The organism is Arthrobacter sp. NicSoilB8 (genome assembly GCF_019977355.1).
Lineage (GTDB): Bacteria > Actinomycetota > Actinomycetes > Actinomycetales > Micrococcaceae > Arthrobacter.
The window spans coordinates 682482-796525 of the sequence record NZ_AP024655.1 but is presented as its reverse complement, the minus strand read 5'-3'; the positions used below and the strand labels follow the sequence as shown (position 1 = coordinate 796525).

Sequence of the window (114044 nt, the reverse complement as noted above, 5' to 3'; positions counted from 1 at the left end):
GGTCGAACGCGATGGCGGAGCGGATGTGGCCCACGTGCGGCATGCCCTGAACGGTGGCACCGCAGTAGTACAGGCTCACGTGGCCGGGTACCAGGGGGACGAAGTCGCGGACTTCGGCGGATGCTGTGTCGTAAAAGCGCAGGGTCACCGCTCCAGATTAGCCGATGGCGCTCCGCGGGCTTACCGGCACCTTTGCCTGCACCTCTACCTTCACCTTTACCTGCGGCCTGACCGGCAGCCGGGAACCCCGGGGCCGTCGGTCCGGCGGCCTATTTGCAGTATTGCCCGATCTTGTTGATCTGCTCCGTGAGCTGGGCTGTCTGCGCGTCCGTCTTGGTCCCGGTGGGACTCGCCGCGACCTGCTTCATGATGTCGGCCATCTGCTGGATCGGGGCGCCCACCTCCGGCGCCACCTTGTCCGCGACTTCCTGATAGTGCTGGCCAATCTGCCCGGCTTGCTCCTTCGCGCTCCCGGACGGCACGAAAGTATCGGTGTTGAGGAACTTGCAGCTTTCCTCAACACTCAACTTCGGCGTGGCGCTGGGCGTCTGCGGCGTGGAGCCGGCACAGCCGGTCAACATGGTTCCGGCCACAAGTACGACGGCGGTCAGCAGCTTCTTCACGGCAGGTCTCCTGGCTGTTCGGAACGGGATGTCACGGTGGGATCTTCCCCTCAAGCGTAGGTGACGGAGTCGGAGGTGCTTAACCTGCACTGGCTAACCTGCTGTGCCTAACCTGCCGGATAGACGAGCGCCGTGGCCACGGCCGAGATCCCCTCGCCGCGGCCGGTGAACCCGAGTCCGTCGCTCGTGGTGGCTGTGACACTGACCGGTGCGCCGGCGGCCTCGCTGAGGACCCGCTGGGATTCCTCCCGCCGCGGGCCGAATTTGGGCCGGTTGGCCACGAATTGAACGGCGATGTTTCCGATTTCGAAGCCGTGGGATCGCACAATCCGGGCGGCCTCGGCCAGCAGGGTCACGCCGGATGCCCCGGCGTATTCGGGCCGGTCTGTGCCGAAATGCGTGCCGAGGTCCCCCACCCCGCAGGCGGAGAAGAGCGCGTCGGCGGCGGCGTGTGCCACGGGGTCGCCGTCGGAATGGCCTGACAGCCCCCGCTCCCCCTCCCAGAAGAGGCCGCCGAGCCACAACGGCTGCGGTTCGTGTTCGGCGGCAAAGGCATGGACGTCAATCCCGATCCCGGTCCTGGGGATGATCGGCGGGTTGTTGGACATGCTCATCCCTCCACCCACCGTGCGCCGAGGGGCCCTTCGAGGAGTCCCTCGGCCAGGATCAGATCCAGGGGCGTGGTGATTTTGAGGGACTGGCTGGCGCCTCGCACGGCGTGGACGGGGATGCCGAGGAGTTCCACGAGCATCGCGTCGTCCGTGACGAGGGCGGCCCGGCCGGCGTCGAACCCGGCGGCAGCCTCGTGGGCGCGTTTAAGCGTGTCGAGGGCGAATCCCTGCGGCGTCTGCACGGCGCGGAGGAACTCGCGGGGCGCCGTTCCCGTGACCAGTTCGGGGGCCACGGCAACGCCGTCGCCGGTGGTCGCTTCCACGGTCTTGACGGTGTCAACCACCGGAATGACCGGGATGACGGCGGCGGCGCCGGCGCCAAGCGCCGCGACCACTCGATGAAAGACGGACTCGGGTGCCAGTGCCCGGGCGGCGTCGTGGACCAGCACCGAGTCAACCGCGGGCAGGAGCGCGGCCATCGCGGCGCGGACTGAATCGGCGCGGCTCGCACCGCCGTCGACGACCGTCACCACCGGAGCCTGGACGCCGTGGCTGGAGGCCGCAGTGCGGCGGTGCAGGGCCGCCAGTTCATGGGTGAACTCGTCGCAGAGCGCGTGCAGTTCGGAGTCTCCCGGGGGGATGGCAACGCAGATCTGCTGCGCGACCCCGGCGGCTGCCACGCCGCGCAGGGCGTGGGTGAGGATGCTGTCCCCGCCCAACGGCACTTTGGCTTTCGGCATGCCGTAGCCCAGGCGCTGGCCGGAGCCGGCGGCCACAACGATGACCGCCGTGACGGGACCGGCCGGTGACGGGTTTGTCGGTGCAGTATCCATGCGCACAAGACTACGTCCCCGCGCCCCGGAGCAGCCCAACTAGCTCGCAGCAGGGGCCGTTTTGAGGGCTGAAAACGGCCCCTGCTGCGAGTTAGTTGGGCAGGGCTTGGGCAAAAAGAAGCCCCGGCGGCCTGACGCCACCGGGGTTCGATTCTTATCTGCGCCGGCCCTGCTGGGCCGGCCCTGTGTTAGGAAGCCAAGACCTCGTCGAGAACGCTTGCGGCCTTCTCTTCATCAGTCTTTTCAGCCAGCGCCAGTTCCGAAATCAGGATCTGGCGGGCCTTGGCCAGCATGCGCTTCTCTCCCGCGGAGAGACCCCGGTCGTGATCGCGGCGCCAGAGATCGCGGACGACCTCTGCTACCTTGATGACGTCGCCGGAAGCAAGCTTTTCCAGGTTTGCCTTGTAACGACGCGACCAGTTGGTGGGCTCTTCAGTGAACTCGGCCCGCAGCACGTCGAATACGTGCTCCAAGCCTTCCTTGCCCACTACGTCCCGAACCCCAACCAGGTCAACGTTTTCTGCTGGAACTTCAATGGTCAGATCACCCTGAGCCACCTTGAGCTTGAGATACATCTTCTCTTCGCCCTTGACGGTGCGCATCTTGATTTCTTCAATTTTGGCTGCACCGTGGTGAGGGTAAACTACTGTCTCGCCGACCTCAAAAACCATGTGGACATTCCCCTTTCCCGCAGACCAGTTTATCACGATTAAGGCATACAACTGGCATCTAAACGTGCCGGGAACCGCATGAATCCGCGGAAAATGGGCCCAATCCACCCCCTCAAACCCCTTGACGGATGCAGATAATAGTGCCTGTGCCCCTAACTGCCAAGAGGTTTCGGGCCCCGGCCGCGCAAACCCTCCCCGCCGGATCAGACGCGTCCCAGCGCCTATGTGTAGCCGCCGAATCCTTGTTTGAGGCCGATTGCGGCTAGGCTATGGCTGAATAATGTTTCAAGACTCTCAAGGAGTGCGTGACGTGCGTTTCACTGCGATGAACCGGGGCCAGCGCGGCAAGCTGGCAATGGCTACGGCTGCACTTGGCATCGGCCTGCTGTCCCTGACCGGCTGCGGCTACATCAATCCCCAGCAGACGTCGGAGCAGTACTCGGCATCGGACGGCACCCGCACTGACCTCGGCGCGCTGCAGCTGCGCAACTTCATCATCGTCTCCGACGGCGAGAACAAGCCGGGCCGCGTGATCGGCGCCGTATACAACACCTCGTCCAAGGACGTGGTGCTGACCATCAAGGGTGCGGAAGGATCGCAGACCCAGGTTCCGGTCAAGCAGAAGTCCTACACGATGCTCAACGACTCCACAGAACCGGCGACCCTGAGCATCACCGGGGCCAAGCCGGGCGCCATGGCCGAGGTCACCATCTCGGAGGACGGCGCCAACAAGAACGCCAAGTTCATGGTTCCGGTCCTGGACGGCACGATCGTCGACTACAAGACCTACCTGCCGACGCCGGAGCCCACCGCCAGCAGCACGGCGACCTCCACCGAGACGGCCACGCCGGCCGCCACCGGAACGCCGACGCCGAGCAGCACCGCCGGGCACTGACCCCCGCGGCTGGATGTACGGCAAGCGGACGCATTGCACAAAGGAGGGGCACCCGCGGGTGCCCCTCCTTTTGCGTGCGCGTGGATGCCGGGTGTTTAGGGCCCCGCCGGTGGGGATCCGCCCTTAGGGCCCCGCCCTTAGGGCTCGAACTTGTATCCCAGCCCGCGCACGGTGATCAGGTACCGCGGAGCGGAGGCATCCGGCTCGATCTTGCTGCGCAGCCGCTTGACGTGGACGTCGAGGGTCTTGGTGTCCCCGACGTAGTCCGAACCCCAGACCCTGTCGATCAGCTGGCCTCGGGTCAGGACTCGGCCGGAGTTCCGCAGCAGCATCTCCAGCAGCTCGAACTCTTTGAGCGGCAAGGCGATCTGCTCCCCGCCGACGCTCACCACGTGGCGTTCGATGTCCATCCGGACGGGACCGGCCTGCACCGTGCTGGAGACAAGCTCCTCCGGCTCGCTCTGGCGCCGCAGGACGGCCCGGACCCGGGCCACGAGTTCCCGAGAGGAGTAGGGCTTGGTGACGTAGTCGTCGGCGCCCAGCTCGAGCCCCACCACCTTGTCGATTTCCGAGTCCTTGGCCGTCAGCATGATCACGGGCACGCTGGAGCGCTGCCGGAGCTGGCGGCACACCTCCGTGCCCGACTGGCCCGGCAGCTGCAGGTCCAGCAGCACTAGGTCGGCGCCGTTGCGGTCGAATTCCGTGATGGCGTCCAGTCCGTTGTCCACCACCTCCACTTCAAACCCTTCTTTACCCAACAGGTACGACAGGGGGTCGCTGAAGGACTCCTCGTCCTCGACAATAAGAATCCTGCTCAAGCGCTAGCTCCTTGCTCATGGACGCCGGCGGCGTCACGTCGTTGCGGTCTGGTGTCCTGGCTGGATGGGCGGGCGGCGGCTTTGCCCGCCTCGGCGGCGTCGCCGTCGTCCTGGCCTTCCATCTCGGGAAGTCGAATGGTGAACGTGGAGCCCTGGCCCGGCTGGGACCAGAGGGTCACCTCGCCGCCGTGGTTGGAAATGACGTGCTTGACGATGCTCAGGCCCAGACCGGTGCCTCCGGTCTGCCGCGAGCGGGCGGCGTCCACCCGGTAGAAGCGTTCGAAGACACGCTCCTGGTCCTCGGGACTGAGCCCTTCGCCCTGGTCAGTCACCGAGACCGCCACGAGGCCGTCCTTGGCCCGGATGCCGATGCCCACCTTGGTGTTCTCCGGCGAGTAGCGGATGGCGTTGTCGATCAGGTTGCGCAGGGCAGTGACGAGGAGGTCCTGGTCGCCGTAGACCTTGGCGTCCGCGTGCCCGCCGACCACCAGCTTGATGTTCTTGGTCTCGGCCGGCAGCTGGGAGCGGTCCACTGCCTCACTCACCACCGTATTGATGTCCACCGGGCGGCCCTGCTGCGCTACGTTGGCGCCCTGAAGCCGGGAGAGCTCAATGATGTCCTGGACAAGGGCCGCGAGCCGCGTCGATTCCTTATGCATGCGCTTGGCAAACCGTTTGACGGCTTCGGGGTCGTCGGCGGACGATTCGAGAGCCTCCGCCAGGAGCGAGATCGCGCCAACCGGGGTCTTCAGTTCGTGGGAGACGTTCGCGACAAAGTCGTTGCGGACTTCCTCGGTGCGGGTGAATTCCGTCCGGTCGTCGGCCAGCAGGAGGATGTATTCCTCGGTAAGCACTGCGGCCCGGACCTGCACAACGATCGTTCCCTGGCCGAGCGGGCCGCGCGGCAGCTCCAGCTGCTTTTCGAGGATGACCCCGTCCCGCCGCACTTTGGCGGTCATTTCCAGGAGCTGCTGGTGCACCAGGGTGTGCCCGCGGACCAGGCCGTAGGCGTACGCGGCAGGGCTGGCGCGGACCACGCCGTCGATCGCGTCGACCACCACGAACGCGCGGCCGAGAACGGCGAGCACCTCAGCGGCGCCTTCAGGCAGGGTGGGGTCCTCGACGTCGACGTCGACAATGTGCCGCTGCTGCTCACTCACCCGGAACGCGAGTACGCCGAACATGCCAAACGAGAGGCCGATCAGGCCGGCGATCACGCCGATGAGCATTGGATCCACGGCTCCAGCTTATGCTCTGCCGCGAGGCCGAAACGGAAATCTCCTGCGAAACGGGCGCCGGTTCAGCTAACGTTCACCTATTGGGGCGTAACAGTTCACCGGGCACTGAAAGAGTTGAGCGTTGGAGCGCCGGTAGGTGAACCGAAATAGGCCCGCCACTTCGATTGCAGGCAATATTTCCGAGGAAAGGACGCACACGTGCGTAAGGTTTTTCAGGAGGAGCTCGCCCAGGTACGGGAACAGCTCGTCGAGATCTCAACGCTGGTCACAGAGGCCATCGACAAGGCCACGACAGCATTCCAGGGCGCCGATATCGACCTCGCCGAGGACGTGATAGCCGCCGATGCCCGCATCGACTTCCTGCAAAACAGTCTTGACGAGCGCGCCATCGACATCCTGGCCCTGCAGGGTCCCGTGGCGAGCGATCTGCGCATGCTCGTTGGCTCGCTCCGGATGAGCGCCTCGCTGGAACGCATGGGCGACCTCGCCCGCCACCTGGCCCAGCTGGCGCGTCTGCGGTACCCCGCCACCGTGGTCCCGGATCAGCTGAAGGAAACCTTCAAGAGCTTCGCGGAACAGGACCTGCTGATCGCGCAGAAGCTCACTGAGCTGCTGGCCACCCGCGACCTTGGCGTTGCCCGGGACATCATGAAGGCCAACAGCACCGTCAACGATCTGCACCTGAGCGTTTTCAAGGCAATCGCGCGCAGCGACTGGCACGAGTCGGCCGCCACCACTGTGGACGTTGCACTGGCCAGCCGCTACTTTGAGCGCTTCGCCGACCACGGCGTCTCCGTGGCCCAGAAGGTCACGTACCTGGTCACCGGCGCGTGGCAGCCGAACACCATCGAACACATCTGACGCGGGCCAACCGCTGACACAACGACGGCGTCCGGTCACCTTGGGGGTGGCCGGACGCCGTCGTTTGTTCTGCACTGTGTTCTGCGCTTCGCGCGGTGCGGGTACCGACTACTTCTTGCCCTGGTTGGCGACTGCCTTGATGGACTCGGCGGCGGCCTCGGGGTCGAGGTACGTGCCGCCCGGGTTCAGCGGCTTGAAGTTCTCGTCCAGTTCATAGACCAGCGGGATGCCGGTGGGGATGTTCAGGCCGGCGATGTCTTCGTCGCTGATGCCGTCCAGGTGCTTGACCAGGGCCCGGAGCGAGTTGCCGTGGGCGGTCACCAGGACGGTCTTGCCGGCCTTGAGGTCGGCCTTGATGTCCGATTCCCAGTACGGCAGCAGCCGGATCAGGACGTCCTTCAGGCACTCGGTGCGCGGGACGGCGTCGCCGAGGTCCTTATAGCGCGGGTCCCCCACCTGGGAGAACTCGGAATCATCGGCCAGGGGCGGCGGCGGGGTGTCGTAGGAACGGCGCCAGGTCATGAACTGCTCCTCGCCGTACTCAGCGAGGGTCTGGGCCTTGTCCTTGCCCTGCAGCGCACCGTAGTGGCGCTCGTTCAGGCGCCAGTCGCGCTTGACGTCGATCCAGCCGCGGTCGGCCTTGTCGAGGGCCAGGTTGGCCGTGTTGATGGCCCGCTTCAGCCGCGAAGTGTAGAGGATGTCGGGGAGGATGTTGTTCTCCACGAGGAGCTCGCCGCCGCGAACCGCCTCAGCGCGGCCCTGGTCGTTCAGGTCAACGTCCACCCAGCCGGTGAACAGGTTCTTGGCGTTCCATTCGCTGTGGCCGTGGCGCAGCAGAATCAGCTTGTAGGTCATGGTTTTCATCCTAGCCGAGCCCCCGCGGGCGGCGCAGAGCGTTACACCGCGCGCTCTTCACTGCAACGCGGGGTCACCTCGCGCCCGTCCCGGGGCCCGGCATGGGCCGGATCTGACCCCGCGTTGCAGTGAAGGGTGGGGGCGGGGCGTGGAGGATATGGTGGGTTTGTGGTGCAAAAGGCTGAACGGGTGCTGGCCCCCCGGAACCAGGGCGGGGCGGGAAGCGGCATGCGGGGCGGCCGGCCCGTGGGAAACGTGACCAGGGGAACCACGAACCCCAACCGGATGCGCCGCGTGGACCGCTGGCTGACCGGGCCGCAGGCCTGGCGGCTGCGCGCCGCGGCCGATCCTCTCGCCGTCGACCTCGGCTACGGCGCCTCGCCGGCCACCGCCGTCGAACTCTTCGAACGCCTCTCGGCCGTCCGCGCGGACATGAAGGTGGTGGGGATCGAGATCGAACCGGAGCGTGTCCGGCAGGCCAAGGCGCTCGAACAGCCGGGCCTGACGTTCCAACTGGGCGGCTTTGAGCTGCCCGTGGCCGGAAGCCCCGTGCTGGTCCGCGCCTTCAACGTGCTGCGTCAGTACGAGGAAGCCGACGTGCCCGGCATCTGGCGGCTGGTGCAGGGCCGTCTTGCCGCGGGCGGACTGTTCATCGACGGCACGTGCGATGAAATCGGGCGTCGCGCCGCCTGGGTGGCGCTCGACGCCGAGCGGCCGCTGAGCCTGAGCGTGTCCATGCGGTTCGGCGCCTTTACGCTGCCCTCCGACGTCGCCGAACGGCTGCCGAAGGCCCTGATCCACCGCAATGTGCCCGGACAGAAGATCCACGCCTACCTGCAGGCGATGGACAAGGCCTGGCTGGAGGCGGCTCCGCTGGCGTCGTTCGGCAACCGGCAGCGCTTCTCGGCCATGTGCCGGGCGCTGCTGGATGCCGGCTGGCCCGTCCAGGACGGCCCGTCGCGCTGGCGGCTCGGCGAAGTGACGGTCGGCTGGGAGGCCGTGGCGCCGTGGAGTTAGCCGGCAGTGGTCACCAGGGCCCGTAGGGGCCCATGTTGCGGCCCCGGCCATGGCCGGCGTCCTTGACCGCGGGGCGGACGTCGGCGAGGTACACGGACGCTGCCGTCACGGCTGCCAGTCCGAAAATTCCGAGCGAACTCGCGCCGCCGCTGCTGCCCAGCTGCGAGAGCAGGGAGAACAGGCCAACCGCGAACGCGCCGCCGGTCAGGGCCAGCCAGAAGGTCTTGGTCCGCTTCGACACTGCCTCGAACGCGTTGGCCTTGTGCCGAAGGCAGTCGAAAAACGCCCATGCCTCCAGGGCAAAGGCCACGACAGCCAGGACCAGGTAAACCCCGGATTCGACAAAGGAAATAAGTATGCGTCCGTCCACTCCCCCAGCCTAACCGTCCAGAGTCCCCAACGCCTGTTCCAAATCGGCCCAGAGGTCTTCCACGTTCTCAATTCCCACGCTCAACCGGACCAGATTGTCCGGCACGCTCTCCGGCTCGGCCGTGTGCCGGCGCCGGCGTTCGATCAGGGATTCCACCCCGCCCAGGGACGTCGCGGGAAGCCAGAGGTGCAGGGCCCTGATCATGCGGTCCGCCGCCTCCGCGCCGCTGCGGCCTGCTGCCGGCGCCACCTCGATGCACAGGATGGAACCGAACCCCTTCATCTGTGCCTTGGCACGTTCGTGGCCGGGGTCCGAGGCCAGGCCGGGGAAGCGGATCCCGGCGATCCGCGGGTGCCCGTTCAGCCGTTCGGCCAGGACCTGCGCCGACGCCTGCGAGCGTTCAATCCGCAGCGCCAGGGTGCGGAGCCCGCGCAGCGCCAGCCACGCCTCGAACGGTCCGGCGATCCCGCCGTGGATGGTGCGGTGGTGCAGCAGGGCGGCGCGGAGACCGGCGTCGGACGTCACGAGCGCACCGAGCACGACGTCGGAGTGGCCGGAGAGGTACTTCGTCACCGAATGCAGCACGACGTCGGAGCCCAGGCTCAGGGGCTGCTGCACCAGCGGCGTGGAAAAGGTGTTGTCCGTGACGACGATCGCGCCCGCCTCATGCGCCGCGGCGGTCAGGGTCCGCATGTCCGCGATGCCGAGCATGGGGTTGGTGGGGCTCTCGAGCCACAGCATGCTGGCGGCGCGGCCGCCGGCCGGCGCAAGCGCGGCCATGACGGCACCGGTGTCCGCGATGTCCACCGTCCGCAATTCGAGGAAGCCCTTGGCCGCCAGTTCGGTGGCCATGGTGACCGATCCCGCGTAGCTGTGCGACGGCATCACGAGCACGCCCTGGGCCGGCACCAGGGACAACGCTGAACTGACGGCGGCGAGTCCCGAGGCGTAGAGCAGGCCCGGCAGGTCCGCGCCTTCCAACTGGCCCAGGGCCTCTTCGAACGGGTCCCACGTGGGGTTGGAATACCGGCCGTAGCCGCGGTCGCCGTCGCCCAGCGGCCCCGTCCCGAAGTAGGTCGAGGACAGCACCAGCGGCGGGTTGACCGGTTCGTCGCGGGTGCGCGGCGGGCGCCCTGCCGCCACAACCAGGGATTCCGGCGAAAGCGTTGCGGCCAGTTCATCAGAGAGACTCATGGAGACAGGGTACGCGGGCGCCGCGCATGGCACCCAAGCCGTTACGCCGCAGGCCCCAAGCAGACTGCAGTGTCAGTGATTGTCGGTAGTCTAGAACCGTGACTACCCAGAGCCCCGGAGCGTCCCCTCAACAGTTGTCCGGCCTGTTGCCTCGACTGTGGCCCGGACTGTTCATCGCCTTCGAGGGCGGAGACGGCGCCGGCAAGTCCACCCAGGCGGCGGAACTCGCCAAGGCCCTGGAAACGAGCGGCTTCACGGTGCTGCGGACCCGGGAACCGGGCGGCACGCCGATCGGCGAGAAGCTGCGCTCCCTGGTCCTGGACCACGGCCACGGCCACATCGACGCCCACACCGAGGCCCTGATATTCGCGGCGTCCCGGGCCGCGCACGCGAGCCAGGTCATCCGGCCCGCCCTGGAACGCGGCGAAATCGTCCTGACGGACCGGTACATTGACTCCTCGGTCGCATACCAGGGTGCAGGCCGCGGCCTCGGGACGGAAGCGGTCCGGGACATCAACGCCTGGGCGACGTCGGGCCTGCAACCGGACCTGACGGTACTTCTCGACGTCGAGCCCGCCGTCGGCCGGCAGCGGCGCACCGCCGGCGACGCCGCCGAAGACCGCCTCGAGTCCGAGGCCGACGAATTCCACGCCAAAATCCGGACAGCCTTCCTGGACCTGGCCGCGGCCCGGCCGGAGGCTTATCTGGTACTGCCCGCCCGCCTTCCCGTCGCCGAGCTCGCCGCACGGATCTTCGAGCGCGTCGAGTCCCTGCTGGCCGTCACCCAAAGCAGCTCGGCATGAGCGTCTGGGACGACCTCCAGGGCCAGGACGCCGTCGTGGCCCAGCTGCGGCAAGCGGCCCAGGGCGACGGGCTGACGCATGCGTGGCTTTTCACCGGACCGCCCGGTTCCGGCCGCTCCAATGCCGCGAAGGCCTTCGCCGCGGCCCTGAATTGTGACCAGGAGGACGTCAGTCTCCGCGGCTGCGGCGAATGCCCGGCATGCCTGACCATCCTCGGCGAAACCCATTCCGACGTCGCATTCGTGCGCACGGAGAAGGTCACCATCACCATCGACGAGGCGCGCGAGCTCGTGTCCACCGCCGGGAACCGGCCGTCGTCGGGCCGGTGGCGGATCATCGTGGTGGAGGATGCGGACCGGATGGCCGAGCGGACCACCAACGTCCTGCTCAAGGCCATCGAGGAACCCACGCCCCGCACCGTCTGGATGCTCTGCGCCCCCTCCCCCGCCGATGTCCTCGTGACGATCCGCTCCCGCTGCCGTCCGGTGGCGCTGCGGCTACCGCCCGCCGCCGACGTCGCGGCCCTGCTGGTCAAGCGCGACGGCGTGGACCCGGCGGTTGCCGAGCGCGCCGCCCGCGCGGCACAAAGCCATGTCGGGATCGCCCGCCGCCTGGCCCGGGACCCGGAGGCACGGGAGCGCCGCCTCGAGACCGTGCGCTTTCCGCTGTCACTCCGCGGCGTCACGGCAGCTGTGATGATGGCCGAAAAGCTGGTCAAGATCGCCACTGAGGAAGCCACCAGCTCGAATGACGAGCGCGACGCCGCCGAGAAAACCGCCCTGCTGGCCACCCTCGGGGCACCCGAAAGCGGAACGCTGCCGCCGGCCATGCGCAGCCAGGTCAAGCAACTCGAGGACGACCAGAAACGCCGCGCCAAACGCTCCGTCACCGATTCCCTTGACCGCACACTGACGGACCTGTTGTCCTTTTACCGGGATGTCCTGATCATCCAGATGGGGAACGCCGTGGAACTCGTCAACCTTGAACTCAGAAGCGAGCTCGTTGAGTTCGCCTCCCGTTCCACCGCCGAAGTGACCCTTGCCCGCATGGACGCCATCAACAAGGCCCGCAAACGGATCACCACTACCAACGTGGCGCCGCTGCTGGCCATCGAGTCCATGGCTTCCAGCCTTATTTGACGGCCCAGGCCACTCCAACGATCATCTTCGCTTTCGTTCCTATTCCTCCAAGGAGAACCGCATGAAGCCTGCTCGACCCCAGTCCGCAAGATCCCGATCACTGGCGATCGGCATGCGGGCAGTCGGCGCCGTGGCCCTGGCCCTCACCCTGGCCTCGTGCACCCTCTTCGGCGGCGGAAGCGGCGGCGGGTCGAGCGCCGCGCAGCCGGGGGCAGCTTCGGGGCAGGCGGATCCCTCGATCGCCGCCGCGGCACCGGCGGAACTGCGCAGTTTCTACTCCCAGCAGATCGACTGGAAACCCTGCGAGGGGGGCGCCTTCCAGTGCGCCAAGGTCAAGGTTCCGCTGGACTACAGCAAGCCTGACGGCGACCACATTGAACTTGCTGCCATCAAGCTCGCCACGAAGGGCGACAAGAAGGGCACCCTCCTGGTCAACCCGGGCGGCCCGGGCGGCTCCGGTTACGACTTCGTCAGGGACGCGGCCAACACCAACATCTCGGACAAGGTCCGGTCCGCCTACGACATCATGGGCTTCGACCCGCGCGGCGTGAAGCGCTCTGCTCCCGTCACGTGCCTCACGGACCCGGAACGCGACGCGTCCCGGGCCAAGACCTACGCCCTGGACACCGACGCCGGGCTGGAAGCGGCCCTTGCCGACAACAAGGCCATTGCAGCCAAGTGCGTGGCGAAGACGGGTCCGGTCCTGGCCCACATCGACACCGTCAGCGCCGCCAAGGACCTCGACATCCTCCGCGGAGTGGTCAACGACGCGAAGCTGAACTATCTGGGCTACTCCTACGGAACGCTCCTGGGCGCCACGTACGCCTCGCTGTTCCCGGACAACGTCGGCCGCCTGGTCCTCGACGGCGCCCTTGACCCGTCCCTGAGCTACGAGGACCTCACCAGCGGCCAGGCCGTGGCCTTCGACAAGGCCCTCCACTCCTATGTCGCCAATTGCCAGCAGAGCAGCGGATGCCCGCTCACGGGAAGCACCGAGGAAGGCGTCCAGCAGATCCGCAATGCCATCACTGCCGCCGAGGCCAATCCGTTGCCGGCGAAGGATGGCCGTAAGGTCTCGGGGTCAACATTCGTCAGCGGCCTCATCATCCCGCTGTACAACAACGACAACTGGCCGATCCTCACCCGGGCGCTCGCGACGGCCCTGGCCGGCGACGGGACTGGCATGCTGCAGCTCGCCGACTTCGGCGCCGACCGGGACCCCAGCGGCACCTACACCTCGAACAGCTCCTTCGCGTTCAACGCCATCAACTGCCTGGACTACCCGATGGCGTCCGACACCGCGTCCATGCGGGCCGAGGACCAGAAGCTGCGCATGCTCTCGCCCACCCTGGGCTACTACTTCGCCTATGGCGGAAGCAACTGCAAGGACTGGCCGTACAAGAACGTCCGGACCCCCGCCCCGGTTGAGTACAAGGGCTCGTCCCCGATTGTTGTTGTGGGAACCACAGGCGATCCGGCCACCCCCGTGGAATGGGCCAGTGCCCTGCGCAAGCAACTCGGGAATGCCTCGCTGCTGACCTGGAAGGGCGAGGGCCACACGGCCTACGGCCGCTCCAACAGCTGCATCGGCAACGCGGTCGATGAGTATCTGGTGGACGGTAAAGCCCCGGCGGACAACACCGTCTGCTAGGGCCCTTCGGCCAGCCCCGCGGGCAGCCGCGGACGCTCATTTTGACCCGGACGCCGGGACTCTATTACAGTTATCTCTTGCATGATCCGCCCGGTTCGCCGGGCTTTCATGTGGTTGCTTCCTTAGCTCAGTTGGTAGAGCGTCTCACTCGTAATGAGAAGGTCGCCAGTTCGATTCTGGCAGGAAGCTCGGACAAGACCCCCGTATCCCCGCTGATTCAGCGGGAATACGGGGTCTTTTGTTTGTGACGGTGGGATGCCCTCGGCTCATCGAAGTGCCATCCAGCCTGATGGCCGACCGGCAGACCATCCAGTCTGGTTCGTCGACCGGCTAGCGTCATGGAGAAGCGTCCGAACTGGAATGGGCAGCAATAAGGGACAAAATGCCCGCGCGCGAACCTACGCGTAGCTCAGGCTGAGGAGCACCGACTTAAGCTGGGCGTACCGTCCGGTTTCCATCCAGGCATTCGCGGCGGCCGGCGAAGCAAAGGCCAGTGTGGACGGCGAACCGGACAGGACGACCCAGGCGCTCAGGACCCCGTTGGGCAGCAGGATCTGGTTGGAACCTGAAGAATCGGTCGTCGCCAGGAACTCCCTGGCATTCCGGACGTCCATGAAGTAGTAGTAGCTGCCGTCCAGGTACTCGTCATAGGCGAAGCCGAATTCCGTGGCTTCCCCTGCCATGTTGGTGATGCCGGGCACGGGTGCGTGATCAAGAATGGTCCGCCTGGCCGGACCGGCGGCGCCGTCGCCGTACATGCCGCTGTAAATGCGGGCCACCTCGGCGCCGGACTCGTCCTTGATGGTGGCGTCGTAGGAGGTCTTCTGGGCTTCCGCGTTGAGGGCCGGACCGGGTTTGACCGTGACGGTCCAGTCGGCCGGGTACGTGAAGGAAATGTGGCCGTCCGGGAAGGTGAACGTCGCCATCGGTGCAGATTGGCGGGTCTCGGAAGCCGGCGCCGCCGTCTCACTGGCTGCCGGTGCACCGGTAGCCGTGGCTGCCACGCTGGGCGAGAGCTCCACGGTGGCGGCCGGCGGACTCAGGGGCGTAGCGTTCGGCTCCGTGCTCGCCCGCGGGACGGCGCAGGCCGCGGCAGTGAGCAGGACGCCCGTCAGGGTCGCGGCGGCCCGCAGGCAAGTGATGCGTCTTTTCAAGTTGTCCCCCAATTTGAGTGCGGGCTGCGAGCCCGGGCTGAGGAGCGTCGATCATTGACCCGCTCCAGCATTAATAGTGCTCCGGTTTTACCCATCTGTCGCTTGCTTCGAAGGTGAGTTTCGCGCTCAGCCAGTCAAGCTGACGTCCGATCCCGAGACCTTTCATGCCCAAAAGGAAGGACGACTAGATTCATCACTTTGGGCGGCCCGGGGAGTCCAGCTTCGGCGCTGAACGGGCTGATCTGATCTTTCGCGAAAGCGTCGTAGAACTCCTTCGTCTCCCATAGGTCAGTGATGAGGATCCTGCCGTCGGTAGCGGCCGCCCCGTGTCCGAAGGCGCCGGCCGGCGCTGGCCCTTCCGCGAATGAACCACTTTGCCCAGTATTTCCTCCTGTGCCATGCCGGTGCCACGGGGTCCTGACCTGCGTATTGTCTTTTTCCGGGCAGTCCGCCAGCCTTAGGGAATGGAACGGCCCGGCCACAGGCTGATTGGCCGCCGGCAGGCAGCCCCGCCGGTGGGGTCCGGCGGCCATCCCCGCCCGCGGCGTCGCCCGCTATGGGGTCCGGTGGTCGGATTCGGCCTCGTCAGCCTCGCGACGGACATGGTCTCCGACGGCGCCCGCCCGCTGGGAGGTCCACTGCTTGCCCAGCTCGGCGCGTCCGCACTGTTCGTGGGCCTCGTGACGGGCGCCGCGGAGGCAGCATCCCAAGGGCTGCGGCTGGTGTTCGGTCCCTGGGCGGACCGCACCGGGAAGTACTGGACCTTCACGATGGCGGGGTATGCGCTCACGGTTGTGTGCGTCCCGCTTCTGGCGGTAACACCCCTGGCGGGTTCCGCCGGACTGGCCCTGGCGGCTGTGCTCATTATCGGGGACAGGGTTGGCAAAGCCGTGCGGAGCCCGGCGAAGACCGTCCTGCTTGCTGCCGTTGCCAAGCCGGTTGGCCGGGGCCGAGGCTTCGCCGTCCACAAATCCCTGGATCTGGCCGGGGCGCTCCTGGGCCCGTTGCTCGTCTCGGCGGTCCTGGTTGCCACCGGCTCACTACCGGCGGCGTTCGCGGTGCTCGTCATTCCGGCGGTGACGGCGCTGGGGATTCTCGTGTGGTTGCGACGCCGGATCCGGGATCCGGGTGCGGACACCGAAACGCTGGACGCCGCCCCCGCCGGCCTTCCCGCCCCGGGCACCGCCGAGCCGGGCCTCCCCGCGTCGGCTGCATCGCCGGTTGCCGCACCGGATCCGGCGCACGATTCGGCGCACGGCGCGGTTCCGGGGTCGGCGCCGGTCCGTGGGCCGGCCGCCGGCCTGCCGCCGTCGGCGTTCTCCGGGGTCTTCATATTGTTTGCCGCGGCCGCATTCTTTTGGAGCGCCGGCCTGGTGGCCTTCGGCGTCATCTCGTATCACTTGACGGCCGCCGTCGCGGTCCCCGTCTCGCTGGTTCCGCTGCTATACGCCGGTGCCATGGGGGCTGCAGCCGTCGGGGCCCTCACCAGCGGGGTCCTCTACGATCGTGCCGGCGCGGCCGTTCTCCTGGCGCTGCCCGTGCTGATTGCGGGGGTGCCGGTTCTCGCCCTGGCGCCGAGCGCCGGGCTCGTGGTGGCCGGCGTCCTGATCTGGGGCGCCGCCACGGGCATCCAGGACTCCACGGTCAAGGCGTTGGTCGCCGATCTTGTGCCCCAGCCCCGGCAGGGCACGGCCTACGGGGTGTTCGCGGCGTTCGAGGGCGCCGGAGCGTTGGCCGGCGGCGCGTTGTACGGGGCGCTCTACGGCGCGCGGCCGGCGCTCATCATGGCGGTGGCGGCGCTCCAGGCGGCGGCTTTGGTTCTGCTGCTGGTGACGCTGCGCCGGACCCGGCTGTCAGCGGGCCACGGGCCGCCTGGTGGGCGGACCGAGAGGGGGCACACCGAGCGGGGGCGGACTTAGCGCGCCCAGACTGACGCCGCGCCGGAATGGCCCGTAATGATGCTCTGGTAAATGAAGAAGCCGCCCGCCACGGCACCGGCGACAAGGAGCACACCCCTGACAAGACGGCTTCCGCGAAGACTGCCGAGGAACGCCAGACGCCGGCTAAAGGGCTCGTACGTGACCACCAGCATCGCCGCGACGAGGACAAAGAAGATCACGGAAACCACTTTGAGCACATCGCCCTGCTGGGCGTGCTCGTGAACCAGGGCCGACGCCGGACGGGCCTTCTCCAGCTGCTCGCCTGCCTGCGCGGTCAAGAGTGACACCGGAACCAGCCCCAGCGACAACACGCCCAGGGGCCACGCCAAGTAGCCCCACCAGCGCGGTGTTACGGCATAGATGATGGCAGCCAGGCCCGCGATCGGCGCGAGCACCACCACGGCGTGGACGAGCAGGACGTGGGCCGGGAGCCCGCCAATTTCGATCAAGTGAACACTCCTCAAGGACGTGGTGCCGCCGGGTCTCAGGACGGGCGCGCGAGCTGGAACTCGCTGCGGGGCCGGGGCTCCTATGATTCTTGCATGGGAACCCGGGAACTCGCGGGCATTGCCGGACCGCTGTACGCGTTGCCGTATGGCGAGTTCGTGGCGGCAAGGACGGCCGCGGCCAAGGACATCAGTTCCCTTGGCATCACCGCCGCAGAACAACGCGCCCTGGCGGCCGAAGTGCGCGCCCTGCCCAAACCCTCCGTGGCGGCCTGGGCGGTGAACATGCTTGCGGCGCACCATCCGGAAATCCTGCGGGAGCTGGCGGAGCTGGGGACCTCGATGCAGGCCGCGCAGTCCGCCCTGGATGCAGCGGACCTCCGCCGCCTCGCGCAGCAGCGGCGTCGGCTGCTGGCCGGAGCGGTAACGACGGCAGGTGTCCTGGCGGCGGAACAGGGCCGGGCGGTCAGTGCGACAGTGGCGTCAGAAGTGGAGCAGACCCTGCGGGCCGCCACGGCCGACCCGGCGGCCGCAGCCGCAGTGCAGAGCGGCTGTCTGCTCCGGGCGCTCTCAGCGGACGGGGTCGACGTCGTCGATCTCGCCGGCGCGGTGGCTGTCCCCGGCATCCCGGGCAGCCCGGGCAGCGCGGGCAGCGCGGGCAGCGCGGGCAGCGCGGGCAGCGCGGGCAGCGCGGGCAGCGCGGGCAGCGCGGGCAGCGCGGGCAGCGCGGGCAGCGCGGGCAGCGCGGGCAGCGCGGGCAGCGCGGGCAGCGCGGGGGCCACGGGAACGGGAGCTGACGGCGGCGCACGGGAAATCGCCGACGGCGGGGCACCGGGCGGCCGGAAGGCGGAACCGCCGGCCCGGGCTGCTCACCGCAGCGATACTGCCGGCGGACAACGGCCAGCGCAGAAACCCCTGCTCCAGGCCGTTGGCAAAGTGCAGAGGGTGCCATCGCCGTCGGCGCTGGAACGTGCGCGGGCCGGCCTCCTGGCGGCGTCAGAGTCCGCCACCGCCGCGAACGAGGAAGCCCACAGGGTGGCGGCGGAGCTGGCTGACACGGCGGCGGAAACCGCCCGGCTAGCCGATGAGGTGCGCGACCTCAGGGGGCGTTTGGAGCTGGCAGAAGCCGCGCTCAAGCAAGCACGGAAGCGTCACGAGCTGGCAGCGGCGATGGCGCAGCAAACGGCACGGGCCGCCGACCGGGAACGCCGCAAGGAAGTCCTGGCCCGGGAACGCGTGCTTCGGCTCGGCAACACGCCGCAGGGCTGAAGCCTTACTGTCAGAGGTCGGTTGCACACTGGAATCATGGAGAACAGCCAAGATTTCAACCCAGATTTCGACCACGATTTCAACCGGGGTTTCCAGCACAGTTTCCAGCAGGATCCAGGCGACGCAGGGGCTGGCGGACTGTATTTCACAGTGACCTACCTCGACACGGACTGCGGACGCATCCGCTCCGAGAGCTTCGATGACGCTGCCGCCGCGGACCGCTTCGCCAGCCGGTGCGTTGTGGGCGAAGACGGCTGGGCCGTCGTCGATGCAGTCCAGGTGAAAGAGCGCCGCGCCGCCGCCTGACTCCGGCCGGCACTTAAAACGGCCGGGCGCGGGTCAGGACAGCAGGAAGGGCCTCCACCTGTGCGGGTGAAGGCCCTCAGCGAACGCCGCCCGGCCCCACCGGCTGTGGCCGGTGGAGCGCGGTTCCGGCGTCTGGGGACTGTCGCTTAGGCGAAGTCGGAGACGGCCGGGTCCGGGCCGATCCGTCCGGCGCCTTCGGCGGAACGGTCCAGTCCGTCGATGGCCTGGATGTCGGTCTCATCGAGGGTGACGTTCAGGGCCGCGTAGTTTTCGCGGATCCGGGACTCAGTCACCGACTTCGGGATGACCACGTTGCCGATCGCCAGGTGCCAGGCGATGACAACCTGGGCCGGCGTGGCACCGTGCTTGGCGGCAATCTGGGAAATGACCGGGCTCTCGAGCAGCTCGCCGCCCTGGCCCAGCGGCGACCAGGCCTGAGTGAGGATTCCCTTGGAAGCGTTGAATTCGCGCAGTTCAGCCTGGTTGAAGAACGGGTGCAGTTCGACCTGGTTGATGGCCGGAACCACGCCGGTCTCATCAATCAGGCGCTGCAGGCCCTCCTTGGTGAAGTTGGAGACGCCGATCGTCTTGACGCGGCCCTGCTTCTGGAGCTCTATGAGGGCCTTCCAGGTGTCAACGTACTTGTCCTGCTTGGGCTGCATCCAGTGGATCAGGTACAGGTCCAGGGTTTCGAGGCCCAGCCGCTCCATGGACTCCTCGAATGCCTTCAAGGTTGACTCGTAGCCCTGGTCCGCGTTCCACAGCTTGGTGGTGATGAAGATTTCCTCGGGCTTGAGGCCGGAGCGCTCAATGGCGCGGCCCACCCCTGCCTCGTTGCCGTAGATCTTGGCGGTGTCGATGTGGCGGAAGCCGGCCTCGAACGCCTGGACAACCACCTTTTCGGCCACGTCATCTTCAACCTGCCACACTCCGTAGCCAAGCTGGGGGATGGTGTTGCCGTCATTGAAAGTCAGTTCCGGTGAAAAAGTCATACGACTATCCTGCCGGTATCGGCGCTGCCCGGCTAGCGCCAGGGCGAAGCTAAGCTAGGCGCGTAACCGGGAATACCTGGAATACCTGGAATACCGCAGAGTACCGCTGGATACCGGGGCATGCAGGCCATACCGGGAATACAGGCACACGGGCACACGGCGGAACGCCATGACGGGCCGGACTAGCGGCGGGGCCCCTTCCGAACGTTCCGGAACTGCGTTCAGGCCGGCGCGGAACCGCCGCCAGCCTCCGCAAGCCGCCGTTCGGCGTCGTGGACGTGTTCCAGTACGGATTCGGCGCGCCGCCGCACGGACGCCGCGCCCGCCGGGACGGGGCCCACGGCGAGGCGGAGCATCGCGGCCGCCTCCGCCGTCATGGCGAGCGAATTGCCTGCCGTGGAGAGGGCGCGGTGAACCCCGGCCAGTGGTCCGGGGATATCAAGTCCATTGCTGGGAAACCGCCGCTGGGCCTCCACACAGATCTCCCGGACCCGGGGCGCGAGGGCGGAGAGCTCGTTGGCGATGTCGACCAGCTCGCCGTACAGCGTCTCGTCCTCGACGCCCTCGAGGACCTGATGGTAGCGGTCCAGCCCGCGGTTGAAGCGGTCATGGGCGCGCCGCCAGAGGCCCTTGCCGAGTTCGGCGTCGTCCCTGCGTCCTTGCCGTGCTGTGCTGAAGAAGCCCAAGGTCGCGCTAGAGGTACTGGCCGGGACCGTGGTCCGGGTCCGCGGGTTCGGGGGGCTGGGAGGGGTCGGCACCGCGACGGGGTGCGGCGGCGCGGACCGGTTCGCCGTTCTCCCCGATGATGACGCCCGGCGCGATCACGGTTCCCGGCGGCAGCTGGCGCAGCTGCATTTGGGCGTAGGCGTGCTCCCGGGCGGCGTGCTGGGCCGCGATGGCGGTCTGGATGCCGTGGAAGAGCCCCTCCAGCCAGCCGACCAGCTGGGCCTGGGCAATCCGAAGTTCCGCGTCGGAGGGGGTGGCGTCCTCCGGGAAGGGAAGGTTGATCCGTTCGAGCTCCTCCACGAGCTCCGGGGCGAGGCCGTCCTCGAGCTCCTTGATGGAGCGCTCGTGGATTTCGGCCAGCCGCACCCTGGCTGCATCATCCAGCGGCGCGGACCTCACCTCGTCCAGCAACTGCTTAATCATCGTGCCGATCCGCATGACCTTCGCCGGTTGGTCCACCAGGTCCTGAAGTTCGCTTCCCCGGGGCGGCCTGGGCCCGGGTCCGCTGCGACCGCCGGGCGGCACCGCATCCGGTGACGCAAGGGGCGTGCCGGCCAGCGGCAGGGTGTCCTCCACAGGGGTGCCTTCGACGAGTGCGTCGTCCACAGGGGTGCCCTCGACGAGTGCGTCGTCCACAGGGGTGCCCTCGACGGGTGCGTCGTCCACAGGGGTGCCCTCGACAGGCACATTGTCGGCAGTTTGGGCTCCGGACTGAGTGTCGTGCTGAGTGTCGTGCTGATCGCTCATGGCTTCATACTCTCATGCGCCCGGCGACGCGAACCCGGCGTCCGCCGGAAGCGGAGAGGCGCCGTCGGACACGCATGTGCCCGACGGCGCCTCTCCCCCGGTACTGCCGGTGTCTCGTTTCAGCCGCCCAGCTGGTCCGGGCTGCCCTTCCATCGCCGCCTCAACAGCACAGGCTCAGCAACACCGGTTCAACAGCACCGGCTCAGCAACGCCGGTTCAACAGCACCGGCTCAGCAACGCCGGTTCAACAGCACCGTTCAACAGCACTGCTCAACAGCACCGCCCCTGGGGGCTGATGTCCTGCCGGTCGGTTCGGTCCCGCCAGAACTCCCGCTCGGTCAGGGGCGGTCCGGTGTGGCCCGAGGCCTCGTGATGCGCCAGGTACTTCTTGTACGCGTCGGCGCCCAGGACTCCGCCGAGGTACTCGGCAACTCCGCGGAACCCGGCCAGGACCGCGTTCATGTCCGGCTCCGCATCAGTGGTGTCCGGACTTTTCGAGCCGCTGCCCGGCCGCGAGTTTGTTCCACTCGGCCACGAGCTCGCGCTCCGCGGCGGTGGGAATGAACCCGGCGGGGGCGAAAACGCGGGAGGCCTGGGCCGGGTCTTCGTGTCCGGCGCTGGGGAGCCCCGCGGCCGTGTTCCGCAGCGCCTTGATGGTTGCAATCACGGCAGTGATGATGACGATGATGCTCAGCACCACGAAGATGATCGACAGCCACCCCTGGATCATGGTGTTGCGGACCACGGCCTCCATGGCCGCCTGGGTCTTGGCGGTGCCGAAGGACGTCTTGCCGTCCGCAAGGGCCTTGGCGAAGGCTGCGTTATTGGCGAAGTAGCCCACGGCCGGAACCGGCGAGAAGATCTTATAGAAGCTCGCCGTGATGGTCACGACGGCGGCGAACGCCAGGGGCACCGCCGCGATCCACAGGTACTTCAACGCGGTGCGCTTCGCGGCGATGGCCAGACAGACCGAAAGGGCGATGGCCGCCAGGAGCTGGTTGGCGATCCCGAACAGCGGGAACAGGGTGTTGATGCCGCCCAGCGGGTCGGTGACGCCCATGATCAGGACGGCGCCCCAGGCCGCTACCATGATGGCGGTGCAGAGCCACGCGCCCGGGCGCCAGGAGTGCTCCTTGAACTTCGGGACGAAGTTGCCGATCGAGTCCTGGAGCATGAAGCGGGCGACGCGGGTTCCGGCGTCGACGGCCGTGAGGATGAACAGGGCCTCGAACATGATGGCGAAGTGGTACCAGAACGCCATCATCGCGGTGCCGCCGATGAACTGCTGCATGATGTGCGCAAGGCCGACGGCGAGGGTGGGCGCGCCGCCGGAGCGGGACACGATGCTTTGCTCCCCCACGTCCTTGGCCGTCTGCGCGAGGTCGCCGGGCGTGATGCTGACGCCGGACAGGCCCAGGCTGTTGACCCACGCGGCCGCTGTCTCGACGGTTCCGCCGGTCAGCGCCACGGGGGCGTTCATGGCGAAGTAGATGCCGCGGTCAATGGAGATGGCGGCCACGAGGGCCATGATGGCGACGAAGGATTCCATTAGCATGCCGCCGTAGCCGATCAGGCGCGTCTGGCGCTCCTTTTCGATCAGTTTGGGTGTGGTGCCGGAGGCGATCAGGGCGTGGAAGCCCGACAGCGCGCCGCAAGCGATCGTGACGAACAGGAACGGGAACAGGGCGCCGGAGAAGACCGGGCCATTGTCCCGGCTGGCGTACTCACTGAACGCCGGCACCGTGATCTCGGGGCGGACCACGATGATGGCCAGGGCCAGCATCACGATCACGCCGATTTTCATGAAGGTGGAGAGGTAGTCGCGGGGGGCCAGGAGGAGCCAGACGGGGAGGATGGCCGCGATGAAGCCGTAGACGATCAGGCCCCAGGCGATGGTGACCTTGTCCAGGTGGAAGAACGCGGCACCCCACTCGGTGCCTGCCACTGCGCCGCCGCCGATGATGGCGGCCATGAGCAGCACGAAGCCGATCAGGGAGACCTCCATGACCTTGCCCGGCCGGATGTAGCGCAGGTACACGCCCATGAAGAGGGCGATCGGGATGGTCATGCCCACCGAGAAGACGCCCCACGGGCTTTCGCCCAGGGCGTTGACGACCACCAGGGCGAGGATGGCGACGATGATCACCATGATGAGCAGCGTCGCGATGAGGGCGGCGGTGCCGCCGATCACGCCGAGTTCCTCGCGGGCCATCTGGCCCAGGGAGCGGCCGCCGCGGCGCATGGAGAAGAACAGGACGAGATAGTCCTGAACGGCGCCCGCGAGGACGACGCCGATGATGATCCAGATGGTGCCGGGCAGGTATCCCATCTGTGCCGCGATGACCGGGCCCACCAGGGGACCGGCGCCGGCGATGGCGGCGAAGTGGTGGCCGAACAGGACGTTGCGGTCCGTGCGGACGTAGTCCTTGCCGTCGGCCTTGTATTCGGCTGGAGTAGCGCGGCGGTCGTCGGGCTTGAGCAGGTAACGCTCAATGACCTTGGAATAGAAGCGGTAGCCGATCAGGTACGTGCAGACCGACGCGAACACAAACCAGATGGCGTTGACGGTCTCGCCGCGGATGATTGCGAGCATGAACCAGGCGATTCCGCCCAGCAGAGCAATGGCCGCCCACAGGGCGATTTTGCCGGGGGTCCAGGTGCGGTCCGCCGAGTCGCGGACGGACTCATCCACCGACGTTGGCGGTAGGGACGGGTCCGGAACGATCCCGTCGTCGAGTTGTGCGGTGCCGCGCATTCCGCCTGGTGCGATGCCTTGCGTGCTGTCGCCTTGTGTGCCGTCTGGCATTGTGCCCATGTCTCCTCCTTGAGAAACCCAACCGGGCAGTCCGGGGGTACAGAACTGCCCCCCGCACCCTACCAATGGGTCCGCGCCCCGGGGCCGCCCCCGCCCCCGGCGATGCCGACGGTGCGGCGAGCGGTCGGCATCGCGCGGTGAACGGTCACGCTTCACGGGCTGCCGGGCGAGGCGGCGCAACCCTGTTGGCCACCGGGCATTCGCGCGGCCCCGAAATCACCACGGGGCAGGGACACGGGCTGGGCTACGGGCCGGGCTACGGGCCGGGCTACGCCTGGAGGTTGCTGAGCTGCATCAGCCGGGCTTCGCAGAGGTCCAGCCAGCGCACTTCGGCCTCGGTCTGGAAGACCAGGGAGTCCAGCACCAGGAGCCTGGCGGTATCGGCGGGGCGCTGAAGCGCGGCAGTGTCGCGGCGGGACTTGGTGTATTCCTGCAGGGCGCGGATGGAGACAGCCCGCTGGGCCTGGATGATGGCCCCGACGTCGGTCCCGGGGATGGTGAGACCAAGGGCGAGCTTGATGGCGAGTTCGTTCCGGGGCGGATTGGTCCGGGAGACCGGGGCCGTAAACCAGTCGTGGACTTCGGCCCGGCCAGCCGGAGTGATGCTGTAGATGACGTGCCCGTCGCCGTCGCCGCCGTCATTGCGGACCAGCCCGTCGCGTTCCAGCCGGTCAAGGGTGGTGTAGACCTGCCCGATGTTCAGCGGCCAGGACGAACCGGTGCGGTCCTCGAATTCGATCCTGAGCTGGTAGCCGTAGCGCGGCCGGTCCTGCAAGAGTGCGAGCAGACTGTGACGGATAGACATGGCGCTCCCGGAGGTCACGAAACCACACAGCATACACGCGCCCCAAGACGCGTGTATACCGCGTATGGACTTACGTTATCGCCATTACCGCCCGAACCGCAAAACAGCGCATACTGCGGACGGAATAAATCGTCTCCGACCTGCGGTTTAAGGCAGCAGCCATGCCATCGCGGCCGCTACATGACCAGCAGGACTTTGCCCACGTGGTCGCCGGAATCGAAGTAGGCGTGCGCGGCTGCGACCTGGTCCAGCGGGAAAGTCTTTGCCACGAGGGGCCTGATCCTGCCGTCGGTCAGCATCGGCCAGACGGCGTCGCGCACGGCGTTCATGATCACGGTCTTTTCCTCGACCGGGCGGGGACGCAGCGCCGTGGCGATGATGGCGGCCCGCTTTCGCAGCAGCTGCCCAAGGTCCAGCTCCGCCTTGGCCCCGCCCTGGAGCCCGATCACCACCAGGCGTCCGTAGTCAGCGAGGGCATCGATGTTCTGCGCGAGGTACTTGGCCCCGACGACGTCGAGGATCACGTCCGCGCCTTTGCCGCCGTTCTGCGCGCGCAGGCTCGCGGGGAAGTCCTCCTCCGCGTAATTGATGGCGATATCCGCACCGAGGAAGGCCTTGGCGGTGCCGACTTTTTCCGCATTGCCGGCCGTCGTGGCTACCCGGGCGCCGATGGCTTTCGCCAGCTGGATGGCCATGGTGCCGATCCCGCCCGTGGCTCCGTGGATCAGGACCGTCTCGCCCGGCTGGAGCTGCGCCGTCATGATCAGGTTGGAATAGACCGTCGCGGCGACCTCCGGCAGGGATGCGGCCGTGACCAGATCCACGCCGTCGGGAATCCTCAAAACCTGCCCGGCCGGCACGGCCACCTTCTGGGCGTAGCCGCCGCCGGCGAGCAGCGCCACCACCTTGTCCCCTAGGGAGAACGCCTTGGTGACGCCCGGGCCGAAGCCTGCAATCCTGCCGGAGACCTCCAGCCCGGGGACCTCGGAGGCACCCGGGGGCGGCGGGTAGAACCCCCTGCGCTGCTGGACGTCGGCACGGTTCAGGCCCGCGGCGACGACGTCGATCAGCACCTCGCCGGGGCCGGCCACGGGGTCGTCGACCTCACGGACTTCCAGGACCTCGGGTCCGCCGGGCTCTGAGATATAGACAGCCTTCATGGAGCACTCCCGATTCCTAACTGGCTCCGCGCACTCGCGCCGCGATCACCAGGTCCGTTCAACATCTCTCCCCAGAATAGGGCGGGGAGCTGCAAGCGTCCGTAAGCGCTGCGTGTTTTTGTGGCAGCCGACTGCCTATGAAAGACTACTCGTTAGGGAAGGTTGTCCGAGCGGCCGATGGAGCTGGTCTTGAAAACCAGTGTGCGGTGACCCCGTACCAAGAGTTCGAATCTCTTACCTTCCGCGAGAGCGCAGAGTTTGCGCGGACTTTCTGCGTAGTTCATTTGCGCAGTTCTCAGGCCGGCTGAGGCAATCGAGAGATTGCTCCAGCCGGCCTGACTCGTCCGCCAGCCGTGTTTGTCCCGGATTACGCCGGCCTCCTAGCTGTGATTCCGCAGGATCTGCGCAATCTTCCCGCTCACCTGGCATCCTGCCGCATGGAAGGCAAAACGGTCCGGTACGATCGGCCTCGTGACGAAGACCACCACCAGCATCACCAGTATCTTTGGCCTCAGCCTTGCGCTCGCCCTTGGTGCCACAGCGGTGACTCCGGCGGCCAACGCTGCCACCCCAACGGCTGCAATCCGCCCGGCAGGCGTCACGGCCGCTGCGCTCAGCGCCCCCATGGCCAAAGCCGCGTACAACACCGCCCTCATCACCCTCGTCGCCGGGTACCAAACAGCGGCCCAACGTTTCGTCGACGACCAGGCCAGTGAATATGCCTACGAGCAGAACCTCCGGCCCGCCCTGGACAAAGCCCTCGACGCCAAGCGAGCCGGGCTCGACGCCAAGGACGCGGCTTACGAAAAGGCGGTCGCCGAGCTCACTAAATCGAACCGCGCAAAACGGCCCGCGCTCGACAAAGCCCTCGCTGCGGAAAAGGCAGCCTACGCCCAGAAGACGGCAGCGAACGCGCAGGCCCTGAAAGACCTCGCCGCCGCCCAAGACAGGAAACGCCCCGCCCTGGACCGGGCAATCGCAGCCGAACGAGCCGCCTTCGACCAGGAGACCAAGGCCTACGCCAAAGCCGTTGCCGGCCTGGCCGAGGCGAACAGCCGCAGGAGGCCCGCGCTCGATCAGGCCATCGCCAACGAAAACGCCAACTACGCCGCCAAGAGGGCTGCCTACGACGCCGCGGTGGCGAAGGCCAAGGCGGCCCGCACTGCGAAGCAGGTCGTCTACGCCAGGGACTACGCCGCGGCAACGACCACAGCAGAACGAGACCAGTTGAGGGCGGCCTACACGAAAGCCGTTGCCGGCTATGAGGCTGAACTGGCCGCCCTAAAGACGGCGTACGCCAAAGAAGCCCCCGCCAGGGACGCGCGCATCAAGGCACTCCGGGACGGCTACACCCAGTCCCAGGCCGACTACACCACGGCGCGGGCCCAGCTCAAGGCAAAATACGACAGCGCATCCCTGGCCAAGTCTGACCGCGTTCAAGCCCTCAACGACGGCTACACCCGGTCCAAGACCGACTACGAGAAGGCCCGGACCCGGCTCAAAGCCGCCTACGCGAAGGAAGCCCCCGCCCGGGACGCGCGAATCGCCGCCCTCCGCGACGGGTACACCAAATCCCAGGCCGAGTACACCATTAAGCGCGCCGAACTCGCGGACACTCACGCCAAAGCTGTCGCCGGCTACAAGAGAAGCACAGCCGCACTCCGCACCAAATACGCCCGGGAAGTAGCAGGCAACGAGATCCGGCTCGCAGCCACCCGCACCGCGTTCGCCGCGGCAGGCGCCAAGTACGCCACAGCACTGGCGGCGCTGCGCGCAAGATACCCCACCTACAACAGCTGACACCTGATGCGAACGGGCCCCCTGACCTCCGGGGCCAAGGCAGAAACGCCCCACGACCAGTCGAAGGAACCCATGGAACGCCGAGAATTCCTCACACTCCCGCTGGCAGCCCTGGCCGTCCCCGGACTCATCGCAGCCGGCGCCGGATCGGCCCGCGCCGCGACCGCCCCGGTCCGGGCCCTCAAGGGCGCATCCAACGGCGGCAGTGACGCGCTGTCCTTCCGGCAGATCAGAGGCCTCAACCCCGACTGGTACTACACCTGGCAGTCCACGCGGACCTACACCGGCACGCCCTTCGTTCCGATGATCAAAGACGGCAGGCGGCTGCTCGAAAGAGATGCGCTCGGCTTTGTGGCCAGGGAACTGAGCCAGACGAAAACCAAGAACCTCCTCGGCTTCAACGAACCCGACCACCCCCTCCAGGCCAACATGTCTGTCGATGAGGCCGTCCGGCTCTGGCCGCTGCTTCAGACGACCGGGCTGCGGTTGGGATCTCCGGCCACCGTCGGCCCAACGAGCCCTTGGCTGGAACAGTTCATGCTCAGGGCCAAGCGGGAGAACCTGCGCGTCGACTTCATGACCATGCACTGCTACGCCTGGCCAAACTCGGACAGCTTCCTTAGAAAAGTCACCGCGCTGCATGAGAAGTATCAACGGCCGATCTGGGTCACGGAATACGCGGTCGCGGACTGGAACGCCACCAAGACCCGCCGCAGCATCTACACCCGCCCGATGGTCGAGAAGTTCATGAGAGAGACTGTGACGGGCATGCGCAAGATGCCGTATGTGGAACGGTTCGCATGGAAGAACCGCCCCATCAACGACCCCATAATGGGCACGTCCTCGCTGTTCCACCTGGACGGGACGATGACATCAACGGGCAAGCTCTACGCCTCCCTCTAAGTGCGCCTGCGGGTCTGCTGGGTGACGGCAGCGGCCCCATTGAAAGTGTCGGTGCCCCGTCATAGTCTCTCTGTGTCCCCACCAGCCAGTCACCACCACCAGCGTTTTCCATCTGGGTCCACCAAACACAGTTCCCACCACCTAATACACAGTCCGGCGGCCGCACGACGACGTCCTGGCCGTCACCGAGAGCAGGAGCCCCCATGCCTACACCCGACCACTCCAATGGCGCACCGTGCTGGATCGACCTCATGACCTCCGATGCCGAGAAGGCCAAGTCGTTCTACGGCGCGCTGTTCGGCTGGACTTACCAGACCGGCGACGAAGAAAAGTACGGCGGCTACATCACTGCCTCAAAGGACGGGAAGTCCGTGGCCGGCATGATGCAACAGCAGCCGGACCAGGCAGGCTGGCCGGACATGTGGTCCACGTACCTGCGCAGTGAAGACGCCGCGGCCACCGTCAAGGCTGCTGCCGAGCACGGCGCACAGGTCTACATGCAGCCCATGGAGGTCCCCGAGCAGGGCAGCATGGCCATGATCGGCGACCCCACCGGCGCATCCGTCGGCGTGTGGCAGCCGGCGGAAATGGCGGGCTTTGAACTGGCAGCCGAACCGGGCGCGCCGGCCTGGCACGAGCTCCACACCAAGGACTACGCCACTGCCGTCAAGTTCTACCAGGACGTGTTCGGCTGGGACACCGAGGTCATGAGCGACACTCCGGAATTCCGCTACACCACGCTGGGTGCGGGGCCGGCGGCCAAGGCCGGCATCATGGACGCTTCGGCCTACCTGCCGGCCGAGGTTCCCTCCAACTGGCAGGTCTACTTCGCCGTTGAGGACGCCGACGCCACGATCGCCCAGGCCGTCTCCCTCGGCGCCACCGTGATCGACGGGCCGGACGACACCCCGTTCGGCCGGCTCGCCACGCTGGCCGACCCCACCGGCGCGATGTTCAAGATCGTGGCAGACACCGGACAGGGAGCCCAGGCCGCCGCGGAGGCCTAGCCCCGGACCCCCGGCCCCCGGACGCCCGGACGGAATAGGCCCCGGAAGGCGTCTCCGACCCAATTACAAAAATTGTTGTAAGAAATACCGGCCAGCCCCTTCCCCAAGGGCTACTGGCCGGTATTCTGCTGTGGAGCGTCCGGTGTAGGCACCCGGGCTCCGCTCAACCGCAGCACCCGTCACCGTTGCCCGGGGCTTTCGAGCCGCTCCGGGAAGATTGCGGCGCGTCTCGCTGGGGGACGTCCCGCCGAATGCACGTCTAATCCATACGTTGTTCATTCACCCCTGTTTGGATGGGCCCGGCACGACTTGACCAGGAGTTCAGGCCGGCCACTGTCCGCTGCACCCGGCGGACGCACTGCACCCTGCCCTTTTAACTGCACTGCCCCTTACCCGGGGCACCCTAATGAGAGTTAGAGCGGATGAAACAAACACCCTGGAAAACAGTGCTGGGCACAGCCCTGTCGGCGGCGCTCGTTGCGGCCCCGCTGGCGGTCGCGCCGGCCAACGCCGTGGAGGTCTCCCCGGCAGCACCCGGAACCTCGCCGGTGGTCATCAACGAGGCATACCTCAGTGGCGGCAGCTCCGGCGCCGCATTCAAGAACAAGTTCGTCGAGCTCTACAACAGCTCCGACGCGCCGGTCTCGCTGGAGGGCTGGTCCGTCCAGTACCGCGCGGCCACGGCCGCGGGGGCGCCGAGCTCGGTGGCTGCCCTGGCCGGGAGCATCCCCGCCAAGGGCTACTACCTGCTCAAGGGCGGCAGCAACGGCACGGCCGGCGCGGACCTGCCGGCCCCGGACGCCACCGCCACCGGGTTCAACCCGGCCGGGGCGGGCGGCACGATCGTGCTGGCCCGGCAGTCCGCCGCACTGAACCCGCTGGCAACGGGCTCGGTCATTGAACCGGGCAACGTTGCCGACGTGCTCGGTTACGGCACGTCCAACACCTTTGAGACCCAGGCGGCCGCTGCGCCGTCGGGCAACACCGACGTCAAAAGTCTGAACCGCAGCAACGGCGCGGACACGAACAACAACTCCGCTGACATCACGCTCAACGCAGCCATCACGCCGAAGGCCGCCAATGGCACGGCTCCGGGCCCGGTCGACCCGCCCGTGGTTCCGGGCCCGGGCACGCCACCGGCCGTCAAGACCATCGCCGAAATCCAGGGCAACGGTGCAGCCAGCCCGCTGGCCGGAGCATCGGTCACCACGCGCGGCAGGGTCACCGCGACCTTCCCCACCGGCGGTTTCGCCGGCTACTACGTCCAGACCCCCGGCACCGGCGGCGATCTCACGCCGGCCAACCACGCGGCGTCGGACGCCGTGTTCGTCTACTCGCCGTCTACAGTGGATTCCGTCAGGATCGGCGACTACGTCGAACTCACCGGCGCCGTCAGCGAATTCTTCGGCATGACGCAACTGACCGTTGCCGCGGCGGCCGATCTGACAAAACTCACCGAGGCCGCACCCGAGGTCAAGGCCACCGCATTCTCCCTCCCCGCCGACGAGGCCTTCCGTGAATCCCTCGAAGGCATGCTGCTCACCCCGCAGGGCCCGGTCACCGTGGCGGACAACTTCTCGCTGAACCAGTACGGAGAAATCGGCCTGGCCGGCGGCACCACGACGCTGGAGCAGCCCACCGCCGTCGCGCCGTTCGGCTCCCCGGAGTATAACGCCACGGTCGCGGCGAACGCCGCCCGCGGCATCAAGCTCGACGACGGCGCCACCACAAACTTCCTCAGGGACGCCGCCACCAAGGCCCAGGCGCTCCCCTACCTGACCACGGCGGATCACGTCCGGGTCGGCGCGCCCGTGACGTTCAAGACCAACGTGGTGCTGAGCTACGCGAACAACGCCTGGAAGCTCCAGCCCCTGACGCAGCTGACGCCAGCCAACGCGGACACCGTCCAGCCGGCAAGCTTCGGCGCCACCCGCGCGGACACCCCGGCGGCCGTCGGCGGCAACCTCAAGCTCGCTTCATTCAATGTGCTGAACTACTTCCCCACCACGGGCGACCAGGTGGCGGGCTGCACGTTCTATACCGACCGGGCCGGCAACCCGATCACGGTCAAGGGCGGCTGCGACGTCCGCGGCGCGGCAAACGCGGAGAACTTCAAGCGGCAGCAGGACAAAATAGTCGCCGCCATTTCCAAGTCCGGGGCCGACGTCGTCACGCTGATGGAGGTCGAGAACTCGGCCCAGTTCGGCAAGAACCGGGACGACGCCCTCGCCAGGCTAGTGGAGGCCCTGAACATCGCCACCCCGGGGATCTGGGACTACGTCCGCACACCCGCCAACGCACCCCCGCTGGCTGACGAGGACATGATCCGTACCGCGTTCATTTACAAGAAGGCTGTGGCCGAACCAATCGGCGAGTCCATCATCCACAACGACACGGTCGCGTTCGCCAGTGCCCGCAAGCCGATGGCCCAGGTCTTCAAGCCCGTGGGCGCCTCCGATGATAAGAAGTTCATCGCGATCGCCAACCACTTCAAGTCCAAGGGCTCCGCTGCCACGCCGGAAGACACCGACAAGGGCCAGGGCGCCTCAAACCTCGCCCGCACCGCCCAGGCACAGTCCCTGCTGGCGTTCTCCGACGAACTGCAGAAATCCAAGGGCACGGACAAGGTTTTCCTGATCGGTGACTTCAACTCCTACGCCAAGGAGGACCCGATCAACGTCCTCACCGGCGCCGGGTACGTCAACCAGGACGAGAAGGCGAAGAACGCCGACGGGTCGGCCAAGCATTCCTACCTCTTCGGCGGCCTCGTGGGCTCCCTGGACCACATCCTCGCCTCACCGGCGGCCAACACCGCGGTCACCGGCGCCGACATCTGGAACATCAACTCCGTGGAATCCGTGGCGCTGGAGTACAGCCGCTACAACAACAACGTCACCGACTACTACGCTCCGGACCAGTTCCGGGCGAGCGACCACGATCCCGTGGTGGTGGGCCTGGATCTGCCCGTCACCCCGGCCAGCGTTGAGCTGAACTTCCTGGGCATCAACGATTTCCACGGCCGTATCGACTCCAACACCGTGTTCTTCGCGGGGACCATCGAGAAGCTTCGCGCAGCTGCCGCCCCGGGTGCCACGGCGTTCATTTCGGCCGGCGACAACATCGGCGCCTCGCTGTTCGCCTCGGCGGTGGCCAAGGACCAGCCGACCATCGACGTGCTGAACGCCCTGGACCTGCGCACCTCCGCGGTGGGCAACCACGAGTTCGACGGCGGCTGGGCGGACCTGCGCGACCGCGTCACCGCCGGCGGGACCAACGCCAAATTCCCGTACCTGGGCGCCAACGTCTACACCAAGGGCACCACCACCCCGGTCCTGCCGGAGTACACGGTCCTGGACATGAACGGCGTCAAGGTCGCCGTGATCGGCACCGTCACGCAGGAGGTGCCCTCCCTGGTCACGCCGTCGGGCATCGCGGACCTTGAGTTCGGCGACCCTGTGGATGCCATCAACCGGGTCGCGGCGAAGATCAAGGCGGACAAACTCGCCGACGTCATCATCGTGGAGAACCACGACGGCGCCGGGTCCGGCGCGCCCGACGGCGCCACTTTGGACCAGGAAGTCGCCGCCGGCGGCCCCTTCGCCAAGATGGTCCAGAAGGTCACCCCGGATGTTGCGGCGATCTTCAACGGCCACACCCACAAGCAGTACGCCTGGGACGCCCCCGTCCTGGATCCGGCAGGCCAGCCCACCGGCAAGACCCGCCCGATCGTCCAGACCGGGAACTACGGCGAGTTCATCGGCCAGATCCAGCTGACCATCGACACCAAGACGATGTCGGTGACCAGCTACAAGGCCGGCAACGTCCAGCGCACCACGAGTGCCGCGCAGCCCGCGGCCGATCTGGTGGCCGCCTACCCTCGGGTCGCCGCGGTCAAGACCATCGTGGACAAGGCCCTGGCCGACGCCGCCGTGGTGGGCAGCCAACCGGTCGGCAAGGTCACCGCGGACATCACGACGGCGTTCGCCGGTTCTCCGGCCGTGCGCGATGACCGGGCCAGCGAGTCCACGCTCGGCAACCTCGTGGCGGACTCCCTGGTGGATGCGCTGAAGGCGCCGGACCTCGGCGCCGCCGAAATCGGCGTCGTCAATCCGGGCGGTCTGCGCAACGAGCTGTACTACGCTCCGGACGGCACCATCACGTACGCCGAGGCCAACGCGGTGCTGCCGTTCGTGAACAACCTGTGGACCACGTCCCTGACCGGGGCGCAGTTCAAGACCCTGCTGGAGCAGCAGTGGCAGACCAACCCGGACGGCACGGTCCCCAGCCGCGCCTACCAGCAGCTGGGCCTGTCCAAAAACGTGAACTACACCTACGACGCCGCCCGTCCCGCCGGTGACCGGATCACCTCGATCCGGGTCAACGGCACACTCATTAACCCGGCCAAGCCCTACCGGATCGGCACGTTCAACTTCCTGGCCACCGGCGGCGACAACTTCCGAATCTTCAAGGAAGGCGCCGGCACCAAGGACTCCGGACTCGTGGACCGCGATGCGTGGATCAAGTACCTGCAGGCCCACGACCCCGTCTCGCCCGACTTCGCTCGCCGCTCCGTGGCCATGGTGAACACGACGGCGGCCGAGGTCAAGGGCGGGGACTCCATCACTTTGGCGGTTTCGAAGCTGGACCTCACCTCGCTGGGCAGCCCGGTGAACGCCGCGCTGCGGGCCGAGTTCACGGATGCAGCGGGTACCCTGACGTCCCTCGGCACGGTACCGGTGACGGCCGGCGCCGCCACGGTGGACGTGAAGGTTCCCGCGGGCGCCGCTGCCGGCACGGGCACCCTGGTGCTCACCGCCGCCGAATCCGGCACCGTGGTGAAAGCGGCCGTGCTGGTCACCGCCAGCGTCCCCGTCCCGCCGAAGTGCACGCCTCCGGTCAAGCCGGCGCGGCCCTCGGACCTCGTGGGCCAGATGAACTACGGGACGGCCATGGCGGCCTACCGGAAGTGCCTTAAGGGCTGATGCCTTAGCCCGGCTTCCGGGCCCGCATCAGTGAGCATGCCCTCCCCCGGCCCGCAGCAATGGACATATAGGACATATGTCCGGCGCTCGGCCCGGACGGAGGGCATGCCCATTTTTCACGGGTCATCGCGGCGCCTTCACAGGGTCATCGCGGGCCTTCGCGGGCCTTCGCGGGGTCATCCCGGGGACTCACGGGCCTTCACGGGGTCATCGCGACCGGGCCCAGCACGGGACATGCCCTCCCCTGCGCCGCAGCAACGGACATGTACCCCATATGCCCATTGCTCAGCCCCGACGGAGGGCATGTCCATTCTTCGGAGCCGGGTGGAGAGGGTCGGGTGCGGGCTAGAGGGCCAGGATGTCGCGGGCGATCTCGTCGGCGTCGCGCAGGGTGCGCTGGCCGCTGCGGTAGACCGGTCCCGACGCCGGCCGGGCTTCGGCGGCGATGGCCGTGCCCCATTGCGTCGCGGAGAGCTGGAGTCCGAGCACGTAAAGTCCCTCCGTCACGGACCCGTTGGCCCCCAGCGGCCGGTAGGGGTGCGGCACCACGTCCAGCCCCGAGGTCTGCACCGGAACGCCCTCCACGGTCATCATGAGCCGCGGTCGCACCAGCCCCTCGGCGAGCAGCTGTTTCAGAAGGGGCGAGGCGTTGACGGCCACCCGGTTGGCCGGCGCCAGCGCCTCGATCATCGCCGTCGCGGTCACGGCACCCGCCACGGCGGTCCCCAGGCCGGCGGTCCCCAGGCCGGCGGTCCCCAGGCCGGTGCTCCCCATGCCAGAGCTCCCCACGGCACCGTTGCCCGCGGCGGCCGGTCCAGCGACAGGACGGCCCGGACCGGCACCAGTCCCGGCGCCGTCCCTTCCAGCACCCGCCGAGTCCTCGACGCTGTCATCGACGCCGCCGCTGCTATCAATGCCGACGCCGTCGACGCTTTGCTCGGTGCCGCCCACCCAGGGCGACGCCGCGGTGAACATCCGGGCCCGGCGGTCCACACCGAATTTGGGGTCCGGGCCCACGAAGCGGACTACCCCGGCCCGGGCCAGCGCCGCGAGCTGCGCAGCTCGCAGTGCCGGCGGACCGCTCGCAAGGCCTTCTACGAACGACTCGAACCAGCCGCGGAGCCCCGCGACCCAGGATTCGTCCGTGATGCCGCTGTCGGCCACGGCAGTCTTGAGCACGGCCCGGCCGTGGTGCAGGGCGCCGATCGCCATCTTCACGGGGTCGTCCTCGCCGAGTGCAGAGCGCCGGGCGTCGTCGAGCAGGTACTCGATGACAGCGGCATCCAGTTCGGCACGGGAGCCAAACGACCGCCCGGCCAGGGGCGCGGCGAGACCAAGCAGGTCCAGGCGGTGCGCTTCCCGGACATGGACGGCAATGACCGATTCGGTGGCGTTTTCCCACTTCCCGGTCGAGTGCGCGTGCGGCCGCAGGGATTCGTCCAGGGCGCGCAGGAACTCGGCCGGGTCGGTCAGGACGGCATCGGGCTGCGAGCGCGCGAGCGTCGAGTAGTAGGCCCAGATCGCGTCCCGGTGCAGGAGCGGCCAGAGGTCAAAGTCGAAGGACGGCCGGATGCCGGAGTCGGCGAACTTCGCGATCGCGTGCTCGGTGCAGTACCGCAGCTGGACCGCGCCCGGATAGTAGCCCGTGAGCGTCGCCTTCGCCCGGTAGGGGGTTCCGCGGCGTGAGGCGGCGATGATGAGCGGCTCGTCGCCGGAGGGCTGATACGTCAGCTCGCCGTTCGCCTCCGCGGCCAGGAACCGGCCGCCGCGCCCTTCCGTCAGCTGTCCCATCACGTCAAAGAAGTTCAAGCCCATGCCGCGCACCAGGACCGGCCGGCCGGCCGGGACCATGGACCAGTCGACGTCGGCGGGGGCCGCCGGCGGCACGTACAAGAGTCCGAGTTCCTGCGCCGAGGCGTGCAGTTCCCGCTGCTCGGCGTTCAGCTGCGCGTCCAGGTGGCCCAGGGCCAGCACCACGGAGTCGACGGTCAGCACCGTGCCGTCGTCGAGGTCGACGTCGAACCGCACCGACGATTCCTTCTGTCCGGCAAATTCCACCGGTGCCGCCGCAGGGTCCCCGGTCCCAGCGGCCGCGTGGCGGACGGACGTCGCCGTGGCCGGGTGGAAGTCCACGGTGACTCCGTCCGGCAGCCGGGTGAGCAGTTGTTCCAGGGTGGAGCGCAGGTAGCGGCCGTACAGGGCACGGCTGGGGAAGTCCGTCTCGGCGAGCCGTGACACTTCGGCGCGCTCGTCGTCGGTCAGCGACGGGTCGGGGCGGCGCTGCTGCAGCTCGCGCCACTGGTCGAAGGTGTGCCCGGCCAGGGGTGCGGCGAGCTCCCGGTCTTCGGGGATGACCGTGGGATAGAAGGACTGCGTGTTCATCAGGTACAGCCGGGACTGTCCGGGCTGCCAGACGTGTCCGGGGCCGGCCGGGTAGGGGTCGATCACGTCGACGTGCAGGGTTCCTGCCGGTCCGGCGGAAGCCCAGTTGGCGAGGAGCCGTTCCAGCACGCTCGTGCCCCGGGGACCGGCGCCTATCACTGCCGTCCGGATGCTTCGCGATATGCCCACGGCATCCAGCGTATCGGCAACCCGGGCGCTGGCTTGACCCGGGGTGTGACTTGCTACTGCCGCATCGATGTTCTTGGATGGAAAGATGACCACCACAGAAGCTGATCACCCGTCCGCATCCGGCCAAGCCAGCGGCGCCGTCCCGGCTGCGGGGGTCTCCCCCGAACCTGTCGACGAGAACATCTGGCTGGAGGACATCTACGGCCAGGAGCAGCTGGCGTGGGTCCGTGAACAGAATGCCCGCACCGAAGAGCTCCTCGAGAATGCCGACTACGCCGAGCTGGAGGGCAGGATCCTGGAGGTCCTGGATTCCACTGACCGGATCCCCATGGTGGGCAAGCACGGTGAGTGGTACTACAACTTCTGGAAGGACCGGGACAACCCCAGGGGCCTGTGGCGGCGGACCAGCTGGGACAGCTACCGGGCCGGGGCGCCGGTGTGGGACGTCCTCCTCGATGTCGACGCCCTCGCCGCCGCCGAGGGCCAGGACTGGGTCTTCCACGGCGCCAACTTCCTCCGCCCGGCCCCGGGCGAACCGCACCGGCGGGCCCTGCTGGCCTTCTCTCCCGACGGCGGGGACGCGAACCGCTACCGGGAGTTCGACGTCGAGGCCCGCGGCTTCGTGGACCCGGCCGACGGCGGCTTTGACCTCCCGACCGGCAAGGGCAACGCCTCCTGGCTGGACGGGGACACCTTGCTTGTCGCCACCACCGCCGAGAACCTGCCGCGGACCACCTCGTCCTATGCCCGGACCGGCGTGAAGCTGCGCCGGGGCGAATCCCTGACGCAGGCCGAGAAGCTTTTCGACATCCCCGAAGACCACATGATGGCGATCGTGGCCCACGACTCCACCCCGGGCTTCGAACGCACATTCGCCGTCGACTGGATCAGTTTCTTCGAGAAGAACACCTCCGTGCTGCGGGACGGCGAGTGGGTGCGGATCGATGTGCCCGCCGATGTGAACCTGAGCTCGCACCGCGAATGGCTGCTGTTCCGCCCGCAGCGCGACTGGACCGTCAACGGAACCACGCACCCGGCCGGATCCCTGCTCGCGGCCGGATTCGAGGACTTCCTCGCCGGCGGCCGGGACCTCGCGGTGCTCTTCACGCCCGATCCGCACACCTCGCTGCAGTCCTGGAGCTGGACACGGGACTTCCTGCTGCTGAATCTGCTCCGCGACGTGTCCTCGGAAATCCACGTCCTGGATCCGCGGCGCCCCGGGACGGACTCCGCCTGGGCGGCCACCGTGCTGGACGCCTGCCCGCCCCTGCACGACGTCAATGCCTTCGCGGTGGACGACGAAGACGATGCCGAAGACTCCGACGACGACGGCACCGGCGGCGCCGCCGCGATTTCCGAGGGCGAGGCGCCCGGCGCCGGGAACGACTTCTGGCTCGTCGCCACCGGCTTCACGACGCCCACCACCCTGACCCGGGGAACCCTGACCCGCAGCACTGACTCCGGGGCTGACGCCCGCGTCAGCAGCACGCACGAGGTGATCCGGACGTCGCCGTCGTTCTTCAACGAGGCGGACTACGAAGTTCAGCAGCACTTCGCCGTGTCCAAGGACGGCACGAAGGTCCCCTACTTCCAGGTGGGCGCCCGGGACCTGGTCCTGGACGGCCAGAACCCCACCCAGCTGTCCGGCTACGGGGGCTTCGAGATCTCCCGGACCCCTGCCTACAGCGGCGCGATCGGCCGGGCGTGGCTGGAGCGGCGCACCGCGGAATCCAACGCCGCCGAGGGCGGCGCCCCGCACCGCCGCGGCGGTGTGTACGTGGTGGCGAACATCCGCGGCGGCGGCGAATACGGGCCGTCCTGGCACCGTGCCGCGCTACAGGAGAACCGCCACCGCGCCTACGAGGACTTCGCCGCCGTGGCCAGGGACCTGATCTCCCGCGGCGTCACCTCCCGCGAGCGGCTCGGCTGCGTGGGCGGCTCCAACGGCGGGCTGCTCGTGGGCAACATGCTCACCCAGTACCCGGAACTGTTCGGTGCCGTGTCCTGCGGCGTGCCGCTCCTGGACATGCGCCGGTACTCCAAACTCTCCGCGGGCTATTCGTGGATCGGCGAATACGGTGACCCTGACGTGCCGGAGCAGTGGGAGTTCCTGAAGACGTTCTCCCCGTACCATCTGCTCAGGGACGGGGTGGACTACCCGGAGACGTTCATCTGGACCGCCACCTCGGACGACCGGGTGGGCCCGGTCCAGGCCCGGAAAATGGCGGCCCGCATGCAGGCCATGGGAATCCCGAATGTCTGGTTCCACGAGGCCCTCGAGGGCGGCCACGCGGGGGCATCGGACAACCGGCAGGCGGCGGCCCTGCAGAGCCGCAGCCAGCATTTCCTGTGGCGCGCCCTGGCCGGCCGGGAGGCCTGACCCCGCACCCCTGCCGCCGACAGCAACGCGGGGTCACGTCCGGCCCATCAGGACCGCCGGGATGGGCCGGACGTGACCCCGCGTTGTTCTGGGGCGGCCGTTTTGCACTGCGTGGCACCTTCTGCGTATCCTTGGTTGGCTAGTTAATAGCAATTGGAGACGTGCCAGAGCGGCCGAATGGGCTTCACTGCTAATGAAGTGTGGGGCACAACTCCACCGGGGGTTCAAATCCCCCCGTCTCCGCGTTTGGCCCCGGTCCTTGGACCGGGGCCTTTTGCGTTCCCGGAGCAGCCCGCGGCGGCAGCCCGTCCGGTGGCCGGACGCCTCGCGCCCGCCGCCGGGCGCGGATGGTTGGATGGACCCATGTCGAGCAACACGGAATTTGACGCGATCATCGTCGGCGGCGGCCACAACGGCCTGGCCGCGGCCGCGTACCTGGCCAAGGCCGGGCGGGACGTATTGGTCCTGGAGAAGCTGGAGCACCCCGGCGGCGCCGCGGTGTCAGCGCACGCGTTCGACGGCGTCGACGCCCGCCTCTCGCGCTACTCGTACCTGGTCAGCCTCCTGCCCCGGCAGATTATCGAGGACCTCGGCCTGAGCATCGAACTGGCGCGGCGGCGCTATTCCTCCTATACCCCCGACCCCCAGGACAGCAGCCGTGCCCTGCTGGTGGACAACGAGGACGGAGCGGCCACCGCGGCGTCCTTCGCCGCCGTCGGCGCCCCCGACGGCGAGTTCCGCGCCTTCACCGCGTTCTACGCCGCCTGCCGACGGCTCACCGAGGCCCTCTGGCCCACCATGACCGCGCCGCTGCTCTCACGCTCCGAAGCACGGTCCCTGGCGGCCAGGGCCGGGGCCGCCGAGGCGTGGGAGGCCATGATCGAACGCCCGATCGGGCACGCCATCAGCAAGGACCTGCACAGCGACCTGGTCCGCGGCGTGGTGCTGACCGATGCGCTGATCGGGACGTTCGCCCGGGCCGGCGACGAAGACCTGCAGCAGAACATCTGCTTCCTCTACCACCTGATCGGCGGCGGGACGGGCGACTGGGACGTGCCGGTGGGCGGCATGGGTGCCGTCTCCGGCGAGCTGGAGCGGGCCGCCCGCGGCGCCGGCGCGACCATCCTGACCTCGGCGGAAGTCACGGCCGTCCGGGCCGGCGGCGTCGTGCGCTACCGCCACGGCGGGCAGGACCACTCGTCTTCCGCCCGGTGGGTCCTCTCCAATGTGGCGCCGGTAGTCCTGGACCGGCTGCGGGACGGCGAAACCGGCACCGGCAACCCGAACCACCGCCGCGAGGGCGCGCAGGTCAAGGTCAATCTCCTGCTTCGGAGGCTTCCCCGGCTCCTCGACGCGTCCGTCAGCCCGGAGGCGGCCTTCGGCGGGACGTTCCACATCAACGAGGCATGGTCCCAGCTCGACTCCGCCTACCTCAGCGCCGCCGCCGGATCCGTGCCCTCGCCGCTGCCGTGCGAAATCTACTGCCATTCCCTCAGCGACCCCAGCATCCTGTCCCCGGAGCTGCAGGCCGCGGGCGCCCAGACACTCACGGTCTTTGGTCTGCACGTCCCGGACCGGCTGGTCACCCCGGAGAACAACGAGGACCGCCGCGCCGAACTGCAGGCCGCGGTCCTGGCGTCCCTGAACTCCGTCGTGGCTGAGCCCATCGAAGAACTGCTCCTGACGGACGCCGAAGGGCGGCCCTGCATCGAAACCAAGACCACCCTGGACATCGAACGCGCCGTCGGCATGCCCCGGGGCAACATCTTCCACGGCGGCCTCGACTGGCCGTTCGTGGAGGACGGCGAACCCCTGGACACCCCGGCGCGCCGCTGGGGTGTGGCGACGGAGGACCCACAGATTCTGCTGTGCGGTTCCGGCGCCCGCCGCGGCGGCGCCGTCAGCGCCATCGGCGGCCACAACGCCGCCATGGCCGTGCTGGAATCGGGGCCTTGGCTCCGCGACGCGTGAACCGGAACGTGACCACATGCGCATGAAAGCCTCCTCCCGCAGCGCCGTCCCGGCCGAGGGCAGCTGGAGCCCGCGGCTGGCCCTTCTCGTCGCCGCGACGTTCTTCATGGAGTTCCTCGACGGAACCGTCCTGACCACGGCCATACCCAGTATCGCCGCCGATTTCTCGGTGCCGGCCGCGGACGTCAACATCACCATGACGGCCTACCTGATGACCGTGGCGATGGGCATTCCGCTCAGCAGCTGGCTCGCGGAACGGATCGGGGCACGCCGGGTGTTCTGCCTGGCCATCGCGGTTTTCACGGCGGCCTCGCTGCTGTGCGCCCTCAGCCAGGACCTCACCATGCTGACCCTGAGCCGTGTCCTGCAGGGGGCCGGCGGCGCCATGATGGTCCCGGTGGGCACCCTGGTGGTGCTCCGCGGAACCCCGAAGAAGGATCTGCTCCGGGCCACCGCGTTCCTGGTGTGGCCCGGGCTGCTGGCACCGGTCCTGGCCCCGCTGGTGGGCGGGGCGCTGACGACCTACCTGTCCTGGCATTGGATCTTCCTGGTCAACCTCCCCCTGGGGCTTGCGGCATTCCTGGCCGCGCTGCGGCTGGTCCCGGCAGTCGGCGGCGACAGCACCCGGCGCCTCGACTGGCTGGGGCTGACCCTGACCACGCTCGGGGTGGGTTCCCTGCTGCTCGGCCTGGAACTGACGGGAGGCCGGGACGCCGCGCTTCTGGCGGCCGCAGGGATCGCGGCAGGGCTGCTGTTCCTGACCGCCGCCGTGGCCTGGATGCGGCGGACCAGCACGCCGCTGTTCAATCTGACGGTCTTCGGCGCGAGGACGTTCCGTGCGACGGCGACGGGTGGCTTTGTGTACCGGCTGACCATCAGCGCCGTGCCGTTCCTGCTGCCGCTGATGTTCCAGGCCGGCTTCGGCTGGGACCCGCTGCGCGCCGGGGCGATGGTGTCAGCCGTGTTTGTCGGGAACATCGGGATCAAGCCGGCGACCACTCCCCTGATCCGGCGGTTCGGGTTCAAGCCCGTCCTGGTGTTCGCATCCCTGGCCTCCGCGGCCACTTTTGCGCTGTGCGCCATGCTCGACGCCGGCACCCCGGAGCCGTTGATCTTCGCCCTGCTGGTGGCCAGCGGGGCCTTCCGCTCGATCGGGTTCTCGGCCTATGCCTCCGTCCAGTACGCCGACGTCGTCCCGGCCCAGTTGCCCTCCGCCAATGCCGTCTCCGCCACGCTCGTCCAGCTCGCCACCGCAGCCGGGATCGCGGTGGGGGCGCTGCTGCTGCGGATCTTCGATGCGGCCGGCCGCGTCCCCGGGGCCGCCGATCCCGCCGCCGGCGATCCGGCGGCCCCGTACCGGGCAGCGTTCGTGGCCATCGCCGTCCTGATGCTCCTGAGCACGCTGGACAGCCTGGCCCTCCCCCGCCATGCGGGCGCCGAGGTCAGCCGGCCTGGCCCAGCACCAGCGGCAGAACGGCGCCGGCGCCGGCGAGCCTGAGGGCCCGCCCGGAGACGGTCAGGGTCCAGCGGCTGTCCACGAGGTCGTCTATGAGCATCACGCTCTGGCCGCGGATTCCGGCCAGGGCCTCCTCAAGTTCGGGCCCCACCACCAGGCGGTCCCAGACCCCGGCGAGGCGGTAGGCGCTGTTGCCGCCGCGCCCGCCGGTGGGGCCGCCGTGCTGGAGCTGCAGCTGGCCGAGGTACGGGATGCGGCCGATCTCGGAGATCCCGCGGGCCAGGGAGTCCACCAGGGCGGGCTTCCCGCGGGAGGGCAGGCTGATGATCGCGGCCGGCCGGCCGGCCCCGCTCCAGCCGGGGGTGCGGGCGTCTCCCGTGCCCCATTCGCGGAGCACCTGGAAGCAGGCCTGCAGCATGCCGGGGTCCACGGGCCGGTCCGGCGCACCGGCGCCGAAGGCCTCGCGCAGGGGCCCGCCCCAGCCCAGGTCCGTCAGGCGCGCCAGCGCCCGGCCGTCCGCGAGGGCTTCATCCGGCTTGATCTTGCCCTTGACCGGCACCCCGAGGCGGTCCATGCCGCTGGGCCACTGCAGCCGCGGTTCCAGGACGACCCCGGCCCGGCGGAGGGTCTGCCCGGCGGCCTCCGTGGCGGCGTCGGCGATGTCGGCCGGGAACCAGCGGCCGGCGCAGTTGTCGCAGCGGCCGCAGGCGCGGGCCGTTTCGTCGTCCAGCACGGATGTGATGTACTCCATCCGGCAGCCGGCGGTGTCCTGGTAAATGACCATCGAGTCCTGCTCATCCACCCGGGCCTCCGCGATCCGGCCGTACCGTTCAGCGTCGTAGCTCCAGGGCTGCCCCGTGGAGCGCCAGCCGCCACCGACGCGCTCGACCGCGCCGTCCACGGCCAGGACCTTCAACAGCAGTTCCAGCGGGGTCCGGCGCAGGTCCACCCGGGCCTCGAGGGCCACCGTGGACACCGCTGTGCCGGCCTCGGCCAGGGCTGTCAGGACGGCGGCAGCCTTCTCTCCGGACGGCATGGACGCGGTGGCAAAGTACTGCCAGATGTCCCGGTCCTCGGATCCGGGCAGCAGCAGAACGTCGGCGTTCGCCGCGCCACGCCCGGCGCGGCCCACCTGCTGGTAGTACGCCACCGGAGAGGACGGAGCGCCCAGGTGCACCACAAAGCCGAGGTCCGGCTTGTCGAAGCCCATGCCCAGGGCGGACGTGGCAACGAGCGCCTTGACCTGGTTGTCCTTCAGGAGCTGCTCGGCGCGTTCACGGTCCGCGGGGTCGGTGCGGCCGGTATAGGCCAGGACCTCGTGCCCCGCTTCGGCCAGGAGGCGGGCGGTGTCCTCGGCCGCGGACACCGTGAGGGTGTAGATGATGCCGCTGCCCTGCAGGTCCTGCAGGTGGGTCAGCAGCCAGCCCAGCCGTTGCCGGGAATCCGGCAGGGTGAGGACACCCAGCCGGAGCGACTCCCTGCCCAGGGCGCCACGGATGGTGAGCACGTCCTTGCCGAGCTGCTCCTCGATGTCATGAACCACCCGGGAATTCGCCGTCGCAGTGGTGGCGAGCACCGGGACGGTGTCCGGCAGTTGCGTAATAAGGTCCGCGATGCGCCGGTAGTCGGGGCGGAAGTCGTGCCCCCAGTCCGAGATGCAGTGGGCCTCGTCAATCACGAGCAGCCCGGTCCGGCGGACGAGCTCGGGGAGCTGGTTTTCCCGGAAGGACGGGTTGGTGAGGCGCTCCGGCGAAACCAGCAGGACGTCCACCTCGTCGGCGGCGAGCTGCTCGCGGACGGTGTCCCACTCCAGCTGGTTCGCGGAGTTGATGGCGACCGCCCGCACCCCGGCCCGCGCCGCGGCCGCCACCTGGTCGCGCATGAGCGCCAGTAGCGGGGACACGATCAGCGTGGGGCCGGCGCCGCGGCGGCGCAGCAGCAGGGAGGCGACGAAGTACACAGCCGATTTCCCCCAGCCGGTCCGCTGCACCACCAGGGCACGCCGGCCGCCGTCGACCAGTGCCTCAATGGCCTCGAACTGACCGTCGTGGAACTGCGCCTCCGGGTGCCCCACGAGCTCCCGCAGCACGTCCTGGGCCTGCTCCCGGGTCGAGGAGGCGGTACCGGCAGGAGCAGCGTCGGCACGTTCGGTGCCGGACAAGGCGGTGCCGGACAAGGCGGTGCCGGAAAGGGAAGCGTCGGAAAGGGCGTTCTGGTTACTGGCCATTGCTTCAGTATCCCAGCCCCCTCCGACACCGGCCCAGCCAGCACCCCGCCATGTGGACAATCCCACAGGGGATACTCGATGGCGCCAGGCCAGGCCCCGCGTCACACGCCGCGTCGGGCGCGGCGTCAGGTCACGGCGTCAGAGCCGCAACGTAAGATAAGACGCGTGACTACGGACAAGACAAAGACTTTTAACCTCTCGGATTCGTTCAAGGCCTATGACGTGCGCGGAATCGTGGGGCAATCCATCACCGCCGAGACCGTCGAAGCCACGGGGGCTGCCTTCGTTGACGTCCTGGACCTCGCCGGGCAGACCGTGCTGGTGGGCGGCGATATGCGCCCCTCCTCCCCCGAATTCGCCAAGGCCTTTGCCAACGGTGCCGCCACCCGCGGCGCCAACGTCCAACTGCTGGACCTGATCTCCACCGACGAGCTGTACTACGCCTGCGGCGCCCTCAACGCCGCCGGCGCCACGTTCACCGCCAGCCACAACCCGGCCGAATACAACGGCATCAAAATGGCCAAGGCCGGCGCCGTGCCGATCTCCTCCGAAACCGGGCTCAAGGAAATCCAGGCCCGCGCTGAGGAATACCTCAACACCGGCACCATCCCCGCAGCCGGCACGCGCGGCCTGGTGGGTGTGCACGACGTCCTCAAGGGCTATGCGGAGTACCTGCGCGGCCTGGTGGACCTGCGCGGTTCACGGCCGCTGAAGGTCGTGGTGGATGCAGGCAACGGCATGGCCGGCCTCACCACCCCGGCCGTGCTCGGCGACGCGCTGCTGCCGAAGCTTCCGCTGGAGATCGTGCCGCTGTACTTCGAGCTGGACGGCTCATTCCCCAACCACCCGGCCAACCCGCTGGAGCCGGAAAACCTGCGCGACCTGCAGGCCGCCGTCGTGGAGCACGGCGCGGACATCGGCCTGGCCTTCGACGGCGACGCCGACCGCTGCTTCGTCATTGACGAGAAGGGCGAGCCCGTCTCGCCGTCGGCCATCACCGGCATGGTGGCCCGGCGCGAAATCGCCCGCGCCCAGGTCCTCGGCGAAGACGCGCCCACCGTCATCCACAACCTCCTGACCTCCCGTGCCGTCCCGGAACTCGTGGAACGCCACGGCGGCCGGGCCGTCCGCACCCGCGTGGGACACTCCTTCATCAAGGCCGTCATGGCCGCCGAAGGCGCCATCTTCGGCGGGGAACACTCCGCCCACTTCTACTTCCGCGACTTCTGGAATGCGGACACCGGCATGCTGGCCGCCATGCACGTCCTCGCCGCCCTGGGCGAACAGGACGGCCCGCTGTCCGAGCTCGGCCGCGAATACGAGCCGTACCGGTCCTCGGGCGAGATCAACTCGGAAATCGAGGACAAGGCCGGCGCCGTCGAGCGGGTCCGCGAGGACTTCCGTGACGAGGACGTCGAGGTCGATTACCTCGACGGCAGCACCTTCATCGCCACCGACGGCAGCTACTGGTTCAACCTGCGCCCGTCAAACACCGAGCCGTTCCTGCGCCTCAACGTCGAAGCCACGGACACCGCCATCATGGAACGCGTCCGCGACCGCGTCCTGGCGCTGGTCCGGGGCTAATTATGGCCGCGCATCCGGAAGAATCCGCAAACACCGGATCCTGGCGCGAGTCCGTGCCGGAGGCCAGCGCCACTGATCTGGAGAACCTGCTCGGCACGGGGGTCGGGGCAGCGCAGGAGCAGCTGGAGCGCAACGGCGGCTTCCTGCCGTTCGCCCTGGTGGTGCAGAACGACGGCGAAGTCCGGCTGGTTGCCGTGACGCCCGCCGACGCGAGCGACGGATCGGACGCCCACTTTGACGCCGACGCGATGATCCGGGACCTCCACGAGCTGCTCCGGCAGCACCGGGACGAGTTCCGGGCCGCCGCCGTTGTCTGTGACATCACGCTGCTCGAGGAAGACTCGGACGCGATCCACGTCGCGGCGGAGCACCAGGACGGCTCCCTGTTTGCCGCTGTCCTGCCGTACGCCCCGAACGCCGCGACCCATGAACTCGAATTCGGCCAGCTCGCCGCCGATAGCAACGAACCCGCCGTGTGGGTGGACTAGACCGCCCGCAAGCTGGGGATAGACCGCCCGTAAGCTGGGAATATGAAGATCAATGCGTTCGCCGACGTGAGCCTGCGCGCCATGATGGTGCTCGCGGCCGCTCCCGACGGCGGGCTCCTGACCACCCAGAGCATCGCCGACGCCGTCGGCACGCCGTACAACCACGTCAGCAAGGCGATGGCGAACCTGCGCGAGCTGGGCATGATCGACGTCGAACGCGGCCGCAACGGCGGGTCCCGGATCAGCGGCGCCGGCCGCAGCGCCACAGTCGGCCAGCTGCTGCGGCAGCTCGACACGCGCCAGGACCCGGCCGACTGCGTCGCTGCGGGCGGGAACTGCCCGCTCATCGCCGAATGCCATCTCCGGTCCGCGCTTGCCCGGGCCCGTGAAGCCTTCTACCGCGAACTCGACGACATCGTCATCGCCTCGCTGCCGACGTCCCGGCAGATGACGCCCGTGTTCCAGGCGATCGGGCTTCGCCCCGGGCTCTAGGGCCGGACTCCGGGGCGGACTCCGAGGACTGATTCCAAGGCCGGACTCCGAGCCCTGACTCCAGGCCGGACCCGCCGCCGGCACCCACTGGCGCGCCTCGCGAGCCCCGATTTGCATCGCTTTTCTACAACATGTAGAACTGAGGTGTAAATACTCGCATTTCAAATGACAGTATTTCATCGCGGTCCGGTTGAAGACCCCCGGGCCACTATCTCAGGAGACAACATGCTCTCGGACAAGTCCTTCCCCGTCATCGAGGCCACCCTGCCGCTGGTCGGATCCCGGATCGGGGAGATCACCCCCAAGTTCTATGCGCGCCTCTTCGCCGCCCACCCCGAACTGCTGGACGGGCTCTTCAGCCGCTCGAACCAGCGCAACGGTAACCAGCAGCAGGCCCTGGCCGGAAGCATCGCCGCTTTCGCGAGCCATCTGGTCAGCAACCCGGGCACCCTGCCGGAAACCGTGCTGTCCCGCATCGCCCACCGCCACGCCTCCCTGGGCATCACCGAACCGCAGTACCAGGTGGTCTACGAGCACCTGTTCGCCGCCATCGCCGAGGACCTGGCCGAGGTCATCACGCCGGAAATCGCCGAGGCCTGGACCGAGGTCTACTGGCTCATGGCCGACGCCCTGATCAAGCTCGAAAAGGGCCTCTACGCCGCCCAGGCCAACGGCAAGATGTGGACCCCCTGGAAGGTTGCCGCCAAGACCCCCGCCGGCACCGGGTCCATGACCTTCACCCTGGAACCGGCCGACGACACGCCCATCACCGCCGCCCTGCCCGGCCAGTACGTCAGCGTCAAGGTCACGCTGCCGGACGGGCTCCGCCAGGTCCGCCAGTACTCCCTCTCCGGCGACGCCGGCACCAGCCGCAGCTTCACGACCAAGCTCGACGACGGCGGCGAGGTCTCCCCAGTGCTGCACAACAACGTGGCCGTTGGCGACGTCATCGAAATCTCCAACCCCTACGGCGAGATCACGCTCAAGGAGGGCGACGGCCCAGTGGTCCTGGCCTCCGCCGGCATTGGCTGCACGCCCACCGCGTCCATCCTGCGCTCCCTCGCCGAGTCCGGCTCGGACCGCCAGGTCCTGGTGCTGCACGCGGAAAGCACCCTGGACAGCTGGGCGCTGCGCTCCCAGATGACGGACGACGTCGAACGCCTCGACGGCGCCGACCTCCAGCTCTGGCTCGAGCAGCCGGTAGCCGGGGCCAAGACCGGCTTCATGTCCCTGCGCGAAGTGGATCTGCCCGCGAACGCGTCCCTGTACTTGTGCGGTCCGCTGCCGTTCATGAAGAACATCCGCAACGAGGCCATCAACGCCGGCATCCCGGCCACGAAGATCCACTACGAGGTCTTCGGCCCGGACATCTGGCTCGCCAGCTAGGAAGGCCCCTGTTACGGGACCACGGCTGTTAGAGGACGACGGCGGGCCCGCATCTTGCGAAAGATGCGGGCCCGCCGTCGTCCTCCGCTGCAGTTCCCGGGGCCGGAACGGCGCCCGGCGCCACCGGACGTCACCGCGTGTCAGGAAGCGGCGGGCGCCCCGTTGATCGCGTGGCCGAAGCGCAGCAGGTTGCCCGGGTCGTAGGTGGACTTCGCAGCCACCATCCGCTCGTACACCGCCGGCGACCAGGCCCGGGCCCGGTCAGCCTCATCGCCGGGCTCGCCGTGGAAGTTCACCAGCGTGTAGCCGGTGGAATATGGGGCCATCGCGCCGAGGATGGCGCGGATGGAGGATGTGACAGCTTCCGCGGCCTCCGGCACCTTGAGCCCGACAAGGAACAGCAGGAACGCCGCGTCGCGTCCGGACACGGCGTCCGGCAGGATCCCGCCGCGGGCCAGCGCCCCGCCGAGGGGCCTGATCTCGATCAAGAGCAGCGGGCAGTCGGTACCGTCCCCCGCCAGCCTGAGCAGTTCCGCGGCAGCGTCCGCGCCAAAATCCTTGAGCAGCGCGCCGCCGTCGGTGAAGGGGAGCGGATCCGCCGGGTCCATGTGGATCTGGTCGACGTCCAGGTAGCTCATGGGTCCGGCGGTGTCCATCAGAGGGGTTGAGACCGCGCGCATCGGAGCAAGCAATGCGTCGCCGGCCTCGCGGTTCCCGAGGTAGGCAAAGCGCAGGTGGACCACAAACTGACCGCGGAGGGGCGGCGGAACAAACTCCATATCCGGAAGACGCAGCAGGGAGATCGACGGCGAGGCGTCGTCCGGCAGTGTGGGCAGCCACTCGCGGAACGCTGTCAGAACCGGCGCCGCGTCCGCCCCGGGGTAGATGATCCCTCCGCCGTAGAAGTCCCCGAGCGGAAAGAGGTTGAATTCGACCGCGGTGACGATGGCGAAGTTGCCCTTGCCCCCGCACATCAGCGCGAACAGCTCGGCTTCGGCGTCGGCGTCGATCCGGCGCAGCGCGCCGTCGGCGGTGACCACTTCCATGCTCCGGACGTGGTCAGCCGCGAAGCCGAGGGCGCGGCCCAGCACGGGCAGCCCGCCGCCCACCGTGTACCCGACGACGCCGACGTCGGTGCTGGAGCCGTGCAGTCCGATCAGGCCGTGGGGGACGCTCGCTTCCAGGACGCTCCGCCACTTGACTCCGGCGCCGACCCGGGCCGTCCGTTCGACCGGATCGATCTGCACGTCCTGCAGACGCCGCGTGCTGATCAGCAGTCCGCCGTCGACCGCGGATTCCGCGCCGTGCCCGGTGGACTGGACGGAAACCGGCACCCGCCGTTCCGCCGCCCACTTCACTCCGGCGGCGACGTCCTGCGCGTCCGCGGCCCCAAGGACGACGTCGGGCCGGTGGACTGTGGCGACGTTGAACGCAAACGTCTCTTCGGCGAATTCTGGACTGTCCGGGACGGCCACGATGCCGCTGACGGCCGTGGATAAGGCATGGATGTCGTCGTTGACTAGCATGCGGAACTCCTGAAATCTCGCCGGATGGAATGCGGACAAGAATAGGGGCCGCTCCGGATCCGGCCTAGGGGCCTAAGTCCCGCGGACCCGGCCGGGACGGCAAACGGCGGCCCCGCACCTTTTCCAAGGTGCGGGGCCGCCGTCGTTATGGCTGAGTGCTGGCTGCTACTGCTGGCCGGTTTCCTACTGCTGAACTGCCATGCGGGCCTTCAGGCCGTCCAGCTCGGTGCGCAGGGCCTCGGGCAAGGAGTCGCCAAACTTGGCGTACCACTCCTCAATCGACGCGAGCTCGGCGGCCCACTCCTCGGGGTCGACGCGGACGGCGTCTTCGACGTGGGCGTGGGTCAGGTCCAGGCCGGTGAGGTCCAGCGCGTGGCCGGCAGGCACAAACCCGATGGGGGTCTCAACGGCGTCGGCCTTGCCCTCGATGCGCTCGATCGCCCACTTGAGCACACGGGCGTTGTCACCAAAGCCGGGCCAGGCAAAGTCTCCGTCGGCAGTGCGGCGGAACCAGTTGACCAGGAAGATCTTGGGCAGCCGTGCCGGGTTGGCCTTGGACGAAACGCTGATCCAGTGCTTCAGGTAATCGCCGGCGTCGTAGCCGATGAAGGGCAGCATGGCCATGGGATCGCGGCGGAGCACACCCACCTGGCCGGCGGCCGCGGCCGTGGTCTCGGAGGACAGCGTGGAGCCCATGAAGATGCCGTTGGTCCAGCTGCGGGCCTCGGTCACCAGGGGCACCGTGGTCTTGCGGCGGCCGCCGAAGAGAATCGCGGAGAGCTCCACACCGTCGGGGCTGTAGTACTCCTCGGCCAGCATGTCGATCTGGGCGATCGGCGTGCAGAAGCGGGAGTTCGGGTGGGCCGCGGGCTTGTCCGAATCGGGCGTCCAGGAGTTGCCCTGCCAGTCAGTCAGGTGCGCGGGAACTTCCTCGGTCATGCCCTCCCACCAGACACCGCCGTCGTCCGTGAGGGCGACGTTGGTGAAGATGCTGTGGCCCTTGGCGATGGCACGCATGGCGTTCGGGTTGGTGCCCCAGCCGGTGCCGGGGGCGACGCCGAACAGGCCTGCCTCCGGGTTGGTGGCGCGAAGTTCGCCTTCCTTGCCGATCCGCATCCAGGTGATGTCATCGCCGAGGGTTTCGACTTCCCAGCCCTCGATCGTCGGATCCAGCAGGGCGAGGTTGGTCTTGCCGCAGGCGGAGGGGAAGGCGGCGGAGACGTAGTAGTTCTTCTTCTCCGGCGAGGTCAGCTTGAGGATGAGCATGTGCTCGGCCAGCCAGCCTTCGTCGCGGGCCATCACCGAGGCGATGCGCAGGGCGTAGCACTTCTTGCCGAGCAGGGCGTTGCCGCCGTAGCCGGAGCCGAAGGACCAGATGGAGCGCTCCTCGGGGAAGTGCACGATCCACTTGTCCGGGTTGCAGGGCCAAGCGACGTCGGCCTGGCCGGGGGCCAGCGGTGCGCCCAGGGAGTGCAGGGCGGGGACGAAGAACGCGTTGGTGGCGGTGATCTTGTCCAGGACCTTGGTGCCGATGGTGGCCATAATGCGCATGGAGGCGACAACGTAGGCGCTGTCGGTGATCTCGACACCGAACTTGGGATCCTCGGCGTCCAGGTGGCCCATGACGAAGGGGATGACGTACATAGTGCGGCCGCGCATGGAGCCGGCGAACAGGCCGCGCAGCTTGTCTTTCATCTGCGCCGGCGCCATCCAGTTGTTCGTGAAACCTGCATCGCGCTCGTTCTCGGAGCAGATGAAGGTCTGCTCTTCGACGCGGGCCACGTCGGCGGGGTCCGAGAACGCCGCGAAGGACTTCGGGAACAGGTTCTCGTTCAGCCGGGTCAGGGTGCCTGCGGCGACGAGCTCGTCCGTGAGCCGGGTGTTTTCCTCTTCGGATCCGTCCACCCAGTAGATCCGGTCCGGCTGGGTCAGTTCAGCCACCTCTTCAACCCATGCCAGCAGACCGGCATGTGTGGTGGGTGCCTTCTCAAGCAACGGCAGTCGCGCCAGATCTCCCATTACGGTTCCCTTCCTCGGGTTCAGTGGTGTGTCCTAAATGCTAGGGCTCGCGGCGGGGCCCATTTCGGGCCCGGACGTGGGATGACTGGGGAGCGACAAATCAAAAACCGCGGAAATCCAAGGAAATTGCCCCTCCGCGGTGGTCCATTTTGTGACTAAGGTCACATAGACCGGTCTAGTCGCCCAAATTACACCCGCTTCGATTTGTAACTGGGCCCGGGCTCGCGTAAAGTAATTCGAGGTTCGGGGAGCGAGAAGTTCTCCAAGAGCCGAGAATGCGCCCATAGCTCAGCTGGATAGAGCGTCTGTCTACGGAACAGAAGGTCAGGGGTTCGAATCCCTTTGGGCGCACAGAAGAAGAAGATCCGCCCCGGTTCGCCGGGGCGGATCTTCTGTTTTAAGCACCAGCCGCCGGCGCCGGCAGCCCTCAGCGCCGGCATCCTTATGGCCGGATCAGGCCGTGGCCTTGACGATCACGTTGCGGATTCCATCGAAATGGCTGCTGAGACGCTCGGCGGCAAGGGCTTTGTCCGCCGAGGCGACAGCCTCATAGATCCTTCTGTGCAGCGTGGCCGTCTCCTGGAGGTCGACGGCGAACGGGCCGCCCAGTTCAAGGTGGATCCGGCGGTAGACCTTCCAGAAGACGTCCATCAGGCTGATCAGGAGCTCATTGTTCAGCGGCTCGAACAGCCTGCGGTGGAACTCCGCGTCGGCTTCGATGAAGGGCTCCCCGGCAGCGGCCAACGCCTCCATCCGGTGCACGGATTCCTCCATGCCGGCCAGCTGTTCCGCCGTGATCCGCTCCATGGCGGCGCCCACCAGGCCGGATTCCAGCGCCTGCCGGACCTCCACGAGTTGCATGGCTTCCTCCCCGTGGTGGCGAAGCGACAACCGGGCCCGGAAGGTGAGCCCGTCGGTCAGGGCCTCGAAGTTGCTCGGGGCCACGAACATGCCAAACCCGTGCCGGATCTCAATGACCCCCACGGCCTGGAGCGCCTTCAGTGATTCCCGTAGCGTATTGCGCCCGACGCCGAGTGCGGCAGTAAGTTCGCTCTCTGTGGGCAGCGGGTCCCCCGGCACCAGATCCCGCTCCAGGATCAGCTCCAGGATGTCCGTCTGAAGCGCCCGAAGCCGCGCCTGCGCGCTGAACCTCGCCAGCGGTGTGGTGTTGCCTGTAGTGATATTGCCTGCGGCCATGGCCGTTCCTCCCCCAAGTATGGTCCCAACAGTAGCGATGCTCCCTGTTCCTGCAAAGGGCCGGGTCCGGCACATTACGCGGAGCTTCAACGCCGCCGGCGCCCGGAGCGCCCGCCCGGATCGGGTCATGGCCGCGGCGTAGGCTGGTGCCATGACGCCACAGCTTGAGCGGGAATTCGATGTCATTGTGATTGGTGCAGGCGCCGTGGGGGAAAACGTGGCGGACCGCGTGGTCCGCGGCGGCCTGACGGCGGTGCTGATCGAGGCCGAACTGGTGGGCGGTGAATGTTCGTACTGGGCCTGCATGCCGTCGAAGGCCCTCCTGCGGCCAGGCACAGCACTGCACGGCGCGCAGACCGTCCCCGGAGCCCGGGAAGCTGTCACCCGCACCCTGGATGCGGCCGCCGTCCTGAAGCGCCGGGACTACTTCACCTCCCATTGGCAGGATGACGGCCAGGTCAAATGGGTGGAGGACACCGGGATCGAACTGATCCGCGGGCACGGCTGGATCACCGCCCCGCGGCAGGTGGAGGTCGCAGGGCTGGACGGCAACAGCTACGCGCTCACGGCCAGGCACGCCGTGGTGGTCGCTACCGGATCCACGCCCAACCAGCCACCGGTCGAGGGCCTGCACGACATCGAATACTGGACCACCCGGGAGGCGACCTCCGCCCGCGCGGTCCCTGCGCGGCTCGCGGTGCTCGGCGGCGGGGTGGCCGGCGTCGAACTCGCCCAGGCCTACGCCCGCCTCGGCTCGTCCGTGACACTCGTGGCCCGCGGCGGCCTCCTCGGCGCCTTCCCGGGGCAGGCCGCCGACCTTGTCGCGGCCGGCCTGCGCGCCGACGGCGTCGACCTCCGCCTGCACACCGGTACGCGAAGCGTCAGCGAGAACGACGACGGCTCCCTCACCCTTGTGCTCGACGGCGGACCCGGCGGCCCCAAGGGCAGCCCGGGCACCGGCCCGGCCGGCGCGAGCGTCACGGCAGACAAACTTCTTGTCACCACCGGCCGGCACCCCGCCCTCGAGGGGATCGGCCTGGACAGCGTCGGGCTTTCCGCCCCCGAGGGCGGGACCCTGCGGCTCGCCACCGATTCCACCGGCCTAGTCCACCACGCGGCAGACAACGAAGTGCCCGGCAGGCCGTGGCTCTACGCGGCGGGCGACGCCGCCGGACGGGCCATGCTGACCCACCAGGGCAAGTACGGGGCCCGGGCCACCGGAGACGCCATCGCCGCACGGGCCAGGGGCGAACTCACCGGCGAGCCGGCACTGTGGTCCCGCTTCGCCCAGACGGCCTATGACCATGCCGTGCCGAATGTGGTGTTCACCGACCCGGAACTGGCCAACGTCGGCCGGACCGCGGCGCAGGCGGAGAAGGACGGTTTCCGGGCCACCACCGTGGAGCTCCCCATCCAGGTGGCCGGTTCTTCCCTGCACGCCGAACACTACGAGGGGTGGGCGCAGCTGGTCATCGACGAGGACCGCAAGGTGCTGCTCGGTGCCACGTTCGCCGGCCCGGATGTGGCCGAACTCCTGCACGCCGCCACCATTGCGGTGGTAGGGGAAGTGCCGCTGGACCGGCTGTGGCACGCGGTGCCTTCATATCCGACGATCAGCGAGGTCTGGCTCCGCCTGCTGGAAGAATACGGCCTCTGAACCGGGGCGGACCCCCGCGCGGCGGCCGTCCCCGACGTGCGCACGTCCGGGACGGCCACGGCTCCCGGCGCGTCTCGTTCATCACAATCCCGGCATCTTATTTGAACTGACTGGTCAGTTTAGTTAGCCTTGGAGCAGACACTGTTTCTGCGAAAGGCCCGCTTTGCTCTGCGTACAACAACTCTCCGTGACCGGCCGGCGGGATGATCTCCTGCCGCCGACCTCGCTGGAGGCCGCACGCGGTGAACTCCTGCTCATCCAGGGCCCCCGCCAGGACCAACGCACGGCCCTGGCCCTGGCCCTGAGCGGGCGGATGAGGCCCTCCTCGGGAAGTGTCAGCTGGGATGGCAGCGCCCGGATCAAGACGCTCCGGCAGGCCAGCAGCGTGGTGGACTCCCCCGGCGTCAACGAGCCCGAACAGCATTTGAGCGTCCGCGACCTCGTCACGGAGGATCTGGCCCTGGTCCCGCGCCGCCACCGCGGCGCCCCGCGCAGCACCCCCTGGCTGCAACTCAACAATTTCGAGGACCTTGCCGGGCTCTGGACCGAGCAGCTGCCGCCCGGCCGGCGGATCGAGCTCCTCACGGCCCTCGCCCTCGCCAATCCGGACACCGACCTCCTCGTGGTGGACTCACCTGACCGGCACAGCGGCGACGCCGCCGACTGGCTGCCTCGGCTGGCGATGCTGGCGCACGACGCCGGGCGGCCGCTCGCCGTCGTCGCCACCGTCACCCGCATTCCGGAGGGCTGGACCGGCCCCTACGCCGTGATCGGCAACGCCGTCCGGCAGGCCGACGAACCGCACGCTGATAACGCCGCCACCGGCGAACACCGGGCTGAACCATATGAAACCCTGCTACCCGAAACCGAGGACGCAAAGTGACTGTGCTGCGGCTGGCCCGCTCCGAGCTCAAACGCATGACCGGCGGGCTCCTGCCCAAGCTGACCATCCTGGCCCTGGCACTCGTCCCGCTGCTCTACGGAGCCGTGTACCTCTACGCCAACTGGGATCCGTACGGCAAACTGAACCAGATCGATGCCGCCCTGGTGGTCCAGGACTCCGGCGCCGCTTCGGAGGACGGCACGCGGCTGGAGGCCGGCAAGAAAGTGGCCGAGAGCCTCGTGGACGGCCACGTCTTCAACTGGAAAACGGTCGCCAGCACCGAGGAAGCAGACCGGGGCGTCAGCAACGGCACGTACGCGTTCGCGCTGAAGATCCCGGAAGACTTTTCGGCGAACCTCGTCTCCCCCGGCAGCTTCGACGCCGCCAACCAGGCCATGCTCAATGTCACCACCAACGATGCCAACAACTACCTGCTGAGCACGATCGTGGACAAGCTCACCACCGCCGTGCACACAACGGTGGCCAAGGAGGTGGGCGAGGAGACCGCCAACCAGCTCCTCACCGGGTTCGGCACCATTCATACGCAGATGCTCAAAGCCTCCGATGGCGCGGCCCGGCTGGCGGACGGCGTCGCCCGGCTCCACGACGGCACCGTGACCCTGCACCAGGGCACCGGCGAGCTCAAGACCGGCGCCGCCGAGCTGTACAACGGCGAGGTCGAGCTCCGGGACGGTGCCGCGTCACTCAGCGCCGGTGCCGGCGAGCTCAGCGGCGGGCTCACCCAGCTCAAGGACAAGACGGCGGCCCTGCCCGCCAGTGCACAGCAACTGGCTGACGGCGCCGCCCAGGTGGCGGCCGGCAACGCCGCGCTCAACACCCAGATGCAGGCCATCCCCGGGCAGCTGGCCGCCGCGCAGCAGGCCGCGCAACAAGCCGCCGCGGAGGGCCAGCGGAGCCGGGTGGTGGCGTCCACGTCCCGTCTGGTCGCCTCCGGGGTCCTCACCCAGGAGCAGGCCGACAAGGTAGTGGCCGACGTCGATGCCACCCCCGCGCCGCCGGCCGCGTCTCCCGCGTCCGCGTCCGCCGCCAAACTCCAGGCCGCCGCCGCCCAGGTCCAGAAGCTTTCCGACGGATCCGCCGCCGTCAGCGCCGGCGCCGCGCAACTGGCCCGCACCGCTCCGGCCCTTAGCGACGCCGTCGCCAAGGCATCCGCCGGGGCGGACCAGCTCGCCGGCGGTTCCGCCGCCCTCGCCGCCGGCCAGCAGAACGCCGTCGACGGCGCCGGCAAGCTCGCGCAGGGAACCCAGAAACTCGACGACGGCGCGGCGCAGCTGGAGAGCGGCGCGGCCACGGCCTCCGACGGCGCGGGAACGCTGGCCGGGGAACTCGCCCAGGGCGCCGGCAAGGTCCCCAACCCCGATGACGCCCAAAAGGACAGCCTCTCCAAGGTCATGGCGGACCCCGTCGCCGTCAGCAATGTCTCGCAGGCGAAAGCCGGGTCCTACGGCGCCGGGCTGGCACCGTTCTTCCTGACGCTGTCCTTGTGGATCGGCATCTTCATGCTCGTGCAGGCGATGCGGCCGGTGACCCAGCGCGCGCTGGCCTCGAATGCACCCGCCTGGAAGATTGCCGCGGGCGGCTGGCTTCCGTTCCTGGCGGTGTCCGCCGTCCAGGCAAGCCTGCTGACCCTCGTGGTGGATCTGGGACTCGGACTGGACCCCGCCCATCCGGTGCTGATGTGGTTCCTCATGCTGGCGGCCGCGATGGCGTTCAGCGCCATCATCCAGGGCGTGGTGGCGCTGCTGGGCTCGCCCGGCAAGCTGGTGGTGCTGATCCTGCTGGTACTGCAGCTGGTGTCCTCCGGCGGCACCTTCCCGTGGCAGACCACGCCCGAGCCGCTGCACGTGGTGCACCAGATCCTGCCGATGGGCTACGTGGTCAGCGGCATGCGGCACCTGATCTACGGTGCGGACCTCGCGATCATCCTGCCCACCATGCTGGGGCTGGTTGGCTACACTTTGCTGGGACTGGCACTGTCAACCGCAGCCGTCCGCAAGAACAAATACTGGACCCTCAAGACCCTGAAACCGGAGATCGCCGTATGACCACCAGCCCCAGCGGCGGCAGCACGGCAGGCTCCGCGGACCCGGAGAAAAAGCTCCGCCCCGGCCGCACGAACGCCACGAAACAGAAACTGTTCGAGGCCTCCATGGAACTGATCGGCGAGCGCGGCGCGGCGGGCGTGACCGTCGATGAGATCGCCACGGCCGCAGGGGTGTCCAAGGGCACGGTGTACTACAACTTCGGCAGCAAGTCGGACCTGATTGCCCAGCTGCTGCGCCACGGGGTGGACATCCTCATGGCACGGCTCCTGAGCGTCCGCGACGACTCCGCCGACCCCCTCGCCGCCATGGAGGAGATGATCGGCCAGGCCATGGACTTCATGGCCGAGTACCCGTCCTTCGCCCGGCTGTGGGTCAGCGAAAACTGGCGGACCCCCAGCGAATGGCAGGACACCTTTGCCGAGCTCCGCGGGCGCCTGCTGGCCGTGATCGGCTCGGCCATCGACGGCGTCGCCGCCGCCTATCCCGTGGACCCCGGAGTATCCCGGGGCAGCCTCGAAACGGCAATTTTCGGGGCCTGTTTCGTGGTGGGCCTGGACCGCCAGACGTACAACCCCGAGCGGACCAGGGAACAGAGCGTGGCGGCAATAATGGCCTCCATGCGCGGCTACGTCGTGAAGCAGCCGCCCGCTCAGGCATGATTGTTCACATGCGTCACATGGGTATCAGCGGAAAGATCGCCATCGGTGCGTTCCTCGCCGCCTTGGCGCTCCTGGTTCTGACCGGGATCACCCTCCACGAGACGGTGCTCCTGTGGTTCGTCGGGGCTTCGGCCACCGCCTATGTGGCCTGTGTGGCCGAGGTCGTGGTCCGGCGGCGGCACAAGACCTTGGCCGCGAGCGGTTTGGGCAGCATCCTCTTTATCGCATTCGGGATCGCGTTCCTGCGCCAGTGGGGACTGGCCTTCAATCCCGATCCCGACGCCCTGTCCACGCGGGTCGACTCCGCGCACCCGGACTTGTACTTCTATCTGGCCGCGGCGGCCGGAGCCGTCACGCTGCTGCTGTTGTTCGCGGGCACGGTCCTGCCCGGCAGGAACCGCGGCCGGCGTTCCCCGGGCACTGCTTCGGGACGCCGTCCGGCGGCCGTCTCACGAGCCGGGGCGCGATCCGCGGGGCCGCTGCCATCAGCGGCGCGTCCGACGGCGCGGGGAACCGCCGCGCGCCCGGCGGCACCGCGGGCGGTGGCCCGGCCGGCCGCCAAGTCACCGGCCCAGCCGTCAGCCAAGTCGCCCGCTAGGGTGCCGTCCACCAAGTCGACGGCGGCCAGGTCGCCGGTCCGCTCCCCGGCACCGAAATCATCGGTCAAGCCGCCCGCTGCCAAGTCGCCTACCCGGACCTCCGCCCGCCGCTAAGGTCGGCGGTGAGTCCGGTTGCGGTGCCGGTAGCAGCACCCCGGGCCATCAGAGGTTCCGCGGATTCCCCTCCCGGGGGTTGGTGTCCGGATCCTGGGCGGTGTCGGTGCGGGGCACATCCTCGCGGCTTCGCTGCTCGCCGGGAATGGGATCGGTGTGAACGGGGTCGGTGTGAGCGGGAGCACCGGAAACGGGGCCGCCGGTAGCCGGGTCGGTCCGCGGGTTCCCGCGGACCGCAGCGTCCTCGGCGGTTGCACGGTCACGTTCAGAGGTGACCACGTCCGGGTCCAGTTCATCGGCCTTGCGAAGTTGTTCCTGCGCGCCGGAGCGGACCTTTTCGGCTTCCTCCTGGCGGCCGCGGGCTTCCTCCCGCAGGCGCTCGGCCTGGAGTTCGGCCTCCTTGGCGTCGGCTTCCGCTCGCGCCGCCTTGGCCTCACGTTCCCGCGCCGCGAACTCGTCCGCCTTGGCCTGTTCACGCATCTCGGCGGCGCGGTTCCGGTCCGCGGCCACCTTGCGCTTGCGGCTGATCATGACTGCCACCGCGACGATCGCCAGCACCACGACAATGCCGACTATTATTCCTATGAGCTGCCCTGAATCCACGTTGATCCGCCTTTTCTCTGAGGTTGCACTACCTGCCCCAAAACCACTGGAAAAAACCACATCAGTAAACAGGAACAGTAAACCGCAGAACGGAGCCAGTGGCCATGGGCCCGGGCTCCCGCAAGGGCAGTCCGGACGCTATTTGGCGCGCGGGACCTTGAAATGGGTGAGCCTGGCGTCCTGTCCGTCCAGTTCGGCCCACGACTTCTCCGTTTCCAGCACAGTCAGTCCGCTGGTCGGATAGCGGGTGGCGGCGTCCATATAGGCATCGTGATCGGAATCGCGCGAGGCCAGATGCATGGCGAGATCCTGCACGCCGGGCATGTGTGAGATCACCATGAGCGTGTTCACGGTGTCCGGAACGTGGTTGATGACTGCCAGCATGCGCGAGGCGGGCGCGGCATACAGGCCGTCCTCAAGCTTGGGCGTCGGCGCCTTGTCGCCTAGCGCGTGGCACACCCAGGTGCACGTCTGGCGGGTCCGGAGCGAGCTGGAGCAGAGAATGAAATCAGGCACCAGGTCGTGCTTCAGCAGCCACTTTCCGGCGACGGGGGCATCCTTGTGGCCGCGCTCTTCGAGCGGCCGTTCGTGGTCGGCAACCCCGCCGGGCCAGTCGGACTTGGCGTGCCGCATGATCACCAGCCGTTTGATGTGATGCGCGCTCATGACCCAATCCTAATGCGGCGGCTGGTTCCCGGGCGCGCATCCCAGCAGCGGCGGTTCAGTCCTCAAGGACGAAGGTCACTTCCAGCACGACATGCCAGGCAACGACGGCGCCGTCGCTGATTTCAACCTTTTGTTCCTTGACCCACGCCCCCGTGACGTTGCGCAGGGTCTTGTTGGCCCGGTCGATACCCTCCTTGATGGCAGCATCAAACGAGGTCTTGGAGTTCGCGCTCAGGGTAGTAATCCGTGCAACAGACATGTCTTCCTCCCAATAGTCGGCTCAACGGTCCGAGACTACGCCGGACCCAAGAAACGCAACAGAGTCCAACCGCCACTCACTAACGGCGGCTCGCCGGATTTGGGGCCTCAGCCGCGGAGGCACATGCCCGTCAGTCAGCCCACCCAAAGCGCCCAATGCGCAGCGCGGGCGCTGTAGCGCAGCGGCACATCCCGAAAGCGCCGTTGTTGCGTGAGCTCCGCCGTCGGGGTTCCCTGACCGAGCTTGCGAGGTTAGGGGGACGGCGGGGAGAGGCGAGCGCAGGCGCCGAGGGATCGTGCCGCGAAAGCGAAAGCGCCCGCTCCCTAAGAAGAGGCGGGCGCTTTGCGTGGGCTAGAAGCTAGATCGAGTATTCCGGAGCGGCCCAGACGACGACCTCCGGGTGCTCGTAAAAGCGGTATCCCTGGCCGCGGACGGTGCGCACAGTGTTGGCGAGGCGGCCGAGCTTGGAACGCAGGCGGCGGATGTGGACGTCAATGGTCCGTTCGTTCGGGACTTCCTCGGCGTTGCGCCACAGGCCCTCGAGGAGTTCGTCGCGGCCCACGGTGCGGGTGCCGTTCTCCACGAGGTAGTTCAGGAGCTCGAATTCCTTGAAAGTCAGGTTCAGGGATTCGCCGTCGAGGTGCACCTCACGGCGGGCGAGGTCGATCAGCACTCCGGAGGGGCGCGGATCCTGCGGCTGCTGCAGTCGTGCGGTCTCGGTGCGCTGGCGGGCCCCGGCAGTCGGGTCGCCGAAGGTCGAGCGGACGACGTCGAGGGCGGAACCCGGGGCGCTGGCCGGCGCGACGGCGACGGCAGCGTAGCTCTCGGCGCCGGCAACGAGCGACTGTGCGTAGGCCCGGATCTCCTGGGCCAGCTTCGCAATCGAGGTGCCGGCAGCGGCTGCGGTTTCCTCGTCAATCCCCATGTACAGGACGAAGCCGCGGGCGACGTTGTCGCTCGGGGCCGGACGCACGGCGCCGCCGGTGCCCGGAGCGATCACGGGAGTGGGCGCCGTGGCGGGAGCAGGCGGAACGGCACGGAGCTGGCCGTAGGAGTCAGGGTTGTACCCCTGGGCTGCATATCCGGGAGCCGGGAAGCTGCCGGCGGATCCGGCAGGGGCGAAGGCGGAGCGGCCGCCAAAGCCCTGGCGAATCCCGGAGGCCTGGCCGGCCTTGCTGGCGTTACGGACGGAGATGTGGACGTATCCGGATGCAACTGACATGGAATGCTTACCTCAATGTGAATGGCCGTCATCGCGGCTCGAATGCTACTTTCCCCGCAATGAAAACTGGGGAGGGGCGCCCGACTCTGGGCTGGGGGGCGAATGCCTAGAAACTTTTGGGGTGTAAAAGTTAGGCGTGCATTCGACAACAGCGCATCTCGGTACCAGCGGGTGTGCTGATCCAGGAAGCTGCGTCTGCAGGTGCTGTTGAGTTCTTGTTCACAATTGAAGTGTGCAACGTAACAATGCGAACGTGCAAGTAACAATGGACCCCTGGTTCCACATTGTGAGACGGATCGTCGAATTGTAGCGCAAGTCACAATTCCACCGGCGTAATAAAATAACAAGTGTTTTTCCGACGGAAAGGGTTGGCGGGCGACTTTTTCCGAATTTTATTCGGTCGCGAGCGTCGGATTGCAGAAATAATTCACAGCATCGCAAAGCGGCAAAACCGGGCAGGTGCCCTGCGGGCCGCCTGGCCGTCCACGGAGTGGGCACGCCGCCGGGCTGGCCGGACCCGGCGGCAGTGCGCGCCCTAATATGCGCCTTGGCGGGACTAGTTGGTCTGGCCTGTGGAAGTCGCCGCCACAACCATGACGGAGGATGCCGTGTAGCCGGAGCCGTCCTTGGCCGCCACGATCCGCACCGTCCCGCCGGCGACGATGTCCGCCACGCTCAGCTGGGTGCCCGTGCCGCCGGCCTGCTGGCGCCGCTGTTGCAGATTGCTCACCACGACGTCGCTTCCCAGCGCATAGCTGCGGGTGAACCCGTCGCTGCTCTTGACGGTGACGGCGGACGAACTGACCTCGCTCACGGTGCCCACCTGCTCGGCCATCGTGGTGTATTCACTCCCCTGCAGCACCACATACTCGGCATGAACGGCTGCGGAAAGGCCGCCGCCCATTCCGCCCAGGCCGCCGGCCGCGAAATCGCCTGGACCGCCCTGCCCGGGCATGCCGCCGCCCGCGGATCCGTCCTGCGCAGAACCCGGCGCACCGGGAGCGAAACCCTGGCCGCCGGCGCCTTGTCCGCCAGCCGCGCCGAGCGTCGTTCCGTCGGCTGCCGCAGAACTTGAGGTGAGGGCGTAGACTCCCACGCCCGCCCCGACTGCCAGGACGGCTGCGGCCCCGGCGACGGCGAGCGCGCGCCGAGGGGTCCATGGCTTGGACGCAGTGGATGTTTTAGGGAAGGCTCCCGGCGCGCCCCAGCCTGCTGCGGCAGCAGGGGCCGGCGGCTCCTGCCGGGGCATGCCCCAGGCGGGGGCCGACGCAGGAACCGTCGACGCCGGGGGCAGCGCACCCCAGCCGGAGACAACGGCGGCGGCCGGCTGCCCGGCGTCGTGCGGCCCGGTGGTAGCGCCGGGGGCCGGCTGCCCGGCCGCAGGGGGCGTGTTCACTGGTGCGGGCGCCGTCGCGGCGCCGGGGTCGGATGCTGGGGCTGGCCCGGAACCGGTTCCGGGATGCTGACCGCTCATGGTGTTTCTCCTTCAGGGGGTGCGGATCTGTGTTCACCCCCAGAGTGCTGAGCGATCCTGTGCCTGGGCTGTGCGGGCCGACAGCCGTGCCTGTGACCTTCCGGCGGGACCGAAAGGTCGGCTGGATGTCCCGTCGATCGAGCCAGTCGGGCCCCGCCGAGGCGTCCAGCTCGCTAGGCTGGGATTCACAGGTGCCGCACAGGGTCCCCAAAGCCCCGCCTAACCGGCAGATCGGAGAGTTGTCCCATGGCCACTTCGCACTCCATGACCAACAACCTTCCCCAGCTCACGCACCCGGACGGCTCCCCCATCCGCGCCCTCGTGGTGGATGACGAGCCCAGCCTCTCCGAACTCATGAGCATGGGCCTGCGGATGGCAGGCTGGTCCGTGGCCGTGGCGGCCGACGGGCCCGCTGCGGTCCGGCTTGCCAAGGAATTCCGTCCCGACGTGCTGGTGCTGGACGTGATGCTTCCCGGGTTCGACGGCGTCGAGCTGCTCAGCAGGATCCGCGCGTTCGCGCCGGAGGTGCCGGCGCTGTTCCTGACGGCCAAGGACGCCGTCCAGGACCGCATTACCGGTCTGGCGGCGGGCGGCGACGACTACGTCACGAAGCCGTTCAGCATGGAAGAGGTCCTGCTGCGCCTGCACCGGCTGGTCCAGCGCTCCGGGGTGGCCGCCATGGACACCGCCGAACTCGTGGTGGGCGACCTTGTGCTCAATGTCGATACTCGTGAAGTCACCCGGGCCGGCGAGGAGCTGCACCTGACCGCCACGCAGTTCGAACTGCTGCGCTACCTCATGGAGAACCCCAAGCGGGTCATCAGCAAGGCCCAGATTCTGGACCGGGTCTGGGACTATGACTTCGGCGGCCAGGCGAACATCGTGGAACTGTACATTTCCTACCTCCGCAAGAAGGTCGACGCCAACCACGCGCCCATGATCCACACCGTGCGAGGCGCAGGCTACGTCCTCAAGCCGGCGGACTGATCCGTGCCCTCACTTTCCGGTGTGACCCGCGTCCCCGGGCGCGATTGGCGCAACCCCTCCACGTGGCACTTGCGCACCCGACTGGTCCTCGTGGCCATGGCGTTGCTCGTGGCCATCTGCGGCGCTGTGGGACTGTTCAGCTATGCCTCCATGGACTTGTTCCTGACCCGGCAGCTCGATGACCAGCTCAGCCAGGCCTCCCACCGCTCGAGCGAGTTCGGCCGGCCCGTGTCCGGCAACCCGGACGGGCGTCCGGACCCTCTTGAGGCCCGGGGGCAGGGCATCGGCACGCTCAACGCACGCATACAGGGCGGAGAGGTCAGCAACCCCGGCTTCCTGGCCGGGGACGCCACCCGCAAGAGCCTTTCCCCGGACGACAACGCCGTCCTCCTGGCGCTCACCCCGAACGGGCTGCCGGTGGACCGGACCCTCTCGGCCGGGGACTACCGGCTCACTGCCGTGCGTGCACCCTACGGCGACGTGATCGTTACCGGGCTCCCGCTGGCAGAAAAACAAAACACCCTGGCCTCGCTGGTCTGGACCATGGTGGTGGTCTCCGCGGGCGGGCTCGTGCTGATCGGCCTCGCCGGGACGGCTGTGATCCGGCGGACCATGAAGCCGCTGGAACAGCTCTCCGAGGTTGCCACCAAGGTTTCCCGCCTCCCGCTGGACGCGGGCGAGGTGGCGCTCGGGGTGCGCGTCCCGGCGTCGGTGGCCCATCCGGGAACCGAGGTGGGCAGCGTGGGTTACGCGCTGAACCAGATGCTGGACAACGTCTCCAACGCCCTCGAGGCACGGCAGGAAAGCGAAATGAAGGTGCGGCAGTTCGTTGCCGACGCCTCGCACGAGCTCCGCACTCCGCTCACGGCCATCCGCGGCTACACCGAGCTGATGCGGATGACCGAGCACTTCACGCCCGACGGCGAGAAATCCCTCGCCCGCGTGCAGAGCCAGTCCGAGCGCATGACCACCCTCGTGGAAGACCTGCTACTGCTGGCACGGCTGGACGAGGGGCAGCCGCTCAAGGTCACCGACGTCGACCTCACCCAGCTGGCCATCGAGACGGTGAGCGATGAAAAGGTCATGGCCCCGGACCGCATCTGGCAGCTGGAACTCCCGGACGAGCCCGTGGTGGTGCGGGGGGATGCGACCCAGCTGCACCAGGTCCTCGCCAACCTCCTGTCCAACGCACGCAAGCACACGGAACCCGGGACGAAGGTGGTCACGGGGGTCATGCGTTCGGCTGACGGCAGCGCGGTGGTCACAGTGACGGACAACGGCAGCGGCATCGACCCCGAATTCGTCGGACGCGTCTTCGCCCGCTTCGCCCGGGCCGACGCCTCGCGCACCAATCGGGCGGGCACCGCCGCCCAGCCTGCGGTCGCAGCGGCGGGAGCCCGCACTGCGTCCGGCACCCTTTCCGGCACGGTTTCCGGCGGTTTGTCCGCAGCCTCCAGAGCTGCGGGCATGGCGGCTCCCGCGCCGACCTCCGAGGGGACGAGCGGGTTGGGCCTGTCCATTGTCCAGTCGATCGTGGAGGCCCACGGAGGGACCGTCGAGGTCACGTCCAGGCCCGGCCGGACGGAGTTCGCCGTTCGGCTGCCCGCGGCACCCCCATCCGCGCCCGCGTAAGCCCACGAATGCGGCCCAAGGGTCTACACAAGCCGACACCCCGCCGCTGTGACTCCTGTTACCAAAATGTGACTTAAGCGTCGCCGTCCTGTAGCGTCGTAGGAGTGCGCTGCCATCGGCGCCGCACATCCGGATGGACGCCAAACTCTGCCGCTTCCCGGATTCCGCTAGACGAGGCAGAGGCGGGGGACCCAGAGTTCCCGGGCATTCTGCACATATGCGCCCTTGGGGTGAAGCCGACACGTGACTTTTCCGTGCGGCCGGATGACCTCATCCGAACCCGACAGCTAACTCCGCAGGCGTTGAGAGGCGATCATGACTGAACTCCAGGTACAAACGCGCCCTGACGGCGTTGCACACTCCACGAAGTCGCGTCACCGCGCCGAACCAGCCAAGCAGGCATCCGCCCTGTCGCGGCTGGCCACCGGGCTCGGCATCACCGGCCACCGCGCCGCCGTCGTCACCGTCGCCTGCGCAATGCTGGTGGGCGGCGCCGCCGCCAGCCAGGCAGCAGAACCGGGAACGCACGGGGCGAATGTTGCGAACACCTCGACGGCCACCAGTGCCGACCCGCTGGCCAAGCTCAACTTCGAACGCGTCCAGATCGCTGCTCCCACCGCTCCGGCGGGAAAAAACGTGGCCCCCACGCTCCCGGAAGTTAAGGCCGCCGAACCGCCGGCCGCCCCGGCTGCTGCTGCCCCCGCGCCCGCACCGGCACCCGCCGCGGCCCCCGCACCCGCTCCTGCAGCGGCACCCGCGGCAGCACCTGCGCCGGCTCCCGCTCCCGTGGCAGCACCGGCTCCGGCGGCGGCTCCGGTCGCAGTCGACGATCCCGCCGGCGCGCAGGCCTACGCCGCCGCCCAGCTGGGCAGCTACGGCTGGGCTCCGGGCCAGATGCAGTGCCTGCAGAAGCTCTGGACCAAGGAATCGGACTGGAAGACGACCGCCAAGAACCCCAGCAGCGGCGCCTACGGCGTGGTCCAGTCCCTGCCAGCCTCGAAGATGGCGAGCGCCGGCGCCGATTACCTGACGAACTACCGGACCCAGATCAACTGGGGCCTGAACTACGTCAAGACGCGCTACGGCTCACCCTGCGGCGCCCTGAACTTCCACTTGGCGCACAACTGGTACTAAGCCGGCACCAGCCGGCCCCGCCTGCCCAGCCCCTCCTTGGAGGCCCCGGATCCTCGTGATCCGGGGCCTCTTAGGCGTGTGCCATACCGGGAGCGGGCCGAACTTCCACAGCCCCCGCACAGCTTGACCCTAAAGCCCTCATATGGGCCGCCGGGAAAGTTGAGCCATGACATTCACAGACCAGGGCACAGGAACCCTTCCCCGCTCCGCGGCGCCGCCGGCCGGTCCGGCGGCGTCCGCCGCCACGTCAGAACGTGCACCGTCCGGGTCTGCACTGTCCGGGCCTGCACCGTCCGGGCCTGCCTCATCGGGGCATGTGCTGGCCGATACTCCCGTCCCTGGCCCGTTTGACGGGCCTCTGACCAGCCACGGCAGCCGGCGCTCACCCATAGACACGCGTACCAGCACACCGGTGCTGGATGTCGCCATCCCGGTCTTCAACGAGGAACGGGACCTCGAAGCTTGCCTGCGCCGGCTCCATACTTACCTTCTCGGCTCCTTCCCGCACCCGTTCCGGATCACCGTGGCGGACAACGCCAGCACCGACGGGACGCTCAAGACGGCCGAACGCGTAGCCCGCGAGCTGCGCGAGGTGAACGTGGTCCACATGGCCGAAAAAGGCCGCGGCCATGCCCTTCGCAAGGTATGGCTTGCCTCGCCGTCGCCGGTCCTGGCATACATGGACGTGGACCTCTCCACCGATCTGGCAGCGCTCGGTCCCCTCCTCGCCCCGCTCATTTCGGGGCACTCCGACCTGGCGATCGGGACCCGGCTGACCCGCAACTCGCGCGTCGTCCGCGGCCCCAAACGGGAATTCATCTCGCGCAGCTACAACTTCCTGCTGCAGTCACTCCTCGGCGCCCACTTTAGCGACGCGCAGTGCGGCTTCAAGGCAATCCGGGCGGACGTGGCACGGCAGCTGCTGCCCCACACGCTGGACAACGCTTGGTTCTTCGACACCGAACTGCTGGTCCTGGCCGAAAAGTGCGGCCTGCGCGTCCACGAAGTCCCGGTGGACTGGACCGACGACCCCGATTCCAGCGTGGACATCATCCAGACTGCCCTCGCGGACCTGCGCGGCATGGCACGGCTGAGCCGTGACCTGGTCTCCGGCCGGATTCCGGTTCCCGAACTGCGTGCCGCCCTGGCCCGCGGGCCGCTGCCGGCCTCATCACGGTCCCAGGAACAAAGCCCCGGCGGAAGCCTCTTCGGACAGCTCGTCCGCTTCGGCAGCATCGGGGTGGCCTCCACCCTCGCGTACCTGGTGATCTTCCTGCTCTGCCGCGGGATCATGGACCCGCAGCTGGCCAACTTCCTCGCGTTGCTCACCACCGCCGTGGCCAACACAGCGGCCAACCGGCGCTTCACATTCGGCATCCAAGGACGCAGCCAGGCGGCACGCCACCACTTCGAGGGACTGCTGGTCTTCGGGATCGGGCTCGCCCTGACCTCGGGCGCCCTCGCCCTGGTTCACGGCGCGTCAGGCGGGTCCCCGGACCGCTGGCTCGAACTCGTCACGGTCACCGCCGCCAACCTGGCGGCCACGGCCGTCAAATTCCTGCTCTTCCGGTTGGTGGTCTTCCGCAACAGACCCATCCCCGACCTTCCGGCGCAGGGCGCCCCCGATGCTGTTCCCGCGCAAAGCGGCACCGATGCTTCCCTCCCCCGCACAGAAACGGCCAAATAAATGACGGCAACCATCAGCCCCACCGGCGGAGCCCGGGCCGGTTCGCCCGCCGGCAGCCCGCCGGTCCAGGAAACGCCCGCCCCGGCGCCCGAGCCAGCCGGGACGGCGCCGCACCCGCCCGTATCAGGCCCGCCCGTACCCCGGAGCCGCCGGGAACGCCTGCTGTTCGGACCGCAGGCGCGTTGGGTCCGGCCCTCCGCAGCCCTGCTGCTGGTGCTCACTGCGGTGTTGTACCTGTGGAACCTGGAAGCCACCGGCTACGCCAATTCCTTCTACGCCGCGGCAATCCAGGCCGGGACCAAGGACTGGACCGCGCTGCTGTTCGGCTCGCTCGACGCCGGCAACGCCATCACGGTGGACAAGCCGCCGGCCGCCCTCTGGATCCCGGCCCTCGCGGGACGGATCTTCGGATTCTCGGCACTGAGCATGCTCATCCCCCAGGCACTCATGGGCGTGGCCGCCGCCGGTCTCCTCTACCTGACTGTCAAGCGCGTGTCCGGACCGGCGGCGGGCCTCCTCGCCGGCGGCGCCCTGGCACTGACCCCCGTGGCCGCCCTCATGTTCCGGTTCAACAACCCGGATGCCATGCTCACCCTGTGCCTGGTCCTGGCCGCCTACCTCACTACCCGCGCCATCGAGAAGGCCGGCTGGAAATGGCTCGCGGCTGCCGGCGCCGTGATCGGCCTGGCCTTCCTGACCAAAATGCTGCAGGGCTTCCTGATCGTGCCCGGGCTGGCCCTGGCCTACCTGTGGGCGGCGCCCGCCACCCTCGGCCGCCGGCTCCTGCACCTGCTGGCCGCCGCCGCCGGGATCGTGGTGGTGGCCGGAAGCTACCTGGTGCTCTTCCAACTGACCCCGGCCACGGTCCGCCCCTACATGGCAGGCTCGGAAACCAACAGCTTCCTGGAACTCACGTTCGGCTACAACGGCCTGGGCCGGATCACGGGGTCCGGCGGGGGCATGCCCGGAGGCGGCAACGCCGGGGGCCCTGGCGGCAACGGCAACGTAGGCTTCGGCGGCGCGGCCGGGATCACCCGGATGTTCGGGACCAGTTTCGGCGGCGAGGTGTCCTGGCTGCTTCCGGCGGCACTGATCCTGCTGGCCGCCGGGCTGTGGTTCACCCGGCGGGAGGCCCGGACCTCAACAACCCGTGCGGCGCTCCTGCTGTGGGGCGGCTGGCTGGTGATCACGGCCGGCATCTTCAGCTTCATGAGCGGCACCGTGCATCCGTACTACGCCGTGGCATTAGCCCCCGCCGTCGCAGCCCTGGTGGGCATCGGCTCCGTGGAACTGTGGCGGGGAAGGGCCTACTGGCCCGCGCGGGTGGTCCTGGCCGTGACAGTCCTGGCCACCTCGGTCTGGTCCGCCGTGCTCCTCGGCCGCGACCCGGCCTGGCTCCCCGGGCTTCGCGTGATCGTCGTGGTCCTGGGCGCCCTCGCCGCCGCGGCGCTGCTCCTGCGGGTGGACAGCATGTCGGCGCTTCCGGTGCGGTTCCGCAAGGCCGCCACCTCCGGCGTCGTGATCCTCTCACTGCTCGCCGGAGGGCTGGGGACCACTGCCTGGACCCTGGCGACGGCGGTCCAGCCGCACTCCGGTTCGATCCCCACATCCGGGCCCACCGCATCCGCGATGGGCGGCGGTTTCGGGGCGGCAGGCAGGACGGCCGGCGGCGGCGGGACCGCCACCACCAGCGGCCTGGCCGGCGGACCCGGCGGAGCAGGCGGCGAAACGGCATCGGCCGAGCTGACCGCGCTGCTGAAGTCCTCCGACGCCAAGTGGTCCGCGATTGTCTCCGGTGCCACCCAGGCCGCCAGCCTGGAACTCGCCACCGGTACCAGCGTGATCGCGCTCGGCGGCTGGAACGGCGGCGACCCCTACCCCACCCTCGCGCAGTTCCAGGCGATGGTGGACCGCGGCGAGATCGGCTACTTCATTTCCGGCGGCGGCATGGGCGGGATGGGCGGAGGCCGCGGCGGCAACTCCGAGGTCGCCACGTGGGTGGCCGCCAACTTCCAGGCCCAGACCGTGGGCAACACCACCGTCTACAAGCTGGGGGCATAGGCGGCCATGACTGACACCCTGAGCCCCAGCCCAACGACCGGCCCAACGACCGGCCCTACGCCGGATCCGGCGCCCGACCGCGCGCCGGCCTGCGCGCCGGGCCCGTCCGGGGGCGCGACGCTCGGTGTCCCCGGAGCCCGGCCACTGCTGCGGCGGCTGGAACTGGCGGCCCTGCTGCTGGCTACCGCCGGACTGTACCTGTGGAACCTCGGCGCCTCCGGCTGGGCGAACGCCTTCTACTCCGCAGCCGCCCAGGCCGGGTCGCAGGACTGGACGGCTTGGTTCTTTGGCTCCTCGGACGCCGCCAACGCCATTACCGTGGACAAGCCGCCGGCGTCGCTGTGGCTGATGGGGCTGTCCGTGCGGATCTTCGGGCTGAGCCCCTGGAGCGTCCTCGTGCCGCAGGCGCTCATGGGAATCGGCACGATCTGGCTCGTCTATCTGGCCGTGCGCCGGGCCGCGGCCCCCGCCACGGCGGATCCGCGGCTGGCCCACCGTGCCGGGCTCCTGGCCGGCGCGGTCATGGCGCTGACCCCGGTGGCCGTGCTGATGTTCCGGTTCAACAACCCCGACGCCCTCCTGGTGCTCCTGATGACCGGGGCCGCCTATGCCGTCCTGCGCTCTATCCAGGACGGCCGCCTGCGCTGGTTCCTGCTCGCCGGGGTGCTCCTGGGGTTCGGTTTCCTCACCAAGCAGCTGCAGGTCCTGCTGGTTGTCCCCGGCTTCGCCCTGGCGTACCTGCTCGCGGCGCGGGCCGGGGTAGTCAAGCGCATCCTTCACCTGCTTGCCGCGGGCGCGGCGATGGCTGTCGCTGCCGGGTGGTGGCTCGCCGCCGTCGAACTCATCCCCGCCGCGAACCGCCCCTACATCGGCGGATCGCAGAACAACTCCATCCTGGAACTGACCCTCGGCTATAACGGCCTGGGCCGGCTGACCGGCGAGGAAACCGGCAGTGTGGGCGGGGGCGGCAACTGGGGCACGCCGGGACTGTTCAGGCTCTTCAACAGCGAGTTCGGCGGCCAGATCGCCTGGCTGCTGCCCGCGGTGCTGCTGCTCGCAGCGGGCCTGCTCTGGCTGGGGCGCCGGGCCCCTCGCACCGACGCCGTGCGGGCCTCCGTGATCATCTGGGGTTCCTGGGTGGGTGTCACCGGCCTGACATTCAGCCTCATGGCCGGGATCATCCATCCGTACTACATGGTGGCGCTGGCTCCCGGGATCGCGGGCCTCGCCGGACTGGGCGGAGTCCTGCTCTGGCAGCGGCGGGACCAGCCGGTGGCGGCCGCGGTCCTCGCCGTCGCCGTCGTGGCGGCCGGGGCCATGGCCGCCGAACTCCTCGGCCGCCAGGCGACGTACCTTCCCTGGCTGCGCTGGGTGGCGCTCCTGGGCTCCCTCGCCGCCGGCGGGATGGTGCTGGCCGCCGCGGCGCCGGGAATCAAGCGGCCGGGAATCACGGCCCCGGGAGCCAGTGCACCCCGATTCAGTGCACCGGGAGTCAGTGCGCCGGGAATCCAAGCATCGGGGAGCAGGCGTGCGGGCATGAAGCCGTCCGGGATCATGGCGCGGACGACGGCGGCGCTCGCCGTCGCCGCTGCCCTCGCCGGACCGCTGGCGTACTCGTTGTCCACCGCGTTCACGGCCCACGCCGGTTCGATCGTCAGTGCGGGTCCGGCTGTGTCCGGCCGGGGCGGGGGCGGGATGCCGCCAGCCTTCGGCGGCGCAACCAGTGCTGCCGGCGCAACGGCGGCGAACGGCAACGGCACAACTACGGGCGCGGGCGCCGGCCGCGGCCAGGGCGCCGGCGGAATGGGCGGAATGGGCGGCCTGCTGGGGGCCAGCACGCCGCCGGCGGCGCTCGTGACCGCGCTGCAGACGGACGCCGGGACCTTCACCTGGGCTGCCGCCGTCGTCGGGTCCAACAACGCCGCCGGCTACCAACTGGCCACGCAGTTGCCGGTGATGGCCGTGGGCGGGTTCAACGGCACGGACCCGGCGCCGACGCTCGCACAGTTCCAGCAGTACGTGGCGGACGGCAAGATCCATTACTTCATCGCCGGGCGCATGATGCAGGGCGAAACGGGGTCCGATGATGCCGCCCGGATTGCCGAGTGGGTGCAGGCGAACTTCACCGCCCAGACCGTGGACGGGACCACCGTGTACCTGCTTGCCGGGTAGGCGGGCGGCCCCGGACCGGGGCGGGACCTAGAAGCTGAAGGACAGGGTGCGCGGCCCGGTGCCGGTGAGGCGCGTGGTCACGGAGACCCCCGAGTAGTCGGGGATGTGGAGCACCCCCTCCGGCAGTTCACCGGCGTTGGGCCCGACCGCCACGGTCCGGATGCCGGCGGCGACTCCCGCGGCGATGCCCGCCGGGGCGTCCTCGAACACCACGGCGTCGGCCGGGTCCACCCCCAGCAGGTCGGCCGCCCGCAGGTACCCTTCAGGGTGCGGTTTGCCGCGGACGACGTCCTCGGACGTGACCGAGGCGGCCGGCACGCCGATCCCCGCGGCAGCCATCCGGACCTCGGCCAGGTCCCGTGACGCGGACGTCACCAGCGCCACGGCATCCGGCGGGAGGCTCGCCAGCAGCTCCAGAGCGCCCGGCACCGGGACAATGCCGCGGGTCTCGGCCAGCTCCATGCGGCCGAGTTCCGCCGCGAGGGCATGGACGTCGGCACCGGCCGGGGCGAACCTGCGGACAGTGTCCATCGCCTGCACCCCGTGGGAGGAACGCAGGATCTCCTCGATATCCAGGCCGTAACGCCCGGCAAAAGTGGTCCACACCTGTTCCACGATGCTGGTGGAATCCACCAGCGTGCCGTCCATATCGAACAGCACGGCGCGGGCGGTCAGGGTCATGGCACCGGGACGGGAGGGAAGGCTCATGAGTCCATCCTCCCCCATGCCTCCGCCTCACACTCCGCGGGCCGGCGCGGAGCCGTCACCGCGCGCAATGTGGCGGCGTCAGCCGTTCGGCCGGCCGGGGATGTACTGCACGGCCCATTTGTTGCCGTCGGGATCGGCGAAGTAGACGAAGTGGCCCCAGTCCTGGACGTCGATATCGCTGACGTCCACACCGTTGTCCCTGAGCTGCTGGTGCGCGGCCTGGATGTCGCTGACCACGAGCTGCAGGCTCGGTGCCGTACCGGCCGGAGCGTCGTTGAGGCCCTCGCCGATCGCGATCGAGCAGCCGGAGCCCGGCGGCGTCAACTGGACGAACCGGATGCCCTCCATGGGCCGTTCGTCGTAGTCGGCGTTGAACCCGACCTTGTTGACGTAGAAATCCTTCGCCCGGTCAACATCGGACACGGGCACAAACACGAGTTCAAGTTTCCAGTCCATGGCGCACAGGCTAACCCGGGCCGCGGCAATGCGGAAGGGACCCGCGGAGGAGGATCCGCTCCTAGCCGGCGATGCCGTAAAGGCGGTCTCCCGCGTCGCCCAGGCCCGGCACGATGTAGGACTTCTCGTTGAGCTTCTCGTCGATCGAGGCCAGGACGATTGTCACGTTGGCGTCGGAGAGCTCTTCCTCGAGCTTGGCCAGGCCCTCGGGGGCCGCGAGGAGGCAGATGCACGTGACGTCGGAGGCGCCGCGCTTGAAGAGGAACTTGATGGCCTCGCGCAGGGTTCCGCCGGTGGCCAGCATGGGGTCCAGGACGAAGATCTGGCGGTCCGTGAGGTCCTCCGGGAGGCGCTCGGCGTAGGTGATGATGTCCAGCGTCTCCTCGTCGCGGGCCATGCCCAGGAAGCCGACCTCGGCGGTGGGGACCAGCTTGGTCATGCCCTCGAGCATGCCGAGCCCGGCGCGAAGGATCGGGACCACCAGCGGGGTGGGCTTGGTGAACGCGGTGCCGACGGTGGTGCTGACGGGCGTCTCGATCGTCACCGGTTCGGTGCGGACCTCACGCGTGGCCTCGTAGGCGAGGAGCGTGACAAGCTCCTCGGTGAGCTGGCGGAACACCGGGGAGGGGGTGTTCTTGTCCCGCAGAACGGTGAGCTTATGGGCGACCAGCGGGTGGTCCACAACGAGAGTGCGCATGGGTCAAAACTATCACCCGGACGCCGAGGACCGTCCCGCGGGGCCGGGCGTATCGGCGTCGTTTGCATCTGTCTGAGTAGTGCCGCCGGCAGGGCCGCCGGCGGCCCTGCCGGCGGCGCCCTCATGCAGGTGGGCGGGATGCTCAAAGGTCGGCGCGGGGCCGGCGTGTTCGCGGTGCCGCAGCACATGGAAGAGCCGGTGGGCCAGGATCACAATCCCCACCCAGGCCAGTCCCAGCACCCACCCGATGATCACATCGGTCATCCAGTGATGGCCCAGATAGACCCGGCTGAGGCCCATCGCGACGATGAAGATCGCCCCGGCGGCGATCAGGGCGATCCGGGCGCCGGTCCGTTTGATCTGCAGGCAGGCCAGGTACACCACAAGCGCGATCACCACCGTGGTGTTCAGCGTGTGGCCGCTCGGGAACGACGGCGAGGTCTCGTAGGGCGGCACCGCGTCGGCATGGTCCGGGCGGGTGCGGCCGATCAGTTTCTTGCCCACGGCTGTCACAGTCACGGAGACGGCGGCGGCTCCGCCGATCAGGATCAGCGGCCGCCAAGACCGGGAGGTGTAGATCAGCAGCGCCGTCAGGATGCTGCCCAGGATGGGCATCCCGATGCCGCCGCCGATGTTGGTGAAGCCGGTGATGAAAGCGTCCAGGCCGGGGCTGCGCAGCTGCTCCATGAACGCCAGCGTGGGCTTGTCCAGGTTCGCGAGGCCGGCTTCGTCGACCACGTTGTCGTAGACCTCGGCACTGACCAGCGCCAGGACCACCACCACCACGCCGCCGATCAGCATGGTGATCCACAGCGCCGCGTAGGGCACCACCCATCTGCCCCAGCGCTCCGTCAGCCAGTTCTCTGTTCTGGTGGTCACGGCCGTCTCCCGAATACTTGGCTAATTTACCCCGTGGGCTGCGCAGCCGGGCTGAACAGCATGCTTAGGATCGAAACTATCATTGACCCATGACTTCCCCGGAGCCGCGCCATGCCCAGTGGATGGGCCTTGCCCTGGCCGAGGCCCGCAATGCCCTGGCCACCGCGGACGTCCCGATCGGCGCCGTCGTGATCGGCCCGGACGGTTCGGTGCTGGGCGCCGGGCGCAACGAACGCGAGGCCCTCGGAGACCCCACAGCCCATGCCGAGATGGTCGCCATCCGGGAGGCCGCCGCACGGCTGCGGGCGCGCCGTGCCCAGGAAGGCAGGAGCGACGACGGGTGGCGGCTGGAGGACTGCACCCTGGTGGTCACCCTGGAGCCCTGCGCGATGTGCGCGGGAGCGGTCGTCCTGGCCAGGATTCCGCGGGTGGTGTTCGGCGCCTGGGATGAGAAGGCCGGGGCCGCGGGCTCCGTGTTCGACATCCTCCGCGAGCGCCGGCTCAACCACTGGGTGGAAGTGTATGCGGGCGTCCGGGAGCAGGAGTGCGCCGCGCTGCTGCGGGATTTCTTCGCCGGGCACCGCGCCTGATCCGTTCCGGCTAGCCGGCAGCGCTTCCGGCGGCACGGCCGGCGGCGGATGACACCGGCAGCGCCTCCGCCGCTGAGGCTCCTGCCGATGCCGCGAGCGCATCGATCCGTTTCTGCCGGGTGGCCGGTGAGTCGAGGCTGAAGGCCCGGAAGTCACCCAGGTCCTCGCGGATCCACGCTTCCACTTCGGCGATCCGCTGCGTCACGGCGGGCGTGGGGCCGTGGAACAGCCAGGACACGATCCGGTCCCTGGCCGGCTCGTACTGCCAGAGTCCGATGATCCGGCCGCGGTCCAGGATGGGGTGGTCCGGGAGGTCCGCCTGCAGCGCGAGCGATCCCAGCGCCGGCTTGTCCCGATCTTCCTCGGCCAGCAGGTCCGCCGCGTTGCGGCGCAGTAGGAACAGCGAGTCCGTGCCGGCGAGCAGCTGGATCTGTTCTTCCGCGGGCGCCTCAAAGCCGGCGAGGAGCCCGACGTCGTCGGGCAGCATCCACAGCGCGTCACCCCCTGCGGTTGGCTGTGATGAGGCCTGTGGCGTGGTCTGTGACGTGGTCCGGGCGGTGGGCACCTCGACGGCGCCGACGGCGGCGAGCGCCGCCTTGGTCTGCGCCACGGTGAACGCCGTGAACCACTGCGATTGTTTGAAGGTGGCTCCGCCGGTCCAGCCCAGGTAGCGGCGGATCAGCTCGGCGCGCGCGGCGTCGTCGTCGAGGCTGCTGGCCGGCAGCCCCCAGGGCTCGTAGGCGTAACGCTGCTGGTCCAGGCGCCCGTTCGCGGGGACCCGGCGGATCCGGCCGTCCGACTGCAGGATCCCCAGGGCGGTGGGCAGGGTGGTGGTGGCGCCCTTCTTCTTGCCCTCCTCGCCGAGGTTGCGCACGGAGTCGCCGAGCTCGTCCTTGAGCTGGCGCGGATCCATGGGCCCTTCCGCCTCGGCGAGCGTGTGCAGCACCTGCTCTTCCAGCAGCGTGATCTCGCCGCGGTCCACGCCGAGCCTGCCCACCACCTTGAAGGCCGACTCGGCAGCGTCCCGGCCCAGCTGGAGCGCCCAGGCGAAGTCGTCCCGGCCCAGCACGTAGGTGCAGCCGCGGGCGGCGGGAAGCTCCAGGATCCGGCGCGCCAGGACGTCGGCGTCCACCTGCTCGCGGCGGATGCCGGCCCGGGCGAAGAGCGTGAGGTACGGGTTGGCGCCGCCCACGGAGCGGGCCCAGCCCGCCCGGGCAAGAACCTGTTCCGCGGTGCAGCCGGCCAGCGAGCCGTCCAGGCCCTGCCTATGCCAGGCCCACGCCCGGAGCCGTTCCGGGGTCAGGCTCTGCGGCTCCGGCAGGGTGGCGGGCGCGTTGGTCGACGGCGGCTGCGTCGTCACAGGCTGGGTGCTCATGGGCTCATTCTCCAACAGCTTCCCCGCCAGCGGTATCAAGAAGGGGAATCAACCCCCGCCGCCTGGCCGCCTGTCCCCGCAGGTTCTGCCGTTTCCACCGAGAGGATCCCCAGCACGGTCCGCGCGGTGGCGTCCCAGCCGGGCAGCCGGCCCCGTGCTTCCGCCGCAGCGTCCCGCCAGCTCTCCCGAAGCCCGGGGTCGCGCAGCCAGCGGCGGAGCAGGGCCGCCAGCGGGGCGGGGTCCGTTCCGAGGCCGACGGCGGCGCCCGGCATGGCAGGGACCAGCACCGCGGGCACCGGCACACCCGGCGGCGTGTCAGGCGGCATTTCGGGCAGAGAGCCAGGCAGTGTGCCGGGCGGTACGTTTGTTTGGCTGCCGGCGGCGAGCGCCTCGACGGCTCCGGTGCCGTCGCGCACCACCACGGGAATGCCGCGGGCCAGCGATTCGGTGACCACCAGGCCGTAGGTTTCGGCGCGGGATATCAGCAGGCTGAGATCGGCCGCAGCCCATTCGGCGTCGAGCGCCGGTCCCCGGAGCTCGCCCGGGATGCTGACCCGCCCCGCCAGGCCAAGCGGCTCCAGCGAGGACCGCAGCTTGGCGGCATAGCCAGGGTCGGCCGTGTCCGAGCCGATGAGCGACGCCGTCCAGGACAGGTCCGTGAGCCGGGCGAGTGCGGCCAGGAGGAGCGACTGGTCCTTGTTCGGCAGCAGCGCGGCCACGGCAATGAAGTGCGGCACGCCTGCGGCCAGGCTGCCCGCCGCCGGCGGGGCGGGCGCGGTGCCGGGCAGCGCCACCCGGCCGCCGTCGAATCCGTGGCGGGCGCGGATCCCCTCCGCCGCCGAGCGGCTCGTGCAGATGATTCCGGCCGCGGCCCGCAGGGCCCTGCGTTCGGCCTCCGGGTGGTCCGGCAGGGGCATGTGGAGCAGGATCCAAACCTGCTGACCTGCGGCGGCGGCCGCTTCCAGTTCATCGGGCGCTCCGCAGGCAAGGAGGCTGTCGACCATCGTCACGGATCCCGGCATCATGGAACCCGCCGCGGAACCCTCGATGGCGGAGGAGCCAGCTGCGGTGCCGCCAACTGGAGGGCCGTCGCCGGGTGCCGCGTGCAGCAGCCGGGCCAGGCGCTGCCGGTCCGACGCGCTGCCTCCCGGCCAGTCGCCGTCGAGCGGGCAGGTTTCCACCGCGGCGCCGAGGGCGGCGAGTTCGGCGGCGAGCGCGGCATTGTAGACATTGCCGCCGGAATTGTGCCGGACGTTGCCGGGCACAACGAACCGGATCCGGGGGCTGGCCTGCGGCATCTGCGGCGCCTAGCGGGCGTCGAAGTCCAGCGAGTAGCCGGCCCAGGCATCGGGGGTCTCGCGCAGGATGACATCCAGCCCGGTAAGCTCGCGGCCGTCGCTGCCGACGCGGATCTGCGCCGCGACGGCGTCGGCGATGTACCGTGCCAGGGCCTCGGTGGTGCTGAGCTTGCCGGCGAAGTCCGGGTGCTCGTCGAGGTTCTTGTAGTTCAGCCCCTCGAGGACCCCGTCCAGCACGTCCCCCGCCGCGCCGATGTCCAGCACGATCGCGTCGTCGTTGAGCTCCCGGCGCCGGAAGGTCACCTCCGTGACAAACGTGGCCCCGTGCAGGCCCTGGGCGGGGCCGAAGGCTTCGCGGGGAAGGCTGTGGGCGATCATGAAATTGCGGCGGACGGTCAGGCTGAACACGGGCTACCTCGTGGCTTCGGTGGGCTGATGAGTGGGCTGGTCTGTGGCCGGTGCTTCGGCCGGAGGAGCTTCGCCGGTCGTGGCCCCGGCGGACGGGTATTCAATGACGTGGCACAGGGCGTCCAGGGTTCCGTCGGCAAGCCGCCGGACAATGCCGGGGAGCTCTGCGAACGTCGAGGATCCGGTGAGGAAGAGGTCAAAGTCCGGGTCCTGCAGGAGGGACACGGCGAGCGCGAGGCGCTCGGCGTTGGTGCGGCGGTGCCGGCGGGCGCGGGCCACCATGCCCACCTGGCTGGCCCGGATGGACAGGCGGCGGGCGTGGAAGTCCTCCCCCAGCGGCAGGCTGACTTTCCGGTCGGCGTACCAGGACATTTCGATGATGTCGCCTTCGTCGCCCACGAGCTGGAGGCTCCGCTGCAGGCCCTCCTGCGAGGCGGAGCAGTGGATCACGATGTCGCAGTCCGGGAGGGCGTCGTCGGGGTGGCTGAAGTCGACGCCGAGGGCGTCCGCGAACGCGCGCTTGGCGGGGTCGACGTCGATCAGCTGCAGCCGCGCCAGCGGAAACCCGGCCAGGAGCTTGGCCACCATGCCGCCGACGAGTCCGGCGCCGATCACCGCAACCCTGTCTCCAAGGCGGGGCCCGGCCTCCCAGAGGCCGTTGACGGCGGTTTCCACGGTGCCGGTGAGCACCGCACGGCGGGCGGGGACGCCGTCGGGGATCACGGTCAGTGATTCGACCGGGACGACGAAGCGGTCCTGATGCGGGTAGAGGCAGAAGACGGTCCTGCCGGCCCAACCCTCCGGTCCGTCCTCGACCACACCCACGGTGAGGTAGCCGAATTTCACCGGGTATGGGAAGTCGCCCTCCTGGTGCGGGGCCGCCATGGCGCCGGCGACGCACGCCGGGACACTCGCGTGATGGACCACGAGCTCGGTGCCCTTGCTGATGCCCGAATACAGGGTCCGGACGAGCGCCTCGCCGGAGCCGGGATCGGGCAGATCCTCGCTGCGGAGCTCGCCCTGTTCCGGGCCGACGGTCCAGTAGGCGGTGGCGTGCCGTTCAGAAGAGGCGTGCCGTTCAGAAGTAGTCATTGTGCTTACGAATCTAATGCCCTCACTGTTCGCGGGGAAGGGTGACGGCCTCCGGCGCGGCGTTCTGGGACGGCCGCTGCGGCTCGTTTTGTGGATGGGCGCCTTGCTCCGGTACCCTAGTCAGGTTGGTGACGTGTCCGAGCGGCCGAAGGTGCAACACTCGAAATGTTGTTTGGTGTCAAAGCCAACGTGGGTTCAAATCCCACCGTCACCGCGAATGAGAAAGGCCCTGCTTCCCTTGTAAATAAAGGGAAGCAGGGCCTTTTGCTTTGTGTAGATGACCCTCCATGGCAACATTTTGACAACATCGGAACGTGAGACTGCGTTATCTAGGGCGTCCGCTACTGAGTCCAAGTCGTCATCGAAGAGGACCGCGTAGACGTCCAGGGTCATGGCGGCGCTGCCGTGTCCCAGCATCTTCTGAACCGCTTTTACATTGGCGCCAGCCGACACGGCGAAGCTGGCTGCGGAGTGCCGCAAGTCATGAGGCGTGATCCGAGGGATTCCAGAGCGCTTCACAGCACCCGCGAACCAGCTGATGTTGTCTTCGTGGACTCGCGCAGAGCGCCGATAGCCGCCATCCTCCCCAGCAAATACAAGACTCGTGCAGAGCGCCGATAGCCGCCATCCTCCCCAGCAAATACAAGATCGTCGCGATGCTTGCCCTCGCATTGTTGTGCCAGCAGGTCGGCCAGGAACTTCGGGAACGGCTTGGAGCGGCGCTTGTGGTTCTTCGGGGTGCCCGCCACGATTTGAGTCCCCACTTCGACGGCGTTCTCCGTGACCAGGAATCGCCGCTTGAGCATGTCCAGATCCTTGACGCGCAGTCCGGTTGCTTCGCCCCACCGAAACCCGGAATATGCGAGCACCAAAACCAACGCCGGATATTTCGACTCTGAGGCCATCAGATGCACTTATTCGTGACTCAGGTAGATATGGGCTTCTTGGCCTTCCTAGGCAAGCTATGTTTCGACGCCTGGTGAAGATAGGCGTGGGGCGCGTGACCGATTCTGACTGGGATATTGAGGAGTATCGGCGGTGCCCCGGACACCTACGCCACATCCAGCGGGGGAACCGTGTGCCGGGATTCCTGCCCCGTAAGCAAAGCCCCCATCAGAAACAGCTTGTGCCCTGAGAGGGCTCAGCGTTGCATTAAATGATGAGCCCAATGGCGTCCCTAGACACGCCCGAGGTTTCCGGGGATGTACTTTTGTTGATCGCAGGAATAGGCGTGGCTGCGATCATCCTGATGGCGGCCTTCCTTACCTTCCTGTACTACCGCGACCGGGCCGAGGACAAGCGATCCGATGAAGTAGGGATGCGTCACCGATCCTCTGGCGGGTCCCACCGGCGCTTGTAGTCGTCTGCCCACCTATGGCGAACTAGGCGGCCATACCCCTAGAGAAGCTCGGGGTAAGCACGGCCAATCTGATCGCCCCTCCCACGATGGCTGCTAGCTCGCGCCTGATGATCATCAGTGCGGGCTCAAGGCCGCAGCCCTCCGTGACCCGAATCCAAGTTGTCTTCGCCAAGCGACTTCATCAGGCGAGTTGAGCCGTCCACTGTGGTCATCAAACAAAGTGATGAACTTTGCCTAAATTCAGGGACCCTGCCCGCCATCTCAGGCGCTGGAGAAATCCCACCGTCACCGCCAAATAGCAAGGCCCCTGAATTTCTTTGTTTGGAAGGAAATCAGGTGCCTTTTGCTTCGCCCGCCGCGGCTCTCTGTTCTCGGCGGGGCCGGACCGGCAGACGCACCAAAACTCTTGATGCCTGTGGGGCTGTTGTGGCTATACTCATGCGTGGGGGCGCCGTTGACGGCACCTACGTTGCCGGCGGGTGGACCGCCACCCACGCCATGTGGGGGCCCAAAGGAACCAAGTGGGTCGTCCGCGTCCATAACACCGAGGCGGACCCGATGATCTTCAAGGTCAGCAGGACATACGTCGTCCGCTAATCTCTGTACGGCAGGGAACCCCCGTCAGTCGCAACGACCTACGGGGGTTTTCCGCATTGGCGGCTCCGGTGTGTTCAGGCCCTGCTCAAGGCTCCCCGTCGAGTTGCTCCAATTCCAGGCACGCGTCCTCGTAGGAAATGTCGCCGTTCCGGAAGTCCCGCTCGATTTCCACGGCTCGACGCCGCGCATAAGCCGTGCCCAGTGTTCCCGTCATGCCGGCCTCGAGATAGTCCAGCCGGGAGTGCCTGGCCTGCTGGTCCCGGCCGGTCGCGTGGCGGCGGATCGCCCCGCGGAACCAAGCGCCAGGGTGCATCAAGCGCTGTGCATAGGCTCTGGGATCGACTAAGTACATGCTTCCATGGTTCATCTCTCCGCTGAGAAGTCCATGAGTATCCTCTGGGTGATCGGGGTCAACAGCTGGCGGGAATTCCCGACCGCCTGCCGGTACGCGGACAGATACGACTTCCCGAAGAACTCAACACCGACCCGGGAGAAGTGGGTCTTGTCGCCTTGGTTGACGCCGCCGGCCATGGCTTTGGCAAAGCCGGTGAAAGCGACCCTGGATGGGGTTTCGCGCTGGGCCTTGTCGATGTTGGCCAGCCCCGGAGTGGCGGCGATACCCTCCGGCGACAGGCCACCGGCCACAAAGGGGAGTCTCGGCGAGGCGAAACGCGAACGAAAGAACCCGATCAGTTCATCAAGCTCCGCCGCGTAGGACGCAGCGGATATGGACGAATTGCCTTCGCCCTGATGCCACAGGACGCCTTTGAGCGCCACACTGTAGCCGGCTGCCTTCGCCGCGGCCATGCCCTCCCTAGTCTGGGTGACGGCGAGGGCCGGGAGGTCGAATCGCGGGTCGACCGCCACACCGACGGACCACGTCAGTTTGTCGAGCGCTGAGCTGAACAAAGTGGCGCCGTGGGCCGCAGGAATGATGAGCACACTGACGTTGGGCTGCTGGGTCTTCAGGTACTCGCGGGCAAAGGTTGTTGCCGGGGAGATCCCGGTCGCCAAGTCATGCATGTCCAAGGGGACGGTCGCGGGGCGGAACGTCCGGTTCTTCGCGCCGTACTGGAAGATGCGCGGGTCGGTCCGGTCATACGAGCCACCGGAGGGAAGGCCGCGCCCGGACATGTTCGACTGTCCGACGGCCAGGAAAACATGCATTTCAGTGACCTTGCGGGTGGGCGCCGGAGGCGACGGCGCTGCCGTTTCCGGCGGCAGAGACGCCGGCGGTGAAGGAACCGGCGGCGGATCCCCCTGCGGCGAAGAGGCCCGTGGCGGAGAGACCGGCGCCAGCACCAGCAGGAGGGACACCACGAGCAGGGACCAGAGCAGCACTGATACGAGCCGGGAGCGGTCAAATGCCACGGTGAAACGCGCCTCCAGACAGCTGCGCCGCCTTAGCGGCCGGTGCCCGCGAATCTACGGGCGAGCCAAATGCTACACGGGACGGGCTGAGGGCGCCTGCCCCCCATGAGGGCGCCGCCCCCAAGCGCGCCTGGCGGCCCCGGAATGACTCCGGCCGGCGTCCCGCCCTATTCGCGCACGATCACGACATCCAGGGTCCGCGGGCCGTGGACCCCTTCGACGCGTTCGAGTTCGATGTCGCTCGTGGCGCTGGGGCCGCTGATCCAGGTCTGCGGGCGGGTGCCGTCGAGCCGGCGGAGGGCCTCGGGCAGGATGGCGGTGATGTCTCCGGCCCGGACGAGGCAGATGTGCCGGTCCGGGACGAGGCTGATGACCCGGCGGCCCTGGTCCGGGCCGGCATCGAGGATGATGGTGCCGGTTTCGGCGACCGCGACGGCGCTGCCGGTGACGACGGCGTCCACCGCGTCCAGTTCCCCGACGCCCAGCCGGTGCCCGGGGGCGTCGGTGACGCGGCGGGCCGGCCCGCCGTCGTGGACGTCCGCCGCCGCGAACAGCGCCTGGTCCAGGCCGTGCGGGACGGCGTAGCGGACGGTGCCTTCGAGCAGCGCGGCGAGGCGCTGCGGCACTGCGGCAGCGTCCTCGACGAAGACGTTCGCCTTGTAGTCCAGGAGCCGGTCCGTCAGCAGCTCGATGAGTTCTTCCTGGCCATGTTCGGCGGAGCGCCGGTAATCCCGCGGCACTTCGGGTACGGCCGGGGCGTCCCGGAGGGCGGAGCGGATCCGGTCGAGTATTTCTGCGCGCGCGTTCACGGGTTCTCCTTCGGGCCGGTGGATCCGTTGCTGGTCTCTATAGTGCCGGGGGCCCCGGCGCCGGGGGCTTCGGGGCCGGTTGCGTCCGCCGGGGCGGCCGGGGCCTGGTGTTCCTTGTCCCACCATTGCCGGAAGGACTGCGCCGGCGGGGCGGGGATGTCGCGGCTTTGGGTCCAGCCGGCGGCGATGCCGGGCAGTTTGGTGATTTTCTTATCCGGTCCGGCGGCGAGCCGGCCCAGCGGCAGTGCCTTCTCGACCAGCCCAAGGTGCTTGCCGGAGGACAGCGCCCAGGAGGCCGCCTTCATGCCGAGGTCCATCTGGCTGGGCAGTTTCTTCTTGCCGCGTTTGCTGTCCACGTCCTCGCCGCGCAGGTGCACCAGGATGTCCGGGATGTTGATCTTCACCGGGCAGGCGTCGTAGCAGGCCCCGCACAGGGATGAGGCGTAGGGCAGGGAGTTGTTTTCCTCCGCCGTGATCCCGGTCAGCAGCGGGGAGAGGATGGCGCCGATCGGTCCCGGGTAGGTGGAGCCGTAGGCATGCCCGCCGGTGCGTTCGTAGACGGGGCAGACGTTCATGCAGGCGCTGCAGCGGATGCAGTGCAGGGCGGAGCGGCCCATTTCGTCGGCCAGGGCGGCGCTGCGCCCGTTGTCCAGCAGGACCAGGTGGACGTTCTGCGGCCCGTCGTCGGGCGTGACACCGGTCCACAGCGAGGTGTAGGGGTTCATCCGCTCGCCGGTGGAGGACCGCGGGAGCAGCTGCATGAACACCTCAAGGTCCTCCCAGGCCGGCAGCAGCTTCTCCACGCCCATGACGGTGATGAGGGTTTCCGGGAGCGTCAGGCACATGCGCCCGTTGCCCTCGGATTCGACGACGGCGAGCGTGCCGGAGTCGGCGAGGGCGAAGTTCGCGCCGGACACGGCCACCTTGGCGCTGAGGAATTTGCGGCGCAGGTGGGCCCGGGCGGCGGCGGCGAGGCGGGCCGGTTCGTTGGTCAGCTCCGGATCGACGCCCTCCATTTCGCGCAGGAAGATGTCCCGGACCTGGCTGCGGTTTTTGTGGATGGCCGGGACCAGGATGTGGCTGGGTTTGTCGTGGTCCAGCTGGACGATGAGCTCGGCGAGGTCGGTCTCGAACGCCGCGATCCCCTGTTCCTCGAGGTACTCGTTGAGGCCGATTTCCTGGGTGGCCATGGACTTGACCTTGACCACCTCGTCGGCGCCCTGCTCCCGGATGAGGTCGGCGACAATCGCGTTGGCCTCGCCGGCGTCGCGGGCCCAGTGGATGGTCCCGCCGCGGGCGGTGAAGTTCGCCTCGAACTGCTCCAGCAGCTCCGGCAGCCGGGCCATGACGGATTCCTTGATCGCCCGGCCGGCGTCGCGCAGCTCCTCCCAGTCGGGGAGTTCGGACACGACAGCCAGCCGCTTGTCCCGGATGGTCCGGGTGGCGTGGCCGAGGTTGGCCCGCAGCTGGGTGTTGCCGAGTTCGCGGCGGGCGGCTTTGGGGAAGGGCTCGTGTTCGTGCAGGTTGCCGATGCCGAAGACGGGCAGGGACGGCATCCCCAGGAATGTGCCGCTCATCGTGCGGTCCTTCCGGTGGTGAGGCGGACGTCGCCGGTGACGGCGGCGGGATGCTCGAGAGTGCTGGCCAGGATCTCGGCGAAGTGCATCGTGGTGACGCCGCTGCCCTGCCGGGACAGGCCGCCGCCGATATGCATCAGGCAGGACGCGTCGCCGCCAGTGCAGAGGCTGGCGCCGGTGCCGCAGATGTTGGCGGTCTTGTCCTCGAGCATCGCCGAGGACACGTCCGCGTTCTTCATCGAGAAGGTGCCGCCGAAGCCGCAGCACTGCTCGGCCTCGGGCAGCTCGGCCAGCTCGATGCCTGCCACCGAGCGCAGCAGGTCCAGCTGCCGGTCGCCGAGCCGCAGCAGCCGCATGCCGTGGCAGCTCGGGTGGTAGGTGATCCGGTGCGGGAAGTAGGATCCCAGCTGCGCCGCGGCATCCGTGACGCCCAGGACGTCCACCAGGAGCTGGGACAGCTCATAGGTTTTATCTCCGACGCCGGCCGCCCGGGCCTCCAGCCCGGAGTCTCCGCAGCGGCGGGCGACCATGGGGTGCTGATGCTTCACGGAGGCGACACAGGAGCCGGACGGTGCGACGGCGACGTCGTACTCCTCCGCCTCGAAAGCCTTCACGTGGTTGGCGACAACCGGCAGCGCCTCCTTGAAGTAGCCGCTGTTGACGTGCATCTGCCCGCAGCACGCCTGCCCGGAAGGGAAGATGACCTCATGGCCGAGCCGTTCCAGGATGGCCACGGTGGCGCGCGCCGTGCCCGGGTACATGGCGTCCACGATGCACGTGGCGAAGAGCGCGATCCTCACAGGGCACCTCCGGCCCTCTGATGTTCCGCACGGCGGCTCGGCGCGTATTCGGCCGGCTGGCCGGAGGCGCGCACGACGGCGCGCAGCTCGTCCAGGCCGCCGCCGAGCACGCCGGCGGCGCGGGCCTGGACCAGGACGTTGCCCAGCGCCGTGGCTTCGACGGGGCCGGCCAGGACGGGTTTGCCGGTGGCGTCGGCGGTGAGCTGGCAGAGGAGCCGGTTTTGGGATCCGCCGCCCACAATGTGCACGACGTCGGTGCTCAGGTCCGCGAGCCTTTCGGCGTCGGAGATGGTCCGGGCGTAGCCGGCGGCGAGGCTGTCCAGGATGCAGCGCACGATGTGCGCGGGATGCTCCGGGAGGACCGCGCCGGTGTTGCGGACCGCGGCCCGGATGCGGTCGGGCATGTTGTCGGGGGCGATGAAGTAGGAGTCGTCGGCGTTGATGAGCGGGCCGCCGGCAGGAAGCGCTGCGGCGGCGTCGAGCAGTTCCTCGAGCCCGGGCCGGTAACCCTCCCCCGCCCAGGTGCGCTGGCACTCGCTCAGCAGCCAGAGGCCGCCGACGTTGCGCAGGTACCTGATGGTGCCGTCCACGCCGCGTTCGTTGGTGAAGTTCGCGGCACGGCTGGCCTCGGTCAGGACCGGGTGGGACAGTTCGACGCCGACCAGCGACCAGGTGCCCGAGGAGATGTAGGCGAATTTCTCCTCATCGCCTCCGGCGCCTGCGGGCACGGCGGCGACGGCCGAGGCGGTGTCGTGCGAGCCCACGGCCACCACGGGGGTGCTTTCGGGCAGGCCCACGCGTTCGGCGATGTCTTGTCGGAGGGTGCCGACCGTTTCGCCGGGCTGGATCAGCGGCGGGAACAGGTCCTTCGGCAGGTCCAGGGCGGCCAGGAACTCGGTGGCCCACTCCCCCGCGACGGCGTCGAAGAGCCCGGTGGTGGAGGCGTTGGTGGCCTCGGTGCGGCGCCGGCCCGTCAGCAGGAACCCGATGAGGTCCGGGATGAGCAGCGCCTGCAGCCCGTCCAGGCGGGGCTCGGTGGCGAGCTGGTAAATCGTGTTGAACGGCAGGAACTGCAGCCCCGTGGTGGCGTAGAGCCGGGCCGGGTCGAGGAGCTGGTGAACCCGGGCGACCGCGGCACGGCTGCGGTCATCGCGGTAGCTGAAGGGCGCCGCGACGAGGCCGCCGGCGGCGTTGACCAGGCCGTAGTCCACGGCCCAGGTGTCGATCCCGATGCTGGCGATACTCTCCCCGCGGGCCGCGGCCGCCGTAGCGGCGGCCGCCAGCCCCGTGAGGACCTCGGCGAACAACGCGTCGAAGTCCCAGCGGAGGCCGCCGTCGAACTCCTTGACCCCGTTGGGGAAGCGGTGCACCGTCTCCAGCCCGGCGCTCTTCCCACCGGGGCCGCCCGTAACCCTGCCCAGGATGACCCGGCCCGAGGAGGCGCCGATGTCGATAGCGACAAAGACACTGCCGGCGAACAGGCCGCCGGGCACTGCACTGCTGTTCGTCACCACGGGTGCCGGGGCAGTGCCAGCCGCTGAGGTTTCCGTGCTCATCGCAGGAAGGCCGCGGCCACGCCGGCGTCGACGGGGATGTGGAGCCCGGTGGTGTGGGAGAGCTCGCTGCCGGTGAGTACGGCGGCGGCGTTGGCCACGTTTTCGGGCAGGACTTCGCGCTTGAGCAGGGTGCGCTGGGCGTAGTACTTGCCCAGTTCCTGCTCGTCGACGCCGTAGACGGCGGCGCGCTTTGCGCCCCAGCCGCCGGCGAAGATCCCGGAGCCGCGGACCACGCCGTCGGGGTTGATGCCGTTGACCCGGATGCCGTACTCGCCCAGTTCCGCGGCGAGGAGCCGGACCTGGTGGGCCTGGTCGGCCTTGGTGGCGGAGTAGGCGATGTTGTTCGGGCCGGCGAACACGGAGTTCTTGGAGGAGATGTAAATGATGTCGCCGCCCATCTCCTGGCCGATCATCACCTGCGCGGCGGCCTTGGCCACCAGGAACGAGCCCTTGGCCATGACGTTGTGCTGCAGGTCCCAGTCCTTCTCCGTGGTTTCCAGCAGCGGCTTGGAGATGGAGAGCCCGGCGTTGTTGACCACCAGGTCCAGTCCGCCGAAGGCCAGGACGGCTTCCTGGATGGCAGCGGCGATCTGGGCTTCGTCAGTGACGTCGGCCTGGACGCCGATCGCGACGTCGGCGCCGCCGAGTTCCGCGGCCACGGCCCGGGCGTTGTCCAGGTTCAGGTCAGCGATGACCACGCACGCGCCGTCGGCGGCGAAGCGGGTGGCGATCGCCTTGCCGATGCCCGACGCCGCCCCGGTCACCAGGGCGATCCGGCCGGCGTGGGATTTCGGCTTGGGCATCCGGGCGAGCTTGGCTTCTTCCAGGGCCCAGTATTCGATCCGGAACTTCTCGGATTCCTGGATCGGGGCGTAGCTGGAGACGGCCTCGGCGCCGCGCATGACGTTGATGGCGTTGAGGTAGAACTCCCCCGCCACGCGGGCGGTCTGCTTGTTCGCCCCGAAGGAGAACATGCCCACCCCGGGCACCAGGACGATCGCCGGGTCCGCGCCGCGCAGGGCGGGGCTGTCCGGGGTCGCGTGCCGGTCGTAGTAGGCCTGGTAGTCCTCGCGGTAGGCGGTGTGGAGTTCCTTGAGCCGGGCCACGGAGTCTTCGACCGGGGCGTCGGCGGGCAGGTCCAGGACCAGCGGTTTGACCTTGGTGCGAAGGAAGTGGTCCGGGCAGGAGGTGCCCAGGGCGCCGAGTCGCGGGTGCTCGGCGGCTTCGAGGAACTCCAGAACGGCGGGGTCGTCGCTGAAGTGCCCCAGCTGGGGCTTGTCCGTCGAGGCGAGCCCGCGGATCACCGGGGCCAGGGCGGCGGCCTTCGCGCGGCGCTCGGTTTCCGGGAGGGCCGCGTAGCCGGGGAGCTTCGGCCCGAACGGTTCGGCCCGGCCGTGGTCCTTGATGTACTGCTCGGCCTGCTCGATGATCCACAGCGAGTTGGCTTCGGCTTCCTCGCTGGTGGCGCCCCAGGCGGTGATGCCGTGGCCTCCGAGGATGGTGCCGACCGCGTGCGGGTTGGCGTCCTTGATCGCGGCGATGTCCAGGCCCAGCTGAAATCCCGGGCGGCGCCACGGCACCCAAGCCACCTTCTCGCCGAAGATCTCCTTGGTGAGGGCTTCGCCGTCGGCGGCCGTGGCGATGGCGATGCCGGAGTCCGGGTGCAGGTGGTCCACGTGTGCGGCGTCCACCAGGCCGTGCATGGCGGTGTCGATCGACGGCGCGGCGCCGCCCTTGCCATGCAGGCAGTAATCGAACGCGGCCACCATCTCGTCTTCACGCTCGACGCCGGGGTACACGTTCTTCAACGCCTGCAGCCGGTCCAGCCGCAGCACGGCAAGGCCTTCGGCCTTCAGCGTGCCCAGGTCCCCGCCGGAGCCCTTGACCCACAGGAGCTCGACGTCCTCGCCGGTCACGGGGTCCTTCTCGGTGCCCTTGGCGGAGGTGTTGCCGCCGGCGAAGTTGGTGTTCCGCTTGTCCGCGCCGAGGCGGTTGGAACGGGAGATCAGCTCTTCAACAGTCTTGTTCATCATTACTTATGCGCCCCATCCGGCTTGCTGGCCGCCGACGCGGTCCTCGTTGATCTTCTTCTGGTAACCGCTGGCCTTGAAGGCGGCCATCGGGTCCGCGGGCAGGCCGCGGGATTCACGCCACTGCGCCAGTGCAGGACGGACATCGGTGTAGAAGGCATCGTTGAAGATGCCGTTGGCGGCCAGGACGTCGCCGTTGCGCTGGGCCTCGGCCAGCGCGTCGGTATCGATGAGCAGGGCGCGGGCCGTCATTTCCTGGACGTTGAGCACGGAGCGGATCTGGCCGGGGATCTTTTCCTCCAGGTTGTGGCACTGGTCCAGCATCAGGGCGACACGTGAATTCTCTCCTGCGGACTTGCCGAAGCCGCCGCCACGGATGACCTCATGCATGATCCGGAACAGCTGGAACGGATCCGCAGCTCCGACGATCAGGTCATCGTCCGCATAGAAGCGGGAATTGAAGTCGAAGGAGCCGAGCTTGCCCAGGCGCAACAGCTGCATGACGATGAATTCGATGTTGGTGCCCGGGGCATGGTGGCCGGTGTCGAGGCAGACGAAGGCCTTCTCCCCCAGCGCCAGGGTCTGCGCGTAGGACGTGCCCCAGTCCGGAACATCGGTGTGGTAGAAAGCCGGCTCGAAGAACTTGTACTCCAGCACCAGGCGCTGTTCCGCGCCCAGGCCAGCGTAGATCTCCTGCAGGGATTCGGCGAGGCGGTCCTGCCGGCCGCGCATGTCGTCCTGGCCCGGGTAGTTGGTGCCGTCCGCGAGCCAGATCTTCAAATCGCGCGAGCCCGTGGCGTGCATGATCTGAAGGCACTCGAGGTGGTGATCGATCGCGCGGCGGCGCACCGCGGGGTTCGAAGAGGTCAGGGAGCCGAACTTGTACTCGTCATCCTGGAAGGTATTGGAGTTCACCGTGCCCAAGCCCACGCCCAGGTCCGCGGCGTACTCCTTCAGGGCCGCATAGTCATCCACCTTGTCCCAGGGAATGTGCAGCGCAACCGTGGGCGCCAGACCGGTGAGTTCGTGGACCTTCGCGGCGTCGGCCAGCTTCTCCTGGACGGTGCGCGGAGTGCCCGGGGTACCGAACACCTTGAAGCGGGTGCCGGAGTTGCCGTAGGCCCAGGACGGGACCTCGATGGCGAGTTCCCCGAGGCGACTCAGGGCCGTTTCTGTGGTGTTCATGATTGTTCCTTCTGCTGTTGGTGGTTGTCCCCGGCGTCTTTGGCCGCGGACAACTGGTCCTCGAGATTGAAAATTTCCGTGAGCTGGAGGAAGCCCTGGTCCGGTGCCTGCTCTTCGTCGTCGAACAGGGTCGCCATTTCGGCCTGCCAGCGGGCGTTCACCTCGGTCAGGGCCATGCGGGCCCGCGCTGCGTCGAAGTCGTCGCACTCCACGTACCCCACGAGCAGCCCGTCGTCGGCGAGGAACAGCGAGTAGTTGTTCCAGCCGGCTGCCTTGAGTTCCCGGAGCATCTCCGGCCACACAGCGGCGTGACGGCGCCGGTATTCGGGGATCTGGCTGGGTTTGACCGAGGAGCGGAAGCACACCCTCATGAGGAATTCTCCTGATCTCGACTCTTGATCATTCGACCGATTGAATCGATTCATTTAGACAATAGCATTCTGCGAATTTGTTCCGCCAACTCCGGCGCTGATCATGACGTCAGCGCCGGAACTGGCAGCCTGAAAAAGGAGCCTAGAAGTTGTACTGGTCCACGTTCTCCGCGGTGAAGACGGTGGGCTCGCCGAGCAGAACGGTGGAGTTGGGGCCGACCTTGAACTCGCCCAGCGTGCCCGCCTTGAACGTCTGGCCTTCGGCACCGGTGATCTGGCCGGAGGCGAGGGCCGCACCGGCGTAGGCGGCGAGGTAGCCGAGCTTCTCGACGTCCCACAGGGCGAAGGACTTCATGGTGCCGTTCTTCAGGAATTCCTTGAGCTGGCTCGGGAAGCCGAGGCCGGTCAGCTGCACCTTGCCCTTGTATTCAGACCCGGACAGGTACTGGGCGGCAGCGGCAATGCCGACGGTCGTGGGCGAGATGATGCCCTTGAGCGTGGGGTGGGCCTGGAGGAGCGCCTGGACTTCCTGCTGGGACTTCTGGGCGTTGTCATCGCCGTAGGCGGTCGCGACGAGCTTGAGCTTGGCGTACTCGGGCTTCTGAAGTTCCTTCTTCATCAGCTCGATCCACGCGTTCTGGTTCGTGGCGTTCGCCGTGGCGGACAGAATGGCGATGTCCCCGCCGTCGGGACCGATGGCGTCGGAGATGAGCTTGATCTGGGTGGACGCGATGCCTTCCGCGGTGGCCTGGTTGATGTAGATGTCGCGGCAGGAGGGATCGGTGTCCGAGTCAAAGGTGACCACCTTTGCTCCGGCACTGCGGGCCTCGTCCAGTGCCGAGCAGATGGCCTTGGGATCGTTGGCCGAGGTTGCGATGACGTTGGAGCCCTGCTGCGTGAGGGTGTTGATGTAGCTCACCTGGCTGGAGGCGCTGGCCTCGGACGGACCCACCTCGGAGAAGATGCCCTTGTATTCCTCGACCGCAGCCTTGCCGCCGCGGTCAGTGACCGTGAAGTAGGAGTTGTTCAGCTGCTTGGGCAGGAACGCCACCTTCAGCCCCTCCTTGATCGGGGCATTCGGATCGGCTGCCGCGCTGGACGAGGCGGCTCCGGCGCCGGCCGTGCTGGAGGTGTTGGTGGTTCCGCCGCAGGCGCTAAGTGCCAGCGCGAGTCCCGTGGCGGCGGCGATGTAGGCCGGCGCGAGGCGGCGGGATCTGGTCGTGGACATGAATTTCATAGTGGTGCCTTTCAACTGAACGTCATTGTTGCTGTGGTGGGGACGGTGGTCAGGTTGTTGAAGCCTTGCGGGAAAGGGAACGGATCCAGGTGATGGCGTTGGGGGCGACGACGGCGAGGATCAGGAGGCCGCCGGTCAGCATGGACAGGGTGTCCTCGGGGACGCTGGCCAGCTGGAGCGCGTTGCGCAGGATGGCGAGGAGCCCGACGCCGGCGATGACGCCCGGCAGGGTGCCTTTGCCGCCAAAGATGGACACGCCGCCGAGCAGGACTGCCGCGATGACGGACAGTTCCAGGCCCGTGGCGTTGTCACCGCGTGCGCTTCCGTACCGCAGGGTCCACCACACGCCGACCAGCGCCGCGACGGTGCCGGAGATGACGAAGAGCCAGAACTTGGTCCGCGCGACGCCGATTCCCGAGAACCGGGCGGCGTCCACGCTGTAGCCGATGGCGAACAGGGAACGGCCGAAGCCCGTGAAGTGCAGGGCGACACCGAAAATGATGACCAGGAGAATGACCGGCAGGATCCAGACCGGGATGCCCGTGGAGCCGATCTTGGCCTGCAGGCCCGTGGTGATGGCGCGGGGGAAGCTGGTGACGGCCTGATCCCCGAGGACAACGAAGGCCAGCCCGCGGTACAACGCCAGGGTGCCGATGGTCACGGCCAGTGACGGCAGGCCGACCACGGAGACCAGGAATCCGTTGAGTGCCCCGGACACAGCGCCGAGGACAATGCACAACGGAATGATCGTCTCCATTGGCATCCCGGAGTTCCAGAGCGCTCCGAACACGCAGCTGACGAAGCCTGCGATGCTGGCGACGGACAGGTCGATCTCGCCGGTCACGATGATCAGCGTCATCGGCAGGGCCAGCAGCAGGACCGGGATCACGTCGATGAGAAGGAACCCGACGTTGCGGGACGTGGCGAACCCGCTCACGGTCATGGAGGCGACGATGATGCTGGCCACGAGGGCCAGAATGATGGCGGTGTCCCAGCTGCGCAGGAAGCCGAAGCGGGGGGTGCGGCGGGTTTCTGCTGCCGGCGGTGCTGTATCAACCAGCATGTGAATCGTGTCCTCTCAGACGGCGCTCGGTGCGCAGGGCAAGGTATCGGTCCAGGACAATCGAGGCCAGGATCAAGACGCCGATCATGGCGCGCTGCCAGAACGGCGAGACTCCCAGGACCGGAAGGGCGGAGGTGATGGTGGTCAGGAGGAGGGCGCCGAGGGCGGCCCCGTAGACCGTGCCGACACCGCCGGCGATGGCAACCCCGCCCACCACGGCCGCGGCCACGACGTTCAGTTCGAGGCCTTGGCCCGCCGTCGCGTCCAGGTTGCCGTACTTGGCCGCATAGATCACCCCGGCGAGTCCGGCGAGGGCGCCGGAGATCGCGAAGGCGGAGAAGACCTTGCGCCCCACCCGGATTCCGTAGAGGCGGGCGGCCTGGACGTCTGAACCGATGGCGTAGAACTCGCGTCCCGAGCGCAGGTTTTTCAGGTAGAGCCCGAATGCCATGACGACCGCGAGGGCAATCAGGGCCAAGTAAGGGAATCCCAGCAGGGTGCCGGCGCCGAGGGCCAGGAAGTCTGCCGGCAGGTCCGAGGGGCTGATCTGCTGGCCCTGGGCCCAGGCGAAGTCAACGCCGCGGAAGATGTACAAGGTGCCCAGGGTGACCACCAGGGCCGGCACCTTGGCCACCGCGATCAGCGCTCCGTTGATGGCCCCCAGCACGGCGCCGAAGGCGATGCCGATAACGAGCATCGCGATCACGGGGAGGTCCGGCAGCGCGATGAAGATCTTTCCCGTGGCGAAGGCTGTCAGTCCGAGCACAGACCCGACCGACAAGTCGACGTTCTTCGTTACGATCACGATCGCCTGGCCGACGGCGAGGATCACCAGGATCGAGGAGTTCAGCAGCAGGTCTTTTATGCTTTGCCCGCTCAAGAACCGCGGGTTGGCCGCTACTGTGACGGCGATCAGGATGACCAGCGCCAGGAACACGCTGAATTCACGGGATCGGGTCAACGTCCCCAGCCATGCCATGGACGGCTGACGTTGCAGGGTTAGGGTGGTCACGCTGTTGTCTCCTTGGTTTTCGGGTCGACTCCCGTGGCGGCCGTCATGACGGATTCCTCCGTGGCGTCCTTGCGGCTAAGTTCTGCGGTGATCCGCCCCTCGTGCATCACCAGGACGCGGTCCGACATGCCCAGGATCTCGGGCAGCTCCGAGGAGATCATGAGGACGGCGAGGCCCGTGCCAGCGAGCTCGGAGATGAGCCGGTGCACTTCGGACTTGGTGCCGACGTCGATTCCGCGGGTGGGTTCGTCGATGATCAGGATCCTTGGTCCCGTGGCGAGCCATTTGCCCAGGACGACCTTCTGCTGGTTGCCGCCGGAGAGAGTCGAGATCGGGGACATCGGGGACCCCGCCTTGATCTGGAGCTTCTTGGCCCATTCCGTGGTGGCTTTGGCCTCGGCCTGGTTGGTGAGGAGGCCGAAACGGCTCAGTTTCTGCCGGAGCGTCAGTGTGAGGTTGCGGCTGACGTTCAGTTCCATGACAAGGCCCTGCTTGCGCCGGTCCTCCGGCACGAACGCGAGACCGGCGGCCATCGAGGCCCGGGGCGACAAGGACTTGAGCGGCTCGTTGCGGACCAGCACTTCGCCGGAATCGTATTTGTCGATGCCGAAGACGGCCCGCGCCACCTCGGAGCGCCCGGCGCCGACCAGGCCGCTGAGACCGACGATTTCGCCGGCCTTCACGGTGAAGGAAATGTCCGAGAAGACGCCCTTGCGGCTGAGTCCCCTCACTTCGAGGGCAGTGGCCCCGATCTGCGTTTCCTGCTTCGGGAACAGGGAGGCGACGTCGCGGCCGACCATCTGCCGGATCACGCCGTCAACCGTCAGTTCGGCGGCAGGGGCGGTGGCGACGTGCGCGCCGTCGCGCATTACGGTGATCCAGTCCGCCAGGGCAAAGACTTCCTCGAAGCGGTGCGAGATGAACAATACGGCGGCCCCCTGGGCCTGCAGGGTGCGGGTGACGGCGAAAAGCCGGTCAACTTCGACGCCGCTAAGAGCCGCCGTCGGTTCGTCCATGATCAGGACGCGCGCGTCGAGCGAAATGGCCTTGGCGATTTCCACCACCTGCTGGTCGGCAATGGAAAGACCCTGTGCGGCCCGGTCGGGATCGATTTTGACCCCCAACTGCTCAAAAAGCTCAAGTGCCTGCCGGCGCATCGCCTTCCGGTCGATTCGGCGCAGGGAGCGCAGCGGCTGCCGGCCCATGAAGATGTTCTCGGCGACGGTGAGGTCCGGGAACATGGTCGGTTCCTGGTAGATGACCGCAATCCCCGCTTCGCGGGCATGGAGTGGATCGCGGAACGAGACCTCCTCGCCATCCAACAGGACCTCGCCGCGATCCTGCTGGTGCAGCCCCGCGAGGGTCTTGACCATGGTGGATTTGCCGGCGCCGTTTTCTCCGACCAGCGCGGTGACCTGACCCCGGTACAGGCTGAGGCTGGCGCCTCGCAGCGCGTGCACCGCGCCGAAGGACTTGTGGATATCCCGCAGTTCCAAAACTGGAACATCGGCCACCTCGGCACTCCGGCGACTCCGAACCGTGGCGTCCTGTGCTTCGGCCATGTCCGTTACTCCTTTGTAATGAATCGATTCATTTGTGAACCTCCTCACACGTTAGAGCGTGTTTCCATGGTGTGTCAACCAGCAAACCATCGGGCAGATCATGTGAACGAAGTAACATTAATGGAACGGATTGATTCGATTCAGGAATGGGGAGGTTCACAGGTGCCAGGCGACCCGGGTGCAAAGCTGAAGGATGTGGCCGCGCTTGCGGGGGTTTCCGTAGGCACCGTGTCCAATGTCCTCAACCGGCCGGAGCAGGTGTCGCCGGAGAAGAAGAGCCGCGTGCTGGCCGCCATCGACCAGCTGGGTTTCGTGCGCAACGAATCAGCCCGGTCGCTGCGGTCAGGGTCCACCAGGAGCCTCGGCATGCTGGTGCTGGACGTCCGCAACCCCTTCTTCACCGATGTGGCGCTCGGGGCCGAAAACGTCGCCGAAGACCACAAGCATTCCCTCATCCTGGCCAACAGCGCCGAAGACGCCGGGCGGGAGCTGGCCTATCTGGACCTCTTCGAGCAGCAACGGGTCCAGGGCGTTCTGATCACTCCGTTCGGCCAGGTTCTTCAACGGCTCGAAACCATGCGTTCCCGGGGCATTCCCTCGGTGCTCGTTGACCGGCTCGCCAGCACGGATGAATTCTGCTCGGTCTCGGTGGACGACGTCGCCGGCGGCGCGACTGCCCTCACCCACCTCCTGAGCGTCGGTTCGGTGCGCCCGGCGTTCGTCGGCGGCCCGTTCACTCTGCAGCAGGTCGAGGACCGGTACCGGGGCGCCGCCGAGGCGGCGGCAGAGGCGGGGGTCCCCATTCAACTGTTTGAAACGCCGGACCTGAAATTTGAGCGCGGGCGCCAGATCGGCGATCTCATCAGCAATCTCCAGCCGGCCAAGCGCCCTGACGCCGTTTTTGCCGCCAACGACCAGCTGGCACTGGGACTCCTGCAGTCCTTCGCCGCCAACGGGCTCCGCGTGCCCGAGGACATCGCAATCGTGGGCTTCGACGACATCGACTTCGCGTCGCAATCGAGCATTCCGCTGACCTCCATCAGCCAGCCGAGGCAGCTGATCGGCGAACGTGCCGCCCAGCTCCTCTTCGCCGAAATCGACGACGAGCCCGGCCACGTGCACAGCCAGGTGGTGTTCACGCCCGAACTCGTTGCCCGGCAGAGCACCCGGCGCCAGACTCCGGCCATTGCTCAGCATGGCTAACGAGGGACGCGAGCGTCGCCCAGGGCGGCGCCATCAGCCCGTTTATGGCGTTTGCAGGGAGTGCAGCTAGCGGACGCTTGCCAATGCCTTTTCGTGCAAATCCTCGGCCGTGTCAGATGCCTTGGGGAGTCTGGCCAGCCATAGGGTCCCGATCAGGCATGAGGCCAGCGTCGTCAATACGAGGAAGATGAACAGCGCCTGGGCCCCGGCCGCGATGACTTGCGGGGTGATCAGGGCAATGGCCGCTGCTACGACGCGGGTAAAGGCGATGGTGATTCCTTGGGCGCTGCTGCGGTGCTTGGTCGGGAAAAGCTCCTGAGACCAGACCTTGAACATCGGCTCGCCCGCGATGGCGCCGCCGATGGAGTAGAGGACGCCCATGACAGCCAATGTCCAGGTGCTCACGCCGAGTGTCGCGGGGATGATGAAGGCTGCGATGGAAATGGACGCTGCGACCGTGAAAACCGGCATCCTCCAGCGCGTGTCGACGACCCTCATGGTGACAAGCATGCCGATGAAGCTGCAGCCGAAGCCGAGCAAACCGAAGGCTGAGGCCGTGGCGACGCTGGCCCCGGCGACGTTCGTGTAAAGGTATGTGCTGAACTGGCCGTTGGTGTTTGCGGCCACGTTGGCAATCGCGTAGAAGAGTCCCGTCGCTACGAGCGGACCCAAGTAGCGGGAGCGCACCAAATGCCGCAGGGAACCGAGATCCACCTGCTCGGCAGCGGCTTCAAGCCGTGCCCTCGTCCACTCCCGCGATTCCGGGAGGCCTGCGCGCAGCACCAGGACAATGAGCGCAACAACGAGCAGGTGGCCGTACATAATCCGTGCGCCGAGCTCTCCGAGGTCACCGACGACGATGCCTAGGACCATGACCACCAGGACGCCCGCCATCCACAGGACGTGCGAAAAGGTGACCATCTTGCCCTTCTTTCCGGGAGGGGCGCTCTCGGAAATCATGGCCATCGACACGGGAAGGTCCGCGCCGGCCGCGAAGCCAAGAAGGACCACCCCGGCATACAACATGCCAGGGCCTGTCGCGACGACGAGGGAAAGGGCGCCGAGTGCAAAGACCCACATCGTCCATGTGAAGACCTTGCGCCGGCCAAACCGGTCCCCCATGCGGCCACCCACCAGGGCGCCGGCTGCGATCATGACGGTCAGCAGGGCGGAGAGCTGGCCGATCTCCACTGGACCGAGGTTGAATGTGCCCTGAAAGAGGACAAGTGCCGTGCCGGTCGTGACGATCGCCGCGGCGTCCAGGTACGAGGCCATTCCGGCGATGGTTGCTGTCCACCAAACCTGGCGGGTCGATAGGACATCGGTTGAGCTAGTCATGGATTCTTCCTTGAATCATTTTTCCAGGATCGGCGGGGCCGCGCGGAGACTCCGGACCGAGCCGTCACGAGCCACGATGCGGACGGCCGCCATCGATGGTTGAAGCGCTTTAATTGTATCGATTCAACTGTAAGGGTGGCGTGCCCCGATGGTCAACGGCCTGAAGTGATTTACGGAAAAATCCCCAGGGAATGAAGCCGGGGTGACGCTTGACACGTTGTCGATCAAGACTTCATACTCAAACTTGAAACGCTTCAATTCGGAGCACACTTCAAGGAGGAACTGTGGTTTCTGTACTGTCGCGGCCCAAGGCCCGCGCTATTGCCCCCGTCATCGCAACAGCGGGCGCGCTGGCTCTGCTGCTCAGCGGATGCGGCGCAGGCGGCGGGTCGTCCGCCCAGGGGTCGAAGGACTTCGGCTATCTGACCAACGTCGAGAACACGACCATCCGCGGCGAGCTGGAGGCCCTGAGCAAGGACCAGTGCAAGGCAGAAAACGCTGCTGCTCCGCTGAAGGTCGAGACCGTCCCGCAAACCAGCCTGGACCAAAAGCTGCAGCTGCTCGCCGGGCAGAACGCGCTGCCGGCCCAGTTTGCGGCCGGCAACGCCCCGGCACTGACGCAGGATCTGGACAAGTCCGGAAACGTCTTGGACTTCGAAAAGGCGCTCAAGGAGCTGAACATCTCCGACGCGATCCTTCCGGGCGCGGCGGCCACCATCAAGTCCCTGTATGGCGGAAAGCTGAACGTTCTGCCGTACCAGTACAACGTGGAGGGCATCTGGTTCAACAAGAAGATCTTCGCCGACAACGGCATTACCGAGCCGAAGACTTGGGACGATTTCGTCGCCGCAGGTGAAAAGCTCAAGGCCGCCGGCATCACGCCGCTTGCCGCGTCCGGCAAGCAGGGCTGGCCCCTCACCCGGCTGGTCAGCGGCTACCTGTTCAGCGACCTCGGCCCCGATGCCCTGAAGAAGGTAGCCGACGGCCAGGCGAAGCTTACCGACCCGGAATACGTCAAGGCGGCCCAGGCCGTTGCCGATCTCGGCGCCAAGGGCTACTTCGGCCAGGGTGTCGGCTCGATCGATTACGACACCGCGGCCTCGCAGTTCCTCAGCGGCAAGGCAGGCATGTTCTACATGGGCAGCTGGATTCTTTCGAACTTCAATGACAAGGCGCAGAACAAGATCGGCGAAGAGAACATCGGCTTCATGCCGTTCCCGAAGGTTAGCGGCGGCAAAGGCATCGATAACCAGTACGCCACGAACGTCGGCCTGCCCATGACGTTCAACGCCAAGAAGTACGACAGCCACGCCTCCGCGTGGCTCAAGTGCATCGCCACCAACTACGGCAGCACGGCTCTCAAGGACAAGAACTCGATCTCCGGGTTCAAGCTGAGCACGCCGGTGGACAGCATTCCGCCGCTGGTCAAGTCCACCCAGGAAACGGTGAACAACACCAAGGAAAGCGTGCTGTGGTTTGAGGCGCTCTTCAGCACCAAGGCCACCACCACGAGCCAGACCAACGCCGCAGGCCTCGCGTCCGGCAGTGTCACCCCGCAGAAGTTCATGGAACTCGTCCAGAACGATCTGAACTCGAAGTAGCCTGCCCGGCCGGGGCCGGCGCAGGCCGGCCCCGGCCGTCAGCCACTCAAATTCCGATGAAAGAAGCACCATGAACAACGTCCTGGGAGACAAAAAGGCCATCGTTGTCCTTCTCGGCCCGGCCCTGGTGGTCTACACCGTGGCAATGCTGTTACCCGTATTCTGGTCGGCCGGCTACACCTTCCTTTCCGGCAACGCCATCACAGGCTTCACCTTCGCTGGATTCTCCAATTTCGAAAAGCTCGTCACTGACCCCGCCGTCGGCGAGGCTCTCTGGTTCACGCTCCGCTACGCCGTCGTCATCACGATCGGCCAGGTGCTGCTCGGCTACATGCTGTCCCTGCTTTACGTCTTCGCCCTGAAACGCGGCTCCAGTCTGATCCGCACCCTGGTTTTCTTCCCGGTGGTGCTCCCCACGGTTGCGGTCGCCCTGCTGTTCCAAAAGATGTTCGAAATCGCCCCGCAAAACGGCCTGGTGAACTCAGCCCTGAACGCAGTGGGCCTCGGATCGATCGACTGGCTCGGCGACGGCAGCACGGCATTTCTGGTCATCGTCATCATGGACCTCTGGCGGTCCATGGGGTTCTACGCCGTCCTGCTCTACACCGGCCTCGTCGACATCCCCGATGACATCCTCGAATCTGCCCGCCTCGACGGCGCCCGCGGGCTGCACCTGCTCCGGCATATCGTCCTGCCCTTGTCCCTGCCGGTGCTGCTCTCATCGATCATCTTCAGCATCAACGGCACCCTGAAGGTCTTCGACTCCATCGTGGCCCTGACAAACGGCGGCCCGGGCAGCGCGACAACTCCTCTGACGTTGCTGATGTTCCGCACCTCGTTCACCTACGGCGACTACGGCTACGGCAGCTCTATTGCGTTGTTGCTCACGATTCTGTGCCTGGTCGTCACGCTCTTCATTTTCCGCTCGTCCCGCCGCGACCTCACCAAGGACTGACCGACGATGACCGCACCCACCGCGCTGCCCACCCGCGCCAGCCACAAGCCCTTGCCTGCACCCCAACGGCCCCGCACTTCACCGAACAAGTTCCTCAAACGAGCCCCGGTCCAGATACTGATCGCCATATTGCTCGTTGTCGAGATCTATCCTCTCGTCTGGCTGTTCATGGGCTCCTTCAAAACCCAAGACGAGTTTCTCAACAGCCCGGTCTGGGCCCTCCCGCAGAACTTCAACCTCGACAACTACGTCGAGGCCTGGACCACCGGAAATATCGCCACGTACGTCGGCAACAGCCTCATCGCGACCATCCCGTCGCTGTTTCTGATCGTGCTGTTCGGAGTAGCCGCCGGGTTTGCCCTGGAAGTCCTCGTCTGGAAGGGCCGCGGCACGGTTCTCCTGGTCTTCCTGGCCGGCATTATGGTCCCCGGACAGATGATCCTGCTCCCGCTGTTTTCCGCCTATTTCCAGGTCGGTCTGACCGGCACGCTCTGGCCGCTGATCATCACCTACACCGCCACCGGGCTGCCGCTGACCGTGTTCATGATGGCCACCTACTTCCGCGCCGTTCCGCGGGAAGTTTTCGAAGCCGCGGCACTGGACGGCGCCAGCATGATCCGGGCATTCTTCTCCATCGGTTTCCCCATGGTCCGCAATGCCGTTTTCACCGTCGCCCTGGTGCAGTTCTTCTTCATCTGGAACGACCTGCTCATCGCACTGACCTTCACTAACAACGCGGACCTGAGCACCATCCAGGTCGGCCTCCTGAACTTCACCGGAGAATTCGGTGCAGTCCAGTACGGCCCCCTCTTCGCCGCCATCTGCATCAACGTTCTGGGAACACTAGTGCTCTACCTCTTCCTCAACCAGCGCGTCATGAAGGGCCTGGCCGGCGGCGCCGTCAAAGGCTAGGACACTGCATTGAAGCCACGCCCGGCCACCCCACCCGCCTGCAAACCTGCACGTCCCTCCCCACAATCCCAGGAGATCCACACCATGCCACCGACCGTTATGCCCGTAGCCTTCGATCACCACCGCGAGGCACTCGGCATTGGGGCAAGCCGCCCCCGAATCTCCTGGAAAACTTGGGGCGCGCCGGGCTGGACCCAGTCGGCATACCAGGTTGAAACCACGCGGAACGGCGAAACTGTCCTCAGCAGTCCCATCGCGTCAGGAGAGTCCGTCCTGGTTCCTTGGCCGGCCGAGCCCCTGCGTTCCGGGGAGGAAGTGTCCGTCCGGGTCCGCGTCTGGGGCTCACCGGAGGCAGGAGCAGCCGCCGGTGACGGAGCGCCCAGTGATTGGAGTGAACCTTCCACTGTTGAGGCCGGTCTGCTGGAACCCGGGAACTGGATTGCATCTGCCATCACTCCGGCGTGGGAGGAAGATCCGGAATCGGACCGCCGGCCTCCGCTGCTCCGGCGCGAATTTACCGTGCACTCCCCCATCGCCAAGGCGAGGCTTCACGTCACGGCCCACGGCCTGTTCGAAATGGAAGTCAACGGCGCACGGGTGGGCACAGACATCCTCTCCCCCGGCTGGACCGTCTACGGTGAGAGGCTGCGCTACTGCACCTACGACGTGACAGGACTGCTCCACGAAGGGGCCAACGCCGTCGGAAGCTGGCTGGCCGACGGCTGGTACCGCGGACGGATCGGTTTCCACGACGGCTACCGCAACCTGTACGGCGACAAAGTGGCCCTGCTGGCACAGCTCCACATCACCCACGCGGACGGGTCAGTCAGCGTGGTCGGGACCGACACGTCGTGGAAGGCCGGGTTTGGTCCCATCGGCTTCACCGGCCTCTATGAGGGCGAAAGCTATGACGCCCGGCAGTTGCCGGCCGGCTGGAGCCAACCCGGGTTCGACGACGACGGCTGGAGCCCGGTGACAACCGTCGAACGCGATCCGGCCACGCTCGTTGCCCCGGATGGTCCGCCGGTCCGCTGCACAGAGGAAGTCCGCCCCGTCCACGTATTCACCAGCCCGGCAGGCAAGGTGCTCGTGGACTTTGGCCAGAATCTGGTGGGCCGGCTGCGGATCACCGTGCAGGGCAAGCCGGGCGACCAAGTCACGCTGCGCCATGCCGAAGTGCTGCAGGACGGTGAGCTGTTCACCCGTCCGCTCCGCCGTGCCATCTCCACCGATACGTACACGCTTGCCGGCACGGAACCGGAAACCTGGGAGCCGCGCTTCACTATCCACGGCTTCCGCTACGCCGAAATCGACGGCTGGACCGGAGGGGACATCAGCGAGAACGTGGTAGCGCGCGTTTATCACACGGACATGGAACGCACCGGCTGGTTCGACAGCTCCAACCCGGACCTGAACCGTCTCCACGAAAACGTCCGCTGGAGTATGCGCGGCAACTTCGTGGACATCCCCACCGACTGCCCCCAGCGCGACGAACGGCTCGGCTGGACCGGGGACATCCAGGTCTTCGCCCCCACCGCTTCGTTCCTTTACGACTGCTCCGGAATGCTCACGTCCTGGCTCAAGGACGTCGCCGTCGAACAGCTGCCGGACGGAACCATTCCCTGGTACGTCCCGGTCATCCCCGGCGGCGACGAGTGGACCCCTATCCGGCCCGGCGCCGTCTGGGGCGACGTGGCAGTCCTGACCCCCTGGACCATATACCAGCGTTTCGGGGACACCCAGGTGCTTCGGGACCAGTACGACAGCGCCAAAGCGTGGGTGGATCTCATGGACGCCAAAGCGGGCGACAGCCACCTGTGGAACACCGGCTTCCAGCTTGGCGACTGGCTTGACCCCACCGCCCCGCCCCACGACCCCACCGCGGCCAAAACGGACCCCTATCTGGTGGCCACGGCCTACTTCGCTTGGTCGGCCACCCACTTGGGGAAGATCGCCAGCGTCCTGGGCAACGCATCGGACGAACTGCACTACACCGAGCTTGGCCGGGCTGTCGCCAAGGCCTTCGCAGACGAATACGTCTACCCCAGTGGGGCGGTCGCCGGGGACGCGCAGACGGCCTATGCACTGGCCATCGTTTTCGACCTCTTCCCGGGTGAAGAGCAGAAACAGCTGGCCGGGCGGCGCTTGGCCGAGCTCGTGGCCGACGGCGGAAACAGGATTGCGACAGGCTTCGCGGGGACGCCGGTCATCTCAGATGCACTGACTAACGTCGGCGCGCTCGATACCGCTTATGGTCTGCTGCTCGAGAAGGAATGCCCCTCCTGGCTCTACGCCGTGGAACAGGGCGGCACCACCATCTGGGAACGCTGGGACGCCATGCAGCCGGATGGCACGGTCAACCCGGGAAACATGACCTCCTTCAACCACTACGCGCTGGGCGCCGTGGCGGACTGGATGCACCGCGTGGTGGCCGGAATGTCCCCGCTGGAACCGGGATACCGCAGAATCCTCTTCAAGCCCAGGCCCGGCGGAGGACTCAGCCACGCATCAGCGCGGCACGAAACACCGTACGGTACAGCGAGCATCTCCTGGACCCTGCGCAACGGTGGCTTGAGCGTGCAGGTGGACGTCCCGACCGGCTGCACGGGCCGTGTGGAGCTCCCCGACCAGGCGTCTTTCGAGGTGGGATCGGGGGCGTTCAGCTACACCGTAGAGCCGGTAGCTTAGAACTCACGGCGGCGCCGGGCGGACAACCGCCCCGGCGCCGTTCTGGGTTGAGCGCCGTTCTGGGTTGAGCGCCATTCTGGGTTTAGCGGCCCAGGCTGCTGGCCCGGGCAAACAAGGTGGGCTCCAGCATCAGGTTGCGGTGTACGTGCTCGCCGGGCTGGTTGACTTCCTCCAGAAGGAGTTTTGTGGCCACCCGGCCCATCTCGTGACCCGGCTGGCCAATGGTGGACATCGGTATGGCGCCCTCGGTAGCGAACTGGTTGTTGTCGTACCCGATCACCGCGATATCCTGCGGCACCCGCAGCCCGTACGTTCCCGTGAGTTCATGAATGATGCCCGCTGCCAATTGGTCCGACGGCGCAATGATGCCGTCGGGCATCCTGCTGCGGCCCCGGCTGGCCAGGTCCCCCGCAATTCGGCGCCCCTCCGGGCTGTTGAGACTCCGGCCCAGGAGCACCTCGAGGGAGACCGCACCCCGGGTCTCCGAGGCGGCGCGCATGGCACCCTTACGGCGGTCGTTTACAGCATGCAGGTCATCGGGACCACCGGCGAACACCAGGCGGCGGCGTCCCAGATCGATGAGGTGCCGGGCCGCGAGATAGCCGCCGCGTTCCTCGTCGACCAGCACGCTGCAGCAGTCCGTGCGGCCTCCGGCGTAGTTGACCAGAACGATGTGGCGGCCATGGCGGCGCACCCGGTCCACGCCGTCCAACCCGGCGTCCAGCGGAGCAAGAATGATCCCGGCGACGCGGGCCTCGTCAAAAATGTCGAGATACCCCTCCTGCTTCTCCAGGTTGACGTCGCTGTTCGCCAGCAGCAGGGAATAGCCGTTATCGCCCGCAGCACTTTCCGCGCCGCGGGCAATGTCCACGAAGAGGGAGTTGCCCACATCCGTCAGGACCAAGCCAATCGTCCGGCTGCTTCCGACCGCCAGGGAACGCGCCGCAGAGTTGCGGACAAAGCCCAACTCATCGATAGCGGCCTGGACCCGCTGCCGGGTCCTCTCCGCCACGATTTCGGGCTTGTTCAGGACATTGGAAACAGTGCCCAGCGAGACACGTGCCACGCGCGCCACATCATTCATGCTCGGGGCAGAATCTACCCCTGCTTCCGTGGTGCTTTCTCTAGGCACGTTCGCGTTGCTTCCTCTATAAGAACTGATCCTTCATTTTTTCATACCTTCGGGCCAACGCCGGACCGCTGGGCCGGCGGCCCTGGCCGCAGCTTGCAGCACCCGCAGGGCGCTCCCGCCGCCCGTCACCCCCTAACCCGCGCCCCATTGACCTGGGCCACCCGTCTGGGTACGGTCTCGTGCATCGATCCCTGCCGGGCGCCGCACCACCTGCGGCCGGAGAACACTTCAGGAGGCTCCGATGGGCAGCACCGACTACCAGTTCAGGACCGTCTGGCGCGTGGCGGGCACGCCGGAGGAGGTCGCGGCAGTGCTTGGCGATGCCTCCGCCCTGCCCCGCTGGTGGCCGTCCGTCTATCTCAGCGTCGAACCGGTGGCCGGCGGCGCGGAGCCCGGGCCCGGCATTGCCCGGCCAGCCCGGCTCCACACGAAGGGCTGGCTGCCCTACACGCTCCGCTGGACGCTCACGCCCACGGAGCCGGTCACCAGCCGGGGCTTCGCCCTCACCGCCGCGGGCGACCTCAACGGCACCGGCCGCTGGACCTTCGAGCCGGACGGGCCGGAAACGGTCATCACCTACGACTGGCACGTCAGCACCGCCAAGCCCCTGCTGCGGCGGCTGAGCTGGCTCCTCAAACCTGTCTTCGCCGCCAATCATCGCTGGGCGATGGCCCGCGGCCAGGAGAGCCTCGCCCTAGAGCTGCGCCGACGCCGCGCAGCTGCGGGAATTACGGCGCCCGGGCCCGTTCCACCGCCGCCACCGCCCACGTTTGCCTGGCTCCAGTGGGGGGGCTGAAATGGCTGGTACGAGGTCGCCTGGCTGACACAGACCGCCGCCCGCGGCGGCGTCTGCCGGACACTTTGCGCCCGGGCCCCGGGAAGCGCACGGCCGCGTCTGGACTCCTGCACAACGGAACACAACGGCCTCAGGCACTTGACCATTGAGCCGACAAGCCTGTCCACGGTTAGCTGGATCACACCAGCGTTTCCCTGTGACCTTCAGGAACCCCCATGACCTTGCAGAAGAACCGGCCCTCCAGCCGCCCCGCCCACTGGGACGACGTCGAGATCGGCGACGCCGTCCACCTCGTCCGCAACGGCCGCCTCGAGCACGCCGGCCGCGTGGACAACCGGACCGCAGACGGCGCCGTCGTGTGGGTGGTCTCCGACGGCGGGCGCCGCCAGCTGTTCCATGTTGCCGACGGCTTCGAACTGAGCGTGGCCGACCCCGAAGGGGCCAACCATGCTGACAACTGACCGCCAGACCGCCGTGATTCAGCAGCCGAACTCTACGTCCGGCGTCCCAGTCGGGACGAACACCTGGGCCGCAGGCACCGCCTCCTGCCCGGATGACTGCCACTACTGCTCCGGCCCCGAGACCGACTAGCAGCGGCTCCCCCTCCCCTGCTGCCCCGCTACCCCGGGCGTCGCTGATCTGAGGTGCCCGGTAGAATTTGCTGAGACACTGCGACCCGCGACCGCCAGGGAGGATTCCGTGCGACCACACCATGCCCGGGCTCCTTTTCATTCCCTCCGCGCGGCCATGTTCGCAACCGCCGCGGTGACGCTGGCCGCCTGCGCCCACGTCCTGTCCGGCGGCCAGCTTCCCGGCTCCGGCATCCTCATGGCCGTCCTGGCCCTGGCGGGGCTGGCCTGCACCGCCGCCACCCGGCTCCACCTTGGATTCCCGGCGGCATCCGCCCTTCTGGGCGCCGGCCAAGTGGCCCTGCACGAAGCCTTCACGGCCTTTGGCGGAACCGTTCCCGGGACACCGGCCGGCGGCGCCCACCACCACGGACCGGCCGGCCTTCCCACCGGAGTGCTGACGCAGCTTCAGTCCCATGAGCCGGACTCCCCGCTTGACCTGTTGATGCTGACCGGCCACACCCTGGCCACCCTCGTGTGTGCCCTGCTCCTGGCCAAGGGCGAGGACGCCCTGTGGGCCCTCGCCGCCTGGCTCCGCCCGCTCACCCGGCTCCCCTCCGCGGTGACGCACGACGCCGGCGCCGCACCGGCGGCGGTCTGCTGGCCGGCGGACTCTGCCCCGCTCCCCTGGCGGAACCTTCGGCCTGATTCCCGCCGCGGCCCGCCCGCCGCCGTCGTTCTTTCCTGACATCCCCTCCGGACGCGGCCCCGCCCACCCTGCCCTGATCCGTGCCGATCTGATGCGCCCATCTGGCGTGCGCCGAATCGGCCCGCTGCGATCCGCCCTGCACCGGCCCGATTTCGTCCGCCCGGCCACGGCCGGCAGGCGCCGCCGCGTCCACCCCACCTTCGCGCCGCCCTATGTGCCGCGCACGCCCGAAAGGCACCTTCACCCGTGAAAACCACACTGCACACCTCTGCCCTACGCCGCACCCTCTCCGCCACGGCCGTGGCCGGCGGAACGGCGGCCCTCATGCTCGCCGGGCTTCCGGCCGCGTCCGCGCACGTCTCAGCCACCCCGGACAAGACCGCCGCGAACTCGTACGCCCTGCTGACCTTCGGGATTCCGCACGGCTGCGACACCTCGGGCACCACCAAGATGACCATCACCCTCCCCGCCGAACTCAACGACGCCCAGCCCACGGTGAACCCGAACTGGACGGCACAAAAGGTTATGGAGCAGCTGCCCGAGCCCAAGAAGCTGGACAACGGCACGTCCATTACCAGGCGGACCAGCCAGATCGTCTACACCGCCAAGGCGCCGCTGGCCCCGGAGCTCCGGGATGCCCTGGTGCTCTCCGTGAAGCTGCCCGACACCGCCGGGAAGACCCTCTATTTCCCCACCCTGCAGACCTGTGAACAGGGCCAGACCGACTGGTCCCAGATCCCGCAGGAAGGCCAGGACGAGGAATCCCTCAAGACCCCGGCGCCGTCGGTGACCGTCACCGCGGCCGTAGCGGGCGCCGACGGTCACACCGCCCACGCTGCCGGCACCGAGTCGTCCCCGGCCGCCGCTCAGGTGGCGTCCGTGGACGACGGCGGAGCGCAGGCCCGGAGCTGGGGCGCACTGGCCGCCGGGCTCGGCGGCCTGGCCCTCGGCGGGGCCGCGTTTGTGCGGGGCCGGGCGAAGAACAGCAGCGCAGCGCCCGGGAAATAGCACGCAGAGCGGTTGACCTCGGTTGATGCCCGGAAATTACAATCCGGGCATCAATCCGGTCCCGCCGCCGTGGCATCGTTGACTAAGGCAACGGCGGGCATAATGGTTGAGCCATGAGGTCTCAGCGAATGAAGCACGCACTGGTTGTGACAACGGCTGCCGCGGCGGCCCTCCTGCTCAGCGGCTGCGGGGGCAGCGGCACGCAGAACCAGGCCGCCACGTCCCCGCCCACCGCGTCCGATCCCGCCAGCAGCGTTCCCGCGACCTCCGGCGCCGCAACGGAAACCTCCGCCGCCGCGCCGTCGCAGCCGGCCACCCAGGCCGGCACCCCGCTGTGCACGGCCGGGAGCCTGACTGCAACCACCGACTCCACCGGCGGCGGCGCGGCGGGCAGCGTCTACATGCAGCTGATCGTCACGAACTCCGGCACCGGAACCTGCCTGTTGAAGGGCTACGCGGGCGTCTCCCTCACAGCCGGGGCGGACGGCGAGCCGATCGGCGCTGCCGCCACCCGCGACGACTCCACCCCGGTCACCGATGTCCTGCTCGCCCCGGGCAAGGCCGGCGCCGCCACCCTGCGCTACACCCAGGCCGCCAACTACCCGGACTGCACCCGGACGCCGGCGGCGGGGTTCCGGGTCTACCCGCCCGATGACACCGCCTCGCTGTTCATCGCGCAGCCGCTGGACGCCTGCAGCAACACGGAGATCAACCTGCTAACCATCGGAGCCTTCCAGCCGAAGTAGCACCGGTTTCCGAGGTGCCGCCCCCGCCCGCCGGGGAGCGCCCGGCCGCCGGCGTCACCGTTGCCGTGCCCGTCGCCGGGCCCCGCTAAGAGTGTCGGCGGGGTAGGGCATGATGGAGGAATGAAGGGGCAGGAGCTCGCCGGCGGCACACTACCGGCCGACGCCATGGGCCGGTTCAGCCGGCCGACCCGGGACTGGTTCCTGGGCGCTTTCTCCGCGCCCACCCCGGCCCAGATCGGTGCGTGGAATGCGATCTCCTCCGGCTCGCACGCCCTCGTGGTTGCTCCCACCGGCTCCGGCAAGACGCTCGCCGCGTTCCTCTGGGCGCTGGACCGGCTGCTCATCTCCGCCCCCGCCGAGCCCGAGGCCCTGCCCGGCCTGGAGACTGCCGCCAAGGGCGGGCGCCGGACGGCAACAAAGGCGGCCGGAAAGACGAAGGCGGCCCCGCGGAAGACCCGCGTACTGTACATTTCCCCGCTCAAGGCCCTCGGCGTCGACGTCGAACGCAACCTCCGCGCACCGCTGATCGGCATCACACAGACCGCCAAACGGCTGGACCTGCCCGCCCCGCTCATTACGGTGGGCGTCCGGTCCGGGGACACGACGGCGGCCGACCGCCGCTCACTGCTCAGCCACCCGCCCGACATCCTCATCACCACCCCGGAATCGCTCTTCCTGATGCTGACTTCCAAGGCTCGGGAGACCCTCAGCGAGGTGGACACGATCATTGTCGACGAGGTCCACGCCGTCGCCGGCACCAAGCGCGGCGCGCATCTGGCGGTGTCGCTGGAACGGCTTGACGCGTTGCTGCCCAAACCCGCCCAGCGGATCGGGCTGTCGGCCACCGTGGAACCCAAGGAGCTCGTGGCGCAGTTCCTCGCCGGTTCGGCACCGGTGCAGATTGTGGCCCCTCCATCGCGGAAGAACTGGGACCTGACCGTCTCGGTGCCCGTGGAGGACATGTCCGATCTTCAGGGCGCCGCCGGAGCCTTCGACTCCGGCCCCGCCTCCGGGCTCCAGCCGCAGGCATCGATCTGGCCTCATGTGGAGGAGAAGATCGTGGACCTGGTGCTGGCCAACCAGTCCACCATCGTGTTCGCGAACTCCCGCCGCCTCGCGGAACGGCTGACCGCCCGGCTCAACGAGATCTACGCCGAACGCCAGCTCATGGCGGCCGGCGGCTGGACCGAGGTTGGCGGAGGGGCACCGGATTTCAACGCCGTGCCGGATGCCCTGCCCGATACCGTGCCGTCCGGCGCCCCCGCACTGTCCAGATCGCTGCCCACCTCCACCGCCACGCCGGCCCACATGATGGCCCAGGCCGGCAGCACCGCCGGCGCCGATCCCGTGCTGGCCCGTGCGCACCACGGCTCCGTGTCCAAGGACCAGCGCGCCCTGATCGAGGACGATCTCAAATCCGGGCGGCTCCGCTGCGTCGTGGCCACATCCTCCCTTGAGCTCGGCATCGACATGGGTGCCGTGGACCTCGTGGTGCAGGTCGAGTCCCCGCCGTCGGTGGCCAGCGGCCTGCAGCGGGTGGGCCGCGCCGGCCACCAGGTCGGCGAAATCTCCCAGGGCGTCCTGTTCCCGAAGCACCGGGCAGACCTCGTCCACACGGCCATCACTGTGGAGCGGATGCTGGACGGCAAGATCGAACGGCTCAGCGTGCCGGCCAACCCGCTGGACATTCTCGCCCAGCAGACGGTGGCCGCCGCCGCGCTGGGGGCCATCGACGTGGAGGAATGGTTCGCCACGGTCCGGCGGTCGGCGCCCTTCGCCTCACTCCCCCGGTCCGCATTCGAGGCCACCCTGGACCTGCTGGCCGGACGCTACCCCTCGGACGAATTCGCCGAACTGCGCCCCCGGGTCATCTGGGACCGGAATGCCGGGACCATCGAGGGCCGTCCCGGCGCGCAGCGGCTCGCCGTCACGTCCGGCGGCACCATCCCGGACCGCGGGCTGTTCGGCGTCTACATCATCGGCACCGAGGTCGAGGGCACCGGCGGTGCCGGTGCCTCCGGCGGGTCGGCAAACGCCGACGGCCGAGCCGCCAGCCCGGCCACGGCGGCCGCCAAGGGCGGGCGCCGGGTGGGCGAACTCGACGAGGAAATGGTCTATGAGTCCCGGGTCGGCGACATCTTCGCCCTCGGCGCCACCAGCTGGAAGATCGAGGACATCACGCACGACCGTGTCCTGGTCTCGCCGGCGTTCGGCCAGCCGGGCAAGCTCCCGTTTTGGAAGGGCGATTCGCTGGGCCGGCCCGTGGACCTGGGCCGTGCTCTCGGCGCGTTCATGCGCGAACTGGCAGCGTCCGACGTCGGACCGGCCACCGAACGCTGCAAGGCCAGCGGACTGGACGATTACGCGGCGAACAACCTGATCCAGTACCTTGCCGAGCAACGGCTCGCCACCGAGGTGGTCCCGAGCGACACCACCCTTGTGGTGGAGCGCTTCCACGACGAACTCGGCGACTGGCGCGTGGTGCTGCATAGCCCTTTCGGCATGCCGGTGCACGCACCGTGGGCCCTGGCCGTGGGCCAGCGCCTCCAGC

The 114044-nt window shown here is 68.1% G+C and carries 100 protein-coding genes, 5 tRNA genes and 1 riboswitch (2 of these 106 cut by a window edge); of the genes, 50 read left to right on the top strand and 55 right to left on the bottom strand.

Annotation, left to right across the window (positions count from 1 at the left end):
- The 5 genes from cysS to LDO15_RS03675 form a co-directional block, all read right to left on the bottom strand.
- Positions 1 to 148, bottom strand: partial view of a cysteine--tRNA ligase gene (cysS, locus tag LDO15_RS03695; RefSeq protein WP_223984133.1) — the 5' portion only. 1331 nt of this gene lie to the left of the window's left edge; the window shows 148 of its 1479 coding nt (coding positions 1–148); its start codon is at positions 146 to 148; the stop codon falls past the left edge of the window.
- Positions 149 to 269: 121 nt separating this feature from the next.
- Positions 270 to 623, bottom strand: coding sequence for a hypothetical protein (locus tag LDO15_RS03690; protein ID WP_223984131.1), 354 nt, complete (start codon positions 621 to 623; stop codon positions 270 to 272).
- Positions 624 to 730: 107 nt separating this feature from the next.
- On the bottom strand, positions 731 to 1237 hold the full coding sequence (gene ispF, locus LDO15_RS03685) for a 2-C-methyl-D-erythritol 2,4-cyclodiphosphate synthase (RefSeq protein WP_223984129.1): 507 nt from the start codon (positions 1235 to 1237) through the stop codon (positions 731 to 733).
- Complete coding sequence (locus LDO15_RS03680; RefSeq protein WP_223984126.1) at positions 1234 to 2067, bottom strand: 2-C-methyl-D-erythritol 4-phosphate cytidylyltransferase; 834 nt, start codon at positions 2065 to 2067, stop codon at positions 1234 to 1236. Before LDO15_RS03680 ends, ispF begins: the two co-directional genes overlap by 4 nt.
- A gap of 188 nt (positions 2068 to 2255) precedes the next feature.
- Positions 2256 to 2738 (bottom strand): CarD family transcriptional regulator, encoded by a 483-nt coding sequence (locus tag LDO15_RS03675; protein WP_026266570.1) that lies wholly within the window; start codon positions 2736 to 2738, stop codon positions 2256 to 2258.
- Positions 2739 to 3063: 325 nt separating this feature from the next.
- Here LDO15_RS03675 and LDO15_RS03670 point away from each other — a divergent pair, with 325 nt between their 5' ends.
- On the top strand, positions 3064 to 3633 hold the full coding sequence (locus LDO15_RS03670; RefSeq protein ID WP_223987050.1) for a hypothetical protein: 570 nt from the start codon (positions 3064 to 3066) through the stop codon (positions 3631 to 3633).
- A gap of 137 nt (positions 3634 to 3770) precedes the next feature.
- Here the strand turns inward: LDO15_RS03670 and LDO15_RS03665 are convergent, their stop codons facing one another.
- A complete protein-coding gene (locus LDO15_RS03665; RefSeq protein WP_091255327.1) occupies positions 3771 to 4451 on the bottom strand; it encodes a response regulator transcription factor in 681 nt (226 codons plus the stop codon).
- Positions 4448 to 5680 carry an ATP-binding protein gene (locus LDO15_RS03660; RefSeq protein WP_223987048.1) on the bottom strand — a complete coding sequence of 411 codons (1233 nt, stop codon included), beginning with the start codon at positions 5678 to 5680 and terminating at the stop codon, positions 4448 to 4450. The genes LDO15_RS03665 and LDO15_RS03660 overlap by 4 nt, the downstream gene beginning before the upstream one ends.
- Positions 5681 to 5887: 207 nt before the next feature.
- Here LDO15_RS03660 and phoU point away from each other — a divergent pair, with 207 nt between their 5' ends.
- Positions 5888 to 6550, top strand: coding sequence for a phosphate signaling complex protein PhoU (gene phoU, locus LDO15_RS03655; RefSeq protein WP_223984124.1), 663 nt, complete (start codon positions 5888 to 5890; stop codon positions 6548 to 6550).
- Between the two features lie 108 nt (positions 6551 to 6658).
- Here the strand turns inward: phoU and LDO15_RS03650 are convergent, their stop codons facing one another.
- On the bottom strand, positions 6659 to 7405 hold the full coding sequence (locus LDO15_RS03650; protein WP_223984120.1) for a phosphoglyceromutase: 747 nt from the start codon (positions 7403 to 7405) through the stop codon (positions 6659 to 6661).
- 228 nt (positions 7406 to 7633) lie between these two features.
- On the opposite strand from LDO15_RS03650, the gene LDO15_RS03645 reads away from it, so the two are divergent.
- Positions 7634 to 8422 (top strand): class I SAM-dependent methyltransferase, encoded by a 789-nt coding sequence (locus LDO15_RS03645; RefSeq protein ID WP_223987046.1) that lies wholly within the window; start codon positions 7634 to 7636, stop codon positions 8420 to 8422.
- Between the two features lie 10 nt (positions 8423 to 8432).
- Here the strand turns inward: LDO15_RS03645 and LDO15_RS03640 are convergent, their stop codons facing one another.
- Positions 8433 to 8792 (bottom strand): DUF2516 family protein, encoded by a 360-nt coding sequence (locus LDO15_RS03640; protein ID WP_223984117.1) that lies wholly within the window; start codon positions 8790 to 8792, stop codon positions 8433 to 8435.
- 9 nt (positions 8793 to 8801) lie between these two features.
- Positions 8802 to 9986 carry an aminotransferase class I/II-fold pyridoxal phosphate-dependent enzyme gene (locus LDO15_RS03635; RefSeq protein WP_223984114.1) on the bottom strand — a complete coding sequence of 395 codons (1185 nt, stop codon included), beginning with the start codon at positions 9984 to 9986 and terminating at the stop codon, positions 8802 to 8804.
- A gap of 146 nt (positions 9987 to 10132) precedes the next feature.
- On the opposite strand from LDO15_RS03635, the gene tmk reads away from it, so the two are divergent.
- The 4 genes from tmk to LDO15_RS03615 all read left to right on the top strand — a co-directional run bounded on the left by tmk (position 10133) and on the right by LDO15_RS03615 (position 13768).
- Positions 10133 to 10789 carry a dTMP kinase gene (tmk, locus tag LDO15_RS03630; RefSeq protein WP_223987044.1) on the top strand — a complete coding sequence of 219 codons (657 nt, stop codon included), beginning with the start codon at positions 10133 to 10135 and terminating at the stop codon, positions 10787 to 10789.
- The gene (locus LDO15_RS03625; RefSeq protein WP_223984111.1) at positions 10786 to 11928 is read left to right on the top strand and encodes a DNA polymerase III subunit delta'; all 1143 of its coding nucleotides are present in this window, start codon (positions 10786 to 10788) and stop codon (positions 11926 to 11928) included. Before tmk ends, LDO15_RS03625 begins: the two co-directional genes overlap by 4 nt.
- A gap of 61 nt (positions 11929 to 11989) precedes the next feature.
- Positions 11990 to 13579 carry an alpha/beta hydrolase gene (locus LDO15_RS03620; protein WP_223984106.1) on the top strand — a complete coding sequence of 530 codons (1590 nt, stop codon included), beginning with the start codon at positions 11990 to 11992 and terminating at the stop codon, positions 13577 to 13579.
- Between the two features lie 116 nt (positions 13580 to 13695).
- Positions 13696 to 13768: transfer RNA gene (locus LDO15_RS03615), tRNA-Thr, on the top strand.
- Positions 13769 to 13977: 209 nt separating this feature from the next.
- Here the strand turns inward: LDO15_RS03615 and LDO15_RS03610 are convergent.
- Positions 13978 to 14733 (bottom strand): hypothetical protein, encoded by a 756-nt coding sequence (locus tag LDO15_RS03610; protein ID WP_223984103.1) that lies wholly within the window; start codon positions 14731 to 14733, stop codon positions 13978 to 13980.
- Positions 14734 to 15197: 464 nt separating this feature from the next.
- Here LDO15_RS03610 and LDO15_RS03605 point away from each other — a divergent pair, with 464 nt between their 5' ends.
- Positions 15198 to 16652: an MFS transporter gene (locus LDO15_RS03605; protein ID WP_223984100.1), complete on the top strand. Its 1455-nt coding sequence runs from the start codon at positions 15198 to 15200 to the stop codon at positions 16650 to 16652.
- On the opposite strand, the gene LDO15_RS03600 is transcribed toward LDO15_RS03605, so the two are convergent.
- Positions 16649 to 17122 (bottom strand): hypothetical protein, encoded by a 474-nt coding sequence (locus LDO15_RS03600; RefSeq protein WP_223984097.1) that lies wholly within the window; start codon positions 17120 to 17122, stop codon positions 16649 to 16651. The genes LDO15_RS03605 and LDO15_RS03600 overlap by 4 nt on opposite strands.
- Positions 17123 to 17215: 93 nt before the next feature.
- On the opposite strand from LDO15_RS03600, the gene LDO15_RS03595 reads away from it, so the two are divergent.
- Positions 17216 to 18388 (top strand): hypothetical protein, encoded by a 1173-nt coding sequence (locus LDO15_RS03595; protein WP_223984094.1) that lies wholly within the window; start codon positions 17216 to 17218, stop codon positions 18386 to 18388.
- Positions 18389 to 18424: 36 nt separating this feature from the next.
- Positions 18425 to 18694, top strand: a complete 270-nt coding sequence (locus LDO15_RS03590) for a hypothetical protein (protein ID WP_223987707.1) — start codon at positions 18425 to 18427, stop codon at positions 18692 to 18694.
- 146 nt (positions 18695 to 18840) lie between these two features.
- Here the strand turns inward: LDO15_RS03590 and LDO15_RS03585 are convergent, their stop codons facing one another.
- The 7 genes from LDO15_RS03585 to LDO15_RS03555 form a co-directional block, all read right to left on the bottom strand.
- On the bottom strand, positions 18841 to 19686 hold the full coding sequence (locus LDO15_RS03585; protein WP_223984092.1) for an aldo/keto reductase: 846 nt from the start codon (positions 19684 to 19686) through the stop codon (positions 18841 to 18843).
- 221 nt (positions 19687 to 19907) lie between these two features.
- A complete protein-coding gene (locus tag LDO15_RS03580) occupies positions 19908 to 20372 on the bottom strand; it encodes a hypothetical protein (protein ID WP_223984090.1) in 465 nt (154 codons plus the stop codon).
- A gap of 7 nt (positions 20373 to 20379) precedes the next feature.
- Positions 20380 to 21159 (bottom strand): bacterial proteasome activator family protein, encoded by a 780-nt coding sequence (locus tag LDO15_RS03575; RefSeq protein ID WP_276572939.1) that lies wholly within the window; start codon positions 21157 to 21159, stop codon positions 20380 to 20382.
- A 270-nt stretch (positions 21160 to 21429) separates the two neighbouring features.
- The gene (locus LDO15_RS03570) at positions 21430 to 21621 is read right to left on the bottom strand and encodes a YbdD/YjiX family protein (RefSeq protein ID WP_223984087.1); all 192 of its coding nucleotides are present in this window, start codon (positions 21619 to 21621) and stop codon (positions 21430 to 21432) included.
- 13 nt (positions 21622 to 21634) lie between these two features.
- The gene (locus LDO15_RS03565) at positions 21635 to 23914 is read right to left on the bottom strand and encodes a carbon starvation CstA family protein (RefSeq protein WP_223987039.1); all 2280 of its coding nucleotides are present in this window, start codon (positions 23912 to 23914) and stop codon (positions 21635 to 21637) included.
- A 328-nt stretch (positions 23915 to 24242) separates the two neighbouring features.
- The gene (locus LDO15_RS03560) at positions 24243 to 24779 is read right to left on the bottom strand and encodes a PadR family transcriptional regulator (RefSeq protein ID WP_223984084.1); all 537 of its coding nucleotides are present in this window, start codon (positions 24777 to 24779) and stop codon (positions 24243 to 24245) included.
- Between the two features lie 176 nt (positions 24780 to 24955).
- The gene (locus LDO15_RS03555; protein ID WP_223984082.1) at positions 24956 to 25939 is read right to left on the bottom strand and encodes an NAD(P)H-quinone oxidoreductase; all 984 of its coding nucleotides are present in this window, start codon (positions 25937 to 25939) and stop codon (positions 24956 to 24958) included.
- 156 nt (positions 25940 to 26095) lie between these two features.
- Between LDO15_RS03555 and LDO15_RS03550 the strand changes: the two genes are divergently transcribed.
- The 5 genes from LDO15_RS03550 to LDO15_RS03530 all read left to right on the top strand — a co-directional run bounded on the left by LDO15_RS03550 (position 26096) and on the right by LDO15_RS03530 (position 34631).
- Positions 26096 to 26183: transfer RNA gene (locus LDO15_RS03550), tRNA-Ser, on the top strand.
- A 227-nt stretch (positions 26184 to 26410) separates the two neighbouring features.
- Complete coding sequence (locus tag LDO15_RS03545) at positions 26411 to 27739, top strand: hypothetical protein (protein WP_223984080.1); 1329 nt, start codon at positions 26411 to 26413, stop codon at positions 27737 to 27739.
- A gap of 72 nt (positions 27740 to 27811) precedes the next feature.
- Positions 27812 to 28642 carry a glycosyl hydrolase gene (locus LDO15_RS03540; RefSeq protein ID WP_223984078.1) on the top strand — a complete coding sequence of 277 codons (831 nt, stop codon included), beginning with the start codon at positions 27812 to 27814 and terminating at the stop codon, positions 28640 to 28642.
- A 203-nt stretch (positions 28643 to 28845) separates the two neighbouring features.
- Entirely contained in the window at positions 28846 to 29649 is an 804-nt protein-coding gene (locus LDO15_RS03535; protein WP_223984076.1) for a VOC family protein, read from the top strand.
- A 422-nt stretch (positions 29650 to 30071) separates the two neighbouring features.
- Positions 30072 to 34631, top strand: a complete 4560-nt coding sequence (locus LDO15_RS03530; protein WP_223984074.1) for an ExeM/NucH family extracellular endonuclease — start codon at positions 30072 to 30074, stop codon at positions 34629 to 34631.
- 345 nt (positions 34632 to 34976) lie between these two features.
- On the opposite strand, the gene LDO15_RS03525 is transcribed toward LDO15_RS03530, so the two are convergent.
- Complete coding sequence (locus LDO15_RS03525; protein WP_223987037.1) at positions 34977 to 37202, bottom strand: FAD/NAD(P)-binding protein; 2226 nt, start codon at positions 37200 to 37202, stop codon at positions 34977 to 34979.
- Between the two features lie 85 nt (positions 37203 to 37287).
- On the opposite strand from LDO15_RS03525, the gene LDO15_RS03520 reads away from it, so the two are divergent.
- From LDO15_RS03520 to LDO15_RS03505, 4 genes are all read left to right on the top strand, one after another.
- Positions 37288 to 39582: a prolyl oligopeptidase family serine peptidase gene (locus tag LDO15_RS03520; protein WP_223984071.1), complete on the top strand. Its 2295-nt coding sequence runs from the start codon at positions 37288 to 37290 to the stop codon at positions 39580 to 39582.
- Positions 39583 to 39737: 155 nt separating this feature from the next.
- Positions 39738 to 39825: transfer RNA gene (locus LDO15_RS03515), tRNA-Ser, on the top strand.
- A 120-nt stretch (positions 39826 to 39945) separates the two neighbouring features.
- Positions 39946 to 41553 carry an NAD(P)/FAD-dependent oxidoreductase gene (locus tag LDO15_RS03510; RefSeq protein ID WP_223984068.1) on the top strand — a complete coding sequence of 536 codons (1608 nt, stop codon included), beginning with the start codon at positions 39946 to 39948 and terminating at the stop codon, positions 41551 to 41553.
- Positions 41554 to 41569: 16 nt separating this feature from the next.
- A complete protein-coding gene (locus tag LDO15_RS03505) occupies positions 41570 to 43051 on the top strand; it encodes an MFS transporter (protein ID WP_223984066.1) in 1482 nt (493 codons plus the stop codon).
- Here LDO15_RS03505 and LDO15_RS03500 read toward each other — a convergent pair.
- Positions 42996 to 45236, bottom strand: coding sequence for a RecQ family ATP-dependent DNA helicase (locus tag LDO15_RS03500; protein WP_223984063.1), 2241 nt, complete (start codon positions 45234 to 45236; stop codon positions 42996 to 42998). The genes LDO15_RS03505 and LDO15_RS03500 overlap by 56 nt on opposite strands.
- 165 nt (positions 45237 to 45401) lie before the next feature.
- Here LDO15_RS03500 and LDO15_RS03495 point away from each other — a divergent pair, with 165 nt between their 5' ends.
- The 4 genes from LDO15_RS03495 to LDO15_RS03480 all read left to right on the top strand — a co-directional run bounded on the left by LDO15_RS03495 (position 45402) and on the right by LDO15_RS03480 (position 49186).
- Entirely contained in the window at positions 45402 to 46820 is a 1419-nt protein-coding gene (locus tag LDO15_RS03495; RefSeq protein ID WP_223984061.1) for a phosphomannomutase/phosphoglucomutase, read from the top strand.
- Positions 46821 to 46822: 2 nt separating this feature from the next.
- Positions 46823 to 47308, top strand: a complete 486-nt coding sequence (locus LDO15_RS03490; RefSeq protein WP_223984059.1) for a hypothetical protein — start codon at positions 46823 to 46825, stop codon at positions 47306 to 47308.
- A gap of 42 nt (positions 47309 to 47350) precedes the next feature.
- On the top strand, positions 47351 to 47800 hold the full coding sequence (locus LDO15_RS03485; RefSeq protein ID WP_223984057.1) for an Rrf2 family transcriptional regulator: 450 nt from the start codon (positions 47351 to 47353) through the stop codon (positions 47798 to 47800).
- Between the two features lie 225 nt (positions 47801 to 48025).
- The gene (locus LDO15_RS03480) at positions 48026 to 49186 is read left to right on the top strand and encodes a globin domain-containing protein (protein WP_223987034.1); all 1161 of its coding nucleotides are present in this window, start codon (positions 48026 to 48028) and stop codon (positions 49184 to 49186) included.
- A gap of 140 nt (positions 49187 to 49326) precedes the next feature.
- Here the strand turns inward: LDO15_RS03480 and LDO15_RS03475 are convergent, their stop codons facing one another.
- A complete protein-coding gene (locus tag LDO15_RS03475; RefSeq protein ID WP_223984053.1) occupies positions 49327 to 50712 on the bottom strand; it encodes an FAD-binding oxidoreductase in 1386 nt (461 codons plus the stop codon).
- 183 nt (positions 50713 to 50895) lie between these two features.
- Complete coding sequence (locus LDO15_RS03470; RefSeq protein ID WP_223984050.1) at positions 50896 to 52731, bottom strand: phosphoenolpyruvate carboxykinase (GTP); 1836 nt, start codon at positions 52729 to 52731, stop codon at positions 50896 to 50898.
- A 277-nt stretch (positions 52732 to 53008) separates the two neighbouring features.
- On the opposite strand from LDO15_RS03470, the gene LDO15_RS03465 reads away from it, so the two are divergent.
- Positions 53009 to 53082, top strand: a tRNA-Arg gene (locus LDO15_RS03465).
- 102 nt (positions 53083 to 53184) lie between these two features.
- On the opposite strand, the gene LDO15_RS03460 is transcribed toward LDO15_RS03465, so the two are convergent.
- Entirely contained in the window at positions 53185 to 53928 is a 744-nt protein-coding gene (locus LDO15_RS03460; RefSeq protein ID WP_223984046.1) for a FadR/GntR family transcriptional regulator, read from the bottom strand.
- A 151-nt stretch (positions 53929 to 54079) separates the two neighbouring features.
- Here LDO15_RS03460 and LDO15_RS03455 point away from each other — a divergent pair, with 151 nt between their 5' ends.
- From LDO15_RS03455 to LDO15_RS03435, 5 genes are all read left to right on the top strand, one after another.
- On the top strand, positions 54080 to 55585 hold the full coding sequence (locus LDO15_RS03455) for an NAD(P)/FAD-dependent oxidoreductase (RefSeq protein WP_223984044.1): 1506 nt from the start codon (positions 54080 to 54082) through the stop codon (positions 55583 to 55585).
- A 163-nt stretch (positions 55586 to 55748) separates the two neighbouring features.
- Entirely contained in the window at positions 55749 to 56468 is a 720-nt protein-coding gene (locus LDO15_RS03450; protein ID WP_223984041.1) for an ABC transporter ATP-binding protein, read from the top strand.
- Complete coding sequence (locus LDO15_RS03445; protein WP_223984038.1) at positions 56465 to 58534, top strand: YhgE/Pip family protein; 2070 nt, start codon at positions 56465 to 56467, stop codon at positions 58532 to 58534. The genes LDO15_RS03450 and LDO15_RS03445 overlap by 4 nt, the downstream gene beginning before the upstream one ends.
- Positions 58531 to 59193 (top strand): TetR/AcrR family transcriptional regulator, encoded by a 663-nt coding sequence (locus tag LDO15_RS03440; protein WP_223984037.1) that lies wholly within the window; start codon positions 58531 to 58533, stop codon positions 59191 to 59193. Before LDO15_RS03445 ends, LDO15_RS03440 begins: the two co-directional genes overlap by 4 nt.
- An 8-nt stretch (positions 59194 to 59201) precedes the next feature.
- Positions 59202 to 59906 carry a hypothetical protein gene (locus tag LDO15_RS03435; protein ID WP_223984036.1) on the top strand — a complete coding sequence of 235 codons (705 nt, stop codon included), beginning with the start codon at positions 59202 to 59204 and terminating at the stop codon, positions 59904 to 59906.
- Positions 59907 to 59954: 48 nt separating this feature from the next.
- On the opposite strand, the gene LDO15_RS03430 is transcribed toward LDO15_RS03435, so the two are convergent.
- The 5 genes from LDO15_RS03430 to LDO15_RS03410 form a co-directional block, all read right to left on the bottom strand.
- Positions 59955 to 60509, bottom strand: a complete 555-nt coding sequence (locus LDO15_RS03430; protein WP_223984035.1) for a hypothetical protein — start codon at positions 60507 to 60509, stop codon at positions 59955 to 59957.
- Between the two features lie 138 nt (positions 60510 to 60647).
- Entirely contained in the window at positions 60648 to 61175 is a 528-nt protein-coding gene (locus LDO15_RS03425; RefSeq protein ID WP_223984034.1) for a histidine phosphatase family protein, read from the bottom strand.
- A gap of 55 nt (positions 61176 to 61230) precedes the next feature.
- Complete coding sequence (locus LDO15_RS03420; protein ID WP_018774263.1) at positions 61231 to 61434, bottom strand: dodecin family protein; 204 nt, start codon at positions 61432 to 61434, stop codon at positions 61231 to 61233.
- 358 nt (positions 61435 to 61792) lie between these two features.
- Positions 61793 to 62656: a winged helix-turn-helix domain-containing protein gene (locus tag LDO15_RS03415; RefSeq protein WP_223984033.1), complete on the bottom strand. Its 864-nt coding sequence runs from the start codon at positions 62654 to 62656 to the stop codon at positions 61793 to 61795.
- Positions 62657 to 63212: 556 nt separating this feature from the next.
- On the bottom strand, positions 63213 to 64130 hold the full coding sequence (locus LDO15_RS03410) for a hypothetical protein (protein ID WP_223984031.1): 918 nt from the start codon (positions 64128 to 64130) through the stop codon (positions 63213 to 63215).
- A 246-nt stretch (positions 64131 to 64376) separates the two neighbouring features.
- Here LDO15_RS03410 and LDO15_RS03405 point away from each other — a divergent pair, with 246 nt between their 5' ends.
- The 6 genes from LDO15_RS03405 to LDO15_RS03380 all read left to right on the top strand — a co-directional run bounded on the left by LDO15_RS03405 (position 64377) and on the right by LDO15_RS03380 (position 73803).
- Entirely contained in the window at positions 64377 to 65117 is a 741-nt protein-coding gene (locus LDO15_RS03405) for a response regulator transcription factor (RefSeq protein ID WP_223984028.1), read from the top strand.
- 3 nt (positions 65118 to 65120) lie between these two features.
- Positions 65121 to 66749 (top strand): HAMP domain-containing sensor histidine kinase, encoded by a 1629-nt coding sequence (locus LDO15_RS03400; RefSeq protein ID WP_223984025.1) that lies wholly within the window; start codon positions 65121 to 65123, stop codon positions 66747 to 66749.
- A 128-nt stretch (positions 66750 to 66877) separates the two neighbouring features.
- Positions 66878 to 67065: riboswitch (cyclic di-AMP (ydaO/yuaA leader) on the top strand.
- Entirely contained in the window at positions 67065 to 67883 is an 819-nt protein-coding gene (locus tag LDO15_RS03395) for a hypothetical protein (protein ID WP_223984021.1), read from the top strand. (Overlaps the previous riboswitch by 1 nt.)
- A 166-nt stretch (positions 67884 to 68049) precedes the next feature.
- Positions 68050 to 69570, top strand: a complete 1521-nt coding sequence (locus tag LDO15_RS03390; protein ID WP_223984018.1) for a bifunctional glycosyltransferase family 2/GtrA family protein — start codon at positions 68050 to 68052, stop codon at positions 69568 to 69570.
- Positions 69571 to 71631, top strand: coding sequence for a glycosyltransferase family 39 protein (locus LDO15_RS03385; protein ID WP_223984015.1), 2061 nt, complete (start codon positions 69571 to 69573; stop codon positions 71629 to 71631).
- Between the two features lie 6 nt (positions 71632 to 71637).
- On the top strand, positions 71638 to 73803 hold the full coding sequence (locus LDO15_RS03380; protein WP_223984011.1) for a glycosyltransferase family 39 protein: 2166 nt from the start codon (positions 71638 to 71640) through the stop codon (positions 73801 to 73803).
- 27 nt (positions 73804 to 73830) lie between these two features.
- On the opposite strand, the gene LDO15_RS03375 is transcribed toward LDO15_RS03380, so the two are convergent.
- The 4 genes from LDO15_RS03375 to LDO15_RS03360 all read right to left on the bottom strand — a co-directional run bounded on the left by LDO15_RS03375 (position 73831) and on the right by LDO15_RS03360 (position 76543).
- Positions 73831 to 74511: an HAD-IA family hydrolase gene (locus LDO15_RS03375; RefSeq protein WP_223984008.1), complete on the bottom strand. Its 681-nt coding sequence runs from the start codon at positions 74509 to 74511 to the stop codon at positions 73831 to 73833.
- A gap of 78 nt (positions 74512 to 74589) precedes the next feature.
- On the bottom strand, positions 74590 to 74967 hold the full coding sequence (locus tag LDO15_RS03370; RefSeq protein ID WP_223984006.1) for a VOC family protein: 378 nt from the start codon (positions 74965 to 74967) through the stop codon (positions 74590 to 74592).
- 61 nt (positions 74968 to 75028) lie between these two features.
- On the bottom strand, positions 75029 to 75664 hold the full coding sequence (upp, locus tag LDO15_RS03365; protein ID WP_223984004.1) for a uracil phosphoribosyltransferase: 636 nt from the start codon (positions 75662 to 75664) through the stop codon (positions 75029 to 75031).
- Between the two features lie 12 nt (positions 75665 to 75676).
- Positions 75677 to 76543: a phosphatase PAP2 family protein gene (locus LDO15_RS03360; RefSeq protein ID WP_223984003.1), complete on the bottom strand. Its 867-nt coding sequence runs from the start codon at positions 76541 to 76543 to the stop codon at positions 75677 to 75679.
- A gap of 89 nt (positions 76544 to 76632) precedes the next feature.
- On the opposite strand from LDO15_RS03360, the gene LDO15_RS03355 reads away from it, so the two are divergent.
- Complete coding sequence (locus LDO15_RS03355) at positions 76633 to 77133, top strand: nucleoside deaminase (RefSeq protein WP_223984002.1); 501 nt, start codon at positions 76633 to 76635, stop codon at positions 77131 to 77133.
- Between the two features lie 10 nt (positions 77134 to 77143).
- Here LDO15_RS03355 and LDO15_RS03350 read toward each other — a convergent pair whose 3' ends face one another.
- The 4 genes from LDO15_RS03350 to LDO15_RS03335 are packed head-to-tail and all read right to left on the bottom strand — an operon-like array spanning position 77144 to position 81306.
- The gene (locus LDO15_RS03350) at positions 77144 to 78508 is read right to left on the bottom strand and encodes a crosslink repair DNA glycosylase YcaQ family protein (protein ID WP_223984001.1); all 1365 of its coding nucleotides are present in this window, start codon (positions 78506 to 78508) and stop codon (positions 77144 to 77146) included.
- A gap of 35 nt (positions 78509 to 78543) precedes the next feature.
- Positions 78544 to 79806: a glycosyltransferase gene (locus LDO15_RS03345; RefSeq protein ID WP_223984000.1), complete on the bottom strand. Its 1263-nt coding sequence runs from the start codon at positions 79804 to 79806 to the stop codon at positions 78544 to 78546.
- 9 nt (positions 79807 to 79815) lie between these two features.
- Entirely contained in the window at positions 79816 to 80214 is a 399-nt protein-coding gene (locus LDO15_RS03340; RefSeq protein ID WP_223983999.1) for a 6-carboxytetrahydropterin synthase, read from the bottom strand.
- A gap of 3 nt (positions 80215 to 80217) precedes the next feature.
- Entirely contained in the window at positions 80218 to 81306 is a 1089-nt protein-coding gene (locus tag LDO15_RS03335; RefSeq protein WP_223983998.1) for a zinc-binding alcohol dehydrogenase, read from the bottom strand.
- A 127-nt stretch (positions 81307 to 81433) separates the two neighbouring features.
- Here LDO15_RS03335 and LDO15_RS03330 point away from each other — a divergent pair.
- Positions 81434 to 81520, top strand: a tRNA-Ser gene (locus LDO15_RS03330).
- On the opposite strand, the gene LDO15_RS23350 is transcribed toward LDO15_RS03330, so the two are convergent.
- The 3 genes from LDO15_RS23350 to LDO15_RS03320 all read right to left on the bottom strand — a co-directional run bounded on the left by LDO15_RS23350 (position 81502) and on the right by LDO15_RS03320 (position 82633).
- Positions 81502 to 81825 (bottom strand): tyrosine-type recombinase/integrase, encoded by a 324-nt coding sequence (locus LDO15_RS23350; protein WP_346655979.1) that lies wholly within the window; start codon positions 81823 to 81825, stop codon positions 81502 to 81504. The genes LDO15_RS03330 and LDO15_RS23350 overlap by 19 nt on opposite strands.
- Positions 81822 to 82211, bottom strand: a complete 390-nt coding sequence (locus LDO15_RS23345; RefSeq protein ID WP_263428344.1) for a tyrosine-type recombinase/integrase — start codon at positions 82209 to 82211, stop codon at positions 81822 to 81824. The genes LDO15_RS23350 and LDO15_RS23345 overlap by 4 nt, the downstream gene beginning before the upstream one ends.
- Positions 82212 to 82483: 272 nt before the next feature.
- Positions 82484 to 82633: a hypothetical protein gene (locus LDO15_RS03320; protein WP_223983997.1), complete on the bottom strand. Its 150-nt coding sequence runs from the start codon at positions 82631 to 82633 to the stop codon at positions 82484 to 82486.
- A 471-nt stretch (positions 82634 to 83104) separates the two neighbouring features.
- On the opposite strand from LDO15_RS03320, the gene LDO15_RS03315 reads away from it, so the two are divergent.
- The gene (locus tag LDO15_RS03315) at positions 83105 to 83263 is read left to right on the top strand and encodes a hypothetical protein (RefSeq protein WP_223983995.1); all 159 of its coding nucleotides are present in this window, start codon (positions 83105 to 83107) and stop codon (positions 83261 to 83263) included.
- Between the two features lie 85 nt (positions 83264 to 83348).
- Here the strand turns inward: LDO15_RS03315 and LDO15_RS03310 are convergent, their stop codons facing one another.
- From LDO15_RS03310 to LDO15_RS03250, 13 genes are all read right to left on the bottom strand, one after another.
- The gene (locus LDO15_RS03310; RefSeq protein WP_223983993.1) at positions 83349 to 83576 is read right to left on the bottom strand and encodes a hypothetical protein; all 228 of its coding nucleotides are present in this window, start codon (positions 83574 to 83576) and stop codon (positions 83349 to 83351) included.
- Between the two features lie 50 nt (positions 83577 to 83626).
- On the bottom strand, positions 83627 to 84634 hold the full coding sequence (locus tag LDO15_RS03305) for a sialate O-acetylesterase (RefSeq protein ID WP_223983991.1): 1008 nt from the start codon (positions 84632 to 84634) through the stop codon (positions 83627 to 83629).
- A 167-nt stretch (positions 84635 to 84801) separates the two neighbouring features.
- Complete coding sequence (locus LDO15_RS03300; RefSeq protein ID WP_223983989.1) at positions 84802 to 85443, bottom strand: LUD domain-containing protein; 642 nt, start codon at positions 85441 to 85443, stop codon at positions 84802 to 84804.
- Positions 85440 to 87020 carry a LutB/LldF family L-lactate oxidation iron-sulfur protein gene (locus tag LDO15_RS03295; RefSeq protein WP_223983986.1) on the bottom strand — a complete coding sequence of 527 codons (1581 nt, stop codon included), beginning with the start codon at positions 87018 to 87020 and terminating at the stop codon, positions 85440 to 85442. Before LDO15_RS03295 ends, LDO15_RS03300 begins: the two co-directional genes overlap by 4 nt.
- Positions 87017 to 87820, bottom strand: coding sequence for a (Fe-S)-binding protein (locus LDO15_RS03290; protein ID WP_223983984.1), 804 nt, complete (start codon positions 87818 to 87820; stop codon positions 87017 to 87019). Before LDO15_RS03290 ends, LDO15_RS03295 begins: the two co-directional genes overlap by 4 nt.
- Positions 87817 to 89376: a rhamnulokinase family protein gene (locus LDO15_RS03285; RefSeq protein WP_223983982.1), complete on the bottom strand. Its 1560-nt coding sequence runs from the start codon at positions 89374 to 89376 to the stop codon at positions 87817 to 87819. The genes LDO15_RS03290 and LDO15_RS03285 overlap by 4 nt, the downstream gene beginning before the upstream one ends.
- A complete protein-coding gene (locus LDO15_RS03280) occupies positions 89373 to 91409 on the bottom strand; it encodes a bifunctional aldolase/short-chain dehydrogenase (protein WP_223983980.1) in 2037 nt (678 codons plus the stop codon). The genes LDO15_RS03285 and LDO15_RS03280 overlap by 4 nt, the downstream gene beginning before the upstream one ends.
- Before the next feature lie 3 nt (positions 91410 to 91412).
- Positions 91413 to 92591, bottom strand: a complete 1179-nt coding sequence (gene rhaI / locus LDO15_RS03275; protein WP_223983978.1) for an L-rhamnose isomerase — start codon at positions 92589 to 92591, stop codon at positions 91413 to 91415.
- Positions 92588 to 92962 carry an L-rhamnose mutarotase gene (locus LDO15_RS03270; RefSeq protein WP_223983976.1) on the bottom strand — a complete coding sequence of 125 codons (375 nt, stop codon included), beginning with the start codon at positions 92960 to 92962 and terminating at the stop codon, positions 92588 to 92590. The genes rhaI and LDO15_RS03270 overlap by 4 nt, the downstream gene beginning before the upstream one ends.
- Before the next feature lie 142 nt (positions 92963 to 93104).
- Positions 93105 to 94190 (bottom strand): rhamnose ABC transporter substrate-binding protein, encoded by a 1086-nt coding sequence (gene rhaS, locus LDO15_RS03265; RefSeq protein ID WP_223983974.1) that lies wholly within the window; start codon positions 94188 to 94190, stop codon positions 93105 to 93107.
- Positions 94191 to 94248: 58 nt separating this feature from the next.
- The gene (locus LDO15_RS03260; RefSeq protein ID WP_223983971.1) at positions 94249 to 95262 is read right to left on the bottom strand and encodes an ABC transporter permease; all 1014 of its coding nucleotides are present in this window, start codon (positions 95260 to 95262) and stop codon (positions 94249 to 94251) included.
- A complete protein-coding gene (locus LDO15_RS03255; protein WP_223983969.1) occupies positions 95252 to 96274 on the bottom strand; it encodes an ABC transporter permease in 1023 nt (340 codons plus the stop codon). The genes LDO15_RS03260 and LDO15_RS03255 overlap by 11 nt, the downstream gene beginning before the upstream one ends.
- Positions 96271 to 97836, bottom strand: a complete 1566-nt coding sequence (locus tag LDO15_RS03250) for a sugar ABC transporter ATP-binding protein (protein ID WP_223983967.1) — start codon at positions 97834 to 97836, stop codon at positions 96271 to 96273. Before LDO15_RS03250 ends, LDO15_RS03255 begins: the two co-directional genes overlap by 4 nt.
- A 195-nt stretch (positions 97837 to 98031) precedes the next feature.
- On the opposite strand from LDO15_RS03250, the gene LDO15_RS03245 reads away from it, so the two are divergent.
- On the top strand, positions 98032 to 99039 hold the full coding sequence (locus LDO15_RS03245; RefSeq protein WP_263428343.1) for a LacI family DNA-binding transcriptional regulator: 1008 nt from the start codon (positions 98032 to 98034) through the stop codon (positions 99037 to 99039).
- Between the two features lie 66 nt (positions 99040 to 99105).
- On the opposite strand, the gene LDO15_RS03240 is transcribed toward LDO15_RS03245, so the two are convergent.
- Positions 99106 to 100377, bottom strand: a complete 1272-nt coding sequence (locus LDO15_RS03240) for an MFS transporter (protein ID WP_223983963.1) — start codon at positions 100375 to 100377, stop codon at positions 99106 to 99108.
- A 284-nt stretch (positions 100378 to 100661) separates the two neighbouring features.
- Between LDO15_RS03240 and LDO15_RS03235 the strand changes: the two genes are divergently transcribed.
- From LDO15_RS03235 to LDO15_RS03220, 4 genes are all read left to right on the top strand, one after another.
- Positions 100662 to 101978 carry an extracellular solute-binding protein gene (locus tag LDO15_RS03235; protein WP_223983961.1) on the top strand — a complete coding sequence of 439 codons (1317 nt, stop codon included), beginning with the start codon at positions 100662 to 100664 and terminating at the stop codon, positions 101976 to 101978.
- A gap of 70 nt (positions 101979 to 102048) precedes the next feature.
- A complete protein-coding gene (locus tag LDO15_RS03230) occupies positions 102049 to 102933 on the top strand; it encodes a sugar ABC transporter permease (RefSeq protein WP_223983960.1) in 885 nt (294 codons plus the stop codon).
- 6 nt (positions 102934 to 102939) lie between these two features.
- Complete coding sequence (locus LDO15_RS03225; protein ID WP_223983959.1) at positions 102940 to 103845, top strand: carbohydrate ABC transporter permease; 906 nt, start codon at positions 102940 to 102942, stop codon at positions 103843 to 103845.
- 84 nt (positions 103846 to 103929) lie between these two features.
- Positions 103930 to 106533, top strand: coding sequence for an alpha-L-rhamnosidase (locus LDO15_RS03220; protein ID WP_223983957.1), 2604 nt, complete (start codon positions 103930 to 103932; stop codon positions 106531 to 106533).
- Between the two features lie 82 nt (positions 106534 to 106615).
- Here the strand turns inward: LDO15_RS03220 and LDO15_RS03215 are convergent, their stop codons facing one another.
- A complete protein-coding gene (locus LDO15_RS03215) occupies positions 106616 to 107617 on the bottom strand; it encodes a LacI family DNA-binding transcriptional regulator (protein WP_223983955.1) in 1002 nt (333 codons plus the stop codon).
- Between the two features lie 289 nt (positions 107618 to 107906).
- Between LDO15_RS03215 and LDO15_RS03210 the strand changes: the two genes are divergently transcribed.
- The 7 genes from LDO15_RS03210 to LDO15_RS03180 form a co-directional block, all read left to right on the top strand.
- Entirely contained in the window at positions 107907 to 108461 is a 555-nt protein-coding gene (locus LDO15_RS03210; RefSeq protein WP_223983953.1) for an SRPBCC family protein, read from the top strand.
- Between the two features lie 215 nt (positions 108462 to 108676).
- Positions 108677 to 108922 (top strand): hypothetical protein, encoded by a 246-nt coding sequence (locus LDO15_RS03205; protein ID WP_223983951.1) that lies wholly within the window; start codon positions 108677 to 108679, stop codon positions 108920 to 108922.
- Positions 108909 to 109052 (top strand): hypothetical protein, encoded by a 144-nt coding sequence (locus tag LDO15_RS03200; RefSeq protein WP_223983948.1) that lies wholly within the window; start codon positions 108909 to 108911, stop codon positions 109050 to 109052. The genes LDO15_RS03205 and LDO15_RS03200 overlap by 14 nt, the downstream gene beginning before the upstream one ends.
- A 156-nt stretch (positions 109053 to 109208) precedes the next feature.
- The gene (locus LDO15_RS03195; protein ID WP_223983946.1) at positions 109209 to 109778 is read left to right on the top strand and encodes a hypothetical protein; all 570 of its coding nucleotides are present in this window, start codon (positions 109209 to 109211) and stop codon (positions 109776 to 109778) included.
- A gap of 285 nt (positions 109779 to 110063) precedes the next feature.
- A complete protein-coding gene (locus LDO15_RS03190; RefSeq protein ID WP_223987031.1) occupies positions 110064 to 110747 on the top strand; it encodes a YcnI family protein in 684 nt (227 codons plus the stop codon).
- Positions 110748 to 110860: 113 nt separating this feature from the next.
- Positions 110861 to 111493, top strand: coding sequence for a DUF4232 domain-containing protein (locus LDO15_RS03185; protein ID WP_223983943.1), 633 nt, complete (start codon positions 110861 to 110863; stop codon positions 111491 to 111493).
- A 120-nt stretch (positions 111494 to 111613) separates the two neighbouring features.
- Positions 111614 to 114044 carry the 5' portion of a crosslink repair DNA glycosylase YcaQ family protein gene (locus tag LDO15_RS03180; protein ID WP_223983940.1) on the top strand. It continues 2765 nt past the right edge of the window, so only the first 2431 of its 5196 coding nucleotides appear in the window; it begins with the start codon at positions 111614 to 111616; its stop codon lies off the right edge, out of view.

Bases quoted from the DNA above. Each gene is read 5' to 3' on its own strand.
- LDO15_RS03205 (WP_223983951.1), top strand. From the start codon at position 108,677: ATGACCTTGCAGAAGAACCGGCCCTCCAGCCGCCCCGCCCACTGGGAC.
- rhaS (WP_223983974.1), bottom strand. From the start codon at position 94,190: ATGTCCACGACCAGATCCCGCCGCCTCGCGCCGGCCTACATCGCCGCC.
- LDO15_RS03535 (WP_223984076.1), top strand. From the start codon at position 28,846: ATGCCTACACCCGACCACTCCAATGGCGCACCGTGCTGGATCGACCTC.
- LDO15_RS03670 (WP_223987050.1), top strand. From the start codon at position 3,064: ATGAACCGGGGCCAGCGCGGCAAGCTGGCAATGGCTACGGCTGCACTT.
- LDO15_RS03650 (WP_223984120.1), bottom strand. From the start codon at position 7,405: ATGACCTACAAGCTGATTCTGCTGCGCCACGGCCACAGCGAATGGAAC.
- LDO15_RS03510 (WP_223984068.1), top strand. From the start codon at position 39,946: ATGTCGAGCAACACGGAATTTGACGCGATCATCGTCGGCGGCGGCCAC.
- LDO15_RS03195 (WP_223983946.1), top strand. From the start codon at position 109,209: ATGTTCGCAACCGCCGCGGTGACGCTGGCCGCCTGCGCCCACGTCCTG.
- LDO15_RS03335 (WP_223983998.1), bottom strand. From the start codon at position 81,306: ATGACTACTTCTGAACGGCACGCCTCTTCTGAACGGCACGCCACCGCC.
- LDO15_RS03460 (WP_223984046.1), bottom strand. From the start codon at position 53,928: ATGGCCGCAGGCAATATCACTACAGGCAACACCACACCGCTGGCGAGG.
- LDO15_RS03660 (WP_223987048.1), bottom strand. From the start codon at position 5,680: ATGCTCATCGGCGTGATCGCCGGCCTGATCGGCCTCTCGTTTGGCATG.
- LDO15_RS03380 (WP_223984011.1), top strand. From the start codon at position 71,638: ATGACTGACACCCTGAGCCCCAGCCCAACGACCGGCCCAACGACCGGC.
- LDO15_RS03225 (WP_223983959.1), top strand. From the start codon at position 102,940: ATGACCGCACCCACCGCGCTGCCCACCCGCGCCAGCCACAAGCCCTTG.
- LDO15_RS03385 (WP_223984015.1), top strand. From the start codon at position 69,571: ATGACGGCAACCATCAGCCCCACCGGCGGAGCCCGGGCCGGTTCGCCC.
- LDO15_RS03370 (WP_223984006.1), bottom strand. From the start codon at position 74,967: ATGGACTGGAAACTTGAACTCGTGTTTGTGCCCGTGTCCGATGTTGAC.
- LDO15_RS03475 (WP_223984053.1), bottom strand. From the start codon at position 50,712: ATGCTAGTCAACGACGACATCCATGCCTTATCCACGGCCGTCAGCGGC.
- LDO15_RS23345 (WP_263428344.1), bottom strand. From the start codon at position 82,211: ATGGCCTCAGAGTCGAAATATCCGGCGTTGGTTTTGGTGCTCGCATAT.
- LDO15_RS03540 (WP_223984078.1), top strand. From the start codon at position 27,812: ATGGAACGCCGAGAATTCCTCACACTCCCGCTGGCAGCCCTGGCCGTC.
- LDO15_RS03295 (WP_223983986.1), bottom strand. From the start codon at position 87,020: ATGAGCGGCACATTCCTGGGGATGCCGTCCCTGCCCGTCTTCGGCATC.
- LDO15_RS03520 (WP_223984071.1), top strand. From the start codon at position 37,288: ATGACCACCACAGAAGCTGATCACCCGTCCGCATCCGGCCAAGCCAGC.
- LDO15_RS03315 (WP_223983995.1), top strand. From the start codon at position 83,105: ATGCGTGGGGGCGCCGTTGACGGCACCTACGTTGCCGGCGGGTGGACC.
- LDO15_RS03190 (WP_223987031.1), top strand. From the start codon at position 110,064: ATGCTCGCCGGGCTTCCGGCCGCGTCCGCGCACGTCTCAGCCACCCCG.
- LDO15_RS03420 (WP_018774263.1), bottom strand. From the start codon at position 61,434: ATGTCTGTTGCACGGATTACTACCCTGAGCGCGAACTCCAAGACCTCG.
- LDO15_RS03470 (WP_223984050.1), bottom strand. From the start codon at position 52,731: ATGGGAGATCTGGCGCGACTGCCGTTGCTTGAGAAGGCACCCACCACA.
- LDO15_RS03185 (WP_223983943.1), top strand. From the start codon at position 110,861: ATGAGGTCTCAGCGAATGAAGCACGCACTGGTTGTGACAACGGCTGCC.
- LDO15_RS03405 (WP_223984028.1), top strand. From the start codon at position 64,377: ATGGCCACTTCGCACTCCATGACCAACAACCTTCCCCAGCTCACGCAC.
- LDO15_RS03455 (WP_223984044.1), top strand. From the start codon at position 54,080: ATGACGCCACAGCTTGAGCGGGAATTCGATGTCATTGTGATTGGTGCA.
- LDO15_RS03485 (WP_223984057.1), top strand. From the start codon at position 47,351: ATGAAGATCAATGCGTTCGCCGACGTGAGCCTGCGCGCCATGATGGTG.
- LDO15_RS03270 (WP_223983976.1), bottom strand. From the start codon at position 92,962: ATGAGGGTGTGCTTCCGCTCCTCGGTCAAACCCAGCCAGATCCCCGAA.
- LDO15_RS03575 (WP_276572939.1), bottom strand. From the start codon at position 21,159: ATGAGCGATCAGCACGACACTCAGCACGACACTCAGTCCGGAGCCCAA.
- LDO15_RS03590 (WP_223987707.1), top strand. From the start codon at position 18,425: ATGGAGAACAGCCAAGATTTCAACCCAGATTTCGACCACGATTTCAAC.
- LDO15_RS03565 (WP_223987039.1), bottom strand. From the start codon at position 23,914: ATGCGCGGCACCGCACAACTCGACGACGGGATCGTTCCGGACCCGTCC.
- LDO15_RS03440 (WP_223984037.1), top strand. From the start codon at position 58,531: ATGACCACCAGCCCCAGCGGCGGCAGCACGGCAGGCTCCGCGGACCCG.
- LDO15_RS03210 (WP_223983953.1), top strand. From the start codon at position 107,907: ATGGGCAGCACCGACTACCAGTTCAGGACCGTCTGGCGCGTGGCGGGC.
- LDO15_RS03505 (WP_223984066.1), top strand. From the start codon at position 41,570: ATGCGCATGAAAGCCTCCTCCCGCAGCGCCGTCCCGGCCGAGGGCAGC.
- LDO15_RS03425 (WP_223984034.1), bottom strand. From the start codon at position 61,175: ATGAGCGCGCATCACATCAAACGGCTGGTGATCATGCGGCACGCCAAG.
- LDO15_RS03390 (WP_223984018.1), top strand. From the start codon at position 68,050: ATGACATTCACAGACCAGGGCACAGGAACCCTTCCCCGCTCCGCGGCG.
- LDO15_RS03435 (WP_223984036.1), top strand. From the start codon at position 59,202: ATGCGTCACATGGGTATCAGCGGAAAGATCGCCATCGGTGCGTTCCTC.
- LDO15_RS03570 (WP_223984087.1), bottom strand. From the start codon at position 21,621: ATGAACGCGGTCCTGGCCGGGTTCCGCGGAGTTGCCGAGTACCTCGGC.
- LDO15_RS03645 (WP_223987046.1), top strand. From the start codon at position 7,634: ATGCGGGGCGGCCGGCCCGTGGGAAACGTGACCAGGGGAACCACGAAC.
- LDO15_RS03490 (WP_223984059.1), top strand. From the start codon at position 46,823: ATGGCCGCGCATCCGGAAGAATCCGCAAACACCGGATCCTGGCGCGAG.
- LDO15_RS03595 (WP_223984094.1), top strand. From the start codon at position 17,216: ATGGGAACCCGGGAACTCGCGGGCATTGCCGGACCGCTGTACGCGTTG.
- LDO15_RS03345 (WP_223984000.1), bottom strand. From the start codon at position 79,806: ATGCCGCAGGCCAGCCCCCGGATCCGGTTCGTTGTGCCCGGCAACGTC.
- LDO15_RS03410 (WP_223984031.1), bottom strand. From the start codon at position 64,130: ATGAGCGGTCAGCATCCCGGAACCGGTTCCGGGCCAGCCCCAGCATCC.
- rhaI (WP_223983978.1), bottom strand. From the start codon at position 92,591: ATGAACACCACAGAAACGGCCCTGAGTCGCCTCGGGGAACTCGCCATC.
- LDO15_RS03415 (WP_223984033.1), bottom strand. From the start codon at position 62,656: ATGTCAGTTGCATCCGGATACGTCCACATCTCCGTCCGTAACGCCAGC.
- LDO15_RS03285 (WP_223983982.1), bottom strand. From the start codon at position 89,376: ATGAGCACGGAAACCTCAGCGGCTGGCACTGCCCCGGCACCCGTGGTG.
- upp (WP_223984004.1), bottom strand. From the start codon at position 75,664: ATGCGCACTCTCGTTGTGGACCACCCGCTGGTCGCCCATAAGCTCACC.
- LDO15_RS03605 (WP_223984100.1), top strand. From the start codon at position 15,198: ATGGAACGGCCCGGCCACAGGCTGATTGGCCGCCGGCAGGCAGCCCCG.
- LDO15_RS03635 (WP_223984114.1), bottom strand. From the start codon at position 9,986: ATGAGTCTCTCTGATGAACTGGCCGCAACGCTTTCGCCGGAATCCCTG.
- LDO15_RS03480 (WP_223987034.1), top strand. From the start codon at position 48,026: ATGCTCTCGGACAAGTCCTTCCCCGTCATCGAGGCCACCCTGCCGCTG.
- LDO15_RS03220 (WP_223983957.1), top strand. From the start codon at position 103,930: ATGCCACCGACCGTTATGCCCGTAGCCTTCGATCACCACCGCGAGGCA.
- LDO15_RS03310 (WP_223983993.1), bottom strand. From the start codon at position 83,576: ATGCACCCTGGCGCTTGGTTCCGCGGGGCGATCCGCCGCCACGCGACC.
- LDO15_RS03620 (WP_223984106.1), top strand. From the start codon at position 11,990: ATGAAGCCTGCTCGACCCCAGTCCGCAAGATCCCGATCACTGGCGATC.
- LDO15_RS03230 (WP_223983960.1), top strand. From the start codon at position 102,049: ATGAACAACGTCCTGGGAGACAAAAAGGCCATCGTTGTCCTTCTCGGC.
- LDO15_RS03200 (WP_223983948.1), top strand. From the start codon at position 108,909: ATGCTGACAACTGACCGCCAGACCGCCGTGATTCAGCAGCCGAACTCT.
- LDO15_RS03280 (WP_223983980.1), bottom strand. From the start codon at position 91,409: ATGATGAACAAGACTGTTGAAGAGCTGATCTCCCGTTCCAACCGCCTC.
- LDO15_RS03560 (WP_223984084.1), bottom strand. From the start codon at position 24,779: ATGTCTATCCGTCACAGTCTGCTCGCACTCTTGCAGGACCGGCCGCGC.
- LDO15_RS03625 (WP_223984111.1), top strand. From the start codon at position 10,786: ATGAGCGTCTGGGACGACCTCCAGGGCCAGGACGCCGTCGTGGCCCAG.
- LDO15_RS03350 (WP_223984001.1), bottom strand. From the start codon at position 78,508: ATGAGCACCCAGCCTGTGACGACGCAGCCGCCGTCGACCAACGCGCCC.
- LDO15_RS03215 (WP_223983955.1), bottom strand. From the start codon at position 107,617: ATGAATGATGTGGCGCGCGTGGCACGTGTCTCGCTGGGCACTGTTTCC.
- LDO15_RS03240 (WP_223983963.1), bottom strand. From the start codon at position 100,377: ATGACTAGCTCAACCGATGTCCTATCGACCCGCCAGGTTTGGTGGACA.
- LDO15_RS03250 (WP_223983967.1), bottom strand. From the start codon at position 97,836: ATGGCCGAAGCACAGGACGCCACGGTTCGGAGTCGCCGGAGTGCCGAG.
- LDO15_RS03585 (WP_223984092.1), bottom strand. From the start codon at position 19,686: ATGACTTTTTCACCGGAACTGACTTTCAATGACGGCAACACCATCCCC.
- LDO15_RS03675 (WP_026266570.1), bottom strand. From the start codon at position 2,738: ATGGTTTTTGAGGTCGGCGAGACAGTAGTTTACCCTCACCACGGTGCA.
- LDO15_RS03530 (WP_223984074.1), top strand. From the start codon at position 30,072: ATGAAACAAACACCCTGGAAAACAGTGCTGGGCACAGCCCTGTCGGCG.
- LDO15_RS03395 (WP_223984021.1), top strand. From the start codon at position 67,065: ATGACTGAACTCCAGGTACAAACGCGCCCTGACGGCGTTGCACACTCC.
- LDO15_RS03260 (WP_223983971.1), bottom strand. From the start codon at position 95,262: ATGCTGGTTGATACAGCACCGCCGGCAGCAGAAACCCGCCGCACCCCC.
- LDO15_RS03355 (WP_223984002.1), top strand. From the start codon at position 76,633: ATGACTTCCCCGGAGCCGCGCCATGCCCAGTGGATGGGCCTTGCCCTG.
- LDO15_RS03555 (WP_223984082.1), bottom strand. From the start codon at position 25,939: ATGAAGGCTGTCTATATCTCAGAGCCCGGCGGACCCGAGGTCCTGGAA.
- LDO15_RS03500 (WP_223984063.1), bottom strand. From the start codon at position 45,236: ATGGCCAGTAACCAGAACGCCCTTTCCGACGCTTCCCTTTCCGGCACC.
- LDO15_RS03680 (WP_223984126.1), bottom strand. From the start codon at position 2,067: ATGGATACTGCACCGACAAACCCGTCACCGGCCGGTCCCGTCACGGCG.
- ispF (WP_223984129.1), bottom strand. From the start codon at position 1,237: ATGAGCATGTCCAACAACCCGCCGATCATCCCCAGGACCGGGATCGGG.
- LDO15_RS03375 (WP_223984008.1), bottom strand. From the start codon at position 74,511: ATGAGCCTTCCCTCCCGTCCCGGTGCCATGACCCTGACCGCCCGCGCC.